Source organism: Microbispora sitophila (assembly GCF_014892245.1).
GTDB classification, from domain to species: domain Bacteria; phylum Actinomycetota; class Actinomycetes; order Streptosporangiales; family Streptosporangiaceae; genus Microbispora; species Microbispora siamensis.
This window is the reverse complement of the sequence record NZ_JADBGC010000011.1, coordinates 57,672-170,926: the sequence shown is the minus strand read 5'-3', so window position 1 is coordinate 170,926 and position 113,255 is coordinate 57,672. Positions and strand designations below refer to the sequence as shown.

Below are 113,255 nucleotides of genomic sequence, written 5' to 3'. Positions count from 1 at the left end.
GTGAGGTTCTACGAGGTGGTCAGGGAGATCTCGGCGGTGTGCGGGTCCACCGGCTGGACCGTCGCCGTGCTCGGCGTGCACCCCTGGCAGCTCGCCCTGTTCGACGAGGCCGCCCAGGACGAGGTGTGGGGGAGCGACCCGGACGCGCTGATCTCCTCGTCGTACGCGCCGGTCGGGCGGCTCGTCCCCACCGAGGGCGGCTACCGGCTGTCCGGCCGGTGGCGGTTCTCCTCCGGCTGCGAGCACGCGTCGTGGGCGATGGTCGGCGGGCTCGTCCTCGGCGACCAGGGCAAGCCGGTGGACTTCATGACCGTGCTGGTGCCCCGCTCCGACTACCTCATCGCCGACGTGTGGGACGTCATCGGGCTGCGCGGCACGGGCAGCAACGACATCATCGTCGAGGACGCCTTCGTGCCCGCGCACCGCGTGATGCGCAACTACGAGATGGCGCAGCTTCGCGGCCCCGGCCAGAAGGTGAACTCGGGCCCGCTCTACCGCATCCCGTTCGGCACCGTGTTCACCACCACGATCACCGCCCCGGTCATCGGGATGGCCGTCGGCTGCTACCGGTCGTACGTGACCGCGATGCGCGACCGCGTACGGCTCAGCCTCGGCGGCGGCCGGTTCGCCGAGGACCAGTTCGCGCAGGTCGCCGTCGCCCGGGCGGCGTCGGAGATCGACGCGGCGATCCTGCAGACCGATCGCAACGTGCGGGAGATGTACGAGCACGCGGTGCGGGGCGAGACGATCCCGGTGGAACTGCGGCTGCGGGTGCGCAGGGACCAGGTGCGCGCCACCGAGCGGGCGCTGGAGGCGATCGACATCCTGTTCAAGACCGCCGGGGGCAACTCCCTCAGCCGGGGCAACCCGATCGAGCGGGCCTGGCGCGACGCCCACGCGGGCAGCGTCCATGTGGCCAACGACGTGGAGCGGGCCCTGGCGATGTACGGCAAGGGCGAGTTCGGCCTGGCCGTTGAGGACAACCTGATCTGACGGACGACGAAGGGGCCCGGACGCGCCCCGTCCGGGCCCCTTTCGCAACCGTCAGCAGGTGGACGCGGGTGTTCCCCCGGCGAGAATCGTCCGCGCGAACGCCAGCGCGTCGTCGAACGAGGCCGGCACCGAGCCGCGGTGGTCGGCGCCGGCGTAGGTGCGGTACGTGACCTTCGCCGCGCCCCCGCACAGGTCGGCGACCATGAGGTCGGTGGTCTGCTTCGGCACCAGGACGTCGGCCGTGCCCTGGGCGACCAGGGTGGGCACCCGGACCTTCAGCCCGACCGGCTCCTGCGCCCGCAGATAGTCCGTCAGGGTCGCGGTGTCGGCGCCCGGGCGGAACACACTGCTCACCGTCGTGTCCGCGGCGACCGCCCGCACCTGGTCCATGCATCCCGTACGCGCCGCGTCGAGCAGCGGCTTCACCCCGTCGGTGACCAGTTCCTCCGGCTTGATCGCCGGATCGGCCGCCGCCGCGCCGAACAGGATCGTGGGCAGGAAGGCCAGCGCGTCCTTCGCCCCCGGCATCGCCTGGAGGTAGGCCACCGTCTGGGAGTAGCCCCAGCCGCCGGGGGCGATCGCGATCGCGCCGCGCAGCCGCACGTCCCCGCGCTCGCCGGTGTCGGCGGCGGTGAACAGCGCGGCGTGCCCGCCTTGGCTGTGGCCCGCGGCGAACCAGTCCCGTCCGATGTGCGGGTCCACGCGGCGCGCCGCGCGCACCATGTCGATCACGCTGTCCGCCGCGCTCCGCCCGTTCAGGTACGGATGCCCGCCCGGGGTGCCGAGGCCCTCGTAATCGGTGCGCACGACGGCGAAACCGTGCGCCAGCCAGGCGTCCAGCGTGGGGGTCACCGAGGCCAGGTAGCCGTGCGCGGGCCCGTCGGCCGTGTCGGCCGAGGGCGCGCAGACGTCGGCCGTACCGGTCGTGCCGTGCGCCCAGCTGATCACCGGCCAGCCGCCGGGCGGCGGGGGCGACGCCGGCACCGAGACCACACCCGACACGGTGACAGGCCTGCCCGAGGCGCCCGCGGAGGCGTAGGTGACGTACCAGTTGCGGGCCGCGCTCGGCAGCGCCGCCGTGCCGGTCAGCGGACGGGCGGACAGCAGCGTGCCCCGCAGCCCGGGAGGGACGGCCTGGGAGACGGCGCCCGCGTCGGCGGTGGCGGTGGCGGCCGCGGCGGGCGCCATGAGCGCCGCGGCGGTCAGGGCGGCCAGGGAGAGCGCCTTGACGTGTGATCGGGGGAGTGGCATCGGTGGTCCTTTCAAAGTGCCATATTCCGGACGGCCCGGTAGGCGAAGACCATGGCCGAGCCGATCGGGACGCCGGGGCCGGGGTAGCGGCGCCCGGAGAACGAGGCGCTGGTGTTGCCCGCGGCGTACAGGCCGGGGATCGGCCGTCCCTCCCCGTCGAGCACCCGTCCGTCGGGGTCGGTGCGCAGGCCGCCCTTGGTGCCGAGGTCGCTGAGCACCACCCGCGCGGCGTAGTAGGGCGGCGTGTCCACCGGCACCAGGCACGGGTTCGGCCGGTCCCCCGGCCTGCCCGCGAAGAACAGGTCGTAGGGGTCCTCACCGCGGTGGAAGTCCTCGTCCACGCCGGTCGCGGCGAAGCCGTTGAACCGCTCGACGGTGCCGGCGAGCGCATCGCCCGGCACGCCGATCAGTTCCGCCAGCTCGGGCAGGCTCCCGGCGCGCACCCAGGTGCCGGCCTCGAGGTGCTCCTCTGCGGGGCGCCCCGGCAGCGAGATCGCCGGGAGCCGCCCGCCGAAGCGGGAGTCGAAGATCAGATGGGCCGGCACGCGGCCGGACGCCGCCCTCATCTCGCGGCCCATCCGGTCGTACGGCAGTGACTCGTTGGCGAACCTTCGGCCCGACGCGTCGACCATGAGCCCGCCGCGGAAGCCCAGAGTGAAAGCGGCCCGGCCGTCCGGCTGCGCCACGCCCGGGCACCACCACGCCTCGTCCATGAGACCGGTGGCGGCGCCGATCGCGGCGGCGGCCCTGATCGGGTCGCCGGTGTTCGCGCCCGCCGGGGCCATCGACCACTCGGCGGTCCCCGGGACGCCGTGCTCGGAGCGCATGGCGGCGTCGCCCTCGAATCCGCCGGCGGCCAGCAGGACGCCCCTCGCGGCGCGCAGCCGTACGGTTCCGCGGTCGGTCGCGGCCTCCACGCCGGTCACCCGGCCGTCCTCGACGACGAGCCGGGTGAGCGCGGTGCCGGTGCGCACGGTGCCGTTGCCGGTGGTGGTGAGGGCGAGCAGCAGGCGGCCGATCAGCGCTCGCCCTGCCGACAGCGGTCCCTCGGCGTGGCCCAGGCCCGCGCGGTCGCGGTCCACGGGCGGCCGGACCAGGGCGGCGAGGTCGCCGAGCCGCTCGGCCGGCAGATCAAGCGGCACGAACGAGCGGCCCGCGTCCAGCCGCCCGGGCGCAGGGAAGTAGTCGGGAAAGGCCCGCCACTCGAACTCGATCGCCGGGTCGCGCTCCAGGAACTCGGCCACCTCGGGCGCGGTCGCGAGGAACGCCTCCCGCCGGTCGGCCTCCGCCTCGCCCAGCAGCGCGACGAGGTAGGCGCGGGCCGACTCCGTCGAGTCGCCGATCCCGGCGCGGCGCTGCACCTGGGTGCCGGGCAGCCAGACGGCCGCGCCGGAGTAGGCGGACGTGCCGCCGAGCAGCGCCGTCTTCTCCAGCACGACCGTGCGCAGCCCGCTCGCCGCCGCGGCCAGCGCGCCGGTCATGGCTCCCGCGCCGGAACCGGCCACCACCACGTCGTACTCGTCGTCCCACGGCTGTGTTTCCCGCTTCGCCATCGAGGCGCTCATATCCGCCCTCTTCCCTCGTCGCGCTCTGGTCGCTTCGCTCCCGCGCGCTCCTCAGTCCAGAGGTCGGCGCGCCTCTCCGGCTCGCTCGGTGCGCCCGCCACGCCGCCCCTCCCGTCGTCCCTGATAGTGGTGGCGTACAGGCAAGCGCAGCAGGAGGCGGTCCAGGCCCGCTCATCCCACTGAGTGGTATGGACCAGTGGCAGGTACGCCCGTACGGCTGTGTATCGTCGTTGCGAAACACGAACGGTCAGGGGGAGACGTGCCGAGGATCGCCGAGGTCAGGGCGCCGGCGGAGCCCAGCTCGCCGGAGCAGCGCGCCCGGCACCTGCGGATCCTGCGGGCCGCCGCGCGCATGGGCGCCGAGAAGGGCCTCGAGCGCGTCCAGATGCACGAGGTGGCCAAGGAGGCCGGGGTGGCGATCGCCACGCTGTACCGGTACTTCCCCTCGAAGACCCACCTGTTCACCGCCGTGATGGCCGAGCAGATCGACCGGTTCGACGAGAGCGTCCCGCAGCCGAAGCCGGGCACCGCGCCTGAGGACGCCGTCGCCGACGTGCTCGTGCTGGCCAGCAGGCAGTTGCTGCGCCGCCCCGCGCTCGCCACCGCGATGCTGCAGTCGGCGAACTCCGCCAACGCCGCCGCCGTGGCCGACGCCGGCCGGATCGACATGACGTTCCGGCAGATCGTCCTGCGGACGCTCGGCATCCAGGAGCCGACCGTCATGGACGTCACGCTGATCAGGCTGCTCATGCAGTGCTGGTATGGCGTGCTGCAGTCGAGCCTGAACGGCCGTGCCTCGGTCCCCGACACCGAGAGCGACATCCGCATCGCCTGCCGGCTGCTGCTCGCGCCCCGCTCCAACGCCGCCTCCCGCTGACCGGGACGGCCTTCGGCCGCACCCCTCCCGCTGACCGGGACGGCCTTCGGCCGCCCGGGCCGCCCGTCGGTAGCGTGCGGCGCCATGAACCGTTTCGAGGGCGCGAGAGTCCTGCTCACGGGTGCCGCGTCGGGGATCGGGCGGGCCACCGCGATCCGGCTCGCCGCCGAGGGCGCACACGTCTTCGGCGTGGACCGCGACGAGCGGGGCCTCGCGGAAACGGGCCGGCTGGTGCGGGGCGCGTACGTCCCGCACCAGGCCGACGTGACCGACGAGCGGGCCGTGGTCGCGGCCGTGGACACGGCGGCCACCGCGCTCGGCGGCATCGACGTGCTGGTCAACGTGGCCGGGATCCAGCGGACGACGCCGATCGAGTCGCTGACCGTGGCCGACCTCACCCTGTTGTTCTCGGTCAACCTCGTCGGCACCGCGCTGTTCTGCCGGGAGGCGCTGCGTCACCTGCCCGACCGGACCGGGGTCATCGTGAACGTCGCGTCGATCGCGGCCACCCAGGGCAACCCGTACATGACGGCGTACGCCGCGTCGAAGGGCGCCGTGCTGGCCTTCTCGCTGAGCCTCGCCGCGGAGGTGGTGGGGCGCGGCATCCGGGTGGTGCCGATCTCCCCGGGCACGGTGTCGACCCCGCTGACGCGCGACATCGAGTTTCCCGAAGGCACGGACCTGCGCTACTTCGGGCGGATCCGCTCGCTGCTCGGCAGCGGCGCCCCCGAGCAGATCGCGGCCGCGATCGCGTTCGCGGCCTCCTCGGACGGCGGATACCTCACGGGTGCGAACCTCCGGGTCGACGGCGGCTCCGGAACCTGACGCGCCCCCATCGACAAGGAGACGACGTGACACGGAAGATCGCGGTGACCGGATCGGCCTCGGGCATCGGCAAGGCCCTCGCGGCCTCGCTGCACGAGGGCGGCCACGAGGTGATCGGCGTCGATCTCAAGGACGCCGACGTGTGCGCGGACCTGTCCACGCCGGATGGCCGGGCGCTCGCGGTGGAGTCGGTGCTCGACAGGGCGGACGGCGTGCTGGACGGCGTCGTGGCCTGCGCCGGCGTCTCAGGGGTGACCATGAGCACCGTCACCGTCAACTTCTTCGGCGTGACCGCGATCCTGGAGGGGCTGCGCCCGGCGCTCGAGCGGGCGGAGCGGCCCCGCGCCGCCGCGGTGGCCTCGATCTCCGCCACCCAGCCCGCCGACCCCGAGGTGGTCCGCGCCTGCCTCGACGGCGACGAGCCGCGGGCGGTCGCCCTGGCAGGGGAGGCGGTCGAGCGCGGCGAGGGCCGGCTGCTCTACCCCGCTTCGAAGTCCGCCCTGGTCCGCTGGCTGCGCGCACGGGCCGCGTCGCCGGAGTGGGCCGGCTGCGGCATCCCGCTCAACGCGGTGGCACCGGGCGTCGTGCTGACCCCGATGTCGGCGCCCCTGTTCGAGGACGAGACGATGCGGAAGATCATGGACCGGGCGGTGCCGATGCCGCTGAACGGCTACGCCGAGCCCGAGGTCGTGGCCGACGCGCTGCGCTGGCTGGTGAGCCCGGAGAACTCCCACATGGCCGGGCAGATCATCTTCGTGGACGGCGGCGCCGAGGCCACCCTGCGCGGCCCCGACGTGTACTGATCGCTTCGGCGTGGGGCCGCCGCGGATGTCCGCGGCGGCCCCCACGTCTGTCACTTCGCGGCCGCGTTGTTCCGCACATCGGTCGTGTCGAGCTGCGCCACCGAGTAGGCCGCGTAGGTCCGATACGGGTCCCGCCCGTGGAAGTGCGGAGTGACCTGCGCGTCCAGCTCCTCCACCGAGAACACGCCGTCGGCGGCGGTGAACTTGCGCTCCACGGTCGGGGCCGCCATGAGGGCCACCATGTCGCCGTACACCACGAACACCTGGCCGTTGATCTCCTCCGACGCGGGGGAGGCGAGGTAGGCGACGAACGTGGCCACCCGCTCGGGGGCGAGGGTGTCCAGCCCGCCCACCTCGCCGCCGTCGCCGAACACGTGCGCCGTCATGCCCGTACGGGCCCGGGGGCAGATCGCGTTGGCCCGCACGCCGTACCGCGACAGGCCCTGGGCGGTCGACAGGGTCAGCGCGACGATGCCGGCCTTGGCGGCGGAGTAGTTCGGCTGACCGGCCGACCCGAACAGGAACGCCTCGGAGGAGGTGTTGATCACGCGGCCGTAGACCGGGCCGCCGGCGGCCTTGCTCGTCGCCCGCCAGTGGACCGCGGCGGAGCGCGACAGCACGGCGTGTCCCTTGAGGTGGACGCGGATGACGTCGTCCCAGTCGGACTCGGTCAGGTTGAACAGCATCTTGTCGCGCAGCACGCCGGCGTTGTTCACCACGATGTCGAGACCGCCGAAGGTGTCCACGGCCGTCCGGACGAGGCGGTCGCCGATGGACCAGTCGCCGATGTCGCCCGTCACCGCGACGGCCTCGCGGCCGAGCGCCCTGATCTCGGCCGCGACGTCCTCGGCCGCCGGGCCGACGTCGTTGACGACGACGTTCGCGCCGCGTTCCGCCAGGGCGAGGGCCTCGCTGCGGCCCAGGCCCGCTCCCGCGCCGGTGACGACGGCGGTCCTGTTCTCCAGGCTCGTGTTCGAGCTCATCTGCGCGCTCCTGCTCAATCGGTGATCGTGCGAAACTAGTATGTATTCTAGTTTTGACTCGCCGGGATGTCCGCGATCGTGGGCATCCCGCCCAGTGGCACAAGGATGGGCTCCGTGCTGTGCGGTAAGCGATCGGCGGCACCACTGAGCGGGACTGGGCCGTTGCCCGGAACAGAAATGATTTCTAGCCTCCTCCCATGACGCTGAACGTGGCATCCCTGTTCGAGGCCGTCGCCGCGGCGGTCCCCGAACGCCTCGCGCTGGTCTGCGACGCCCGGCGGTTGAGCTTCGCCGAGCTCGACGTCCGGGCGAACGCTCTGGCGAACCACCTGCTCGCGGCCGGTGTCCGGCCTGACGAGCACGTGGGCGTGCACATGCTCAACGGGGTGGAGTTCGTCGAGGCGCTGCTCGCCTGCCTGAAGATCAGAGCCGTCCCGATCAACGTCAACTACCGGTACACGGACCGCGAGTTGCACTACGTGTACGAGGACGCCGGCCTGGTCGCCCTCGTCGTCGGCGGCGAGTTCGCCGCGTCCGCCGCCGCCCTTGCCGACCGGTGCCCCACGCTGCGCCACGTCGTGGTGGTGGACGAAGGCACGGACGCGCCCTGCTGGCCGGACCGGATCAGCGTCGCGGACTACGAGAAGGCCGTCGCCGCGCAGCCGGCCACGGCTCCGATGGCCGGGGAGCGCACCGCCGACGACCACTATGTGCTGTACACCGGTGGGACGACCGGGATGCCCAAGGGCGTGGTGTGGCGGCACGAGGACTTCTACTTCGCCGCGCTCAAGGGCGGCAACCACTACGGCCCGCCGTACCGGACGGCGGAGGAACTGGCCGCGGCCGCTGCGGCGGCCACGCCCCTCTCCTACCTGCTCACCGCCCCGCTCATGCACGGCGCGGCCGCCTACACGCTGTTCGGCAGTCTCCTGGCCGGCTCGGTGACGATCCTGATGCGGCGGTTCGATCCGGTCGAGACGCTGCGGCTGATCGAGCGCGAGCACGCCATGATCGTCACGGTGGTCGGCGACGCGATCGCCCGCCCGCTGGTCGACGCCATCCGCGAGCACGGCGCGGACCACGACCTGAGCTCGATGAAGGTGCTCGGCTCGGGCGGGGCGCTGCTGTCGCGCAGCGTACGCGAGGAGGCCGCGGCGCTGATCCCGGGCCTCTACGTCAACGACGGCTTCGGCTCCTCGGAGTCCGGGGTGGACGGCACGCTCGGGATCGGGCCCGACGGGCGCATGCGGCTGGCCGCAGGCCCCCGGATCCGGGTGGTCGACGAGAACTTCCGGCAGGTCGAGCCGGGCTCCGGCCGGCTGGGGTACGTCGCGCGGACCGGTAACGTCCCGCTGCGCTACCACAACGACCCGGACAAGAGCGCGAAGACGTTCCCGGTCGTCGACGGCGCCCGCTGGGCGGTGCTCGGCGACATGGCCAGGGTCGAGGAGGACGGCACGATCGTGCTGCTCGGCCGCGGCTCGGGCTGCATCAACACGGGCGGGGAGAAGGTCTTCCCCGAAGAGGTCGAACAGGCCATGAAGTCCCACCCCGCCGTCATGGACGCGCTGGTCGCCGGCGTGCCCGACGAGCGGTTCGGCGAGCGGGTCGCCGCCGTGGTGGAGCTGCGTCCGGGCGCGACCGCGGGCGTCGAGGAACTTCGGGCGCACTGCCGCACGCAGATCGCCGGATACAAGGTGCCCGCGTCGATCGTCGTCGTGGACGTCGTCGAGCGCTCGCCCAGCGGCAAGGCCGACTACCGGTGGGCCAAGTCCGTGCTTTCCACGAGCACGGGGCTTTCAACGCAAACCAGGAGGAACGATGGCTGAGGCCGTCATCGTCGACGCGGTGCGCACACCGGTCGGCAAGCGCTACGGCGCCCTGTCCGGGCTGCACCCGGCCGAGCTGCTCGGCGTGGTGCACCGGGGCCTGATCGAGCGCAGCGGGCTCGCCCCCGAGGCGGTCGAGCAGGTGATCGGCGGCTGCGTCACCCAGGCGGGGGAGCAGGCCAACAACGTCACCCGCCAGGCGTGGCTGCACGCCGGCCTGCCGTACGGCACGGCCTGCACGTCGATCGACTGCGCGTGCGGGTCCGGCCAGCAGGCCGTCCACCTGGTGGCCGGGCTGATCGCGGCCGGCGCGATCGACGTCGGCATCGGCTGCGGCGTCGAGGCGATGAGCCGGGTCTTCCTCGGCGCGGCGGTCACGCCGGAGGCCGGCAGCCCGTTCCCGCCCTCGTGGTCGCTGGACATGCCTGACCAGTTCACCGCGGCCGAGCGGATCGCACGGCGGCGCGGCATCACCCGCGAGGACGCCGACACGTTCGGCCTGCGCTCCCAGCAGCGCGCGGCGCGGGCGTGGGCGGAGGGCAGGTTCGAGGGACAGGTCCTCACGGTCGAGGCGCCCGTGATGGGACCCGAGGGCCCGACGGGGGAGACCGCCGTCGTCACCAGGGACCAGGGGCTGCGCGACACCGGCATGGAGGCCCTGAGGAGGCTGCAGCCGGTGATGCCGGAGGGCATCCACACCGCGGGCAACTCCTCACAGATCAGCGACGGCGCGGCCGGCGTGCTGCTGATGAGCGCCGGCCGGGCGCGCGACCTCGGCCTGCGCCCGCGGGCGCGCATCGTCGCCTCCGGCATGGTCGGCTCCGACCCCTACTACCACCTCGACGGCCCGATCGACGCGACCCGGCACGTGCTGAAGAAGGCGAGCATGAAGCTGTCCGACGTCGACCTCGTCGAGATCAACGAGGCGTTCGCCTCGGTCGTGCTCTCCTGGGCGCGGGAGCTCGACCCCGACATGGACAAGGTCAACGTGAACGGCGGCGCGATCGCGCTCGGTCACGCCGTGGGCTCCACGGGCTCCCGCCTGATCACCCAGGCCGTGTGCGAGCTGGAGCGCACCGGCGGCTCGACCGCCCTCGTCACCATGTGCGCGGGCGGCGCCCACGCCACGGCCACCATCATCGAACGGATCTGAGGAAGCATGTCGATCGGACTGACCGACGAGCAGCGCGACCTGCGCGACGCCGTACGCGCCTTCGCGGCCCGGCACGTGACGCCGGTCGTGGTGCGGCAGGCGGTTGACGCCGAGCACGAGGAGCTGCCGAAGTTCTGGCCGCTGCTGGCCGAGCAGGGGCTGCTCGGGCTGCACCTGCCCGAGGAGGCCGGCGGAGCGGGCTCAGGGCTGCTCGAACTCGCCGTCGTGGTCGAGGAGCTGGGCCGGGCGATGGTCCCCGGGCCGTTCCTGCCCACGGTGCTGGCGGGCGCCGTGCTGGCCCGCGCCGGGCACACCGCCCACCTGGCGGCGCTGGCCGGCGGGGAGAAGACCGCCGCGGTCGGCCTCCGGCCCGGCGGGCTCACCCTCACCCGCGGCGAGGGCGGGGAGGCCGTGGTCTCCGGTGTCTCCGAGCCGGTCATCGGCGGCCACGTCGCCGACCTGTTCGTGCTGCCCGCGGCCGACGGGAGCGGCACGACCTGGGTCGTGCTGTCGCGCGAGGCGGTGGAGACCGAGGACCTGCCCGGCCACGACCTGACCCGCCGCCCGTCGCGGGTGCGCGCCGACGGCGTCGCCGTTCCGGCGGCCGACGTGCTGGACGGCCTGGCCGGCAACACCGTGTTCGATCTGGCCGCCGCGCTGTTCGCGGCCGAGGCGTCCGGCCTGGCCGACTGGGCCACCGCCACCGCGGCCGAGTACGCGAACGTGCGCCACCAGTTCGGCCGCCCGATCGGCCAGTTCCAGGGGGTCAAGCACCGCTGCGCCCGCATGCTGACCCGGGCCGAGCAGGCCCGGGTGTGCGCCTGGGACGCCGCCCGGGCTCTCGACGAGACCGGCGCTTCTTCCGGGGAGGCGGCGCTGGCCGCGGCGGTCGCCGGGGCGACCAGCGTGGAGGCGGCCTTCTCCGTCACCAAGGATTGCATCCAGACGCTCGGCGGCATCGGCTTCACCTGGGAGCACGACGCCGGTCTGTACTTGCGTCGGGCGCAGACGCTGCGCATCACGCTCGGCTCGGTCTCGTGGTGGCGCCGCAGGGTGGCCCGGCTCACGCTGGACGGCGTGCGCCGCGAGCTCGGTGTCGAGCTGCCGCCGGAGGCCGAGCGGATCCGCGCGGAGGTGCGCGCCGAGCTGCGGCCGGCCCTCGACCTCGACGGCCGCGACCGGCTGACGTACCTGGCCGAGCACGGATACACCGCGCCGCACCTGCCCGAGCCCTGGGGGAAGGGCGCCGACGCGGTCACCCAGCTCGTGATCGCCGAGGAGATGCGGTCCGCCCGGCTGCGCGCGGCCGACATGGTCATCGGCGCCTGGGTGGTGCCGACCCTGATCGCGCATGGCAGCCCCGAGCAGCAGGGGCGGTTCCTGCCGCAGACGCTGCGCGGCGACCTGGTGTGGTGCCAGCTGTTCAGCGAGCCGGGAGCGGGCTCCGACCTCGCCGCCCTGACCACCCGGGCGGAGAGGGTCGAGGGCGGCTGGAAGATCAACGGCCAGAAGGTCTGGACGTCGATGGCCCGCCAGGCTCAGTGGGGCATCCTGCTGGCCCGCACCGACCCGGAGGCGCCCAAGCACAAGGGCCTGTCGTACTTCCTGCTCGACATGTCCAGCCCCGGCATCGACATCCGGCCGCTGCGCGAGCTGACCGGCGAGGCGCTGTTCAACGAGGTGTTCCTCGACGACGTGTTCATCCCCGGCGAGATGCTCGTCGCGCAGCCGGGGGACGGCTGGAAGCTGGCCCGCACGACGCTGGCCAACGAGCGGGTCTCGCTGTCGCACGACTCCTCGCTCGGCAGCGGCGGCGAGGCGCTGCTGCACATCGCCGCGGAACGGCCGGAAGAGATGGACGACGAGCGGCTGACCCGGCTCGGCGGCATCCTCTGCGACGCCCAGTCCGGCGCGCTGTTCGCGCTGCGGACCACGCTGCGGTCGCTGACCGGGCAGCAGCCCGGCGCGGAGTCCAGCGTGGCCAAGCTGATCGGCGTCGAGCACGTCCAGGAGGTCTGGGAGACCGCCATGGACTGGATCGGCCCGGAGTCCCTGACCGGAGAGGGGATGGGCCGGCGATCCGATCCCACGCTGCGCTTCCTCAGCTCCCGCTGCATGTCGATCGCCGGGGGCACCACCGACGTGCAGCTCAACATCATCGGCGAGCGCCTGCTCAGGCTGCCTCGAGACCCGGAGGTCAGACCATGACTGGCAGGGCGTTCGTCGCCGGGGCCGGCACGCTGGGGGCGACCGGGCTCGCCCAGTGCGCCGAGCTGACCTGGCGACTGCGTGGCGAGGCCGGCCCCCGCCAGGTCGAGGGCGCGCGGGTCGGGCTGCAGCACAACCTGGGCCTCGGCGGCGCCTGCGTCGTGACCCTCGACCGCGGCCCCGCCGAAGGCCGTCGAGACGACGAGGAGGACTGAGGAGACATGCCGATCGACCTCGACAAGGCCCTGGGGGCGCCGCCGGCCACCCGGGAGATCTCCTGGACCAGCCGCGACGTTCTGCTCTACCACCTCAGCCTGGGCGCCGGGAGGGACGCGGGCGCCGATCCCGAGCTGCCCTACACCTACGAGCGCGGCCTGCGCGTGCTGCCCACCTTCGCCATGGTCGCCGGCCAGGGCATCTCGGCGGGAGAGCGCCCGCCGACCGCGATGAGCATGCCCGGCATCGACATCGACCTGCGCAGGATCCTGCACGCCGGGCAGGCGCTCACCCTGCATCGGCCGCTGCCCGCGGCCGGCGAGGCCGTCGTGTCCTCCCGGGTGGCGAACATCTGGGACAAGGGCAAGGCCGCGGTGATCGAGATGGAGCAGGCGGCGGCCGATCCCTCGGGCGACCCGCTGTGGACCACGACCATGCGGATCTGGGCGCGCGGGGAGGGCGGTTTCGGCGGTGACCCGGGCCCGGAGACCCCGTGGACGGAGCCCGGCCGAGAGCCCGACCACGTGCTCGACTCGCCGACCACCCCCGGGCAGGCCCTGCTCTACCGGCTCAACGGCGACCTCAACCCGCTGCACGCCGACCCCGCCTTCGCCCGGGCGGCCGGCTTCGACCACCCGATCCTGCACGGCCTCGCGTCGTACGGCATAGTGGCCAAGGCGCTGGCGGACGGCGTCCTCGGCGGTGACGTGACCAGGCTGACCGGGCTGTCTGTGCGCTTCGCCGGGGTGCTGTTCCCCGGCGAGACGATCCGGACCACCGTGTGGCGCGAGGGCGACCGGCTGGTGTTCCGGTCCACCTGCCCGGAGCGCGGCGACGCCGCCGTGCTCACCCACGCGACAGCGGAGATCTCATGACGAAGACGCGGATCGACCGTACGGAGCTGACGGCGACCCCGAACAACGAGGGCGTGGACGCGGCGGTCGCCGCGGCCCGCCGGGTGATCGACGCGCTGCTGCACTCGGGCGACCTGTCGGCGGTCGAGATGGCCCAGGTCGCCGAGCAGTTGAACGCCGTGGCCGACGACCTCGAGGCGCACGCCCCCACGATGCGCGAGCGCATGGTCGACATGTGGCGGGGGGAGGGCGTGACCCGGCACGACCCCGTGACCGGGCCGGAGAACGCGATCGCCCCGCCGCTGCACCTGTACGGCAGGGACGACGGGTCGATCGAGGGCGAGGTCGTGCTGGGCATGCCCTACCAGGGGCCTCCGGGGTGCGTGCACGGCGGTGTGTCGGCGCTGCTGCTCGACCACACGCTGGGCGTCGCGAACGCCTGGGCCGGTGTGTCCGGGATGACGGGCACCCTGACCCTGCGTTACCACCGGCCCACCCCGCTGTTCGAGCGGCTGACCGTGACCGGCCGGCAGACCTCCGTGGACGGGCGCAAGATCTACACCACCGGGACGATCAGCGCGGGCGGGCAGGTGTGCGTCAGCGCCGAGGGCGTGTTCATCGACAAGCAGCTCGACCGGCCCCGCTGACCCGGCCGTCCGGGGAAACGCTCTCACGCCAGCGTGGGTTTCGGCTCTTCATGTGAGCAGCAGCGCCGACGGGTCTTGACGGGTGGTCAGTTAACAGTAAAGTTACTTTACTGAGAGCGCTCTCAGGCCTTGTCTCCGCAGCTTGTCTCCGCACCCCCCAGAGGAGCCGAGAGATGCACGTGTCGTTCCGGCGATGGCGGCGGGCTCTGTTCGCCGTCGTGTTGCTGGCCCAGGCGGTCGTCCTCGCCGTGGGGCAGCAGGCGGCGGACGCCGCCGTCGCCCAGTTGCCTTTCAAGATCACCAACAACTCCGGCCGTAGCGACGCGACGTACGTCTACATCGTCGCCCGCAACGCGGCGACCGGCCAGCAGGGATACGTGGACGCCTCGGGGACGTGGCGCCCGTGGAGCTTCCCCTCGTCGATCCCCAACGGGCCCGTCCCGGCGCCCGACATCTCGATCCCCGGGCCGGGCAACGGCGCCAGCACGACCGTCACACTGGCGCCGAACCTGTCCGGCGGCCGCGTCTACCTCTCGATGGGCGCGAAGCTGCGGTTCTTCCTGACCACGAACGGACTGGTCGAGCCGGCGCCCTGGGTCGACAGCGACCCCAACGCCGCCATCCTCTACGACTGGACGGAGTTCGCGCGGACGAGCAACGGCGGCACGGGCATCTTCATCAACTCGACCACGGTCGACATGTTCGGCATCCCGATGACGGTCAGCGTCACCGACGCCTCCGGCAACACCCAGACGCAGGGCATCCCCGGCAACCGCACCGGCATCCTCAACGCGTTCGCCGGGCTGGGGTCGCCATGGTCGGGCCTGACGACGACGCGCGCCTCCGACGGCCTTCCGCTGCGCGTGCTCGCGCCCGCGCACGCCATCGCCAAGGGCCAGTTTCCCTCGACCTACCTCGACTCCTACGTGAGCGGGGTGTGGTCCTACTACGCCACGCACCCGTTGACCGTGCAGACGTCGCTGGGCACCTTCACCGGCACCACCAGCGGCACGAACTGGACGTTCAGGAACGCGTCCGGCGCCGTCATCGGCACGCTCACCAGACCGGCCACGAGCGACGTCTTCGCGTGCTCCGGCGGCATGCAACCGCCGAACCAGCCCGACCAGGCGGCCATCCTCGCGGTCGGCGCGCGGGTGTGCGCCGCGCTCAACCGCGCGACGCTGTCGACGGCCGGCCGGGTCATGTACGACACCCAGCCGACGACGGACGCGACGAAGTTCTATGGGCAGTCCGCGTCGAACCTGTTCAGCAAGACGATCCACGCCAACTCGCTGAACGGCCTGGCCTACGGCTTCTCCTACGACGACGTCGGCGGGTTCGCCCCCACGATCGACCAGCCCAACCCGTCGTCGGCCGGGATGACGATCGGGAGCTTCGGCACCGGCGGCACGACCTCCGGCCGGGCGATCATCGGCCCGGGCGGCAAGTGCGTCGACGTCGCGGGCGACGACACGGGCGGCAACGGCGCGCCGGTGCAACTGTGGGACTGCCAGTCCTACGCGAAGGACCAGCTCTGGACCTGGAGCGGGCAGACCGTGCGCACCCTCGGCCGCTGCCTCGACGTTCAGTCGGGCGGCACCGCCAACGGCACCCCGTTGCAGCTGTACGACTGCAACAACACGGGCGCGCAGAACTGGGTGCGGCTGTCCGACGGGTCGATCCAGAACCCCCAGTCCGGCCGGTGCATCGACGCCCCCGGCGGCGCCACCGGGAACGGCACCCGCCTGCAGATCTACGACTGCAACGGCACCGCCGCACAGCGCTTCGTCGTCCAGTGAGCAGTCCGGCCCGGCGGTGCGAGGGCGCTCCGCCGGGCCGGATCACCCCGCCTCAGGAGTCGCGGGCCGAACGAGTGGTGACGAGCGTGCCGCTCGCGAGGATCACGGCGCAGCCCGCCAGTTGGAGGGGAGAGGGGTGCTCGCCGAGGACGGCCCAGCCGAGGACGAGGGCCCCGACGGGCGTGAGCAGCAGCAGGATCGCCCCGACATGGCTGGCGAGACGGGGCGCGGCGACGGCGACGAGGAGCCAGCCGAGCACCTGTCCGAAGATCGCGACGAGGGCGAGCCAGCCGACGGCAGTCCAGCCGGGAGCCAGGTCGACGCCCTGCCAGAGGGCGCCCGCGGCCAGCGAGGTGACGGCGGCGGCGACGGTCACCCACAGGTAGGACTGCACCGCCTGCCCGCGCTGCCCTTCTCGCCGGAGCAGGAACAGGAAGCCCGAATAGCACACGGCCGCCAGCACGGCGTGGACGGTCCCGAGCAGCGGCCGGCTCCCGCCGGCGCCGCCCTCGGTCACCCCGCTCGCCAGGACCACGCCGAGCAGGAGGAAGGGCAGGGACACGAAGAAGCGGAGGGGCGGCGGCTCGCGGTCCACCAGCAGGGCGAGCAGCGGCACCATCACCACCTGGACGTTGACGAGAACGGTGGACAGCCCGGCGCCGACCTCGGCGATCGCCGCCGTCCACAGCAGCATGTCGCCGGCGAACAGGGCGCCCGCGGCGAGGGTGACGGCCCGCCGGCGCGCCGCCACCGCGCCCTCGCGCCGGCGTTCCAGCAGCGCGAGCGGAACCAGCGCGGGAAGGGCCAGCAGGCAGCGGTAGAACGAGGCGGTCCCCGGTGAGGTGCCCGACAGGTGGATGAGCACCGCCGAGGCCGACACGAACAGCGCCCCCAGCGCCATCGACACGGACGGGTGACCCGCGGCCGGGCCGATCACATCCGCGGTCCGGCTCTCGCTCACACGTGTCATGGGCGTCCCCCGGCTTCCGGTGGTCCGGTGTGATCGGTCCCGCCTACCCCGGGGTGCCGGAACCACGCCTCATGACGAACCGCGTGCAGGCGTCTCAGGAGTCGGCGATGCCGAGTTCGCGCTTGACCTCCTGGCGGATCACCTTGCCGGTGGCGTTGCGCGGCAGCGCCTCGGTCGTGATCCGCCACCGCGACGGCACCTTGAAGTAGGCGAGACGGTCGCGCAGGTGCGCCCGCAGGTCGTCCTCGCTCACGTCCTGCCCGGCCGCTGTGACGACCACGGCGACGACCTCCTGGCCGAGGTCGGGGTGCGGGGCGCCGAGCACGACGCACTCCACCACTGCCGGGTGCTCGGCCAGCGCGTTCTCGATCTCGGCGGGGTAGACGTTCTCCCCGCCCCGGATGATCAGGTCGGAGCGGCGGGTGCTCAGGCGCAGCCGCCCGTTCTCGATCACCCCGATGTCACCGGTGTGCAGCCACCGATCCTCCCGTATGGCCTGCGCGGTCGCCTGCGGGTCCCGCCAGTAGCCGAGCATGTTGTACGGGCTGCGGACGCAGACCTCGCCCTCCTCGCCCTCCGGCAGCGGCTTGCCCTCGGGGTCGCGGATCTCCAGGCGTACGGCGGTGATCGGGCGGCCCAGCGTCCCCGGGGCCTCCTCCAGGTCGGCCGGGGTGGCGACGGCGATCGCGGTGGACGACTCGGTCAGGCCGTAGCTGTCTACCAGGGACTGCCGGGCGACCGGGAACGCCTCGCGCAGCCGCTGTTTGAACGCGGGGGAGGACGGCGCCGAGGCCAGCGCGAAGGCGGTCAGCGACGACAGGTCGTAGCCCGACAGGTCGCCGTGCTCGATCAGCCGGTTGGCCATCGTCGGCACCGCGCCCCAGTTGGTGACCCGCTCCCGCTCGACGAGCCGCAGCACGCGGTCCACGTCGAAGGCGCCCAGGTGCATCACGACGGCGCTGCCGGTCGCGAGGCGGGGCACCGCGAGATTGTGCAGGCTCGCGATGTGGAACAGCGGCAGCGCCAGCAGGTAGCGCCGGTCCGCCGGGTTCGCCGGGTCGCCGAACGCCTGGGCCAGCGCGTCGTTCATCCGGTGGTATTCGACCACGGAGGTGAGGTTGCGGTGCGTGTGGACCGCGCCCTTGGGACGGCCCGAGGTGCCGCTGGTGTAGATGATCACGGCAGGGTCGTCCTCGGCGGCGGCGTGCGGGGCCAGCGGAGCGCCCGCGTGCCGCTCGATCAGCCGGGGGAGGTCCTCCTCGAGGGTCAGGACCGTTGTTCCCGCGGGGGCGAGCGCGGCCCGTTTGGCGTCCGCGATCAGCACCTTCGGCTCCGTGTGCCCGAGGGCGTACTCGACCTCCCCGCGTGACCACCACGCGTTGTACGCGACCGCGATGGCGCCGGCGGCCACCGACGCCCAGAACGAGACGATCCAGCCCGGGTAGTTCGCCGCGTTGATCGCGACGCGGTCGCCGGGGCGCACGCCGTGCTCCTCGCGCAGCGCGGCGGCGAGCGCGGCCACCTGGCGCGCGTGCTCGGCGAAGCTCAGCCGCTCGTCCGCCGTCACGATGTAGTCGCGGTCGCCGTACGCGGCCGAGGCGGCGAGCACCTCTCCGAGGTTGTGACGCCGGTTCTTGAAGACTGTCATGCGCGCGCCGAGGACCTCCTCCTCGGTGAGCTCGAACGCTCCGCCGGGGCCGGTGAGCCCGGCCATCACCGCCGCCGCCGCGAGCCTCGGATCTGTCGACATGCCTATCAGTTCCCCTTCATACCGGGATGCGCCGCGAGCCGGAGTCCGTCCGTGGCCGAAATTGTCGGCAAAGGCCGGGCGCGGGATGCCGGCACTCCCGGTCACCGGGACGGCGAGGCGAACCCCTTGAAGAACAGCGTGGTGAGGTCGGTTTCCGTTCCTGGTGTCGACGGCGCCTTCGCATGCACGAGGGGCGCCGCGGAGCACGGCGAAGCGGGGATCGCCCTCACCGCCGTGCTCGGCGACCGAATGGGCCTGAACCGCCGGGTCAGTTGTTCGCGATGAAGTCGGAGACCAGCCGGTTGAACTCGCCGGCATGCTCGATCATCGCCCAATGCCCGCAGCGGTTGAGCAACACCAGCCGGCTGTTCGGGATGTTCGCCAGCAGGTACAGCGAGGTTTCGAACGAGACGACGCGGTCGTCGCGGCCGTGGATGAGCAGGGTCGGCACCTGGATCGCCGGGAGCAGCTCCGGCTTGACCCACTTCGGCAGCGGAGCGCCCTTCGGCAGACCGTCCACGTAGTTGCGCAGGTGGTCCGGGCGGGTGAGCGCGGCGTCCGAACGCGCCTGGCACAGCGTCCCGCATGATCATCGGTGGTTCGGCGGGATTGAGGATGGTGATCGCCTTGCCGCGGCGCGCGCCGCCGACCTGCTCGATGGCGGCCGAGGTGGTCTCGGTGAACTCATCGATGTTGGCGCGGGTGCCCGGACCGGCCGACTTCGACGCGATCGACGTGACGATCTCGGCGAACGCGACCGGCACCACACGGCCGACGGCAGCGACGATCGGGATCGTCGCCTGGCCGCCGCAGGTGACCATGTTGACGTCGGGCGCGTCGAGGTGCTCGTCGAGACTGACGGCAGGGATGACGTAGGGCCCGATCGCCGCCGGGGTCAGGTCGATCAGCCGCTTCCCGAGCGGGGTCAGCTTCGCAACGTTCACCTCGTGCGCCTTGGCCGAGGTCGCGTCGAAGACGATCCCGATCTCGTCGAAGTCCGGCAGCGCGATCAGCCCGTTGACGCCCTCGTGCGTCGTCCGGACGCCGAACCGGGCGGCGCGGGCCAGGCCGTCCGACTCGGGGTCGATGCCGACCATGGCGCCCATCTCGAGGTGGTGCGCCCCGCGCATCACTTTGATCATCAGGTCGGTGCCGATGTTGCCCGATCCGATGATCGCGACCTTCGTCTTGCTCATGGTGCTGCTCCTTCGACGAAGCGGACCGTCACCGTGCCGAGGCCGGACAGGGTGGCGGCGACGGTGAAGGCGATGTCCCATTCGGCGATCCGGCTGCCGCAGATCTCGAGCGCGGCGACGCCGTACTCGATCGCGTCCCGGACCTGCGGGGCGTCGAGCGGGCCGTCGGCCACGTCGGAACGGAGCACGAACGCGATCTCCGCCTCGACCCGCGGCTGGCGGACCCGCCCGACCGGGATCGCGTCCCCGTCCGCGTACGCCATGTCGTCGAAAAGGACGCCGAGGTCGGGCTGGTCTCGCTGGAGCGCAGCCTGCTCGAGGTGGCGATGCCGTTCCTTCAGGACCTTTACGAACGCACCCATGAGACCGTCCACCCCGGAGTGCGGGAGGGTCACGACGTCGTCTACGTCGCCAGGATCGGTGGCCACCGCCAAGCCAAGGCGCCCTCGCGGACAGGCGGGCGGATGCCGCTGCACTGCACCGCGATCGGCAAGGCCCTGCTCGCGTACGCCGACGCCGACCTGCGGCGCGAGGTGCTGGCCGGGCCGCTCGAGCGGCGCACGCCGCACACCGTTGTCGCGCCTGGCATCCTCCGGCGCCAGTTGCAGCGCGTCACCGAGACCGGCGTGGCGTTCGAGCAGGAGGAGTCGGTCGTCGGGCTCGTGTGTGTCGCCGCGCCGGTGCTGGGGCGCGGCGACGATCCGCTCGCCGCGATCAGCGTGGCCGGCCCGAGGCACAGGTTCCGGCCCGAAGGACATGTGACGGCGGTGCGTGCGGCGGCGGCCGCGCTCGGCAGCACGCTGAGCCGGCGCGATCTCCTCCGCTGAAGCGGCGCCTCAGAGGGCGCGATCACAAAACCCGCATTAAGTCACCGCCCGATCTTCCCCTCTTGGTCAAAATTCGTTATAACAACCTAACGATGTAACGACGCCCGGTCGGCGGCGGCGTACAGCGGGGAGGAGGCGACCCCCTTGAGAACTGTCGGAGCGATCTCACTAGGTGCCGTGCTGGCGCTCGCGCTCGCCGGATGCGGCGGCTCAGGTGATTCCGGAGCGGCCGGCGGCCCGCGGACGATTTCATTCCTTACCCACTGGGGACCCGAGCAGGTGACGGCGCTCAAGGCCGCGGCCGCCGCGTTCCATACCAAGAACCCCGATGTCAACGTCGACATCCGGGCGGTTCCCTTCGCCAATCTGCTCAGCACGCTGAGGACACAGGGCGCGAGCCCCAACGGTCCCACCATCGCGGGCATCTACGACCTCTGGCTCCCCGAACTGGTGCGGGACGGTCTCGCCGCTCCCGCCCCCGCGGGCGTGGCCGCGGACGTCAAGGCCGGCTGGCCGGGCAACACGGTCGACGACGTCACCAAGCAGGGACAGGTACGCGGCTACCCGAACGAGGTCGACCTCTACGCGCTCAACTACAACAAGAAGCTGTTCGCCGAGGCGGGTATCACCGAGCCGCCCAAGACCTGGGACGAGCTGGTGGCCGACGCCGCCAAGCTGACCAAGCGCGACGGCGCCAAGGTGACACAACAGGGCTTCGGCGTGATCACGAGCTGGGCCTCCGGCGCCGTCCACCCCTGGCTGTCGCTGGTGAACTCCAACGGCGGGCAACTGCTCGACGGCAGCACTCCCAAGCTGGACGACCCGAAGGTCGTGGCCGCCGCGCAGCTCTACGCGGACCTCGTCAAGAGCGGGGCCACCCAGCCGTCCATGAGCAGCGCCAACGCCAACACGACCGGGCCGTACCTCGACAACTTCGTCAACGGGAAGACCGGCATGATCATCATGGCGAACTGGTGGCAGAGCGCGCTCAAGCAGGCGATGGGCGATCGGTACTCCGACGTCGGCGTGGCGCCGGTGCCGGTCGGCCCGGGCGGCACGGCGTCGGCGGGCGTGTCCTACTCCTGGCTGACGATGGTGAACGGCAAGGCCTCGCCGGAAAAGCAGGACGCGGCGTGGAAGTTCCTCCGGTTCCTCAACGGACCCGAGAGCGGCAAGGGCGGATCGTCCGCGATGGGCGACATCCTGATGTCGATGGGCATCCTGCCCAGCAGGACCGGCGACCTCACGGCGCACAAGGCCGACCTGTCCGACCCGTTCATCGCGGCGTACGTGGCCGAGTTGCCGAACGCGAAGCCCTTCCCGACGGTGCTCGGCGGCGAGGCCATGAGCCAGGCCGTGCAGAAGCACATCGAGAACGTCGTGTTCGGCAAGGAGACCGCGCAGCAGGCGATGACCGCGGCGCAGAAGGAGGTCACCGACATCCTCGCCAAGGCCGGCGCATGACGGTCCAGGCGTCCCGCACCGCCATCCGTGCCACCGGATGGCGGGCCCGGGCTCGGGGGTCCGCCAGGCGGGGGGCGGCGATCGCCTTCCTCTCGCCGGCGCTGGCGGTCATCGTCCTGTTCGTCGCCGTGCCGATCGCCCTGACGTTCTGGATCAGCCTGCACGACTGGTCGATGTACACGCCGCTGTCGCAGATGACGTGGCGAGGCCTGGGCAACTACACGGACCTGCTGCACAGTGACGACTTCCTGAACGCGCTCGGGAACACCTTGGTATACGTCGTGCTCGTCCTGGTGACGGCGGTTCCCCTGGCCCTGGCGCTCGGGATGCTGCTCTACTTCCCGAAGATCGCGGGCAAGGCGGCGGCGCGGGCCGCGCTGTTCTCGACCTACGTGATCCCCACGGTGGCCATCGCGATCGTCTGGGGAGCGCTCTACGCGCCTGACTACGGCCCGATCTCCCAGGCGCTCGGCGCCGTCGGGCTCGACTCGCCCGCCTGGCTGAGCGACCCCCAGACGGCGCTGTTCTCCCTGGTCGTCTTCCACGTCTGGCAGATGACCGGTTACTACACGATCCTGGTCGTCGCGGGGCTCACCCAGATCCCCGACGACGTGTACGAGGCGGCCCGCATCGACGGCGCCGGCTTCTGGCGGCAGACGTTCAGCGTCACGCTGCCCCTGATCCGCCGTACGACGACCTTCATCGTGCTGATCGCCGCGATCAACGCGATCCAGGTCTTCGACCCCGTCTACATCCTCACCCAGGGCGGGCCGGCCGAGAGCACCACGGTCTTGTCGTACGCGATCCAGCGGGCGGCGTTCCAGAACGGGATGGCGGGCCAGGCGAGCGCGATGGCCTTCAGCCTGCTGATCGTGCTGGTGGCCGTCGCGGGGGTCGTCCTCGCCGCCATGCGCCGGCGGTCGGCGCCGGAGGGACGGTCATGAGGCGGACGGCACGCGCGGGCACGGCTCTCGCACTCGGGCTGGTCATCCTGGTGCCGCTGTTCCCCCTCTACTGGATGGTGATCTCGGCTCTGAAGGGCCCGGAGGAACTGCAGAAGGCGCCGCCGACCTGGTTCCCGTCCCACGTGACGCTCTCCGCGTTCGGCGAGGTCTTCCAGGCCGTCCCCTTCGGCAGCGCCTTCGTCAACAGCGTCCTGATCGCCGGGGTCTCCACGCTGTCGGTCCTGGTGACCAGCGTCATGGCCGGCTTCGTGTTCGCGAAGTACCGCTTCCGGGGCCGCGACCTGCTCTTCTGGTCGGTCGTCGCCACGATGTTCCTGCCGCCGATCGTGACCCTGGTGCCGTTGTACTGGCTGGTCTCCACGATGGGCCTGGCCGACTCCTACCTGGGCGTGATGCTGCCCTGGCTGGCGAACGCCTTCGGCATCTTCCTGATGCGGCAGTTCATCGCGGACGTCCCCGAGGAGCTGATCGAGGCCGCCCGGCTGGACGGCGCCTCGGAGGCGCGCATCGTCTGGCAGATCGTCACGCCGTTGCTGCGTCCCGCGCTGGTCAGCCTCGCGATCTTCGCCTTCGTCTTCTACTGGAACAACTTCCTGTGGCCGCTGTCGATCCTGCAGTCGGACGACAAGTTCCCCGTCGTCCTCGCGCTGAGCCGCCTGCTGTCCTACAGCACGAGCGTGCAGTACCAGAACGTGGTCATGGCCGGAGCGCTGATCGCCAGCGTGCCCACGATCGTGGTGTTCCTGCTCGCCCAGCGCGTGTTCGTGCAGAGCATCTCCCGGACCGGGGTGAAGGGATGACGACGTTCATCGGCATCGACGTCGGCGGCACCTCCGTACGGGTTCTGGCCGAGACGCCGGACGGGCGCGGCGAGCCCGTCACGGCTCCGGTGGCCGGCTCCTACGACGCCTTCCTCACCCAGGTGGCCGGGCTCTGCGCGGGCATCGTACGACCGGCGGGAGTCGGGGTCGGCCTGCCGGGGACCTCCGGCGAGAACCGGCCGCTGTTCGTCCCCGCGCTGCCGTGGCTGGAGGGCCGGCCGCTGCGGGAGGACCTGGAGGCCCGCCTCGGCGCGCCGGTGCGGCTCGGACTGGACGGCCACCTCACCCTGCTCGCCGAGGCCGCGGAGGGCGCGGCCAAGGGGGTCAGGTCCGCCGTGCTGCTGGCCGTCGGGACCGGCATCGGCGGCGCCCTCCTGATCGACGGCCGGATCTGGCGCGGCGTCCACGGCAGCGCCGGATCGTGGGGCTGGTTGCCGGCCGACGCGCCGGACGACGCCGTCCACGGCCCGTTCGAGCAGGCCGCCTCCGGCTCGTCGCTGCGCGACGGTCCCGCCCTGGTGGCGGCGGCCCGCGAGGGGGACGAGCGGGCGAGTGCCGCGCTCGACGCGTACGCCGCCCGCCTCGCCAGGGGAGTCGCGGCGGTCGCCAGCACGATCGATCCCGAGATCATTCTCATCGGCGGCGGGCTGGCCGACGCGATGGACGTCCTCGGCCCTCCGCTGCGGCGGCACGTCGCGAGGTTCGCCTCACCCGACGGCCGCCGGGTGCCGGTGCGGCCTGCCGCCCTGGGATCCCGGGCGGGCGTCGTGGGAGCACTCCTCATTGCCAGAACGGAGGAATGGTGATCGTCAAGGGGCTGGACCCCACCTCGGGAGTCCCTCTCTACCTGCAGGTCGAGCGGAGCCTGCAGCAACGCGTCGACGCCGGCGAGTGGGTGCCCGGCCAGCGGCTGCCGACCGAGGAGGAGCTGGGCAAGGCGTACGGAGTCAGCCGCGTCACGGTCCGGCAGGCGGTGGCCCGGCTGGTCGACCGCGGGGTGCTGGTCAGGGAACAGGGCCGGGGCACCTTCGTCCGCGACACGAGCCTGACCGCCGGCGCGCGGTGGGTCACCTCCTTCACCGCCGAGCTCGCGCAGCTCGGCCACAGCGCGGGCTCGCGGGTCCTCGGCCAGACGGTCGTCACGGCGGGCGAGGAGGACCTTCCCCCCGAGATGCAGCTGCCGGCCGACGCCCGGATGCTGCGGCTGCGCAGGCTCAGGACCGACGGCTCCCGGCCCGTGGGAGTGCAGACCGCGCTGCTCCCGCTCGACCGGTTCCCCGGCCTCGCCGACCTCGACTTCACCGACCGGTCGCTCTACCAGACCCTCAACGAGCGCTACGGGCTGGTCCCGCGCGAGGCCGTCGAGACCTTCACGGTCGGCGGCGTGCTCGACGAGGACGCCACGACCCTCGGAGTGGCCGCGGGCGCCCACGCGTTCTACGTCGAACGCCTCACCTTCGACGCCCATGGTCCCTTCGAACACGTACGCAGCGTCATGCGCGGTGACCGGTACCGCGTGCGACTGGCGTTGCGGACCCCATGAAAGGAACGCCCGTGAGTTACACCCGAACCCTGATGACCATCCTTGACCGGCTCGCCTCCACCCAGGAGGAGGCGCTGGCGACCGTGGCCGAGCGCTGCGCGGACGCCATCGAGAACGGCGGCCTGATCCACCTGTTCGGCAGCGGCCACTCGGTGATCCCCACCCTGGACGCCTTCCCCAGGTACGGCAGTTTCGCGGGCATCCACCCGCTCACCGACCCCCGGCTGATGTGGCACAACGTGCTGGGGCCGGGCGGCGTGCGCGAGCTGCTCTGGCTGGAGCGCACCGAGGGGTACATCAAGCAGTACCTGGACCACGAGCCGCTTGCCCCCGGCGACGTCATGGTGGTCTACAGCCACGGCGGCAGGAACGCGGCGCCCGTCGAGGCGGCCATGTACGGCGCCGAGCGCGGCCTGTTCACCGTCGCGGTCACCTCGGTGGCCAACCTCGAACGCCCGGCCGAGCACTCCAGCGGCCGGCGGATCGCGGAGATCTGCGACGTCACGATCGACACCGGCGTGCCGGTGCAGGACGCCGTCATCGAGGTGGACGGCTGGGACCGTCCGGTAGGGGGCGCCTCGACGGTGGTGGCCAGCGTGGTCAGCCACGAGATCGTCACCCGTACGGCCGCCGTGCTCGCGGGGCGGGGCGTCGTGGTGCCGACGTTCGTCTCCCCGACGGTGCCCGGGGCCACCGTCTCGTCGAACGACGAGGTGTTCGCCGACCACCGGCGCCGCCTGCACGCCGCCGCGGCGCGCGACCGGCGGTGAGATGAGGGCCGGACGACCGAGGGCCTGATCGCCGTAGCCGGTGATCAGGCACTCCAGGGGAGATCAGCGTGTCACTCGAGGAGCTCGACCGCGTGCGCGAACTGCTCCGCGGGTCTCCAGAACGGCAGCCGCAGCCGGGAGCGCTGCGCGTTCGCGGGGGAGAAGGCCGGGCCCGCGGTGACCAGCACACCCCTCCTCCGTGCCCGTTCGGCCAGGGCGACGGCGTCGGCTCCGGTGTCGATCCACAGCGCCGTGCCGCCGTGCGGCGGCGTCCACCGCCACTCCGGGCGCCGCTGCGCCAGGACCGCCGCCGCCTCGGCGAGGTGGGCCCGCAGGCGCGCGGTGCGCTCCTGCCGGGCCCGATCGGCCTGCGTCAGGAGCTCGGCGGTCACCATCTGGTCGATCACCGGAGCGGCCAGGTCCAGTGCCGCCTTGGCCTGCGTCAACCGCACGATCATCGGCCGCTCCGCGCGGATCCACCCGACCCGCAGCCCGCCCCAGAGCAGCTTGGACGCGGTGCCGATGCGGATCACCGAGCCGGGATTGGCCGGGTCGGGCAGCGGGGGCCGGACCCCGCGGTCGTCGAGGACGAGGTCGGCGCAGGATCGATCCTCGATCGTCAGCATGTCGTGCCTGCCGGCGATCTCGCTGAACCGCTCCCTGCTCGCCGCCGGCCAGCTGGTCCCGGTGGGATTGTGCGCCGCGGGCTGGCAGTAGAGGACGGCGGCCCGATGCGCGACCCGTTCGAGGTGGTCGAGATCGAGGCCGTCCCGCCGTACGGGCACCCCCGTCAGCCGCGCCCCGGCCGTACGGAACGCCTCGATCGCGCCTCGGTAGCTCGGCTCCTCGACCAGGACCTCGTCTCCCGGCGCGACCAGGGACGACGCGCACAGCCAGACGGCCTGCTGGGAGCCGGACGTGACGAGGATCTGCTCCGGCTCGGTCGGCAGCCCCTGCGTGGTGTACTGCTCGGCCACGATCGCGCGAAGCCGAGGCAGCCCCGCCGCGTAGTAGCCGTCATCCGCGAGGTAGACGTCGAGCTCGCCCAGGTCGACCGCCGAGACGACGTCCCGCACCAGCGACAGGGCGGGCAGGGCGCCGCTGGAGAGGTCCAGCTCGACGGGGCGGCGGGTGCGGCCGAAGGACGCCAGTCGTCCCTCGACGACATGATCGCCTCCCGCGCTCCGGCCGCGCCGGATGCGCGACCCCGACCCCTGCCGGGACGTCAGCCGTCCCCGCGCGGCCAGCTCCGCGTACGCCTCGGCGACGGTCCCGCGGGACACCCCCAGCGCGGCGGCCAGCGCGCGCTGCGGCGGGAGGGCGGCCCCGTCGACCAGCACGTTGCCGGCGATCAGCTCGGCGAGCGCGCCGGCGAGCGCCTGCGGCAGCGGCACGTCCTCCGCCCGCCACCCCCCGATCAAGCGGGCCAACGCGGCACTGTCGACATGTTCCGCACGTGCCATGGACCAATTCTGCGTGATTGGCCTGGCCGATCCGGTGACGGCCCGCCATCCTCGTCCGTACGCGCGGGTCGATGACGGCAGGAGGTCGCGGTGGCGACGGTGGTGCTGCTGGGAACGCTGGACACCAAGACCGAGGAGTACCGCTGGGTCCACGACCGACTGCGCGACGCCGGCTGCGACGTGCTCCTGATCAATGTGGGCACCTTCGCCCATGGGGCGGAACTCGCCGACATCGGCGCGGACGAGGTGGCGCGGGCGGCCGGCACCGAGCTCGACCGGCTCCGCGACGCCCGCGACCGCGGCGCCGCGATGGACGCGATGGCGACCGGCGCCGCCGTGATCGTCCGGCGGCTGTTCGACGAGGGGCGCCTCGACGGCCTGCTCGCGATCGGCGGCTCCAGCGGCTCGTCCGTCGCCGCCCGTGCGCTTCAGGCCCTGCCCGTCGGCGTGCCCAAGCTGCTGGTCTCGACCATGGCCTCGGGTGACGTGCGCCCCTATGTCGGGGACGTCGACGTCACCCTCATGTACTCCGTCGTGGACATCTCCGGCATCAACCGGCTCTCGCGCGCGGTCCTCGGCAACGCCGCCGCCGCGGCGGCCGGAATGGCCCAGCGGTACGCCCGGGTCCGCACCGAGACGGGCACAGAGACCGGTGCTGAGACCGGCGGCGAGCGGAAGCTCGTCGCCGCCACGATGTTCGGGCTCACCACGCCCGCCGTCGACGAAGCCCGTGACTACCTGACGAGCGCCGGATACGAGGTGCTGGTCTTCCACGCCACCGGTTCCGGCGGGCGGGCGATGGAGGCCCTCGCCGCCTCCGGCATGCTCGACGGCGTCCTCGACCTGACCACCACGGAGCTGGCCGACGACCTCGTCGGCGGGGTCCTCACCGCAGGCCCCGACCGGCTGGAGGCGGCGGGGCGGGCCGGGATCCCGCAGGTGGTCAGCGTCGGCGCTCTCGACATGGTCAACTTCGGGCCCCGGGACACCGTCCCGGAGAAGTTCGCGGACCGGAAGTTCCTGGTGCACAACCCCACGGTCACCCTGATGCGGACGACCCGCGAGGAGATGGCTGAGCTGGGAGCCAGGATCGGCGACAAGCTCAGTCGCGCCACCGGGCCGGTGGAGGTCTACCTGCCGCTGAAGGGCGTCTCCGGGATCGACGTCGAAGGAGGGCCCTTCGACGACCCCGACGCCGACGCCGCCTGCTTCGCCGCGCTCCGGGACGGCCTGAGGGACACCGGCGTCCCCGTCCACGACGTGGACGCCGCCATCAACGATCCGGGCTTCGGCCGTACCGCGGCCGAAGCCCTGCACCGCCTCATCCGCGCACGTCGGACCGGAGAATGAGATGAACCGCGAGACAGCTCTCGAACGCCTGCGCGCCACCGTCGAGGCCGGCCGGCCCATCATCGGAGCGGGCGCCGGCACCGGCCTGTCGGCCAAGGCCGCCGAGGCAGGCGGCGTCGACCTGCTGATCATCTACAACTCGGGCCGCTACCGCATGGCCGGTCGAGGGTCGCTCGCCGGGCTGCTTCCGTACGGCGACGCCAACGCGATCGTCGTCGACATGGCCAGGGAAGTCCTCCCGGTCGTGCGTGACACCCCCGTGCTGGCCGGGGTCTGCGGCACCGACCCCTTCCGGCTCATGGGCCCCTTCCTCGACCAGCTCAAGGCGATGGGCTTCGCCGGTGTGCAGAACTTCCCCACCGTGGGCCTGTACGACGGCAGGTTCCGGCAGAACCTCGAGGAGACCGGGATGGGTTACCGGCTCGAGGTGGACATGATCCGCGAAGCGCGGCGGCGTGACCTGCTCACCGCCCCCTACGTCTTCGACGCCGAGCAGGCCGCGGCGATGGCCGAGGCCGGAGCCGACGTCCTCGTGTCCCACGTCGGGCTGACCACGAGCGGCAGCATCGGTGCGGAAACCGCCCTCACCCTCGAAGAGGCGGCCGCCGCGGTGCAGGAGATGCGCGACGCCGCCGTCGCGGTGAACCCCGACGTCATCGTGCTCTGCCACGGCGGCCCCATCGCGGAACCGGAGGACGCCCAGTTCGTCCTCGACCACACGAGCGGGATCGCGGGCTTCTTCGGGGCGTCGTCGATGGAACGCCTTCCCACGGAGAAGGCGATCGCCGCCCAGGCGACCGAGTTCAAGAGCCTGCGGCTCAGCCCTGCGTGACGCTCACCACCTGGGCCTGGAGGAGGTCCGTTCCAAGGACGAGGTGCTGGTCGCGCCGCGGGCGGACCAGATGGACAACCTGACGGCGCTCTCCTCAGAGTGTTCGAGGACGTCATCCGTTCGACAGAGCGCCATTCCGGCTACCTCAAGGCCGTGACGGCCGAACTGGAGACGGACCTCGCCCGGCCCGGGGTGAGCGCGCCGCGTGCTGTTCCACGCGACCGCGGCGGCTCGTCGACGCCGGGCTCGACCAGGGCGAGGTGCGGACCGGAAGCCGGTGTGCCCGCTGGGCGAATCGGGAGCGTTGCCCGTACGCGTCGCCACTCGGTAGCCACCACTCCCAGACGTCGCCCGAGACAGCGAACGCGATGACCGGAGCGGTCCCGCCGCGGCCCTGTCGCCCGCCGGCTCTCTATGATCCGGCGCTGTCCCACCCAACCTCACGCCGGCCTGCGCGGCGGCGGGCCTCCCGGTGACCGGGACGACCCCACGACGCCGTCACCCCGGCAGGCAGCCTGTTCCCAGTGAGCGAGACTGCTCACTTTTCGTGTGCCGCGTCACACCACTATTTCGGCCCAACACACGGCGGAACGGAAGACGTATGGGAAGTCTGGACGGGAAAGTCGCGATTGTTACGGGAGCGGGCCAGGGTGTCGGCCAGGGCATCGCGCTCGCCCTCGCCTCGGAGGGCGCGGCCGTGGCGGTGCTCGGCCGCACGACCGCGAAGCTGCAGACGACCTGCGAGCTGATCCGCGAGCGGGGCGGGACGGCGGAGCCGTTCCAGTGCGAGGTGACCGAGACCGACGCGATCCCCGCGGTGGTCGAGGCCGTCGTGACCCGGTTCGGCGGAGTGGACATCCTCGTCAACAACGCCTACACCGGCGCGTACGGCCCGCTGCTGTCGATGAGCGACGCCGACTTCCAGAAGGGCTTCCGCAGCGGCCCGTTCGCCGCGTTCGCGTTCATGAAGGCCTGCCACCCCCACATGAAGGCGCGCGGCGGCGGCAGCATCGTCAACCTCGTCACCTCGGCCATGGTCCGCTGGGACCCCACCACGTACGGCGCGTACGCCGCGGCGAAGCAGGCGCTGCGCTCGCTCACGCGTACGGCGGCCACCGAGTGGGGGCCGGACGGCATCCGCGCCAACAACATCGCCCCGCACGCTCTGTCACCGGGGCTGAAGCGGTGGACGGAGGCCTTCCCCGAGGAGGCGGAGGCGTTCCGCAAGACCATCCCCCTCGGCTACATCGGCGACTGCGAGCAGGACATCGGCCGCGCCGTGGTCGCGCTCGTGGGCCCGGATCTGCGCTACCTGACCGGCGCGACCGTGCCCCTCGACGGCGGGCAGGCCTTCTTCGGCTGAGCCGCCGCACCCCCCGCACCACCTGCCGCCGCCTGGCGGTCAGTGAAAGGAGAACCACCGGATGAACGGCAAGGCGATCGGCCGCGTGGCGGCCGGTGCCCTGGCCCCCGTGATGGCCATGGCGATGCTGGCGGGCTGCGCCGGCGAGCGCGGCGGCTCGGCGGCGGTCCCGGCGAGCGGCGGCGACGCGCAGTCGCCCGCCGCCCCGGGCGGTCAGGAGACGTTCGGCACCCTGGCGTCGCCCTGCGGGCCGGGTGACGCCACGGGCGCCACCGACCAGGGCGTCACCGACACGGCGATCACCATCGGCTACGGCGACGACCGCGGTTTCACCAAGGCCCCCGGCCTGTCCAAGGAGATGGGCGACGCGGTGAGCGCCATGATCAAGTGGTGCAACAAGCAGGGCGGCGTCAACGGCCGCCAGATCGTGGGCCACCAGTACGACGCGGCCTACATGCAGGCGGCCACCGTCATGCAGAAGGCGTGCAAGCAGGACTTCATGCTCGTCGGCGAGGGCTTCGCGATGGACGACGCCGCCGAGCAGTACCGCGTCGCCTGCAAGCTGCCGGTGGTCGCGGGCTACACCGTCGGGCCGAACGCCGCGATGGGCCCGATGAAGTTCGAGGCCGTGCCGTACCCGGTCGACTACTACAACGCCGCCCCGCTGAAGCTGGCCGCCAAGACCTTCCCCGAGTTCGCCTCGGACGTGGACCTGATCACGTCCAACTCGCCCGCCGTGATGACGGGCAGCAACAAGATCAAGGCCGCCCTGAAGGAGATCGGCATCACGCCGAAGGACTGCGGCGTCCAGCTCAACTCCGAGGGTGACCCGAGCTACGTGCCGTTCGCGGAGAAGTTCAAGTCGTGTGGCGTCAAGGCACTGTGGACGTCCAAGTCGCCGGACCCGGCCGCCTTCAGCCTGCTCGAGTCGCTGGACCGCGTGGGCGCCCACCCGACGCTGGTGTTCGAGGCCACCTGGTACAGCGACGCCGTCGCGAAGTGGAACACCAGCGGCCAGGGCGACAACATCCACGCCGGCCTGATCTTCCAGCCGTTCGAGAACGCCGACAAGGTGCCGGCGGTGAAGAAGTACCTCGACCTGGTCGGCGCCGAGGGCGGCAAGACCGCGCTGCTCGGCATGCAGGCGACCTCCGCGTTCCTGCTGTGGGCCACCGCGGCCAAGGACTGCGGCTCCGACCTCACCCGCCAGTGCATGGTGAACACGCTGTCGCAGATCCACGAGTGGACCGGCGGCGGCCTGCACGCCCCGACCGACCCGGGCGCCAACATGCCGTCCGACTGCACCCTGCTGGTCAAGCTCACCGGCTCGACGTACAAGCAGGTCGCCCCGGCCACCGTCGGCGAGTTCGCGTGCGACAAGGGCAACCTGCTCAAGACGGACCCGTCGACCTGGGGCACCAAGCTCAACGAGGACCGCATCGCGACCACCTTCCTCACCGCCGACGTGATCAAGCCGCAGGTTTGATCGCCCCGGCGGCGGGCCGGTCCGCCGGCCCGCCGCCGTCCTCGCCGTCCAGAGCAGCCGTTTCGAGCAGCTGTCTTCGAGCTAGGGCCTCGCATGACGACGTTTCTGACCTTCACGATCCTCGGGCTGGTCCTCGGCGCGGTCTACGCCATCGCCGCGTCCGGGCTGGTCCTCACCTACACCACCTCGGGAATCTTCAACTTCGCCCACGGCGCCCAGGCGATGCTGGGCACGTTCCTGTACTGGCAGTTCACCTACGGCTGGGGCTGGCCGGCCTGGCTGTCGCTCATCGTCGTGGTGGGCCTGGCGGGGCCCGCGATGGGCGCCCTGCTCCACACGCTGATCATGAAGGGGCTGCGCGAGACGGCGGACGTGACCAAGATCGTCGTGACCGTCGCCATCCTGCTCGGGATGGTCTACCTGTCCCAGTGGATCTGGCACCCGGAAGACGCCCGGATCATGGAGATGTTCTTCGGGGCAGGCGCGAAGATCGAGTTCGGCGGCGTGGTCGTCCGCGTCCACGAGCTCATCTGCCTCGTGGTCGCCGTGGCGGTCGCGATCGGGCTGCGGCTGCTGTTCACCCGCACCCGGGTCGGGGTGGTCATGCGGGGCGCCGTGGACGACCCCGACCTGCTGCGGCTCAACGGCCACGATCCCGACAGGATCGCCATGCTGGCGTGGGCGATGGGCTCGACCCTCGCCGTGCTGGCCGGCATCCTGGTCACCCCGATCGGCGGCGGCGCGCTGGAGGCCAACCAGCTCACGCTGCTGGTCATCGACGCGTTCGCGGCCGCCATGTTCGGGCGGCTGCGCAGCATTCCGCGCACCTTCGCCGGCGCGATGGTGCTCGGCATGGCGGCGACGTACGTCATGGCGTTCTTGCCGACCGACTGGACGTGGACCGGCAACCTCCGGGTCTCGCTGCCGATGATCATCTTGTTCGTGGTGCTCATCGTGCTGCCGCAGGACCGCCTGCGGGTGGCGGCGGTGCGCACCCGCGAGCGGTACCGGCCGCCCACGCCGCGGTCCGCGGCCGTGTGGGGCGTCGCGCTCGTGGCCGCGGTCTTCCTGCTCGCGCTGCTCATGGACGACGGGTCCATCACGACGCTCGCGCTCGGGATGACGTTCGCGATCATCGCGCTCTCCCTCACCCTGCTGACCGGGTACGCCGGGGAGATCAACCTCGCCCCGCTGTCGTTCGGCGCGGTCGGTACGATCATCGCGTTCCACTTCGGCGTCACCGGCAGCGGCCTGGCCTCCCGGCTGACGCTGTGGGGCGTGCTGCTCGCCGTCCTCGTCACCGCGGTCGTGGGCGGCCTGGTCGCGCTGCCGGCGCTGCGGCTGCGCGGACTCTACCTGGCGCTCGCAACGATGGCGTTCGGCGTGTTCCTGTCGACCATGGTGCTGCGCGACACCGTCGAGCACACGGTCTTCGGCGTGACGTTCTCGATCTTCCCCAGCGGCACGCTGATCGTGCCGCCGCTCCAGGTGGGCCCGCTCGACCTGCGCGACCCGCGCACGTTGCTGATGACCGCGACCGTGCTGTTCGCGCTGATCGCGGTCGGCCTGGCCGCGCTGCGCGCCGGCGGGTACGGCAGGCGCCTGGCGGCGATGAAGGACAGCCCGGCGGCGACCGCCATGCTCGGCCAGAACCTGGTGAAGCTGAAGTTCGGCGTGTTCATGCTCTCGGCGGCCATCGCGGGCCTCGGCGGGGTGCTGATGGCGAGCGCCAGCGGCTCGGTCGCGAGCGACAACTTCGCGATCATGGCGAGCCTGGCGCTCGTCATGCTCACGGTCGTCGGCGGCATCGGCTACATCAGCGGCGCCTTGTTCGGCGGCCTGATGTCCGGAGTCGGATTCACGATCATGGTGGCCACGTTCAACGACCTCGCCGTCGCGCACCCCTCGGTGGAGACGATCTACAAGACGATCGGCCAGCTCCTCGTGGTCGCCACCGCTCTCATCGGCATGGGCGTCGGCGAGAACCCCAGCGGCAACGTCCACAAGATCGTCGAGGGCTACCGCACGCTGCGCGGCGCCAAGGGGCTGCTGGCCGGGGCCGCCGCCGTCGAGGCCGTGCTGTACGTCCTGGCGCTGACCGGGGTCATCGGCAACTGGTGGTTCGCCACCCTGACCGTGTGCCTGGCCATGGCGTTGCCCGTCGCGGGCCGGATGCGGGCGGAGGCGCCCGCGCGGGCGACCCCGCCGGAGCTGGCCGGGGTGGACGAGCCGTACACCGACGAGCTGCGCGAACGCCTCGACCGGGAGCTCGGCATGCCCGTCCGGGAGCGTACGGCGGGGAAGGAGGGAAGCGTCCATGCCGCTGCTTGAGACACGCGATGTCACGGTGCGGTTCGGCGGCAACACCGCGGTCGACGGGGTCGGCATCGGCGTCGAGGCCGGGCGGATCACCGGCCTGATCGGACCGAACGGCGCCGGCAAGACGACGCTGTTCAACACGGTCACCGGCCTGCAGCGGCCGGCCGCCGGGCGGGTGCTGCTCGACGGCGCCGACATCACCCGCCTCGCCCCGGCCAGGCGGGCCCGCCTGGGCCTGGCGCGCACCTTCCAGCGGCTGGAGCTGTTCCTGTCGCTGTCGGTGCGCGACAACGTCAGGGTCGCCGGCGACGTCCTGCGCGCCACCGGACGCAAGGTGGACGTCGAGAGGGAGACGGACCGCGTCCTGGCGCGCACCGGCCTGGAGGACATCGCCGATCTCGAGGTCTCGGCCATCCCGACCGGCCGGGCCCGGGTGGTGGAGGTCGCCAGGGCGCTGATGACCGAGCCGCGCGTGCTCCTGCTGGACGAGCCCGCCTCCGGCCAGACCGAGCGCGAGACCGAGGCGTTCGCCGCCCTGCTGACCGGCCTCGCCGCGGAAGGGCTGGCGATCTGCCTGGTCGAACACGACCTGCCGCTGGTCATGCGGCTGTGCGCGACGATCCACGTGCTCGACTACGGCAGGCTCATCGCCTCGGGCACGCCGAAGGACATCCAGGAGTCGCCCGAGGTCGTCGCGGCCTACATCGGCGCAGAAGAGATCGACACCGGGGAGGTCACCGGATGAACGAGCAGGTGCCGCTGCTGGAACTGGCGGGCGCCCGTGCGGCGTACGGGCCGATCCAGGTGCTGCACGGGGTGGATCTCACTGTGCACGCAGGGTCGGTGGTGGCTCTGCTCGGTCCGAACGGCGGCGGCAAGTCCACCACGATGAAGGTCTGCGCCGGGCTGCTGCCGCTGACCGGCGGCGAGCTGCGGCTCGCCGGGCGGCGGGTCAACGGCATGACCGCCCAGGACGCCGCGCGGCTCGGCATCTGCTCGATCCCCGAGGGCAGGGGCGTGTTCCCCAACCTGACCGTGCGGGAGAACCTGTGGGCGGCCACCGGCACCGGGGCGCGCCTGGCGGACCTGGAGGAGGCCGCCTACAGCCGCTTCCCGATCCTCGGCGAGCGCCGCCACCAGCTCGCGGGCTCGCTGTCGGGCGGCCAGCAGCAGATGCTCGCGCTGTCGCGGGCGCTGGGCACCGATCCGGCGATCCTGCTGCTCGACGAGCTGTCCATGGGGCTCGCTCCCATGATCGTGACCCAGATGTACGACACCGTGGCGCAGCTCGTGGCGGAGGGGCTGTCGGTCCTGGTGGCCGAGCAGTTCGCCCGCGTCGTGCTGCCCATCGCCGACACCGCCGCCCTGATGCTGCACGGACGCGTCGTCGCGTCCGGCTGCCCCGGCGACATCGAGGACCAACTCTCAAGCAGCTACCTAGGAGGCTGACCGATGCTGACCGAGGAACGACGCGAGCGCTTCACGTCTGACGTGGCGCGGATGAAGCTGAAGACCGGCGGGTCCAGGCACGACGGGAAGATCCGCGTCCTCGGCGTGCTGCTGATGGTGGCCGGCGTCGTGGGCGGGCTCGTCGCGTACAACAACTCGCTCACCCAGGACGACCTGAGGGACATCGGCTCCTTCCAGATCCTCGCGACGGCGTGCGCCGCGGTGACCGTGCTCGGCGCCGCGCTGTACCTCGCCGCCGCGGTGGCGGGCGTGCTGCGGCTGTGGCTGCTGCGCCAGCTCCTGGAGAGCGAGGCGCAGGCGGACCGGATCGCCGCCGCCCTTGAGGGCCGAGGGGCCTGACAGGCCGGTTTCTCCCGGTCAGCGGGATTCACCGGATCGCCGGCGGGTCCCGCTGACTAACGTCTGGACAGCTTGAAGACCGGAGTGGAGGATCCCCCATTGACTCAGGAAGCGCCCCGGACGGCTCCGGACGTGCTCGCCCCGGCGAAGCTGGGGCCGGTGACCCTGCGCAACCGCATCATCAAGGCGGCCACGTACGAAGGGCTGAGCCGTAAGAGCCTCGTCACCGACGAGCTCATCGCGTTCCACGTACGGCACGCCCGCGGCGGCGTCGGCATGACCACCGTGGCCTACTGCGCGGTCGCCCCGGAGGGGCGCACGGACGCGCGCCAGATCCAGTGGACCCCCGAGGCGCTGCCGGGCCTGCGCAGACTCACCGAGGCCGTGCACGCCGAGGGCGCCGCGGTCGCCGCGCAGATCGGTCACGCCGGGCCGGTCGCCAACCCGAAGTCGAACAAGCTGCCCTCGCTCGGCCCCACCCGGCACTTCCACGCCACCACGACGAGCTTCACCAAGGCCGCGACCCGGGAGGACCTGCGGCGGATCGTCGCCGCCCACGCCCACGCGGGGAAGATGGCGATCGAGGCGGGCTTCGACGCCGTCGAGATCCACCTCGGGCACAACTACCTCGCGAGCTCGTTCCTCAGCCCGCGGGTCAACCACCGCAAGGACGAGTACGGCGGCAGCCTGGAGAACCGGGCCCGCCTGTCGCGGGACATCGCCCGCGCGGTGCGCGACGCGGTCGGCGACCGGATCGCGATCACCGCCAAACTCAACATGGACGACGGCGTGCCCGGCGGCTTCTGGCTGGACGAGTCGATCAAGGTCGCGCAGTGGCTGGAGGAGGACGGCTCGCTCGACGCGCTGGAGCTCACCGCCGGCAGCTCGCTGCTCAACCCCATGTACCTGTTCAAGGGCGACGCCCCGCTGCGCGAGTTCGCGGGGGTCATGAAGCAGCCGGTGAAGCTCGGCGTCCAGCTCGTCGGCAAACACTTCCTGCGCGCCTACCCCTACAAGGACGCCTACCTGCTCGACGACGCCCGGCAGTTCCGCGCCGCGCTGACGATGCCGCTCATCCTGCTCGGCGGGATCACGAACAAGCAGGTCATGGACCAGGCGATGGCCGAGGGCTTCCAGTTCGTCGCGATGGCCCGGGCGCTGCTGCGCGAGCCCGACCTCGTCAACCGCATCCAGGCCGACAACAGCGTCAGGTCGCTGTGCATCCACTGCAACAAGTGCATGACCGCGATCTACGGCGGCACCCACTGCGTGCTGACCGGCCCGATCGCCGTACGGCAGAAGGGGTAGCGGTGCGCCGGGAGACCATCGCCGACCTGCTGCTCGACCGCCTGGGCGACGACCACCCCGGCCTGCGGACCCGCGAACGCACCTGGACTTGGGACGAGGTGGTGCGGGAGAGCGCCGCCCGGGCGGCGCTGGCCCGGGCGCTCCGCGTGGAGGGTCCCTTCCACATCGGGGTGTTGCTCGACAACACCCCCGAGTACATCTTCTGGCTCGGCGCCGCCGCGCTGAGCGGCGCGACGATCGTCGGGATCAACAGCACCCGTCGCGGCGCCTACCTGGAGCAGGAGGTCAGGCATACCGACCTGCAGCTCGTCGTCACCGACGAGGCCGGCCTGAAGCTGCTGGACGGCCTCGACATCGGCGTGCCGCGCGACCGCTTCCTGCTGGTGGACGGAGACGACTACGCGGATGCGGTCGCCGCGCACGCCTGCGAGCCGGTCCGCGACCCGGAGATCACGCCCAAGACGCGGATGCTGCTGCTGTTCACCTCGGGCACCACCGGCGCGTCCAAGGCCGCCATCTGCTCGCAGGGCCGGCTGACCGGGCTGGGCTACGCCAACTGCGAGAAGTACGACGTGCGGCGGCACGACGTCAGTTATTGCTGCATGCCGCTCTTCCACGGCAACGCGCTGATGGCGCTGTGGGCGCCGTCGCTGACCGCAGGGGCGACGGTCGTCCTCGTGCCGAAGTTCTCCGCCTCCGGGTTCCTGCCCGACGTCCGTTTCTACGGCGTCACGTTCTTCACCTACGTCGGCAAGGCCATCGCGTACGTCCTGGCCCAGCCGGAGCGGCCCGACGACGCCGACAACACGCTCGACCACGCCTTCGGCACCGAGGCGTCACCGGAGGACCAGGCCGAGTTCCTGCGCAGGTTCGGCTGCCGGCTCATCGAGAGCTACGGGTCGAGCGAGGGCGCAGGCATGATCAAACTCGCGCCCGAGGGCCCGGCGTCCGCGCTCGGCCGCCCGGCGCGCGCCGGCGTACGAGTGGTCAACCCGGAGACCCGGCAGACCTGCCCGCGCGCCGTGCTCGACGCGCACGGCCGGGTGACCAACGCCGAGGAGGCCATCGGCGAGATCGTGGACGTCGACGGCGCGGCCAGGTTCGAGGGCTACTACAAGAACGAGGCGGCCAACGCCGAGCGGGTCCGGCACGGCTGGTACTGGACCGGCGACCTCGGCTACGTCGACGAGGACGGCTACATCTACTTCGCGGGCCGGTCGGGCGACTGGATCCGGGTGGACGGCGAGAACATCTCCGCGCTGCTGACCGAGCGCGTGCTGCGCCGGCACCCGCTGATCGTCGCGGCGGCCGTGTTCGGCGTGCCCGACCCGCGCTCCGGCGACCAGGTCATGGCCGCGCTCGAGATCCCCGAGGGCACGTCGTTCGAGGACCTCGGCCTGCCGGAGTTCCTGGCCGCGCAGGAGGACCTCGGCACCAAGGGGGCGCCGCGCTACGTGCGGGTCTCCCACGCGCTGCCGGCCACCGGGTCGAACAAGCTGCGCAAGAAGGAGATGCAGATGGAGGGCTGGCGGACCGGCGATTCCGTCTACCGATGGGCAGGCCGGGGCGCGCCCCGGTACGCCCTCATGACCGGACAGGACAAGGCCGCGCTGCGCGAGGAGTTCGCCGCCAACGGGCGCCTGCGCTTCCTCGGTCAGGCGTGAAGGAGAGCGGGACATGGATCTGCGTGAAAGCCCCGAGCAGCGGCGGCTACGCCGGGAGCTGAGGGAGTACTTCGCGGGCCTGCTGCCCGAGGACGAGCGGCGCCGCGTCGGCGAGGAGGGCGTCGGCGGCTCCCGGTTCCGCGAGGTGGTGCGGCGCCTCGGCGCCGACGGCTGGCTCGGCATCGGCTGGCCGGTCGAGTACGGCGGGCAGGGCCGGTCGGTCGAGGAGCAGTACGTGTTCTTCGACGAGGTCCAGCGGGCCGGGCTGCCGTTCCCGTTCGTCACCGTCAACACGGTCGGCCCGACGCTGATGAGCCACGGGTCTCCCGAGCAGAAGAAGCGGTATCTGCCCGGCATCCTGTCCGGCGACGTGGTCTTCGCGATCGGCTACACCGAGCCCGGCGCGGGCACCGACCTCGCCTCCCTCACCACCCGGGCGGTCAGGGACGGCGACGAGTGGGTGATCGACGGCAGCAAGATCTTCACCAGCGGCGCCAACACCGCCGACTACGTGTGGCTGGCCTGCCGTACGGACCCCGACGCGCCCAAGCACAAGGGCATCTCGATCCTGATCGTGCCGACGGACGCGCCCGGATTCTCCTGGAGTCCCATCCAGGCCGTGGGCGGGATGGTCGTGACGGCCACGTACTACAGCGGCGTACGGGTGCCGGCCGACGCGGTCGTCGGCGAGGTGAACGGCGGCTGGCGGCTCATCACCCACCAGCTCAACCACGAGCGCATCGGCCTGGCCGCGCTCGGCGGCCGGATGATCCAGCTCTGGGAGCAGGTCGCCGGCTGGGCGCGGGACAACGGCGCGATGGAGCTGCCGTGGGTGCGGCGGGACCTCGCCCGCGCGTACGCCCGGCTGGAGGCGATGCGGCTGATGAACTGGAAGATGACCGACGCGGTCGCGCGTGACGCGTTGTCGGGCGCGGACGCCGGCGCGGCCAAGGTGTACGGCACCGAGACCCACATCGACGTGCAGCGCACGCTGTCGGGGGTCATCGGCGCGGGAGGGCGCGTCCGCCCCGAGTCGCCGGGCGCCGTGCTCGCCGGGCAGATCGAGCAGTTGTCGCGGCAGGGCATCGTCAACACCTTCGGCGGCGGCGTGAACGAGGTCCTGCGGGACATGGTCGCCACCCAGGGCCTCGGTCTTCCCCGGGCTGGTCGCTGATGAGCAGTTACGAGGACTTCGCCGGACGGGAGATCGTCCCGCCGCGGGAGGGGCCTGACCCGGTGAACGTGCCCATGATCCGGCACTGGGCCGAGGCGATGGGCGACCGCAACCCCGTTTACCTGGACGACGACGCCGCGCGCGCGACCGGCCGTCCCGGGATCGTCGCGCCCGCGTCGATGACGCAGGCGTGGACGATGCGGGGGTACGCCGCGACCGTTGCGAACGGTCAGGGGGCCGAGGAGCTGAACGCGCTGCTCGAGAAGGACGGCTACACCTCGGTGGTGGCGACCGACTCGGAGTTCGAGTTCCACCGGGAGCTGGTCGTCGGCGACCGCGTGAGCGTCCGGGAGGTCGTGGAGTCGGTCTCCCCGGAGAAGAGCACCGCGCTGGGCGTCGGGCGGTTCGTGACCACGGTCCGCACCTACACCGACCAGGACGGCGAGGTCGTCGCCGTGCAGCGCTGGCGCCTGCTCCGGTTCCGGCCAAAAGACCAGGCCCCGAAGGCGCTGCGGCCGCGCCCGGCGGTCAATCGGGACAACGCGTTCTGGTTCGAGGCGGCGCGTGAGCACCGGCTGGTGATCCAGCGCTGCGCCGGGTGCGCGACGCTGCGTCACCCGCCCGGCCCGTGCTGCCCGCACTGCGGCTCGTTCGAGTGGGACACCGCCGAGGCGTCGGGCCGCGGGCACGTCTACAGCTTCGTGGTCGCCCACCATCCCCGCCACCCGGCGTTCGAGTATCCGCTGATCGTCGCGGTCGTGGAGCTCGACGAGGGCACGCGGCTCATCACCAACCTGGTCGGCGTGGAACCCGGAGAGGTCGAGATCGGCATGCCCGTCGTCCTCGACTGGCTGGACGCCGATCCCGACCTGTCACTTCCGGTGTTCCGCCCGCAGGAGAACAACTGATGGACTTCACGCTGGACGAAGAGCTCGAAGCGGTGCGTGCCCTGGCGAATCGGATCTTCGCCGACCGCGCCACGACCGAGCGCGTACGCGAGGTGGAGGGCTCGCCGGGCCGCCTGGACGAGGAGCTGTGGGCGGAGCTGGGCAAGGCCGGCCTGCTCGGCATCGCGCTGCCGGAGGAGGCGGGCGGCGCCGGGCTCGGCCTGGGCGCGCTGTGCGTGCTGCTGGAGGAGCAGGGCCGCCACGTCGCCCCGGTGCCGCTGTGGCCCGCGGCCGTCGGCGCGCTCGCGGTCGCCGCGCACGGCACCCGCGAGCAGCGTGAGAGCCTGCTCCCCGGAGCGGCGGACGGCTCGTCCCGGCTCACCGTGGCGCTGGAGGAGTTCGGCCCGGGCGACCCGGCCGAGCCGGGCTGCGCGGCCCGCCCGGATGGGAACATCTGGCGGCTGACCGGCGTCAAGGCGGTGGTCCCCTCGCCGTTCGGCGCGGCCCACGTGCTGGTCTCGGCGGCGGCGGAGGGAGTGCCGGGCCTGTTCCTGGTGGCCTCGGACGCGGAAGGCGTCTCCTGGGCGGCCGAGGAGACCACGACGCACGACCTCGCCGGCACCCTCACCTTGGACGACGCCCCGGCGCAGGCGGTCGGCACGCCGGGGGACGGCGCCGTCACGTGGACGATCGAACGGGCGTCGGTCGCGCTGGCGGCCGTGCAACTCGGCGTCGCCCAGGGCGCGGTCCGGCACGCCGTGACGTACCTCTCCGAGCGCAAGCAGTTCGGCCGCCCGCTCGGCACCTTCCAGGCCGTGCAGCATCAGCTCGCCGACTGCTACATCGACGTCGACGCGATGCGCGTGTGCCTGTGGCAGGCGGTCACCACCCTGCAGGAAGGGGAGGACGCCGCGGCGGCCGTGCTCGTCGCCAAGTGGTGGGCCGGGGACGCCGGGCTGACCGTGACGCACCGGGTTCAGCACGTCCACGGCGGCATCGGCGTCGACGTCGACTATCCGGTCCACCGGCACTTCCTGTGGGCCAGGCAGATCTCGGGCACGCTCGGCGGGCCGAGCGCCGACCTCGCCAAGCTCGGCGCCGTCATCGCCGCCGGAAGGATCGCGTCATGAACGGGCGAACGTATGAGGAGGTGGCGGTGGGGGAGGAGCTGCCCCCGCTGCCGATCCCGCTGACCCGCACGCTCATCGTGGCGACCGCGATCGCCAGCCGCGACTACCAGGACGTGCACCACGACCCCGGCCTCGCGGTCGAGCGCGGGTCGAAGGACATCTTCATGAACATCCTCACCACCAACGGCCTGGTCGACCGGTACGTCACCGAGTGGGCGGGCCCGGCCGCCGTCGTCACGGCGATCAGGATCAGGCTCGGCGTGCCCAACTACCCCGGCGACACGATGACGCTGACCGGCGCGGTCACCGCCAAGCACGATGAGGACCGCCGCGTCGAGATCGCCGTACGCGGCGAGAACGGCCTGGGCGCTCACGTCACCGGCACCGCCGTCGTCCGGCTTCCCGGGAAGGACGTGAGATGAGCGGTTTTTCCGCCGCGGCGGCGATCGCGGGAATCGGGGCCACCGAGTTCTCCAAGGACTCCGGCCGCAGCGAGCTGCGGCTCGCCTGCGAGGCCGTGCTCGCGGCCATCGCCGACGCCGGCCTGAAGCCGTCCGACGTGGACGGAATGGTGACGTTCACCGCCGACACCAACGCCGAGATCCACGTCGCCCGCAACACCGGCATGGGCGACCTCACGTTCTTCTCGCGCATCCCGCACGGCGGCGGCGCGGCCTGCGGCACCGTCCAGCAGGCGGCGCTCGCCGTCGCGACCGGCGTCGCCGACGTCGTGGTCTGCTACCGGGCGTTCAACGAGCGGTCCGGTGTGCGCTACGGCCTCGGCCAGGCGGACCGGCCCGTCGAGACGGGGGCGGACGGCGCGGCGTACGCGTGGCTCAATCCGTTCGGCCTGTCGACGCCCGCCCAGTGGGTGGCCATGTCCGCCCGCCGCTACATGCACGAGTACGGCGCGACCAGCGAGGACTTCGGCCGGGTGGCCGTGGTGGACCGCAGGCACGCCGCGAACAACCCGGCGGCCTGGTTCTACCAGCGGCCCATCACGCTGGAGGACCACCAGGCGTCGCGCTGGATCGCCGAGCCGCTTCACCTGCTCGACTGCTGCCAGGAGACCGACGGCGGCCAGGCGCTGGTCGTGGTCTCGGCCGAGCGGGCGCGCGACCTGCCGCACCCGCCCGCCCTGATTCTCGGCGCGGCCCAGGGCTCGGGCGACGACCAGCACATGATGACGAGCTACTACCGTCCCCGCATCACCGGCATCCCGGAGATGGGGCTGGTCGGGCGGCAGCTGTACGCGCAGAGCGGCCTCGGCCCCGCCGACATTGACGCGGCGATCCTGTACGACCACTTCACGCCGCTGGTGCTGCCGCAACTGGAGGAGCTGGGCTTCTGCGCCCCCGGCGAGGCCAAGGACTTCATCGCCGAGGGCAACCTGGAGCTCGGCGGGCGGCTGCCGTTCAACACCCACGGCGGCCAGCTCGGCGAGGCCTACCTGCACGGCATGAACGGCATCGCCGAGGCCGTCCGCCTGGTGCGGGGCACCAGCGTCAACCAGCCGGAAGGAGTGCGCAACGTGATCGTGACGGCGGGCACCGGGGTGCCCACCAGCGGCCTGGTGCTCGGAGCGGACCGGTGAACACCGGCGAGATGAACGCTGCCGAGTGGGCCGGCCACGACCTCGGCGAGCGCACGGTCGCCTACGACGAGCGGGAGGCGATCCTCTACGCGCTCGCCGTCGGCGCCCCCGCCACCGACCTCGACCTCGTCTTCGAGGAACGGCTGCGGGTGCTGCCGACGTTCGCGCTGACCAAGGCCCAGTGGGCGCCGGACGCGCTCGGCTCGCTCGGCGCGTTCGACACCCGGACGGCCGTGCACGGCTCCCAGCGGCTGGTGGTCCGCACGCCGCTGCCGCCGGCGGGCGAACTGACCATGAAGGCCCGCGTCGCCCGCGTCTGGGACAAGGGCGGCGCCGCGGTCTTCGAGGTCGAGGTGGACAGCGAGTTCTTCCTCGCCACATGGTCGCTGTTCGCGCCAGGGCGGGGCGGGTTCGGCGGCGAGCGCGGGCCTTCGGCCCCGAAGCGGCCCGAGACGCCGCCCGCGCGGCAGATCCGGCTGGACACCTCGCCGAACCAGGCCGCGCTTTACCGCCTGCTCGGCGACCGGCATCACATGCACATCGACCCGGAGGCGGCGAAGGCGGCCGGGATGCCCAGGCCGTTCATGCACGGCCTGTGCACGCTGGCGGCGGTGACGCTGCCCCTGGCCGACGCCGTGGGCGCGCACCCGGCCGGCCTGGCCGAGCTGGCGGGCAGGTTCGCCGCCCCGGTCTTCCCCGGCGACCGCCTCGACGTGCGTACGTGGGACGCCGACGACGCCGTGGTCTTCGAGGTGGCGGTGAACGGCACGCCCGTGCTGACGGGCGGGCGCGCCGTCTTCCGCCCGCTTCAGCCGCCGGTCACCAGGTAGCGGGCCGGGACCTCGCCTCCGCCGTGCACCGGGACGTCCGCCCCGGTCAGGTAGGAGGCGAGGTCGCTCGCCAGGAAGAGGCAGGCGTTCGCCACGTCCTGCGGCATCGCCATCCGGCGCATCGGGATGACCTCCGACAGGGCCGCGCCGCCGTCCTCGCCGTACAGGGAGGCGGCGGCCTCGGTCCTGATGAGGCCGGTGGTGACGTGGTTGACCCGCACCTTCGGCGACCATTCCAGCGCCAGCGCCTTGGTCAGCATGAGGAGCCCGGCCTTGGCCGCCGAGTACGCCGCGGTGCCCGGCTGCGGGTCCACGCCGGAGACGCTGCCGATGTTGACGATCGACCCCCCGGTCTCCTGCTCGCGCATGACGAGGTTGGCCGGCTGGGCCACGTAGAACGGCGCGAGCAGGTTGAGGTCCACGATCCGCTCGACGAACCGCGGCGAGACCGTCGCCGCGTCGGCGTTCGGCGATCCTCCGGCGTTGTTGACCAGCACGTCGAGCCGGCCCAGGTGATCCACGGTCTGCTCCACCAGCCGGGCCGCCTCCGCGGGGTCGCGGATGTCGGCGGCGACGAAGCGCGCGGTCCGGCCGCCCGTCGAGGGCAGCTTGTCCGGCTCGTTCCGCCCGCACACCACCACACCGGCGCCCGCGGCGAGGAACGCCTCGGCGATCACGAAGCCGATGCCCTTGGTCCCTCCGGTGACCAGCACCGCCCGGCCGCCGAAATCCATCGTCACGTTCACCAGTTCCTCCCGACTCTCCGATGACCCAGGGGAGGGTACGGCCGCCCGCCCGCCGGTGGGGGAGAGGTACCGGCCAGCGGGACCACGCCTGACGGGCCGAGCCGAGACGGCTCACCATGACGGTCATGACCGAGAACGAGGCGCTGACGATCCCGGGAGTGCTTGAGCAGGCGGCCCGGGAGTTCCCGGGCACGGAGGCGGTGGTGGACGGTGAGTCCCGCCTGACCTACGCGGAGTTGCACGACCGGGTGCGCGAGGCGGCCCGCGGCTTCCTCGCGCTCGGCGTGGAGCCGGGGGAGCGGGTGGCGATCTGGGCTCCCAACAGCACGCGGTGGATCGTCACCGCCCTCGGCGCGCTCTGCGCCGGCGCCGTCGTGGTGCCGATCAACACCCGTTACAAGGGCGAGGAGGCCCGCTGGCTGCTGGCGCGCAGCCGCGCCCGCGTGCTGTTCACCGAGGACGGCTTCCTCGGCAACGGCTACCTCGCCATGCTCGGAGTCACCGCCTCCGGCGTCGAGAGCCTGCCCGCGCTCACCACGGTCGTCACCTACGACGAGGACCCGAGGCCGGATGCCACGACCTGGGCGGACTTCCTGGCGGCCGGTGCGGCGGTGCCGGACGAGGCGGCCCGGGAGCGCGCGGCGGCGGTGCGCCCCGACCACGTGGCCGACATCCTGTTCACCTCCGGCACCACCGGCAGGTCCAAGGGTGCGATGTGCACTCACCGCCAGAACGTCCGCACCTACCTCGCGTGGAGCGCGCGGACCGGGCTGCGCCAGGGCGACCGCTACCTGATCGTCAACCCGATGTTCCACACCTTCGGCTACAAGGCCGGGGTGTTCGCCTGCCTGCTCAGGGCCGCCACGATGGTGCTCCAGCCGGTGTTCGAGCCGGACGAGACGATGCGGCTGATCGAGGCCGAGAAGATCACCGTGCTGCCCGGCCCGCCGACCGTCTACGTCTCCATGCTCGACGCGCCCGGCCGCTCCCGCTACGACCTGTCGTCGCTGCGGCTCGCGGTCACCGGCGCCTCGGTCGTCCCGGTGGCGCTCGTACGCCGCCTGCGGGCCGAGCTGTTCCCCCAGGTCGTCACCGCGTACGGGCTGACCGAATCGTGCGGCACGGTAACGGCGTGCTCGCTGGAGGACGACGACGTCACCGTCGCCACCACCTCCGGCCGTCCGATCGAGGGCGTGGAGGTGAAGGTCACCGGCCCGGACGGCGCGCCGGTGCCGGTGGGCCAGGACGGCGAGATCCTGGTGCGCGGGCACAACGTGATGGTGGGCTACCTGGACGACGACGCGGCGACCGCGGCGGCGATCGTGGACGGCTGGCTGGTGACCGGCGACCGCGGCCGGCTCGACGAGCGGGGCTACCTCGCCATCACGGGCCGGTCGAAGGACATGTTCGTGGTCGGCGGCTTCAACGTGTACCCGGCGGAGATCGAGCAGGTGCTGGCCGCCCATGAGGGCGTCGCCGAGGCAGTGGTGATCGGCGTGCCGGACGGCCGCATGGGCGAGGTCGGCCGGGCCTACGTCGTGCCCCGCCCCGGTGTGGCGGTCACCCCCGAGGCGCTGAGGGCCTACTGCCGGGAACGGCTGGCCAACTTCAAGGTGCCCCGCGAGGTCGTCCTCGTGGACGGCCTGCCGCGCAATGCCACCGGCAAGGTCGATAAAACAGCGCTCGCGGTTCGGCCGCCCGCGTAAACCGCCGTCCTCATTATCCGGATATGGTCGGACCGGATGCGGCCCCATCGGACGAAGAAGTTTCCAGGTTGTCAAACGCCGGGATGGAGCGCTCCCCGGCGATATCCGCCACGTGCAGGAACCGCCTGTCGTCCCCGCCCGGTGGCATTGGGCCGCGGCGAACGGCAATAGAAGATATTGACCGGGTCAGAGGTGAAACCTAGCCTTCGTGGGAGCGTTCCCACGTCCCGCCCCCGAAATATTGCGCGAAGGAGAGTCATGCGGCTTCTGGTGGATTTCGCCGCCAACCGTTCCGGAACAGCGGAGCTCGCGTGGGGACAGCGGGACATGTGGGGGGCCATCCACAAGGTGGGGCCGGACAGCGCGCACTATTTCAACGTGCCCCGGCTCCTCGCCGTCCCACGCGCGGGCGGCCCGCGCCGTCCCGGGGCCGTGGCGGCCGCCCTGAGAGCGGTGATGGCCCGGCACGACGCCCTGCGATCCCTGGTGCGGCTCGGCGCGGCCGGGCCGTACCAGGAGGTGGCGGCGGCCGGGGCCGTGTCGGTCGAACTGGTGGAGGCGGCACGCGGCGACGCGGACGACGCCGCGGCGGATCTCGTCGCCCGCCTGTCCGCTCGATCCTTCGACGACGGCGAGCAGCCGCTACGCGCCGGATTCGTGGTCTGCGACGGCGCCGCCACCCACGTGGCGCTCGTGTTCAACCATGTCGTCGCGGACTGGCGCGCGGCCGACGTCGTGGTGCGCGACCTGCGGATGCTGCTGCTCCGCGGAGCAATCGCACGACCGCCGTCGTCGCAGTTGCTCGATCTGGTGCGAGAGGAGGAGGCGGCGTCGGCCCGCTCGGATCGGGCGATCGCGCAATGGGAGGCGCTGCTCCGGACCGTGCCGTCCGCCATGTTCCCGCAGGTGGTCGGAGCGGGTGCGACGCCGAGGTACGCGCGGGCAGTGCTGTCTTCGCCCCGGCTCAACCACGCCGCTCGGGTGCTCGCCCGTCGTGCCGGTGTCAGCACCGCCACCGTCCTGCTGGTGGCGGTCGCCATGCTGCTGCGCGAGCTGACCGGGCACGAGGTGTGCGCGATCACCCCGATCGTGCACAACCGCTTCAGCGACCGGACCCGGGACCTGGTCACCAGCCTGAACCAGCTGGGGCTGTTCACCCTGGGGCCGTGCGGAAGCCTCCCCGAGACCCTCGTGACCGCCTACCCGGCGGTTCTCGCGTCCTACCGTCGCGCCCGCTTCGACTCGCTGGCCCTGAACGCGATGATCGACCGGATGAGCGCCGATCGGGGCGTCCCCATGTTCCCGTCGTGCTGCTTCAACGACCTGCGCCCGGGGGAGGACCCGGGCGACGGCAGGGCGGACGGGGAGTCCGAGCTGGAGTGGCTCCCCGGCACGGACAGGCGCAGTTGCGACTTCTGCGTGGCCCTGATGCGCTGGAAGGGCACGCTCGGCGTGGAGTTGAGCGCCGACACCACCCGCCTGCCCGAGGGCGAGATGGCCGCCCTGCTGCACCGGCTGGAGTCCTTCGTGGTCGGCGCGGCTCAGCCACCCTCGTAGGGCAGCTCGACGGCGAGGGTCAGGCCGCCCTCCTCGCGCGGAGTGGCGGTGACCACACCATCATGGGCGTCGGCGATCGCGCGTACGATCGACAGCCCGAGGCCGCTGCCGCGCTCGGAGCGCAGCCGGTCGCCGTGCAGCCGCCGGAACGGCTCGAAGATCGTCTCTATCTCGTACGGCGGGACGGGCAGGCCGGTGTTGGCCACGACGAGCTCCACCCGGTCGGCCCGCCGCCGGGTGGACACCCACACCTCGCCGCCGGGGTGGTTGTGCCGGATCGCGTTCTCCACGAGGTTCTGCACCAGCCGCTCCACCAGCACCGGCTCGCCGGCCGTCGGGGCGAGGTCGAGCAGCCGGTGCACGGTCACCTGGGCCGCCTTCGCCTCCTCGGCCGCGGCGTCGAGCACGTGCTCGGCCACGTCGGTCAGGTCGAAGGGCCGCCGGTCGAGGATCTTCTGCTCACCCTCGGCCAGGGCGAGCAGGCCGTCGATCAGGCGTTCGTGCCGGGCGTTGACCAGCAGCAGCGACTCGCCGAGCCGTTTGACGTCCTCGCTCGCGTCGGCGCGGCGGACCGCGACGTCCACCAGCGTGCGGTTGATGGTCAGCGGCGTGCGAAGTTCGTGCGAGGCGTTGGCGACGAAGCGCCGCTGGCCGTCGAACGAGCGGGCGAGGCGGCCGAGCACGGTGTCCACGATGTCGGCCAGCTCCTTGACCTCGTCGTCCGGGCCGTCGTGCGCGATGCGCTCGGTCAGGTCGTGGCTCTGCGCGATTCGCCTGGCGCTCGCCGTCACCGAGCGCATCGGCCGCAGCGTCCATCCGGCCGCGCGCCAGCCGAGCAGAGCCGCCAGGCCGCCCCCGGGGAGGAGGGCGATCCCGCCCCCGACGAGCACGTTCTTGACCGTGTCGGCCTGATAGACGCGCCTGACCTGCGCGACCCGCTGCTGGGCCACGTAGTACTCGTAATGCCAGGGCGAGTAGACGGTTCCGGCGACGCGGATCCACTGGGGCTGCCGCAGCCCGTCGCGGGGCTCCAGGCTCTGCCGTACGACGAAGGCGACGACCCCGACCAGGACGGCGCCGGCGAGGACGAAGACCGCGCCGAAGGCGAGCGCGAACCGCAGCCGCAGGTTCTTCGTCATGGGATGCGATACCCCGCTCCCGTGACCGTCTCGATGACCGGCGGGTCGCCGATCTTGCGGCGCAGCTTCATCATCGTCGTGCGCACGGTGTTGGTGAACGGGTCGATGTGCTCGTCCCACACCTTCTCCAGCAGCGTCTCGCTGGAGACCACCGCGCCGTCCGCGCGCAGCAGTTCGGCCAGCACCCCGAACTCCTTGCGGGCCAGCGGCACGTATCGCCCGTCGCGGAAGGCCTGCCGGTGCGCCCAGTCGAGCCTGATGCCCGCCCGCTCCAGGATCGGCGGGTCCGCGGGCCGCACCCGGCGGCCCAGCGCGTGCACCCGCGCCACCAGCTCCTCGAACGCGAACGGCTTGGGCAGGTAGTCGTCGGCGCCCAGCGACAGCCCCTCCACCCGGGAGCGCACGTCGGCCGCGGCGGTCAGCATGAGCACGCGGACCTGCGCGGCTTCGGCCACCAGCGCGCGGCACACGTCGTCGCCGTGCGTCCCCGGCAGGTCCCGGTCGAGGATCAGCACGTCGTAGTCGTGGACACGCACCCGCTCCAGCGCCCCGTCGCCGTCGTAGGCGACGTCCACCGCGAGCGCCTCCTCCCGCAGGCCCTCGGCGATCGAGTCGGCGAGCATCCGCTCGTCTTCCGCAACCAGCACCCGCATCGAAGCCCCCCTCACCCGTCGAAACCGTCCCAGGTTGCCAGGAGTGGCATAACCAGGACGTAACCGAATCAGGTGACGGCGAGTTTATCGATCTTTCGCTGGAGTGTCCGGGCATCGCCGGGGAGTCGCCCCGGCCCGGACCCGGGGGATCGTCCATGCTCGCCTCGATACCCGCCCTACGGACAGCGCCGCTCGGGCACGCCCGCGCGAAACGGGTGCTGACCAGGGGACACGGCCTGTTCGCCGCCGTGCTCGCCGCCGCGGCTGCCCTGCGCGTGCTCGCCATGCTGGCGTACGACACCGCCCAGCTCTACTGGTACGACTCCTTCACCTATCTCGACACGGCCGTCCACCTGAAGCCGGGCGGCGGGTTCCACCCCGCCGGATACTCCTTCTTCCTGCGGCTTTTGTGGCCGTTCCACAGCGTCGAACTGGTGGTCGGCGTGCAGCACGCCATGGGCCTGGGCATCGCCGTGATGGTCTACGCGTTGCTGCGCCGCCACCGGCTGCCCGCGTGGGGCGCCACCCTGGCCACGCTGCCGGTGCTGTTCGATCCGGCCTTCGTCCGGCTTGAGCACGCCGTGCTCTCCGACACCCAGCTGATCTTCCTCGTCGTCGCCGCCCTGACCGTCGTCATGTGGCGGGCCAAGCCGTCCGTACGGTCGGCCGCCGTCGCGGGGGCGCTGCTCGCGCTGGCCGGGCTCACTCGGACCGCCGCCGTGCCGCTGCTCGGCCTGGTCCTGCTGTATCTGGTCGTACGCCGGGCCGGGGTGCGGCAGGTGGCCGCGCTCGCTCTCGCCGGGGTGCTGCCGCTGGCCGCCTACGCGGGCTGGTATCAGGCCCACCACGGGCGCTACGCGCTCAGCGGCTCCGACGGGGTGGCACTGTGGGCGCGGACGATGACGTTCGCCGACTGCTCGGTCGCCCGGCCGCCGACCGACGAGGCGAAGCTGTGCCCGAACGGCACCGTTGTGGACGCCGCGTCCGAGTACGTGTGGGCGCCGGGCGCCTCGCTCAACCTGCTGCCCGGCGATCGCTTCTCCCACAACGACCTGGCCCGCTCGTTCGCGCTGCGCGCCATCGCGGCGCAGCCGCTCGATTACCTGCGCGAGGTCGCGCACGACGCCTCGCTCGCCTTCGCGGTCACCCCCGTGCGGCACCCGGCGCGCGTGTCCCCGGCGCTGTCGTTCCCCGTCGGCTCCTGGCCACTGCCCTCCTTCCCGCTCATCGAGACCGTGCGCGGCGAGTACGACCCCGCCATCCGCGGCATGTCGTCGGTCGAGCCGTACGCGTCGTTCCTGGGCGCGTATCGCTACCCGGGCCTGCTGCACGGGCCGCTGTTCGGCATGGCCCTGCTGCTCGGTGGGATCGGCGCGATCGGCCGGCGGCGTGCGGCGCTGCTGCCGTGGGTGACGGCCGTGTACCTGTTCCTCGGCCCGATCGCCGCGCTCGACTTCGACCACCGCTACATGCTGCCCGCCGTACCGGTCGCCTGCGCCGCGGCAGCCCTGGGCATGCGAGACCTGCGCATACGAGGCCGCGGCATCGCGGATCTGGCCGTGACCGGCCTACGCCGCCTCCGCCGAGCGGCCGTCTGACCGTCGCCCGGCCGCCTCGATGTCACGCCAAGCCCGCTAAACCCGTAGCCGCCGGGCTCGTGCGAGGCGGTGGTAGGTGAAGGCCCAGCGGTCGGTGCCTTCTTTGCGGCGGGTGTAGCGGTCGGGGTGGCGGTAGCGGTCGCGGTTGTGGAACTGGCAGGCCGGTCCGAGGAGTTTCAGGTCGGTCAGGCCGCCGGTGCTCCAGTTGTCGGCGTGGTCGATCTGGCACATGGTGGCCGGGAGTGGGCAGCCGTCGATCCAGCAGGTGGCGTAGCGGGCGAAGACGGCCCGGCGTTGGGCGGGGGTGGCCAGGCGGACCTTGCGGCCCATGTCGAGCACCTGCCCGTCGGTGTCCATGACCAGGCGTACCAGGGTGGAGGTGCGGGCGAGGCGATGCACGCTGGTGACGGGCAGCATCTGCCCGGTCGCCAGCAACAACCCCGGCGCCGTCCCCGGCAGCCGCCCTGCCGACACTGCCCCGGGCATCCCTGCTGACCACGGCGGCGTCGCACCGCAACCACACGGGCCCTGCTCACGGTGGCACTGTCCACAGCGTACGTCGCCGTGGTCCTCACGCGTGGCCTGCCCATGCCGGCAGTCCCCCGCAGGCCGACGCCCGGCGTGGGTGTGATGTCCAGATGGATCGTCGGGAGGAGGATCCGGCTGGGCTGTGTTCGGAGGCGCGGTGGGAGGCGTTGCGGTGGGAGGCGCGGTGTCGTCGCCCTCGCCAGAGGCGGCGCTCGCGGTATCGCGCTCGCCAGCCTGCTGCTCACGGGACCCGCCCTCACCGGCTCTGGCGTCGCGAGTCTCCTCATCGCGCGGGGCGGTGGTGCCACGGTCGGCACTCTCGGCAACGGGACCCGCGGCTACATCTGCCTGTGCCTCTGCCCCTGCCCCTGCCCCTGCCTCTGCCTCTGTCTCGGCAGTGCCGGGGTCGGCGGCGGCGCCAAGGTCGCCGGGGTCGTCAGCGCTTCCGGTGCCGCTCGGGGTGCAGCCGCTGGTGTTTTCGGCGGCGCTGGGGGTGCAGTCACTGGTGTCTTCGGGGTCGGCGGCTTCGGCGTGGTCGGTGGCGGGGTCGGTGTGTTGCGGATCGGTGGGGAGGGATTCGGCGTTGACCAGGACCAGGAGTTCGGTGGCGATCTCCTGCTCCAGCAGCGCGATGAACGCATCGGCGTTGCGGACCCGCAGCGGGCGGTCATCGCTCTCCGCCCGCGGTTTGGCGTAGGCGTCCAGCAAAGCCCGCAACCGGGCGGCGGCCTCACGCGGCAGATGGAACTCCCCCTCCAAACCCCCACCCCGGGTGGGGCGGACCCGCAGGAACCGCCGCGCGTAATCGCCCTGCTCATCACGCTCCTCCCCATCAGGGTCGAGCACCGCCCGCAAGTAGCGGCCCGCTTTGGCCACCTCCGCCGGACCCGCCTTACCCGCCAGCTCCAGCAAAATCGACTCAGCCAACCCCGCCTGCTCATCATTCAACGGCGCGGTGGCCGTGCAGATCGCCTCCACCACCCCCGCCGCCAAGCTTCCCTCGGCGAACGCCGCACGCACCCGGGGCAGACGGGCCAACTCCACCGCCAAAGTCAGCAACCGGCCAGCACCCGCCACACCCATCCCCCCGGCGGTACGCAGCCAACTCCGGGTCGAGGCATGCCCATGCTGCCTGGCCTGCCCCACACCATGCACCCGCCCCACCCGATCCGCCAGCGCGGAGGTGATCCGATCCCGGACGAACATCAACTCCTCGGCCTCAGCCAGATAGATATCCACATCCTCCGGCAACGGCGCCAACGCCAACTCCTGCGCCGACTCCCGCAGCGAACCCACCAACACCCACGACGACCGGGCCTTGTCCCGACCGGCACCCCCAGACCCGGCACTCGCGCCCCGGTCTTCGGAACCCCGCATCTTGGGCTCAACGATCGGAAAGGGGCCATCGGAGTATTCGCCGCGGGCGAGCGGACCTTCGGACGACCACAATGGCGAACCGGCGGTCAGACGGTCCCACCATTCGCTGTCATGGTCGAAGAGGCCCACCACACCTCCATGGAGAAATTCGAAAGTATGTATGAATTCTCTCCTGCCGTCTTGCCTGAAGCAACCGCGCCGTGGGATTTGTTGGAGCTACAGGCACAGCATCACCAGGCCCAGGCCTCGGGGCCGGGGCCGCCGTTGCCGATGGGCGGGAACAGCTCGTCCAGCCGGGCCAGGGTCTCGGCGGACAGCTCGGTGCGCAGCGCCGTCAGCGGCAGGTCGAGCTGCCCGGGGGAGCGCGGTCCGATGACAGGGGCGGTCACCCCGGGACGCGACAGCAGCCACGCGAGCGCGACCGCGGTGGGTTCCTCGCCTATCTCGGCGCACAGCTTCTCGTAGCCCTCGATGGCCGTCCGGTGCGGCTCGACCCGCTCGGGGGCGTGCAGGACGCTGCGGCCTCCCGCGCCCTCGCGCTGCTTGCGCAGCGCCCCGGACAGCGCGCCGAAGTGCAACGGCGAGTAGGGCAGGATCCCGATGCCCAGCTCGATGGCCGCGGGCAGCACCTCCAGCTCGATGTGCCGGGTGAGCAGGTTGTACTTGCACTGCTCGGAGACCAGGCCGAGGAAGTTCCTGCGGTCGGCCGCCGCCTGCGCGCGGGCGAGGTGCCAGCCGGCGAAGTTGGACGACCCGACGTAACGCACCTTGCCCTGGACGACCAGGGTCTCCATGGCCTGCCAGATCTCCTCCCACGGCGTGTCCCGCTGCACGTGGTGCATCTGGTAGAGGTCGATCCGGTCGGTCCGCAGGCGGCGCAGCGACGCCTCGCAGGCGGCGATGATGTGACGGGCCGACAGCCCCCCGTCGTTGGGCCAGTCGGTCATCGGGGCGTACACCTTCGTGGCCAGCACGATCCGGTCCCGGTGGCCGGCCTTCTCGAACCAGCGGCCGATGAACCGCTCACTCAGGCCGTCGCCGGTCTCCCGGCCGTACATGTTCGCGGTGTCGACGAAGTTGACGCCCTCCTCGTGCGCCCGGTCGAGGATCGCGTGGCTCTCGTCCTCGCCGATCTGCCAGCCGAAGTTCATCGTGCCGAGGCAGATCCGGCTGACGAGCAGACCGGTCCGCCCCAAACGGGTGTATTCCATGCGCCGACCGTAGGAACCGGGGGACGTTCTCCGTTAACCGTTCGAGGGTGCTCGAATGGACGGGTGATCCGGATCGAGTTCGCCCCCGCCGACCTGCTGCGGCTCAGGTTCGCGCACAGCCCGATGGCGGAGGTCGTGGCCAGCTGCCTCGCGCTGCGCTCCCGCTCGGCGCGCCTGGTCCCCGCGTCCTGGCGGGCCCGGGCCGAGCCGCTGCTGCGCGGCCTGACCACACTCCACTCGCTGGTCCCCGGCCCCACCGGGTACGTGCCGGACTTCCTCACCCCGGCGCCGTCCGCCACGCGGCCGACCCTGGAACAGGAACTGCGGGTGGTGGCCGACACCCCGCTCGACCAGGTCGCGTCCGAGGTGGACCGGGCCTGGGCCGGGCGCAGCGCGCCGCCGGAGGTCGAGCGGTTCTGGACCGACCCGGCGGGTGCGCTGGCCCAGACGGTGCGGGAGATCCGGCGCTACTTCGCGTCGACGATCGCGCCGCACTGGCCGCGGCTGCGCGCGCTCGCGGAGGGCGAGCTGACCCGCCGCGGGCTGCTCGCCGCCGAGCGCGGGCCGCGGGCGCTGCTGACGGACCTGCACCCGAGGCTCGACTGGGACGGCGAGGCGCTACGGCTGGCATACGCCAAGGACGGCGAGTTCGGCCTGGACGGGCACCCGCTCACCCTGTTGCCCACCGGGTTCACCGGCCCGCACGTCTACACGCTGACCGACACCCCGGCCGGGCGTGCGCTGTGGTACGCGCCGCGCGGCCACGGCCGGCTGTGGGAGCGCCCTGTGCCGGCCGAGCCGCCGGAGGCGCTGGCCGCCCTGCTCGGCCCGACCCGCGCGGCTGTGCTCGCGCTGCTGGCCGAGCCGTCCAGCACGGGGGAGGTGGCCGCGGCCCTCCGGCTGGCCCCGGCGACCGCCTCGCACCACCTGACCACGCTCAGGGACGCCGGGCTGGTGACCGGCGAAAGAGAGGGCCGCCGGTTGCGCTACCGGCGCACCGGCCTCGGCGAACAGCTCGCCGGGGAGGATCAGGCGCCGTAGACAGGCTCGGCCGCGGCCTCGCAGCTCTCCCTGTCGCTTCTGCCATAAGTGTTGCCAGGAGGGACTACTCGCGCGAGAGTAGTCGTGTGTCATCGATCCGGATCTTCATTCTCGGTGCCCTGGCCGAGCGCGGCCCCATGCACGGTCACCAGTTGCGCCTCCTGATCGAGGAGGAACGCCTCGACATGTGGACCGACATCACCGTCGGCGGGCTCTATGGGGCGATCAAGCGCCTGGCCGCGGAAGGGCTGATCGAAGGGGTGAGAACCGAGCAGGTCGGCGCGTATCCCGAACGCAAGGTCTGGCAGATCACCGACGCCGGTGCGAAGGCGCTGTCATCGCTGCGGCTGAGCGGGCTACGCGAGATCGTCCTCAAGCCCGATCCATTCGACCTCGTCCTCACCCGGCTGGATCCGCAGCATCTTGACGACCTGCCCGCGATCATCGACGCGAGGGTGGCGTCCCTGGAAGCCATGCTCGCCGAGTACGAAGCCCATGCCCGGGCGGTCGCGCGGTACCTGACCCTGGCGGAAACCCTCGCCATGCAGCACCGCGTCAGCCGGCTGCGCGCTGAGATCGCCTGGCATCGGCGGCTGGTGTCGCAGCTGCCCGAACTGCTCGTCGACGAGAAGACCCGGAAGGGCTCGGATGACTCACCGGTCTGAAACGCCGGCCATGGCCCGTGCTGCCTGGACGGCTCCGCCGAGAAGCACGACAGAAAGTGAGGAACGCACGGTGCCGCGCGACCGCGTCCATGCCTGGGACCTCGAACTGCAGAACGTCCATCACCGACTGGAGCAGGCATTGGAGCAGGCCAGGGTGTCCCTCCTCTCCGGCAAGAACGCCAAGGCGTCCAAACCCGACCTGCGCAGCCACTGTTACACCTTCTGCGCCGCGCTGGGCAGCCACCACCGCAGTGAGGACGACAGCTTCTTTCCTGCCCTGGTGCGGCAGATGCCGGAGCTGAGGCCCGTGATCGAACGCCTCACCCGCGACCACCGCCGGCTCGCGCGGCTTCTCGCCGACTTCCAGGAATGTCTCGACTCGGCCCAGTCCTCTCCCGAGCGGCTGCTCAGGAAGATCAACGAGATCAAGTCCGTCATGAACGCCCACTTCGCCGACGAGGAACGGTCCCTGAACTCCGCACTGCATGCCTTCTACGCGCAGGCCGATGACAGGGACCGGATGCTCGGCGGCATCTGAATCGCGAAGGGCATGGACGACGTGCGGATCGCCGCAGACAGCATCGGTGAGACGACGGTGAAGACACGCGTCGACAACGCCTTCGCGAAGATCGGACCCCGCGACGGGAGCGACGCGACCGCCATGTGTACCGTCGCGGGCTGGCCGGGGAGGATCAGGCGCCGTAGACGGGCTCCGGCCCGGCGGCCTGGCCGAGCAGTTTCGCCACCTCCGGCCCGATCTCGGCGGGGTCCCAGCGGGCGCCCTTGTCGGCGGCCGGGCCGTGCCGGAAACCCTCCATGACGCAGATCCGGCCGCCCTCCACCTCGAAGACCCGGCCGGTGACGCCCTTCGACTCGGCCGAGCCGAGCCAGACCACCAGCGGGGAGACGTTCTCCGGGGCCATCGCGTCGAACGCGCCCTCCCCGGGGGCGGCCATCGTCCGCGCGAAGACCTGCTCGGTCATCCGCGTGCGGGCGGCCGGGGCGATGGCGTTGACGGTCACGCCGTAGCGGCCGAGTTCGGCCGCCGCGACCAGGGTCAGGCCCACGATGCCGGCCTTGGCCGCCGAGTAGTTGCCCTGCCCCACGCTGCCGAGCAGGCCCGCGCCCGAGGAGGTGTTGACCACCCGCGCGTCCACCGGCCGGCCGGCCTTCGACTCGGCCCGCCAGTGCAGCCCGGCGTGCTTGAGCGGCAGGAAGTGACCCTTCAGGTGCACGCGGATCACCGCGTCCCACTCCTCCTCCGACAGGTTGACCAGCATGCGGTCGCGCAGGAACCCGGCGTTGTTGACCAGCACGTCGAGGCGGCCGAAGTGCTCGACCGCGGTCGCCACCAGCCGCCGCGCGCCCTCGTCGGTGGCGATGTCGGACCGGTCGGCCACCGCCTCGCCGCCCAGCGCGCGGATCTCCTCGGCCACCTCCTGGGCGGGCCCCCCTGATCCGGCGTCCGATCCGCCCTCGCCGGACAGGCTCACCCCGAGGTCGTTGACCACGACCTTCGCGCCCTGGCGGGCGAACTCCAGCGCGTGCGCCCTGCCGAGGCCGCGCCCCGCGCCCGTCACGATGACGACTCGGTCCCTGCAGATCATCTCGGTCCCCTTCAATCGGACAGCTTCAGCCGGACAACGGCGTCTGCTAGCGTAGTTTCTAACAAATGTTAGATGGAAAGGTGACGTATGGGAATCTCGACCAGCCGCGACGGCGAGGGGGTCGCCGAGGTCGTGGTGGACGTCCCGCCGGTCAACGCGCTGACCGTACGCGGATGGTTCGAGCTCGCCGACGCCGTACGGGAGGCCGGGCGTGACCCGGAGACCCGCGTCGTGGTGCTGCGGGCGGAGGGCCGCGGGTTCAACGCCGGCGTGGACATCAAGGAGATGCAGGCGACCAGCGGGTTCGAGGCGCTGGTGGGCGCCAACCGCGGCTGCTATGAAGCGTTCGCGGCGGTCTACGAGTGCGAGGTCCCCGTGGTCGCGGCCGTGCACGGTTTCTGCCTGGGCGGCGGGGTGGGGCTGGCCGGCAACGCCGACATCGTGGTGGCCTCCGACGACGCCTACTTCGGCCTGCCCGAGGTGGAGAGGGGCGCGCTCGGCGCCGCCACCCACCTCGCCAGGCTGGTGCCCCAGCACCTGATGCGCGCGATGGTCTACACGTGCCGCAACGTCACCGCCGCCGAGTTGCACGCGTTCGGCTCGGTGCTCGAGGTCGTGCCGCGCGAGCGCCTGCGCGACGCGGCGCTTGAGGTGGCGGTCCAGATCGCCACCAAGGACCCGTACGTGATCCGGCGGGCCAAGGAGTCGCTCAACGGCATCGACCCGGTCGACGTCAAGCGCAGCTACCGGTTCGAGCAGGGCTTCACGTTCGAGCTCAACCTCATGGGCGCCGGCGACCGGCACCGGGACGCCTTCGTCGCGGAAGGGGGCCGGTGATGGGCGTCGTCATGTCGATCGAGGAGATCGTCGGCTCGCTGGAGAGCGGCATGACGATCGGCATCGGCGGCTGGGGTTCCCGGCGCAAGCCGATGGCGCTGGTGCGGGCCGTCTACCGGTCCGCGCTGACGGACCTGACGATCGTGTCGTACGGCGGGCCGGACGTGGGCCTGCTCTGCGCGGCGGGCAAGGTGCGCCGAGTCGTCGCCCCGTTCGTGACGCTCGACTCGATCGCCCTCGAACCGCACTTCCGGGCGGCCCGGCAGCGTGGGGCCGTCGAGTTCACCGAGTATGACGAGGGCATGTTCATGTTCGGCCTGCTCGCGGCGGCGCACCGGCTGCCGTTCCTGCCGACGCGGGCCGGGCTCGGCTCGGACGTCATGCGGGTGAACCCCCGCCTGCGCACGGTCCGCTCGCCGTACGAGGACCAGGAGGAACTCGTCGCGGTGCCCGCGCTCACGATGGACGTGGCGCTGGTGCACATGGACGTGGCCGACACCCGGGGCAACGGCCGCTACCTCGGCGCCGACCCCTACATGGACGACCTGTTCGCCAAGGCGGCCGGGCGGTGCTTCGTGTCCTGCGAGCGGATGGTCGAGCCCGGCGAACTGGGTGGCCCGCCGCAGACGCTGCTGGTCAGCCGCATGCATGTCGCCGGAGTCGTGGAGACCCCGGACGGCGGCCATTTCACCGATCGAGGAGAGGGCCGAGACGAGGCGTTCCAGCGGCACTACGCCGCCTCGGCGGCCGACCCGGAGGCGTGGGCGGCGTTCGCGGACCGGTTCCTGTCCGGCGACGAGGCGGCCTACCGGAAGGCCGTGCGGCAGTGGCACGAGGAGGGACGATGAGCGCGACCCGGGCGGAGATCTGCGTCGTGGCGTGCGCGGAGGTGTGGCGCGGCGACGGCGAGATCCTGGCGGCGGCGATGGGCACCTGCTCGATCCTGGGCGCCCGGTTGGCCCGGCTCACGTTCGAGCCCGGCCTGCTGACCACGGACGGCGGCGCGCTGCTGACCGCAGAGGCGGTGCCGTTCGGCGCCGCCGCCGGGGCGGTCGAGGGGTGGCTGCCGTTCCGCGAGCACCTGTGGCTGGTGCAGAACGGGCGCAGGCACGTGATGATGGGCGCCTCCCAGATCGACAGGCACGGCAACACCAACATCTCGGCGATCGGCGACTGGGCGCGACCGAAGTCGCAGCTCCTCGGCGTGCGCGGAGCCCCCGGCAACACGATCTGCAACCCGACCAGCTACTGGATCCCCAAGCAGTCCACCCGCGTCTTCGTCCCGAAGGTGGACGTGGTGAGCGGCGTGGGCCACGACCGCGCGGCCGCGCTGGGCCCGCGGGCCGCCCGCTTCCATGACCTGCGCCGGGTGGTGACCGACCTCGCCGTGTTCGACTTCGGCACTCCCGACGGCTCGATGCGCCTGGTCTCTGTGCACCCCGGCGTCGAGGTCGAGCAGGTGCGGGCGGCCACCGGGTTCGACCTGGTCGTCGAGGGCGACGTGCCGGAGACCCGGCAGCCCACAGACGAGGAACTGCGGCTCATCCGCGAGGTGCTCGACCCGAAGGGACTGCGCGACCGGGAGGTGAAGGCGTGATCGGGCCGGTGCTGGACACCCCGCTCACGCGCCTGACCGGCGTGCGCCATCCGGTGGTGCAGACCGGCATGGGCTGGGTGGCCGGCCCCCGGCTGGTGTCGGCGGTGGCGAACGCGGGCGGTCTCGGCATCCTCGCCTCGGCCACGATGACCCCCGACCAGCTCGACGCCGCGATCCGGGAGGTCCGCTCACGCACCGACGCGCCGTTCGGGGTGAACCTGCGCGCCGACGCCGGCGACGCGGGGGAGCGGGTCGACCTGCTCATCAAGAACCGGGTGAAGGTGGCCTCGTTCGCGCTGGCCCCGCGGCAGGAGCTGATCGCCAAGCTGAAGGACGCCGGGATCGTGGTGATCCCGTCCGTCGGCGCCCGGCGGCACGCGGAGAAGGTCGCCGCCTGGGGCGCCGACGCCGTGCTCGTGCAGGGCGGCGAGGGCGGCGGCCATACCGGCGCGGTCGCCACGACGCTGCTGCTGCCCCAGGTCGTGGACGCCGTCGACATCCCGGTGATCGCCGCCGGCGGTTTCTTCGACGGGCGCGGCCTGGCCGCAGCCCTGGCGTACGGCGCGGCGGGCGTGGCGATGGGCACGCGGTTCCTGCTGACCAGCGACAGCTCCGTGCCCGACGCGGTGAAGCGGACCTACCTCGGCATGTCGGAGACCGTCGTCACCCGCCAGGTGGACGGCATGCCGCACCGGGTGCTGCGCACCGAACTGGTGGACGGGCTGGAGCGGTCGGGCAAGGTGTCCGGCCTGGTCCGGGCCGTGCGCAATGCCGCGCGCTTCAAGCAGGTCTCCGGCATGTCGTGGCCCGCGATGATCCGCGACGGCCTGGCCATGAAGCACGGCAAGGAGCTGAGCTGGTCGCAGGTGCTGATGGCGGCCAACACGCCGATGCTGCTCAAGGCGGCCATGGTGGACGGCCGCCCGGACCTCGGCGTGATGGCGTCGGGCCAGGTCGTCGCGCTCATCGACGACCTGCCCACGTGTGAGGAGCTGATCGACTCGATCGTCACCCGGGCCGCCGAGGTCGTCCGCGCGCTCAGCGGGAATCTTGCTGAAACTATGTAGACCGGTCTAGTCTTGCGGCATGACGCGAAGGAACGACACGCGCGAGCGGGTCCTGCGCACGGCCGCCGGGCTCTTCCAGCGGCAGGGCTACAACGCCACCGGCCTCAACCAGGTGCTGGCGGAGAGCCGGGCGCCCAAGGGCTCGCTCTACTTCCACTTCCCGGAAGGCAAGGAGCAGCTGGCGGCCGAGGCGGTGGCGGTCGCGGGCGGCGAGCTCGGCGAGCGGATCGCCGCCGCCGTGGCCGCCGCTCCCGGCCCCGCCGGCGCCGTCGTCCGGATCGGCGAGCTGCTCGCCCACAACCTGGAGCAGTCGGGGTTCCAGGAGGGCTGCCCGGTGGCCACGGTCGCGCTGGAGGCCGCGGGCGACAGCGAGCCCATCCGGTCGGCCTGCGACGCGGCGTACGCCTCCTGGCTGCGCGGCCTGGCCGACTATCTGCGGGGGCACGGCGTGGACGACGCCGAGGCGCTCGCCGACCTGGTGCTGTCCTCGCTGCAGGGAGCACTCCTGCTCGCCCGCGTGCGTCGCGACACCGGCGTCATCCACTCGGTCACGCGACGGATCGGCGGCCTGGTCGCCGACGCCGCCCGGTGAGAGGGCTCCGGATGAAGGTCCACCACCTCAACTGCGGCTCGATGCGGAAGATCGATCCCACTTACCACGGCCCGGCGCCCGCGCACGCGGTGGCCCACTGCCTGCTCGTCGAGACCGATCGCGACGGCCTGGTGCTCGTGGAGACCGGGCTCGGGCTCGGCGACGTACGGGACCCGGCGGGCTCGCTCGCCGCGGACTGGACGGAGATGGTCGAGCCGGTGCTCGACCCGGCCGAGACCGCCGTGCGGCAGGTCGAGCGGCTCGGCTACGCGCCCGCCGACGTGCGGCACATCCTGCTGACCCACCTCGACGTCGATCACTCCGGCGGCCTGCCGGACTTCCCGGACGCCCGGGTGCACGTCCTGGAGGAGGAACTGGCCGCGGCGCTGGCCGAGGCCCCCAGCCGGCGCTACCGGCCGGCGCACTGGGCCCACGGGCCGCGCTGGACGACGTACGAGTCCGGACCGGGCGAGGAGTGGTTCGGCTTCGGCGGCGTACGGCAGCCGCACGGGCTGCCGCCGGAGTTCCTGCTGGTGCCGCTCGGCGGGCACACGGCCGGGCACGCGGCGGTGGCCGTGCGCGACGGCGACCGGTGGCTGCTGCACGCGGGCGACGCGTACTTTTACCACGGCGAGCTGCGGGCGGAGGAGCCGCAGCCGCACCCGCTGCTCGACATGGTGCAGAACGGCGCGCAGGTCGACGCCGAGCTGCGGCTGCGCAACCGCGACCGGCTGCGCGCGCTCGTCCGCGACCACGCGGGCGAGGTGGAGGTCTTCTCCGCCCACGACCCCTGGGAGCTGCGCCGTTACGAGTCAGCCGGCGAGTGAGCCGATCACCCGCGCCCGGTGGTCCGAGGGCGAGCCCCACGCCGTGTGCAGGGCGCGGGCCCTGCGGATCAGCAGGCTCGGGTCGTACTCGTCCGTGTAGGCGATCGCGCCGTGCACCTGCAGGGCGATCTTCGCCGCGGCGTACGCCGCCTCGGACGCCGCGGCCTTGGCAGCCGACACGTCCCGGGCGAAGTCCGGCGTGCCGTACGCCAGGGCGGCGCCGTGCACCAGCGGCCGGGCGTACTCCAGCCCGACCAGGGCGTCGGCCAGGTGGTGCTTGACCGCCTGGAACTCGCCGATCGGCCGGCCGAACTGCCGCCGGGCCTTCGCGTAGTCCACCGACACCTCAAGCAGGCGGCGTCCGGTCCCCACGAGCTGCGCCGCGCACGCGAGCGCGCCCATGTCGTACGCCTGGGCGGCGGCCGCCGCCACGTGCGGTCCCTCGGCCAGCACCTCGCCCGGCGTGACGGGGAACAGCCGCCGGGCGGGGTCGAGGGACGTGCGGGCCTCGCCGGGGACGGCGGCGCACAGCCGCTCGCCGTGCACGAGCAACGCCAGGTCGGCGGCGTCCGCGTCCAGCGCGTACGGCACGGCCGGGGGCAGCGCGAGCGTGACCACGGCCGTGCCCTCGGCGATCGGCGGCAGCCACCGGCTCGCCAGGGCCTCCTCGCCCAGCCGGTCGAGCAGCACGGCGGCGGCCACGGTCTCGGCGTACGGCCCGGGCGCGCCGTGCCTGCCGAGCTCGTGGAACGCGGTCACCAGTTCGACCGGCAGCGGACCGGCCCCTCCCGCGGACTCGGGCACGGCGATCGCGAGCACCCCGGCCGCGGCCAGCGTGCGCCACAGCGCGAGGCCGCCCTCGCGCCGCCCGGCCGCCCGGTCGCGGACCACACCGGGCACGGCCGCCTCGGTGAGCAGCTTGTCGAGGGTCTCGCCGAACAGCCGCTGCTCGGCGTCGAGGACGAATCTCATCGGCTTCCCGCCTTCGGCAGGCCGAGCACGCGCTCGGCGATCACGTTGCGCTGGATCTCGTTGGTCCCGGCGTAGATCGGGCCGGCCAGGGAGAAGACGTATCCCTCCAGCCATTCACCCGCCAGCTCGCCGTCCGGGCCGAGCAGGTCGAGGGCGGTCTCGTGCAGCGCCACGTCCAGCTCCGACCAGAAGATCTTGTTGACGCTGGATTCGGCGCCTGCGTCCTCCGTGCGGGAGATCGTCTCGAAGCCCTTGAGCCGGTAGGCGCGTGCCTTGATCCACGCGTCGGCCACCCGGTCGCGCAGCGCCGTGTCGGCGGGGTCGCCGTGCTCGCGCCACAGCTCTACTAGCCGGTCGGCGGCGGCCAGGAAGCGGCCGGGGCTGCGCAGGGTGAGCCCGCGCTCGTTGCCCGTGGTGCTCATCGCGACCCTCCACCCGGCGCCCGGCTCGCCGATCACGTCGCGGTCGGGGACGAACACGTCGTCGAAGAACAGCTCGGCGAAGGCCGGTTTGCCGTCGATGCGGCCGATCGGCCTACGGGTGATCCCCTCGGCGTCGAGCGGGAACATGAGGTAGGTCAGCCCCCGGTGCCGTTCGGCCTCCGGGTCGGAGCGGAACGGCCCGAAGCCCCAGTCGGCGAAGGCGGCCCGCGAGCTCCACGTCTTCTGGCCGTTCAGCAGCCAGCCGCCGTCGGTGCGGGTCGCGGTCGCGCGCAGGGACGCGAGGTCGCTGCCCGCGCCCGGTTCCGACCACGCCTGGGCCCAGATCACCTCGCCGGAGGCCATCGAGGGCAGGACGCGGGCGAGCTGCTCGGGCGTGCCGTGCTGGAACAGGGTGGGCGCGAGCAGGTTGATGCCGTTCTGGCTGACCCGCCCCGGCGCACCGGCCGCGTAGTACTCCTCCTCGAAGACGAGCCACTCCAGCGGGGAGGCGTTCCGGCCGCCGTACTCCTCGGGCCACGACACCACCGACAGGCGGGCTTCGTGCAGCTCGCGCTCCCAGGCGCGGTGGGCGGCGAAGCCCTCCTCGATCTCCAGGGACGGCAGGGGAGCGGCGGGGACGTGCTCGCGGAGCCAGTCGCGCACCTCGGCGCGGAACGGCTCCACCGGCGAGAGGTCAAGATCCATCGGCGGCCGCCTTCATGCTCTTGGGGTCCATCCCGGCCAGGGAGTCGGCCGAGGTCTCGGCGTTGTGGGCGTGGGCGAGGTGGTGCAGGCCGAAGACCGAGTCCATACCGGCGTGCATGCCCTGCAGGTCCTCGGCCTGGTTGACCGCCTTCTTGGTCAGCGCCAGGCCCATCCGCGGCATGGCGGCGATCTTCTCGGCCAGCGCGAGCGTCTCGGTCTCCAGGTCGTCGCGCGGAACGACCCGGTTGACCATTCCCACCTCGTACGCCCGCCGGGCCGGCATGCGGTCGCCGGTGAACAGGAACTCCTTGGCGATCCTGGGCGGCATGACCCAGGGGTGGGCGAAGTACTCCACGCCGGGGATGCCCATGCGTACGACGGGGTCGGCGAAGAACGCGTCGTCGGAGGCGACGATCAGGTCGCAGACCCAGGCGAGCATGAGCCCGCCCGCGATGCACGCGCCCTGCACCATGGCGATCGTCGGCTTGGGGATCTCCCGCCACCGTCGGCACATGCCCAGGTAGACCTCCGACTCCCGGGCGAAGCGGCTCTCGGCGCCCTCCTTGCCGACGTGGTCCCACCACAGGCCCGCCTTGCGCTCGAACGAGACGTGGGCGTCCCTGCCCGGCGTGCCGATGTCGTGCCCGGCCGAGAAGTGCCTGCCCTCGCCGGCCAGCACGATCACCTTGACCTCGTCGTCGGCCGCCGCCCGGTAGAAGGCCTCGTCCAGGGCGTACGTCATCGCCGAGTTCTGCGCGTTGCGGTACTCCGGGCGGTTCATGGTGACCACCGCCACGGGCCCGCGGCGCTCGTAACGCACCACTGTCATGCGACCCTCGCATTCTTTCTAACAACTATTTGATAGAGTAAATCACGAGTCGTACGGTGAGGAGAGGGTGGGCATGCCGACCTACGTGAGCGGTCACGGTCTGCTGCGCGACCGGGTGGCGGTGGTGACCGCGGCGGCCGGCACCGGCATCGGGGGCGCCTGCGCCCGGCGCATGCTGGAGGAGGGCGCGCGGGTCGTCGTCAGCGACGCCCACGAGCGCCGTCTCGGCGAGAGCGTGGCCGTCCTGGAGGACGAGTTCGGCGCGGACGCGGTGATCGCCGTGCCCTGCGACGTCACCTCGGAAGAACAGGTCCAGAATCTGTTCGCCACCGCGGAGGAGCGGTTCGGGCCTGTCGACGTGGTCGTCAACAACGCCGGTCTCGGCGGCACGGCGAGGCTCGTCGAGATGACCGACGAGCAGTGGAGCCGGGTGCTCGACGTCACGCTGAACGGCACCATGCGCTGCACCCGCGCCGCCCTGACGCGCATGCAGCCGCGGGGCGGGGGCGTGATCGTGAACAACGCCTCGGTGATCGGCTGGCGGGCCCAGGAGGGCCAGGCGCACTACGCGGCGGCCAAGGCCGGTGTCATGGCGCTGACCAGGTGCGCGGCGATCGAGGCGGCGCCGTACGGCGTGCGGGTCAACGCCGTCGCCCCCTCGCTGGCCATGCACCCGCACCTGGCGAAGGTCACGACCGAGGAACTGCTGGCCGACCTGACCAGGAAGGAGGCCTTCGGCCGCCACGCGGAACCATGGGAAGTCGCCAACGTTATCGTCTTCCTCGCGAGCGACTACTCCTCCTACATGACCGGAGAGGTCGTCTCGGTCTCCAGCCAGCACCCCTGAGAGGTCGAACTTTCCCATGAGCCCACGACGCAGAGACGCAGAGAGCACCGCGGCCGCCCGCGCCGAGCGGCGGGCCGAGCTGCTGGCCACCGCGGCCGAGGTGTTCGCGTCACGGGGCTACGCGGCCACGACGGTCCGCGAGGTGGCGGAGGCCGCCGACATGCTCGGCGGCAGCCTCTACTACCACTTCGACTCCAAGGAGTCGATGGTCGACGAGATCCTGTCAGCCTTCCTCACCGAGATGTGGGCGGCGTACGACAAGGTGACCGGCTCCGGCCTCGGCGCGCGGGAGACCTTCGAGGCGCTGATCGTGGAGTCGTTCCGCACCATCCACCGGCACCGCCCGGCCGTCGTGATCTACCAGAACGAGTCCAAGCACCTCGCGACGAACCCGCGCTTCTCCTACCTGACGGAGTCGCAGCGGCGGTTCCGCGAGATGTGGCTGTCGGTGCTGGACCGCGGCGTCACCGACGGCGTCTTCCGGGCCGACCTCGACACCGGCCTCATCTACCGCTTCATCCGCGACACCGTGTGGCTGGCCGCGAGCTGGTACCGCGGTGACGGCCCGCTGCCGGCCGAAGAGATCGCCCGGCAGTACATAGCCATGGTCCTGGAAGGGATCCTGACAACAACCTGAGGAGTTTTGCGATGGCGGAGGCATACATCGTCGAGGCGGTGCGCACCCCCGTGGGCAGGCGCGGGGGAGGCCTTTCCGGCGTGCACCCCGCGGACCTGGGCGCGCACGTGCTGACCGAGCTCATGAGGCGCTCCGGGGTGGACCCGGCCGCGGTGGAGGACGTGGTCTTCGGCTGCCTGGACACGGTGGGCCCGCAGGCCGGCGACATCGCCCGCACCTGCTGGCTCGCCGCCGGGCTGCCCGAGGAGGTGCCGGGCGTGACCGTCGACCGGCAGTGCGGCTCCTCCCAGCAGGCCGTCCACTTCGCCGCGCAGGCGGTGATGTCCGGCACCAGCGACCTCGTCGTGGCCGGCGGCGTGCAGAACATGTCGCAGATCCCGATCGCCTTCGCCTCGCGCGGCGCCGCCGACTCCCTCGGCTTCACCGAGGGGCCGTACGTCGGCTCGCGCGGCTGGCAGGCCAGGTACGGCAAGCAGGACGTGTCGCAGTTCCGGGGCGCCGAGATGATCGCCAGGGACTGGGACATCTCCCGTGAGGACATGGAGGCGTTCGCCTTCGAGTCGCACCAGCGGGCGATCCGGGCGATCGACGAGGGCCGGTTCGACAGGGAGATCGCGCCTCTCGAGGGCGTCACCGCCGACGAGGGCCCCCGCCGGGACACCTCGCCGGAGAAGATGGCGGGCCTGAAGACCCTGGAGGAGGGCGGGCGGCTGACCGCCGCCGTCGCCTCGCAGATCTCCGACGGCGCGGCCGCCCTGCTGATCGCCTCGGAGGCCGCGGTGAAGGCGCACGGCCTGCGGCCCCGGGCCCGGATCCACCACCTGTCGGCCCGCGGCGAGGACCCCATCCGGATGCTGTCCGCGCCGATCCCCGCCACGGCGTACGCGCTGAAGAAGACCGGCATGTCGATCGACGACATGGACGTCGTCGAGATCAACGAGGCGTTCGCGTCGGTCGTGCTGGCCTGGCTCAAGGAGACCGGCGCGGACCACGCCCGGGTCAACCCCAACGGCGGCGCGATCGCGCTCGGCCACCCGCTCGGCGCGACCGGCGCCCGGCTGATGACCACCCTGCTGCACGAGCTCGAGCGCACCGGCGGCCGGTATGGCCTGCAGACGATGTGCGAGGGCGGCGGCCAGGCCAACGTGACCGTCATCGAGCGTCTCTAGTCCCGGCTCCCGGGCTCCCGGCCGTCCGGTGCGGGCAGATGGAACACCAGCGAGTGCCCCGGGCTGTCGACCACGTCGACCAGGGCGAGCCGGAAGGTCCGCGTGCCGAGGCCGGGAGCCCTGATCGTGCGGGGCCGCAGCCGCGGGCCGTGGACGTGCCGCTCGCCCCACCAACGACGGAACTCGGGGCTGGCCTCCCGCAGACCGGCCACCAGCGCGCTCATCCTCGGGTCGCCCGCCCGCAGCGGGTAGGCGGTGCGCAGCCGGGCGACGACGTCGAGGGCGTCGCCGGCCCAGCCGGGCAGCCGTCGCCTCGCCTCGGGGTCCGTCAGCAGCCACCACAGCATGTTCCTGCGTGAGTCCGGCAGCCGCCCGAAGTCCGTGTACCACTCCGCGGCCGCCCGGTTCCACGCCACGACGTCGCCGTACCGGTTGCCCGCGTAGAGGGGCCAGGGACCCTGACCTGCGGCCTCGACCAGCCGTGCGACGAGGTCGTCGCCCACGACCGGCGCGTCCACACTGCCCGGCCGGGTGCGCGCGAGCCGGTGGACGTAGCGGCGCTCGTCCTCGCTGAGACCGAGCACGCGGGCCAGGCTGTCGAGCACCTGGGGCGAGGGGTTGATGTCACGGCCCTGCTCCAGGTAGGTGTACCAGGTCGGGCTGAGGCCGGCGAGCACCGCGACCTCCTCGCGCCGCAGGCCCTTCGTCCGGCGGTGGGGGCCCACCGGCAGGCCCATGTCCTGCGGCGCCACCCGGGCCCGCCGGTCGCGCAGGAACCGCGCCAGCTCGCGCCTGTTGTCGTGCCCGGTCTCGCCGCCCATCCCACCCCCGCCGGTCGCCCGCGTCGCTCCATCATCGCGAACCGACGTGCCCGGCAGAAGAGGCCGGCCCGCCCCACCACCGGTCCGGCACGGTGAGCACCGCGGCGGCCGCGGCCAGCGCCCCGAGACAGACCAGGCTCGCCGCGAACGCCCTGCCGTACGCCTGGGGGGAGGCGGCGTCTCCTCCGGCGCCGCCCAGGACGCCGAAGAAGACGATCCCGATCAACGCCACGCCGAGCGCCCCGGCCATCTGCTGGACCGTGGACAGCACGCCGGAGGCCGAACCCGCGTCGCCGGGGCCGACGCCGGAAAGGGCCTGCGACAGCAGCGGGGCGCCGACCATGCCGATCCCCGCTCCGGCCACGGCCATCAGCGCCTCGTACAGCGGGAGGTCCACCTCCGCGCCGGCGTTCCGGGTGACCAGCGCGAGGCAGCCCTCCCCTGCGACGACGAGGAGCGCGCCGGCCGTGAGCGTACGGCGGCCCAGCAGGCGGGTGAACCGCGCGGCGTTCGCCGAGGTGGCGAAGAACGCCACGCCCATCGGGAGGAACACCAGGCCGGCGCCGAGAGGGGAGCGGCCCAGCCCGTCCTGCACGTACAGCGCGATGACGAGCATGAACGAGGCCATGCCGCCGTAGACCGCGAGCACGGTGGCCAGGCCGGCCGTGAACGACCGGGACCGGAACAACGACGGCTCCACCAGCGGGGCGCCGCCGGCCCGCGACAGGCGCACCTGCTGGACCGCGAACAGGGCGAACATCGCCGCGCTCGCCGCCAGCGACGCGAAGGTCCACCCCGGCCACCCCTCCTGTCTGCCCTCCACGAGCGGCACCAGCAGGAGCAGCAGCGCCGGCACGACGAGGACCACGCCCGTCAGGTCGAGGGTCCGCGCGGTCTCGGAGCGCGACTCGGGCACCAGGCGCAGCAGGAGCAGCGTGACCACGCCGACGGGCAGGTTCACCAGGAAACAGGCGCGCCAGCCCAGGCCGAGCACGTCCGCCGCGATGAGGAGGCCGCCGAGGACCTGCCCGCCGACGGTGGCCAGGCCGAGCGCGGCGCCGTACCCCGCGAACGCCCTGGGCCGGTCGTCGCCCGTGTAGGTGACGGTGATGACGGACAGGACCTGCGGGAACATCAGCGCCGCCGCGACTCCCTGCAGGACGCGGGCGGCCAGGAGCATCACCGGACCCGTCGCCAGGCCGCACAACGCCGACGCGACGGTGAACCCCGCCAGGCCGATCGCGAACACCCTGCGCCTGCCGTACAGGTCGCCGAGACGGCCGCCCGTGATCAGGCCCGACGCGTACGCCATGCCGTATCCGGCGACCACGAACTGGATCTGCGCGTCGGTGGCGCGCAACTCGGCCTGGGCCGAGGGGATGGCGACGTTCACGATGAAGAAATCGAGGATCGTCATGAACGTGCCGACGAGGATCACCGGGAGGGCGAGCCAGCGGCGGCGCCCCCGCACGGCGGTCCCGGCCGGTTCCGTTGCGAGAGAGGACATGCTTCGTCTCCTGGTCGTGGTGGAGGGTCCCGGCCAGAGCCTCTCCGGCCGTGGCGGGACGGGCCAGAATCGGCCGATGCCGGTATCGCGAGTGCCACCCTCCGGGGACGCCCGCCGATGGCCGGGCGGCGCCGATTCCGGGGCGCGGCGCCCGGCGCGGTAACCTCAACCGTCCACCGCTGTTTGGGAGCCCGGATGGCCTGCACGCACGACCGCACCACGACGACCCGCGCCCGCGCCGACAGGGTGATGTGGCGATGAGCGCCGTCACGGGTGAGGCGGCGCGCCGCCGCACGTTCGCGGTGATCAGTCACCCGGACGCCGGAAAGTCCACGATGACCGAGGCGCTCGCCCTGCACGCCTCGGCGATCACCCAGGCGGGAGCCGTGCACGGCAAGGCGGGGCGGCGGGGCGTGACGTCCGACTGGATGGAGATGGAGCGGGCCCGCGGCATCTCCATCACCTCGGCCGCGCTGCGCTTCGACTATCGCGGCCACGTGTTCAACCTGGTGGACACCCCCGGCCACGCGGACTTCTCCGAGGACACCTACCGCGTGCTGGCCGCGGTCGACTGCGCGGTCATGCTGCTCGACGCGGCCAAGGGCATGGAGCCGCAGACCATGAAGCTGTTCGAGGTCTGCCGTCACCGCCGCATTCCGGTCATCACGTTCGTCAACAAGTGGGACCGGCCGGGCCGGGAGCCGCTGGAACTGCTCGACGAGATCGAGGAGCGCACCGGCCTGCGTCCCACGCCGGTCACCTGGCCGATCGGCGCCGCCGGGAACTTCCACGGCGTGGTCGACCGGCTGGAGGGCCGCGCGGTCCGCTACACCCGCGCCCCCGGCGGTGCCACCAAGGCGCTGGAGACCGAGCTGACCCCCGAGCAGGCCGCCGCCGAGCTCGGGGCCGACTGGGCCCGCGCGGGGGAGGAGGCCGACCTGCTCGCCGCGATCGGCGCCGAGCACGACCAGAAGGCGTTCGAGGCCCACGAGTCCACCCCGGTGCTGTTCGGCGCGGCGCTGTCCAACTTCGGCGTGGCCCGGCTGCTGGACGTGCTCGTCGACCTCGCCCCCGCCCCGGCGCCCCGGCCGGACGTCGAGGGCGCGGTCCGGCCACTGGACGCGCCGTTCGCCGGCCTGGTGTTCAAGGTGCAGGCCAACATGGACCCCGCCCACCGCGACCGCATCGCGTTCGTCCGGGTGTGCTCCGGCCGGTTCGAGCGCGGCATGGTGCTCACCCACGCCGCCACCGGCCGCCCCTTCGCCACGAAGTACGCCCAGTCGGTGTTCGGCCAGGAGCGCGCCACCATCGACGAGGCGTACCCGGGAGACGTGGTCGGGCTGGTGAACGCCACCGCGCTGCGGCCCGGAGACACGCTCTACGAGGGGAAGCCGGTGGAGTTCCCGCCCATCCCCAGCTTCGCCCCCGAGCACTTCGCCGTGGCCCGGTCCCGGAGCACCGCCAAGGCCAAGCAGTTCCGCCGCGGCATCGACCAGCTCGACGGCGAGGGCGTGATCCAGGTGCTCCGCTCCGACCTGCGCGGTGACCAGGCCCCCGTGCTCGCGGCGGTCGGCCCCATGCAGTTCGAGGTCGTGCAGCACCGCCTGGCCACCGAGTTCGGCGCGGAGATCGTCCTCGACCGGCTGGAGTACACCCTCGCCCTCCGCACCGACGCCGAGTCCGCGGAGGTGCTGCGGCGCCAGCGCGGCGCGGAGGTGCTGACCCGCAGCCGCGACCAGGCCCTGCTCGCCGTGTTCACCGACCAGTGGCGCATGCGCTCCATCCAGCGCGAGCACGAGGGCCTGACCCTCGAACCGTTGATCGCCGGCCGGGGCCTCCCCGGCGCGTCGGCCTGACAGACCACGATCCGCACGATGGTCACGGCGCACATGTGCCGCAACGCGCGGCCTTCACCGCCTTGGCCGCGATTAGAGACGGCCCGGACTCAGCTTCGTGTGAGGGTCCAGGGGCCGTCGGCGTGGACGGTGATGAGGCGGGTGCCCGAGGGAAGCAGGACCTTGCCCTTGTAACGGCCGATGTCGTTGATGAGCAGGTCGGAATAGGAACCCGTCCGGGTGTGGGCGTGCACGATGAAGTTGGCCTCGCCGCCGTGCGTGGCCCGCATCGTACGCAGCCCCCGGGTGGGGGAGAGCTTGAGCACCTGGTCGCCCCTGCCGCGGATGGTCGCGGAGCACCAGCAGCGCGCCTTGTTCAGCGGCGTGAAGGTCGCCGTCCAGGCGCCGTCGGCCCGGATCGCGAGGCCGCTCGTGCCCCTGCTGCCGAAGTCGTTGTACAGGACGGTGCCGTCGTACAGGCCGATCTCGTTGACCAGCAACTCGCCCGTCTTTCCCCGCGGATCGACGGTGTGGACGATGAAGTTCGAGTCGCCGCGGTGGGTGAGGCGGACGATGCCGGGCTTCTTGGTCGTGTGGATCCGTACGACGTCGTCGCCTTCGCCGTGGAATCTCGTGTCGGCGTGGGCGGCGGCGGGGGTGGTGAACGCGGTGGCGGTCAGGGCGAAGACGGTCAGCATGCGGCGGAACATGACGCTCCTCGAAGGGGGATTCAGGGATAACGGACGGCCCGATCGGCGGGCAGCCGGCGGGTGACGAGAACCTCGGCAAAGTCCCCGGCGATGTCGGTGATGGTGCCGCGGCCCTCCACGACGGCGGCCCATTCGGCGGGAAGCGCCTCGGCGCCGTGCCAGGCGCCGAGGATGTTGCCGCAGATCGCGCCGGTGGAGTCGGAGTCGCCCGAGTGGTTGACCGCCAGGAGCAGGGCCGTACGCGGGTCGGGTGCGGCCAGCGCGCAGTAGACGGCGATGGCGAGGGCCTCCTCGGCGACCCAGCCGCCACCGAGCCGCTCGACCTGCTCCGCCGAAGGAGCGCCGGCGGCGGCGAGATCGAGGGCCGAGCGGAGCGCCGCGGCCGTCTCCCCGCCCTCGCACCCGAGGCGGCCCAGGGCCCGGCCGACCGCATGCCGGAGGTCCTCTCCGTGCGCGAGACCTCCGATGATCAGGGCGAGTGCCCCGGCGGCGTCGCCGGCGGCGGGATGGCCATGGGTGATGCGGGCGCACCGGGCGGCGTGCTCGAACCGCAGGCTGACGAACCCGAAGGGAGCCGAGCGCATGACCGTCCCACACCCCTTGGAATGCGGGTTGACCGGTCCCGTGCGGTCCGGCGCGTCGGCGTCGGCGCTGGGACGGACTCCAGTCCGCAGTCCCGACAGGCAGGTCGCGCCGGGCGCCCGCCGCGCGTACAGCCAGTTCTGCTCGCGCAGCCAGCCCGTACGGACCGGGTCGTCGCCGGCGGGCGGCGGCCCGGGATGGTCCTGCGTGTCGAGCCACCGCAGGTACGCGTCGTGCACGGCGGCGACCGTGCCCCGGCCGTGAAGCAGGGCGCGGATCAGGCCCTCGGTGGTGAACAGGGTCATCTGCGTGTCGTCGGTGACCTCGTGGCGGACCATCCCGGTCAACCCGTCCGGGCCGTACGTCTCACGGATCCGCCGCAGCGACAGGAACTCGACGGGGTTGCCGAGCGCGTCCCCGATCGCTCCGCCGAGCAGACAGGCCAGGACGCGCGGCCGGAGGGCGGCGACGCGCTCGCGCCCGCTCATCGCAGGGACACCGTGACGCCGCCGGAGAAGATCGAGTCGTGCAGTTCGATGGCCTTGAGGGTCAGGTTCTTCGGCACGTCGAAGAGCAGGAGCCCGTTGACGCTGTTGCCGGGGTTGATGTTCTCCAGGAACGCGTTGGAGTCCTGCAGCCAGATGGCCGCACCGGAGTCGGCGTCGAACGTGCGGCCCTTGGCGTCGATCAGCTTCTGCGCCGAGTCCGTGAACATCTGGGCCTCGTCGCCGATGTTCTTCACGGTCAGGTGCACCAGGACGTACTGCCCCTGTGCCTCGTGGGCAGTGAAACCCTCGCCGACCTGGGACAGCCCCTTCTCCACCTTGGTGACCTTGAAGGCGAACTTGCCGTCCTTGACGAGGTCGCCCAGCCCGGGGACGTGGGCCTTGCGCGGGGCCTGGGACTTGCCGGGCTTGGCGGCCTGGGCGGTTACCTCGGGACCGTCCGTGAGGCTGACCTGGGCGTCGTCGCTGCGGCTGCCGAGAACGACGCCGATGACGACCAGGATCGTGAGCACGGCCGCGCCGACGAGCACGGCCTTCAGGCAGCCGTTGCCCTTCTTCTGCACGATCACGGTCGGCGGGTACTGCTGCGTATACGGCTGCCGGTCGTAGCGCGGCTGCGGCTGCTGGGGATACGGCTGCTGCGGATTCTGGTGCACCGGGCACGCTCTCCTTCCTCATCCCGTCACGTTCTTGATGGCGGGCCTCGCTAGTAGAACACATGTGAATCGCACACACAAGTTATTCGGCGGTAGCGACCATTTTGCGCCGTTGTAGAGTGAGCTCTAGCCTTCGGTAGGGCAATCTGGTTGAATCCCACCCACACAACGCGAGATCACCACGGAGGGCGCGTGCAGCCGCTTTTGGCGGGCGATCCCCACGAGATCGGCCCCTACCGCGTCGTCGGCAGGCTCGGCGCGGGTGGCATGGGCGTGGTCTACGCCGCCGTCGACGTCTCGGGACGGCGGGTGGCCGTCAAGCTGGTGCACGAGGCGCTGTCGGTCGACCTGGAGTTCCGCCGCCGGTTCAGCAGGGAGGTCTCCGTGCTGACCGGGGTCGAGGGCGCCTGTGTCGCTCGCGTGCTGGCCGCCGACCCCGGCACCGAACGCCCCTGGCTCGCCACCGAGTTCGTCCCCGGCCCCACACTCGAACAGCACGTGCGGTCCGACGGGGCGCTGACCGGCGACGCGCTGTACGGCCTCGCGGCAGGGCTGGCCGAGGCGCTGGTCGCCATGCACGCCGCCGGGGTCGTCCACCGCGACCTCAAGCCGCCGAACGTGATCCTGTCGCCGGCGGGTCCCCGGCTCATCGACTTCGGGATCGCCAAGGTCCTCGACGAGACCTCCATGACCCACACGGGCACGCTGGTCGGCTCACCCGGCTGGATCAGCCCCGAGGAGTACGGCGAGGGCGGCGCGGGCACCCCCGCCGACGTGTACGGCTGGGCGTTGCTCGTGCTCTACGCCACCACCGGCGAGCCGCCGTACGGCACGGGCCGCCCCGAGGTGCTGGCCTACCGGGTGCGGGAGGAGACCCCGGACGTCGACTCGGTGCCCGAAGCGCTGCGTGACCTTGTGCGCCGTGCCCTGGCCAAGGACCCTGCGGCGCGTCCCACGGCGGGCGAGGTGCTCGCCGAGGTGACCACGACCTGGCGGGGAGAGGACGGCGAGGAGGAGCGGCCCGACGTCACCGCCTTGATCGAGCGTACGTGGGTGCTGTCCGAGCAGGACATCTCCGGCTGGCCCGAGCCGGCCGTCCCTCCGCCGCCTACCACGCTGCTTCGGGTCGAGGCCGCACGGCAAAAGCCTGGAACGCTCCCGGCGCCGACCGCCGCCTCCACCCCGGTCGTGGCCCCGAACGTGGTCACCGCGCCCCGTTCCGGCCCGAACTGGGTGCATGCGTACATCGCGACGGCCGCGGCCGTGACGCTGATCGTCGTGACCGCCATCATCGCCTCGTCCGCCTACGGTCCGGAACGTTCCACAGCCGTGGCGGAGCCGGCCGTGCCTTCCCCGCCGCCCGCCTCCGTCACGCCGGTTCCCGCCACCACGGTCACCGTGGCCCCCACGCCCACCGCGACGCCGAGCGCGACGCCGAGCGCGAAGAAGAAGCCCAAGCCCAAGGGCAAGAGGGTGTCGTTTCAGGGCATCGGCCTCACCCTGCCCAAGGGCTGGCGGATGCGGCAGGTCCGCAGCGATCTCGCGTGCATCGACTCGCCCCGCAGTCAGGGCGCCAGCGGCCCCTGGGACTTCGACTGCAAGCCGGACGCGCTGGCCCTCCGCACCGGGGCGAGCAACAGCCGCTGGCCCGGCTCGTCCATCGACGACCCCTATGTGGGCTGGCAGGTGGGCAGCCCCATGCCGTGCCTGCGCGACGGGCACGTGTGGCGGGACTGGACCGGCGGCTACAGCCTCGACTACGGCGCCTACGCCTTCTACGTCACCGCCTACGACGGCAGTCGCACCGGCTACACCCTGACGAAGATGGCCGACGGCAGGAAGGCCGCCTACCGCGAGTGGCTGGTGTGGTGCTCCGACTACGGCGACTACACCATCAAGATCTGGCACCTGCCGCAGTCGAAGGTCTCCCTCTTCGTGCTCAGCGCCCGGCCTGAGGACGCGAAGGGATACCGGCAGATCGCCGCGTCGGCCGACCTGAGGGGCTACCGGCACGCGGCGCCGGTGTGATGCCGGTCAGCCGGACAGGGCCAGCATCAGGTCGGCGGCGGTGGGACGTCCGTGTGGGTCCTTGTGCAGGGCGCCGGCGAGCGGACTCCGCAGGGCGGCGGGCACCGGGCCCAGGTCGGGCGAGTGCTCCATGATCTGCTGGGAGACCGCGAAGACCGAGGGGCCGTCGAACGGCAGCCTGCCGGTGGCGGCGTAGTACATCGTGCTGCCCCAGCTGAACACGTCGGAGGCCGGGCCTACCTGCTGCCCGAGCACCTGCTCCGGGGACATGAAGGCAGGCGTCCCCTTGGTCCCCGCGCTCGTGGTGAGCCGGTCCATCGCCCTCGCGATGCCGAAGTCGATGACACGTGGCCCGTCGGCTCCGAGCAGCACGTTGCCGGGCTTGAAGTCCCGGTGGACGATGCCGGCGTTGTGGATTCCGCGCAGCGCCGCCAGCGTCGAGATGGACAGCCTGGTGAGGCCGTCGGGGTCGCGCGGCCCCTGCTCCCTCACGAGCCGCTCCAGAGAGGGGCCGTGGACGTACTCGCTCACGATGTACGCCAGGTCGCCCTGGACGCCGACGTCGATGACGCGGGCGGTGGCGAACGACGGCACGCGCCGGGCGGCCAGCGCCTCCCTGACGAAGGCGTCCCGCTCGCCCGAGTCCGGTCCGACCCTGACGTGCAGGATCTTGACCGCCACCTGTTGCCCGTCCGGCGCCTGGCCCAGGTAGACCGTCCCCTGTCCGCCCTCGCCGACCTTCGTGAGCAGCGCGTACGGCCCCACCCAGGCCATGGCCGAGGCCTGGCCGGAGGCCGGCTGCGAGCCGAAGGAAGGCGTGGCGAACGAGGGCGATCCCGGGGAGTGCGGCAGCGGCCGGGTCGGCGGGGCCGGAGGGCCGTACGCCGGCGGGTAGGTAGACGTCGCCGGCGCCGGTGTGGTGACATGCGGGAACACCTTGCCGCGCAGCAGGAAGGCATGGACCGTGCCTCCCGCCCACATGGTGCCGAACCAGACGTAGGCGGTGAGGGTGTTCCGCCAGTCGTCGCTCGGCACGCCCGTCAGCAGGTTCGCCACGACCATGAAGGCGATCAGCCCGAGGGAGTAGCAGACGGCGCCGAGGGTGAGCCCCCGCCTCCTCAGCCGGCCCGCCGCGAAGCCGATGACGAAGGGCGTGCCGAGCCCGCAGGTGAGCAGAGGCACCAGCGCCCACACCACGCTTTTGCCCGACGGTTTTCCTCCCGACCTGCGGGGGTGGAGTGGCTGGTGCGGGCCGGGGAGCATGATTCAGCATGATAAGTGATCACAACGTCTGGAATCAGTGCTTCTGGTCCGTTCCAGGCGGATGCCTCTCCGTTGGCACGTGACGTGGGCCAAGGAATTAGCTCAGTGCGGTGTGAATTGACTAAACATGATGACTGCTTCGGGCTGTGGCGTGAAGAGGTTCTCGGATAGGGTGTGGGACGGACCTGCTGAGCTGGCGGCACCCGTCGAGATTGGTGTGAACCTGGCATGCTGATAAGCGTGGACGATTCCGGGGGGTTCATACGTATGTGCGGCCTGCGTGCCGAGGAGCGGCTCCGCCGAGCGGGGGACGAGGGCAGGGTTTCGAAAGGCAGGGTTTCGAAAGGCAGGGTTTCGAAAGGCAGGGTTTCGAAAGGCAGGGTTCCGAGGGGCAGGGTTCCGGAGGAACGGCGATGAGGCCCGAGGACGTCACGGTCAACGCGGCGGACATCGCACGGCTCGCCGACGTGGGCAGGGCCGCGGTGAGTAACTGGCGCAAGCGGTTCGAGGACTTCCCTCAGCCGGTCGGAGGCACGGCGAGCAGCCCGGCCTTCTCGCTCGCGGACATCGAGGCGTGGCTGCGCCGTCACGGACGGTATGTCGAGGTCGCGCCGGTCGAGCGGCTGTGGCAGCGGCTGCGGGCCAGCACCGACGACATCCGGCTGGGCGACGCCGTCGCCTACGCGGGGACCCTGTTGCTGTCGGTACGGCAGGATCCCGCGAGCTGGCGCGAGTCGCTTCGCCTGGACGACGACTCCCTGCTCCGGCGGCTGCCCGCGGACGCGCCCGACGGGGTCACCGTGGACGCCGGTCTGGTCAGGGCCATCGCCGAGGTGGGCGAGGCCGAGGGCCCCGCGGCGGCGTTCCGGGGCATCTGCGACCGCTACGTCGAGCTGCACTCGCGCAGGCTGCTGGCCACGCCGCGTCCCGTCGCCGAGCTGATGGCCAGGCTCGGCGGCACCGTCGGCGCGACGGTCCTGGATCCCGCCTGCGGGATCGGCACGCTGCTGCTCGCCTCCGGCGCGTCGCGTGCCCTCGGTCAGGAACTCAACGAGAGCGCGGCGCGCCTGGCCGGGATCTGCCTGCGGTTCGCGGACGCGGCGGGCAGCGTGGCGGCCGGCGACTCGCTACGGGCCGACGCCTTCCCCGGCGAACTCGCCGACGTCGTGGTCTGCAACCCGCCGTTCAACGAGCGCGGATGGGGATACGAGGAGCTGACCAGCGACCCCCGGTGGGAATACGGCCTGCCTCCGCGCGGCGAGTCGGAGCTGGCCTGGGTGCAACACTGCCTCTCCCACGTCAAACCCGGCGGCCTGGTGGTGATCATGATGCCGGGCACCGCGGCCGCCAGGCGCCCCGGCAGGCGGATCAGGGGCAACCTGCTGCGCGCCGGCGCGCTCAGAGCGGTCATCACGCTCTCCGCGGGAGCGGCCCCCGCCTCCAGCGGCGCTCCCGACCTGTGGGTGCTACGCCGGCCGGCGCCGGGGGACAGCCCGCCGTCCGACGTGCTGATGGTCGACGCGGGCGAGGATCTCGTCCTGGCGGACAAGGCGTGGAAGGCGTTCACCGACGGCGCCGAGCTGCCCGCGGGCAGCGGCAGCGTCCGGATCATCGACCTCCTCGATGAGGAGGTCGACCTGTCCACCGGTCATCGGGTGGTGTCGTCGGAGCAACCCGGCTCGGCGGGGTACGCGGCCGTACGGGAACGGACCGAGGCGCTGCTCCGCGGCCTCGGCGCCGGGCTCCCCCGGCTGGTGGCCGGCGGGCGCGGGGAATTGCCGATGACCACCGTCGGCGAGCTCGTCCGCGCGGGCGTGGTGGCGATCATGCAGGGTCCGCTCAAGATGCCGGACGAGGGCGACCTGCCGGTGCTCACCGCCAAGGACCTGCTGCTCGGCAGGGCGCCGAGCGGCCGTACGGCCGACGTGGCGGGCCAGGTGCGGATCGAGGCCGGGGACGTGGTCGCACCGCTCATCGCGGGAAGCGGCCCGGTCCCACGGGTGATGACGGAGTCCGGCGCGGTGCTGGGCGCCCAGCTCCTGCTCGTCCGGACCGACCCGGAACGGCTTGACCCGCACTTCCTCGCCGGATGCCTGCGCGCGGCCGGCGGCACCTCGACCAGGCTCGGCTCCTCGATGCGATTCGATCCCCGCCGCGCGCAGCTGCCCCGTCTCGCCGTCGAGGAGCAGCGCAGGTATGGCGAGGCGTTCCGCGGGCTCCTCGAATTCGAGGACGCGATGCGGGCCGCGCGGGAGATGAGCGAGAGCCTGGTTGCGGCCGGCTTCGACGGCCTGTTCGATGGCACCCTGCGACTCGAATGATCTGACAGTCCCGGGGAGGCGCGGGTGACCCTCATCGCCGGCAGGTACAGGCTCGACCCGGCGCGCGCCGGCGGGGGAGGCATGGGAGACGTCTGGGGCGCCGTCGACGAGAGACTCGGGCGCCGAGTGGCGATCAAGTTCGTGCGGTTCCCCGACGACGTCCGTGACCAGAGGTGGGAGGCACGTTTCCGTCACGAGGCCACGATCATGGCGAGGCTGTCCCACCCGGGCACACCCGCCGTCCACGACATCGGGGCGCATGACGACCCGCTGCGCGGACGGCGGCAGTTCATCGTCATGGAGTACGTGGAGGGGGCGGGGCTCGACGACGTCCTGGCCGAGATCGGGCCGCTGCCCGTCGGGTGGGTGGCGTCGATCGGCGCGCAGGTGGCCGCGGTGCTCGACGCCGCGCACGCCAGGGGGATCCTGCACCGCGACCTCAAGCCGGCCAACCTGATGCTGCGCACGGACGGCTCGGTCCAGGTGGTCGACTTCGGGCTTGCGGTCATGCACGATCCCGCGCTGACGAAGCTGACCCGCACCGGCGAGTTGCTCGGCACCGAGTCGTACATGTCGCCCGAGCAGGTGCGCCAAGAGGAGCCCACTCCCCGCAGCGACCTGTACGCGCTGGGCTGCGTGCTGCACGAACTGCTGACCGGCCGCACGCTGTTCAGCGGCCCGACCGTCTTCAGCGTGATGCGGCAGCAGGTGAGCGTCCCGGCCGCGCCTGCGGCCCGGTGGCGGACCGGCGTGCCGGCCGCACTGGACGAGCTGCTGCTGTCGATGCTGGCCAAGGACCCCGAGGACCGGCCGGCGAGCGCGCGGGAGGTCCACGAGCGGCTCATGCCGTACCTGTCGGAGACCGCGCCGCTCCCGGGCTTCACCTCACCCGCGCCGAGCCCGGCCCGGATGTACGCCGTGGCGGCCGGCCGTACCGGCACCGGCGGCGCCGCGGTCGCCACGCCCGCGCCCCTGGACGGGGACGGGTTCAGTCGTGGCGACCTCCATCGCGCACGACGCCGTGCGGACTCGCTGGTCCGCGAGTCGCGGTACGCGGAGGCGGCCGCCGTGCTCGCCGAGGCCGTGGTCCCGGCGAGCCGGGCCCTGGGCGCGGACGACAGCGAGGTGCTGGGGCTCGGCGTCCACCTCGCCGACGTTCTCTTCGACGGCGGTGACCACCTGGGCGCCGCGCAGGCGTTCCACCAGCTGGCCGCGCAACTGGGCCCCGGCGACGAGCGGGCCTTCCAGGTCCGGATGCGCGAGGCGACCTGCTTGCTGCACCTCGGCGACACCGAGACGGCCCTGCGGCTGATGCGCGAGCTGCTGACGGGCGAGCTGCGCGTCTCCCCCGAGGACGACCTGCGGACGCTGGAGCTGCGACGGCAGGTCGGCGAGCTGGAGCACGCCGCCGGACAGCACGAGGAGGCCCGGCGGACGCTCACGAGCCTGCTCGGCGACCTGACCGCGCTCTACGGTTCCGGCCACCCGGCCACCGAGCGCGTGCGCGAGATCCTGGCCGGCCTGTAGGCCGTCACCTCACACTGCCGCCGCGCATTGCGATGACAAACACCGTGAAGTGGGGTAAATCGCAGTAAAAGACGGGAGGCGCCTTGACGACGATCGTGCATGCCCATGACGGACGGACGCTCGCAGTCGAGGAGAGAGGTGAACTGGAGGGGACCCCGGTGTTCTTGCTGCACGGCACGCCCGGCAGCAGGCTGGGGCCCTGCCCACGGGCCTCCGTGCTGTACCGGCTCGGGGTCAGGCTCATCACCTACGACCGGCCCGGATACGGCCTGTCCGATCGCAGGATCGGCAGGACGGTGGCGGACGTCGCCGAGGACGTGGCGGCCATCGCCGACGCGCTGGGAATCGGCTGCTTCGCCGTGATCGGGCGTTCCGGAGGCGGCCCGCACGCCCTGGCCTGCGCGGCGCTGCTGCCCGATCGCACCACGCGGGTGGCCGCGCTGGTCCCGCTGGCACCTCCGGGGGCCGAGGGACTGGACTGGTTCCACGGCATGACGGAGTCGAACGTCGCCGAGTACACGGCGGCCCAGACGGGCTACCACGCGATGATGGACCTGCTCTCTCCGGCGGTGGAGCGGATCAGGGAGGATCCGACGCGGCTGGTGCCGGCGCTCGACGACGACCTGCCCGAGCCCGACCGCCATGTCATCGCGGACATCGGGATCCGCACCATGCTGGCCGACAACTTCGCCGAGGCCGTACGGCGCTCGGCGGCGGGCTGGGTGGACGACGCGGTCGCGTTCAGCTCGCCCTGGGGCTTCGAGCCGGAGAGCATCTCCGTACCGACGCTGCTGTGGCACGGCGGAGCGGACGTCTTCTCCCCTGTGGGCCACTCCCGATGGCTGGGCCAGCGGATCCCCGGCGCGAGGGTGGTGATCCAGGAGGGCGCGGCCCATTTCGGTGCGATCCAGGTCCTGCCGGACGTGCTCACCTGGCTGTCGGCGGCCTGACATCAGAACGGCTGGGGTTCGAGGTCCCTGTTGATGCGCCGCCACTCCTTCAGGTGGGCCAGGGTCGGATGGGATTCGCCCAGGACCCTGCCGAGGACGGGCAGCAGGCGATCCCTGATGCGCTCGGCCTGCGCGACCTGTCCCGCCGACCACAGCGTCACGGCGAGGTTGGCCTCGCACGCGAGCGTGTCCGGATGGAGGTCGCCGAGCTTCGCCCGCAGGGCCTCCAGAGTGCGCCGTTCCAGCCGCTCGGCTTCGTCGCGCCGTCCCTCCTCTCCGAGGCAGTTCGCCAGGTTGATCGCCGCGGAGAGTGTGAACGGGTGGGCCGGGCCCAGGTTGGCGCCCAGCCCGTCGTGGGTCGCGACGGCGACGGCGGTCGCACGATCCAGCTGTCCGGACCCCCGCAGGTAGATCGCCAGGTTGTTCATCGCGATCAAAGTGCCCGGGTGGTTGTCGCCCAGGGTCTGCCGGTAGATGTGCACGATCCTGCCGGCCAGCTCGTGGGCCCCGGCCTTGTCGCCGAGCGCCGACATGCAGCAGGCGAGCTCCAAGGTCGCGGCCAGCGCGTCGGGAGTGCCTGCGTAACGCTGCCGGTAACGCTCTTCGGTCTCCTTCGCCAGCTCCCACGCCTCCTGTTGCTCGCCGGCTCTGCGGAGCGACACCGCCAAGCTCTTGGCCGCCCTGAGGGTGTCGACGAACGCCTCGCCGAGCGACTCCCGGTAGTGCTGAAGGGTGGTGCGCAACAGGTCCACCGACTCCCGGTAGAGGCCGATCTCGCGCAGGTCGCGGGCGAGGTGGGCGGCGGAGAACAACGTGTAGGGGTGGTTCACCCCGAGCACCCTGGTCCGCCGCTGCAGGGTGTCCTGGTCGAGGTCGCGGGCGCTGACGGCGTCGCCGACCAGCCGGTAGCACAGCGCCAGGTTGTTCGCGGAGGCGAGAGTGCGCGGATGGTCCTCACCGAACAGCGTCTTCCACCGCTGGTAGGTGACCCGGTCCATCTCCAGCGAGCTCTCGTACTCCCCGAGCCCCCGCAGGTCGGCGGCGAGGCCGCCCGCCGTCAGCAGCGTGTGCGGGTGCCTGTCCCCGACCACCTGGAGCTGCTGCTCGCGAACCCACATGTCGAGGTCCCTGGCCTCCTCGTACTTCCCCTGCGAACGTTTCACGTTGGCCACGTTGAACAGCAGGTGGAGGCGCTGCCTGTCGTGCTGCCCGAACTCCTCCTCCCAGAAGTTCGCGAGCCGCTCGCCGAGGGCCAGAGCGCTGTCGAAGTCGCCGCGTTTCCACAGGTATCGCACGCGGTCGGTGAGGAGCTGCCGGGTCTCCTCCTCGGTGCACTCCGTGGCACGGGACGGCTGCAGATGCTGCCAGATCAGGTCGTAGCGGATCCAGTTCTCCGGGTCGTCCACGTCGCCCTGCCGGGGGCGCGCGCCGACGAGGATGCGGTGCACCGCGTGGCAGGCCTTCTCCTGCTCCTCCTGCGGCATCTGGCTGCGGATCACCGACTGCACCAGACGGTGCACCTGGATCGTGTTGTTGCCCTGGTCCACCTTCGCGAGGGCGAACCTGCCGATCTCCTGGATGACGCGGCCGAGCACGAGCTTCTCGCGCAGCGTGTCGTCGTACGGCAGCAGCGACTCCACCATCTCGTCGCTGTAGAGGAGCTGCATCGAGATGGGCTCGGGGGCGAAGAAGGCACACAGCTGGAGCAGCCGCACCGACGCGGGGGAGCTCTCCTGGAGCTGGGTCAGGGAGAGGTTCCACGTCACGGCCACGGGGTGCGGGTAGTCCGCCGGCTGGTTCAGGGACGAGAGCACGCGCGCCGCCTCGGTGTCGAGCTGCTCCAGCAGCGTCGCCGCGGGGAGGCCGGTTTCGGCGAGCCAGGCCGCGGCCTGTTCGACCGCGAGCGGCAGGTTGCCCAGGGCCTCCGCCACCCGGCGGGCTTCCTCGGAGGCCAGTCCCGGCACCCGGCGGCCGAGGTGTTCCAGGCTCTCCTCCTGGCTGAAGACGTCGACCTCCAGTGGTGCCGCCACCGTCGACCACGCCTGGTTGCGCGAAGTGATCAGGACGTGCCCCGACGAACCGCCAGGAAAGAAGTCCCTCAGGTCCTCGGGATCTCCCGCGTTGTCGAAGATCAGGAGCCAGCGGCCGTACGGCCGGCCCAGGCGTAGCGCCTCGCGCACGGCGGAGACCACCTCGGCGATGTTGTCGGCCACCGGGATGCGCAGCTGCCGCGCCAGCTCCTCGAAGGCCGAGTTGATCCGCTCGGGATCCTCCGAGGAGATCCACCAGACGAGGTCGTAGTCGGCGCGGAAGCGGTGAGCGTACTCCAGCGCCACCTGGGTCTTGCCGACACCCCCGAGGCCGTACAGCGCCTGCGGCAGCACGACCGCCGAGCTGCCGCCGACGAGCTGGTCGCGTAGCCGGTCGAGCACCAGCCCGCGCCCGGTGAAGGCGGCGTTGCGGGCCGGGACGTTCCACACGGCGGGCTCACTCCCCGGAAAGCGGGCGCCGAGCCCTCCGGTGTCGAGCGCAGGCCCGTCCTCGGCGCGGCCGAAAGCCCGCAGCACGGTCGCGGCCGCGGCGTGCTCGGAGATCCGGGTGAGGTCGGCGAGCGCCCGGTCGCCGAACGGTGAGGGGAACCGCGACTCCGAGACACGCAGGGGGATGACCTCTCCGCGGCCTGATGCCTCCGGACCGGTCAGCCGCTGCCACACCTCCTCCCCGCGGGACGCGCGGATGTAGGCGCCCGAGAGCACGACGACCGTCCGCAGCCCCTCGCCGCCGAACTCCAGCGCCTCGTCGGTGTCGACGCCGCGCAGCTTCACCCGGTAGCCGTACCGGTCGAGCAGGGCGGCGATCCAGTCGGCCCACATCCGGTCCTCGGAGGCGTAGCTGAGGTACACATCGGCCTGGTGAGCGGGGTGCCGGCGAGTGAACGCGTCCAGGTGGCGAAGACGCAACGACTCTTCCATCTGTGGGAAGGACGTGACCTCGCCTTCAGTGATCACAGCGGTCAGGCGCTCGAACGCGGCCAGCATCGAGGTCGGCCGGTTCGGCTCGTCGCCGAAGGTCGCCAGGATCTCCTCGAAGGCGTAGAAGGGCGTGTAGGGGATCTCCACCGCGCCCCAGTACTGGTCGGCCTCCTCCTGGCTCATGCCGCGGGGGAACTTGTCGAACCGCCGCTTGGCCAGGCTCCGGCCCGCGTCGCACTTCTCCTTCTCGCCCATCTCCACGCGCATCGGCACGGGCAGGACGCGGATGTTGCGGTCCCCGTAGCGGTCGTCGATGTGCCGCGCCACCGACGAGGTGCCCTCGATGCCCTGGTCCGAGAGGGTGAAGCAGGCGACGAGCACATCGGGCAGCTGCACGGTGCAGATCTCCGCGATGTCGCTCAGGCCGGTGCGGCTGTCGATGAGCGTGTAGTCGTAGCAGGCCTTCATGTCGTCGCGCAGCGCGTCGAAGAACTGCCCGCCGCCCTGTCGCTCGTAGAAGGTGTCCCAGTCGAAACCGGAGACGAGAGAGGAGTAGTCGCGGTTCTGCCGGCCCGCTGAGAGGAAGTCGAGCGTGCCCTCACCGGGGAAGTCGAAGTCGAGGGAGACGGCGTGCGGTTCGACTCGGGCGTACTGCCGGTGCCAGTCGCGCGGCCTCGCCGCCTGCTTCATCGCCGCCCACTGATAGGTGGTGATGAGGTCGATGACTCCGGAGGTGGTGGTCACCACGCCGCTGTCGAGAAAGGGGCGGAAGAACTTGTGCAGGCCGGGCGACTCCAGGTCCCAGTCGACGACGAGCACGCGCTTGCCGCCGCTCGCGAGAACCCATGCCGTGTTCGCCAGCGCCATCGTCCGCCCCGTACCGCCCTTGTACGAGTAGAAGGTGACGATCCGGCCCTCGCTCATGTCGTTACTCCTCCGGCCCGATAAGCCTGGGTCTGTCGACTCTCGCGCCCTCCGGCGGGTAGGCGGGGGCGTGCTTGAAGTACTGCTGTGTCGCCTTGTGCAACGCGTCGGGCAGCAAACTCCGGAAAGCCTCCAGGCTCGGCACCTCGGGTGAGGCCGCGGGCTCCGACAGCTTGTGCCCGAGCGCCTCCCTCAGACAGCCCTTGAGCCGGGGCTCGTGCTCCACGGTCTCCGGGTCGTCCCGGTTCCACGGCACCATCACGGTGATCCACTGCCGCCCCGGCCGGTTCACCCCGCGCAGCGCCTCCTGACAGTCGGCCTGGGAGGTCGCCCAGGGATCGACCAGCATCACACCCGGCGCGTTCGGTGCTTCGGCCTCCAGCGTCCGGCCGTGGTCCTCCAGCGTGCCCACGTCCGGGAGGAAGCCGCGGGAACGGGCGACCTCGGCGGCGCAGTCGGCCAGGGGCCGCATGCCGTTGCGGCTGCGGTACGGGTCCCACTCGTACGCGGTGCGCCCGTAGTGGTACGGATCCCGGCCGTCCGGAAGATGCCGCAGGTCGGGGGCGACGACGGTGACGGTCACCGGCCGCTCCGGCGTATGGTCGGCGAACGCGCTCGGCACGGTGGTGTAGTCGCGGATCTTGCCGTACGGCATGGGTGAGGTCTCGGCCACCTCGATGATCCGCTGCGCGAGCCCCAGCGTCGCCGTCTGGTACTGGCTCCGATACTTGCTGAGCTTCATGATCCCGTAGAAGCCCTCCTCGGCGTAGCGGGTGCCGAGGTCCGTGTGGTTGAACTGGATGGCCTGGGCCGCTCGGGGGAGAGTCATCGTGCGCATCGGGGCCCAGATGGCGGGCACGATCGCCGCAGGTCCGGTGTGCCCGGGAACCCGTTCAAGGAAGGCGGCCCACTCCTTCCCGCAGTGCTCGCTCTCGAAGTATCGAGGCGAATACAGGGGGACGAAAACCCGGCAACTGGATAGGCGCTCGGAGAGCATTTGGGGCCAGTTGTCCCCGGTGCGTAATTCTCTGTCCATATATCCGGCCGCGCCGGGGGGCACTCTGGTCAGGTGCATGATGTGCTCGCAAAGCACCTTGAACAGCTTCTCCACCCATTGGTTGGGATCGCCGCCGTCCGCCGGATCGTACGGGGGAACGTGCGCGTAACTGAGGAAGAAGTACGGCCCCGGGGGTTGAGCGGGCGTGTGTGGATTCGCCATTCGCCTCCTTCCCGGATTTCACTATAGGAACGAGGCCTATGTCAGGAAAGTGCCGCTGCCGGGAAATGCCGGGACGACGGGTCAGCGCCGCAGGGCCGCGGACTCCGCCCGGTAGCGCTCCGCCAGCTCGGCCGCGGCCGCGGCCGAGCTGGCGGAGACCGGCTCGTCCAGCCACGGCTCCAGCGTCCGGCGTATGCCGGAGACGAAGCGCGTGCCCAGAGGCGTGAGGCCCCCCGAGCCGTCGAGGTCGCCGATCGCCCGGGCCGTCTGCTCCCGCCACAGCGCGAACTGCACCTCGCCGGGGCCGTCCTCGGAGCGGTGCCGCCGCACCCGCCAGAAGTCCGCGACCGCCAGATGCGCGTACACCCCCTGCAGCAGTGCCTCGAGAGGCCGCGGGCTCTCCCGCCGCCAGGGCGCGTAGTAGAGCCCGGTGTGCGTGGGATCGCACAGGTCGACCAGGTCGAGCACGGCGCCCAGCTTCACATGCTGGAACTCGTGGATCAGCAGCAGCGCGAGGGTGGCCGGATCGGCGGGAGGCGCGACGGCCACGGCCCCGAACGCGTTGCGGGCCGCCGAACTGGCGCTGCCGCCCCCTGCGGGCGGGTCGAGCGGCACCAGCGTGGTCAGCCCGGCACGCAGCCCGGAGGCGTACGCGGGATGGTCCGACTGGATGAGGGCCCATGCCTCGGCGAACATGCGCTGCCACGCGGCCGCCTCATCCTCGGAGAGCCGCCCGGCCGCCGGGTGGCCGTGGCAGTGCCGATGGGGATCGGTGTCCTCAAGCACGACGGACAGACCCTCCGCGGTCAGGCGTCGCAGGGGGTGCCAGACCGCGCCGGGCAGGTCCTCCAGCGAGAACCGCCCCCCCTCGGTGACCAGCCGGGCCGTGGCGGCCGAGCCCGCCTCGAACGCTCCCAGGGTGGGAAGGTGGAACACGCCGTCCACCGCCGTGATCGCGATTTCGGCGACGGTGCCCGCCCGGACGGCCGCGGCCCCGGCGATGTTGGCGAGGTAGCCGGCGTCGCCGTCCTGGCGCAGGCACCGCACCGCCCACTCCCGCACGTACGGATGGTCGAGCACGGCGTCGACGGCGTCCCGGTGCTCGGCGTCGAGGCGGGTGAGCCACTCCCACCCCGCGGTCGCGGACCCGTGCGCGTTGACGCCGGCCAGCAGCGCCCGGCGCATCGTGCGCTGCGCCGCGGCCAGACAGCGGACGTCCTCCTCGTCGCCATAGCCCGCCGAGAGGGCGTCCATGGTGGCGGCGGGCACCGAGTGCGTGGGCATGGCGGTTCTCCGCCGGATGTGCGTGATGAGCTTGAACAGGTCGGCGCTGTAGACGCTGGGGTTCGCGAAGCCGGACCCGGTCCGGTATCGGTGCGCGTACAGGCCGCCGCCGCAACTGTTCACTACCGGACAGGCCCGGCAGGTCGCGCACAGTCCGCCGAGGCCCTGCTGCCGGGCGAGCACGCCGGTGTGCCGCGCGACGGTGTCGAGGTCATGGTGGAACACTTCGAGCCCCGTGGCCGGCGCGCCCTCGTAGGCGACCTTGAGCGAGTCGGCCTGCTCGTAGGTCCCGTCGGTCTCGATGACGACCAGGTCGGCAGGTTCGAGTCCGAGCGACTCGGTGAGGCTCGGGGCGCCGCGGCTGGTGCGCAGGATCGACTCGAACATGCGCACGGGCACAACGCGGCCCTCGGCGGACCAGATTTCGAAGATCTCGATCAGCCAGTCCGCGTAGGCCGTCGGAGTCGGCCGCGAGGGAGGGGAGTCCCACGTCGCATGGGGGAGCAGGAAATCGACGCGCGGCGGCTCCAGGGCGGCAAGCGCCCGGTAGACGGCCCCGGGGTCGTTGGCGACGTCGATCGTGCACAGCAACCCCGCATACAGCCGAGGACGGCGCCGTAGCCGCTCCACGGCCCGGATGACGCGATCGTAGCTGCTGCGGCCGTCGGCGTAGCGCCGGTGCCGGTCGTTGGCGGCCCGGTCGCCGTCCAGTGAGACCCCGACCTTGACGTCGTGTTCCTCGAACAGGTCGAGGAAACGCTCGTCGAGCAGCACGCCGTTGGTGTGGACCCGCAGGTCCAGCGTGCACAGCCCCCCGAGGCGGCCGCGCAGTTCGGCGATGAGGCGCCCGAGCCGGCCGTGGCCGGCCAGCAGGGGCTCGCCACCGTGCAGCACGACGTGCGCCTGGGCGAGCCCGTGGCTCTTGACGTGCTCGGCGATGCGGGTGACGGCCCACGTCGCGGTCTCGTCCGCCATGACGGCAGGCCGGCTCCGCCATGACTGGTCGGCGTGCTCGTACACGTAGCAGTGGTCGCAGGCCAGGTCGCACCGGCTGTGCACCTTGAGCACGAACTGCCGGAACGGCACCGAGGGACGATTCACCGCGAGGAAGGTCAGATCGACGAGTTGAAGCGCGCGACGGGCACGCGTTCGACCGGGGTCTCCGGAAGGACCCTCCGGATAATGCCCTCGCGGTCGATGTCGGAGACGTGGGAGAGTGGAATGTCTCGAAGGTCCGTCACATTTGATGGGACCTCGGACTGCTTCTCATCGGTAATGTTCATTAGCCCCACCAATGCGAACGTGCAATCGAATAACGATGCAAGGAACGGTAGGCGGCTAACGCTACCGCACCCGCCACCCTGGCGCTCCTTCTTAAGGGTCAGGACTGCGGGCTGATTCGGTTGGCCGGTACCAAAAATCCCCTAATTGCCACTAATGTACTAATCGCTCGACAAGGCATGGGACGCCGACCACAGCATGTGCTCGCGGGCTATCGCCTCTTCCGCCTCGTCGACGAAATGGGCCCATTCCGCTTCCGTGGACGGCCAGTCCGCGCGGACGACGATATGTCCGAGTTCCAGCGCCGCGACGGCGTAGGCGCTCGCGATCTGCTGGTGCTGACGCGTCTGCAACCAGGCCACGCCTGCGGCGGCGACCCCGCCCAGCATGCCGGGCAGGTCGATGTCCGGGCCGTCTCCGCCCAGTGCGGCCTTCACGGCGGCGGTGACCAGTCCCAGCGCCTCCGCCGCGGCCACCAGGAGCAGCCATCTGGCGGCCCGGCGCTGGTTGTCGAGGGCCTTGGCGGTGTACCAGGCGCGCTGTTCGTTGAGCCGGCCGGTGACGTAGTGGCGCCGGCGTTCCTCCAGAGGCAGCGCCCTGACCGCGCGCATGCCCTCGGTGACCTGCGAGTCGCCGTCGAACACCGAGACCGGGCCGATGGTGTGCAGGTCGGAGGTGATCTCGCTGAAGCGGCGCAGCAGGAGCCCGTCGGCCGTGTGGCCGCGCTCCTCGTCCGGCACGCGGGGTTCGCCGTCCGGTGCGCCGTCGGCGGCACGCCGGCCGGTGAAGGCGCCGAGGCCGAACGGCTCGCCGCCCACCAGGTAGCGCCACGCCAGCGTCTTGGCGGACTCCGCGGCGGCCCGCGCCTCGTACCAGCGCCGGTCGGGGCGGGCGGTCAGCAGGTAGACCTCGGTGACGAGGGCCACCCCCATCGCCCCCGCAGCGATCGTCGCCGTCAGGTCCAGTCGCCCGACGACGAGACTGAACGATCCACAGACGGCGGCCGTGACCAGGGACGACAGGCGGACGGAGGTTGCTGTCAGCAGCCTGCGCTGGTTGGTGACGGCGGTGCGGTCGACGGCGCGGTACAGGGCGGGGAACTCTGACTCCGGTAGCACCTCCACCTTTCGAGGTGAGCCGATGCCTCAGACCGTGTCAACCCTCGTCGCTCCCGAGGGCCAGATGACACGCACAGGCACGCGCCGGCGCGCCGCCGCCGTGACCGCTTCCGCCGTCCCCCCCGACCCCCGCGCCGGAAGCCCGTCCCACACGGCGACGAGCAGATCGGCCGTCTCGATCAACAGGTCGTTCGCGGCTGCGTACGCCTCGGGGGAAGCGCGCTCGAACGGCAGCCTGCGGATCTCGCTCGCCCCGGCCAGCAACGCGCGGAAGGCGCCCTCGCCGTACTCGCGGGCGGGCACGACGGCCTCCAGAACGCCGCCGAGGTCGAGGACCGCGGCGGCGAAGATCTGGTCCGCCCCGAGGGCGAGGCACGAGATGCCGACCACGTGGGGGGCGTACTCCCGCAGGAACCTCCGGACCTCCGCGTCCACGAGCGACTCGGTCTCGGGATCGAGGTCCCGGTGCCCCGTGACGGCGATCCGGACGGGAGGCCGGAGGGTCCTGTCGCTGCTCACGAGGGAAGACTACGCACCCAGGCGTACGGGAAGGCGGGCAAGACGCCAGGAGAACGGGAGAAACTGCCGGTCGAGATCCTCCGGCGCGACGGCCAGTTCGAGCCGGGGGTGGCGGCGCAGCAGCGCGCCGAAGGCCACCTCGCCCTCCTGCCGGGCCAGCGCCGCGCCCAGACAGTAGTGCAGGCCGTGACCGAAGCCGACGTGGACCTCCTTGTGCCCGTCGGGCTCGCGGGCGATGTCCAGACGGTGGGGGTCGTCGAAGCGCCGGGGGTCGTAGTTGGCGGAGACCAGCACCGCCATCACCGGCTCGCCCCGGCGCACGGTCATGCCGTCCATCTCGACGTCCTCGGCGGCGTACCGGATCCGGGTGCCCTGGACGGGCCCGCACCAGCGCATCAGCTCGTGCACGGCGCGCGGCAGAAGTCCCGGGTCGGCCCGCAGCGCGGCGAGCTGGTCCGGGTGGGTCAGCAGGGCGGCGGTGCCGTTGCCGATCAGGTGGGCGGTGGTCTCGTGCCCGGCGAGGACGAGCGTGAGGACCATGGTGACCATCTCGGTGTCGGTCAGCCGGTCGCCGTCCTCGTCATGGGCGCGGATCAGACCGGTCAGCAGGTCGCCGGCCGGTTCGGACCGGCGGCGGGCGATGAGCTCGCGGATGTAGGTCACCATGTGCCGCAGCGGCTCGGCCATCGCTCCCGGTTCGAGCGAGACCAGGTTCCTGCCCCACTCCCGCCACAGCGGGCGGTCCTCCTCGGGGATGCCGACCAGCTCGCAGATGACGGTGATCGGCAGGGGATAGGCGAAGTGCTCGATCAGGTCGGCGACGCCGTCCTCGGCGTGGCCGGGAAGCCGGTCGAGGAGGTCTTCGGCGATCTCCTCGACCCGGGGCCGCAGCTCCGCCACCCGGCGGGCGGTGAAGGCGCGCGAGACCAGCCTGCGCAGCCGGAGGTGGTCGTCGCCGTCGGAGTCGAGGACGCTGTCCAGGATGTACGCGGCGTACTCGCGAGGGATGCCGCGGGCCTCGATGAGCTGCTGGCGGATGTTGTGCACGTCCGCTCCCGGCACGTTGGCCGGGTTGTTGACGAACCGGCGGTCGCTCAGCACGGTCTTGACGTCGTCGTACCGCGTGACGAGCCAGACCGGGGAGTCCAGGCCGGGGAAGGAGCCGCGCACCATCGGGGCCTGCTCCCGCAGGTGCGAGTAGCCCCCGAACGGATCGCGCACCAGGTCCGCGTCGAACAGGTTGACGGGTCCCGCCGTGCTGGAAGTGCTCATGCCTACCTCCACGTGTCAGGTGCGTCTGTGCCGGTGGATCTCCCGTGCGGTCGATACAGCAGAGTTCAGCCGGTCCAGCAGGCGCTGGTAGATCTCGTTCACCCGCGGCGCCGCCGCCCGGACGCTCTCGGGCCGCCCCGGGAGCTCGAAGGCCGACCGGACGACATGGGCGATCATGTCCGCGTTGTCCGCCAGGGCGGGCATGGTGGACGGCGACAGAGGCTCGATCGTGACGAAGCCGGTCAGGATCGACTCGTACGCGTGGACCTGGAGGGCCGGGGACTGCTCGGTGCGGACCAAACCGTGCTCGCGCAGCACCTCGACGTGCGCCCGGAGCGTGCGGTCGCGCACGTCGAGCAGGTCCGGCAGGTTCTCGGCGGCGCTCCTGCTCAGCGTGCCGAGGGTGTCACCGTCGCCGAGGAGCGTCGCGCGGAAGATCGGCTCCTCGTGCATCCACAGGTACGTGGACCTGGCCACGCTGCTGAGCAGGACCGCGGAGGGGTCGGCGCGGACCCCGGCGGCGAACCGCTCGATGATCCGGGCCTCGGCCCGTATCAGCACCGCGAGGAAGAGCAGGTCCTTCGTGCTGAAGTGCAGGTAGACGGTGCCCTTGCCGACGCCCGCCCGCCGGGCCACGTCCTCGACCGTGATGCGCGGATATCCCCAGGCCACCAGGAGTTCGCCCGCGGCGTCCAGGATGCGTTCGGCCCGCCGCTCGCGCTCCCGCCAGGTGGGGGCCGGGCCCGCCGGCCGGGAGTCGAGGTCCGTCACCGCGCCCCCTCCCAGTGGTCGTGACCGGGATGACGATTCCGGTCACACAGTCGAACGTACGCCGCGGGACGCGGCCGGGCAAGACGGAGGTCAGGCAGGCCGGTAGCGGGCTTTGATGTGGACGCGTTCGCCCTGGGGGCCGAGGATGCTCAGGAACTCCACCGGCCGCGCGTCGGCGTTGCCGAACCAGTGGGGGAGGTGGGTGTCGAACTCGGCGACCTCGCCGGCGGTGAGGACGAGATCCTGGTTGCCGAGCACGAGACGCAGCCGCCCGTTGAGGACGTACAGCCAGTGGTACCCCTCGTGTGAGCGCGGATCTGGTGCGCCGTCGGCCAGGCCGGCGGGGAGGATCTGCTTGAACGCCTGAAGCCCGCCGGATTCGCGGGTCAGCGGGATGACGGTCATGCCGTTGTGGGTGAACGGCCGAGGACGGACCCGGGGGTCGCCGCCTGCCGGGTCTCCGACGAGTTCGTCGAGCGGCATCTGATAGGCCCTGGCCAGGGGCAGCAGCAGTTCCAGGCCCGGCTTGCGCTGCCCGGACTCCAGACGCGACAGGGTGCTGACCGGAATGCCGGTGGTCTCCGACAGGGCGGTCAGGGTGGCTCCGCGGCGGCGTCGCAACTCGCGCAGCCGTGGTCCGACCGCGGCCAGCACGGCGTCGACGTCTTCGCTCATCCGTTCACTGTGCCCGCGCTTTGCGGTTTTCGCAAAGAACTTTGCCGGTTCGTCCAGCGACGGGCAGGTTGGCGGAGGCCCGCTTACTGCGAAGGTGAGGACGATGGACGCTCGGTCCTGGGATGAGATGTATCGCGACCGCGACCAGGTTTTCAGCGGCGCACCCAACGGAGTGCTCGTCACCGAGGTCGCCGGCTTGCCGCCGGGGCGGGCTCTCGACGTCGGATGCGGCGAGGGCGCCGACGCGCTCTGGCTGGCCCGGCGCGGCTGGCAGGTCACAGCCGTCGACGTCTCCCGGACCGCCCTGCGCCGGGCCGCCGCCGCGGCGGCGGACGTCGCGGGCGGCGTGGCATGGGAATGCGCCGACCTGATCGCCGTGCCGCCCCCGGCTCGCGCGTTCGACCTGGTCTCCGCGCAGTATTTCCCGCTCCCACGCCGGCCGGACCACGCCGCGCTGCGCGGCCTGCTGGACGCCGTCGCCCCCGGCGGCACCCTGCTCTTCGCCACCCACGATCTCTCCGGTCTGTCCCCGCGCCCCGGTTTCGACCCCGGCGACTACTACCAGCCCGGGGACATCGCCGGGCTCCTCGACCACGACTGGACCGTCCTGATCAACGAAACCCGCCCGCGGACCACTCCCACGCCCGCGGGCACACACCACACCCATGACAGCGTCCTGCGAGCGCGACGCCTGTCAGGCCTCCAGGGAGGCCAGCAGTGACTCCAGGTCGCGCATGAGCCGCTCGGTGCGGGCCGGGCCGTACGCCGCGAGGATCGCCCGCTGGTGCTCGGCGATGCCCGCCTCCAGGCGGGCGAGCAGGTCGCGGCCTCGGTCGGCGAGGAAGACCGCGACCTTGCGGCGGTCGGCCGGGTCGTGCCCCCGGTAGACCACCGCGCGTTCCACCAGCCTGTCCACCGCCTTGGTCAGCGTGGGGTGGGGCATCAGCGCGGCCTCGGCCAGGTCGCCCATCGAGTGCCCGCGCCCGTCCGCGAGCGCCTGCAGGATGCGCCACTGCTCGACGGTCACGTCCTCGGCGGCGAGCGCGGCGGCCAGTCCGCGGTTGACGCTGCGCTCGGCCCGGCTCAGCAGGTAGGCGAGTGACGACCCGAGGCCGGTCACCTGTTCGGTCAGGGGATACTCGTGCACGTGGCCGATCCTGTCACAGTCGTCATCGACCCTCTCGAGGCTCATCTGCTGCCCGCGGACACGCTCCGCGTCGCGCTGGTGGTGCCGGTCTCCGGCGTGCTCGGCCTGCTCGGGCCGGGAGCGATCAACTGCGCCGTGCTCGCCGCCCGGGAGGTCAACGCCGCCGGGGGAGTGCTGGGCAGGCCGGTCGAACTCGTTCTCGTGGACGGGGGCCGCGGCCCGGCCGCGGTCGCCGGGGAGGTGCGGGGGCTGGTGCGCTCCGGGGCGGTGCAGGCGGTGGTCGGCACCCACGCCAGCGACGTGCGCGTCGCGGTCGAACGGGCGCTGGGCGGCGCGGCCCCCTTCGTCTACACCCCGCCGTACGAGGGCGGCGTCCGCCGTCCGGGCGTCTACCACCTCGGCGAGCCCGCCTCGCTGCAGGTCGGGCCGGGGATCGACTGGCTGGTCGAGCACCGGCGGGCCCGGCGCTGGTTCCTGCTCGGCAACGACTACGTCTGGCCGCGCCTGGTGCACGCCTCGGCCCGCGGGCACCTGCGCGCCCGGTCCGCGACGGTCGTGGGGGAGCGGCTCGTCCCGCCCGGGACCACCGCGATGGACCTGCTGATCGAGCAACTGGCCGCCGTGCGGCCGGACGCCGTCCTGCTCACCCTCATCGGCAGCGACCTGATCGCGTTCAACCGGGCCTTCGCCGCGAGCGGCCTCGGCTGCGCGCGGCTGTGCGGCGCGCTGGAGGAGCACGGCCTGCTCGCGACCGGGGGAGACACGACCGGCGATCTGTACGCCGCCATGGGCTACTTCGGCGGCATCGCCACCGACGCCAACCTCGGCCTGGCCGAGCGCTACACCGCGATGTTCGGCCCCGAGGCGCCGCTGCTGAACGGGCACGGGCACGGCGGTTACGAGGGCGTGCTGATGCTGGCCGCCCTGGCGCGGCGCGCGGGCACGCTTGCGGTGCCGGCCGTCGAGGCGGTCGCCGACGGCACGACGGTCGTCTCCGGGCGCGGCCGGCTCACGCTGGCCGGTGGCCGGGTGCGCCAGCGGGTGTACGTCGCGCGGGCCGACGGGCTGGACTTCGAGGTCGTCACGTCGGTGTAGCGAGCGTAAAACTTCCAACAGAAACCTTTTCGTTTTCAAGGATTGCCCCTATCGTACGGCTCTGCCCCCGTGCTTCACGGACCCGTGCTTCAAGGAGCCGATCCATGTCCTCCCCTCAACCAGAGGCGCCCGGTGTCGAGCGCTTCGGCTATCAACAGGAGCTGCGGCGCTCGCTGAGCTTCGCCGACCTGCTCATCTACGGTCTGATCTTCATGGTGCCGATCGCGCCGTTCGGCATCTTCGGCAGCGTCTTCCAGTCGTCCGGCGGGATGGTGGCGCTCGCCTACGTGATCGGCATGGTCGCGATGGCGTTCACCGCCCTGTCGTACGCCCAGATGGCCCGCGCGTTCCCGATGGCGGGCTCGGTCTACACGTACGCGGGCCGGGGCATCGCCGCCCCGGTCGGTTTCCTCGCGGGCTGGGTGATCCTGCTCGACTACGTGCTGGTGCCGGCGCTGCTGTACCTCGTGGCGAGCGCCGCCATGACGTCGTTCGTGCCCGGAGTGCCGATCTGGGTGTGGCTGATCGCCTTCATCGTGCTCAACACGGTGGTCAACTACCTCGGCATCGAGATGACCGCCAGGATGAACAAGATCATGCTGGTCGCCGAGCTGATCGTGCTGGCGATCTTCCTGGTCGTCGGGATCGTCGCGCTGGCGCAGGGCAAGGGCCACGGCAACGCCCTCAGCCCGCTTTTCGACTCTTCGACGTTCTCCTGGCCGCTGGCGTTCGGCGCCGTGTCCGTGGCGGTGCTGTCGTTCCTGGGGTTCGACGGCATCTCGATGCTCGCCGAGGAGAGCCGCGAGAGCACCCGGCGGCTCGGCCGCTCGATGGTCTTCGCCCTCGCCCTGGCCGGCGCGCTGTTCGTCGTGCAGACCTGGGTGGCGGCGCTGCTCGCCCCCAACCGTGCCGACCTGCTCACCAACGGCGATCCCGGGGGCACCGCGTTCTACGACACCGCCGAGTACGCCGGAGGCCACTGGCTGAGCGTGCTGACGGCCGTCGCCACCGCCGTGGCCTGGGGTTTCGCCAACTCCCTCGTCGCCCAGGCGGCCACCTCCCGCCTGCTGTTCGCGATGGCCCGCGACCGCCAGCTCCCGAAGTTCCTCGGCAAGGTGCACCCCAAGCACAAGGTGCCGGTCAACGCCACGTTCCTGGTGGCCGGGGTGTCGCTGGTCCTCGGCCTGTTCATGAGCACGCGCAAGGACGGCATCACGCTGCTCGGCTCGCTGGTCAACTTCGGCGCGATGACCGCGTTCCTCGCCCTGCACGTGTCGGTCGTCGTCCACTACGTCGTACGCCACCGCAGCCGTGACTGGTGGCGGCACCTCGTGGCCCCCGCGATCGGCTTCCTGATCCTGCTCTACGTCGTGATCAACGCCAAGGTCGCCGCCCAGGTGCTCGGGTTCGTCTGGCTGGCCATCGGCATCGTGATCCTCGTCGGCTCCTCCCTGATGGGCCGGCGCCCCACCCTGTCCGCCGTCACCCCGGAGGCCAACGAGTGAACGTCGTGTCCTACCGTCCCGGTCCCGACGACCTGTGCTACACCTTCGGCGGCCGCCCCGCCGTCGAGTCCGTCGCCCCCGGCGCGGTGCTGGAGCTGTACACCGAGGACTGCTTCGGCGGCCGGGTGCGCGGCACCGCCGACCTGCCGTCGCAGGTCTGCGAGTTCCCGTATCTGAATCCGGTCACCGGCCCGTTCCACGTCGAGGGGGCCGAGCCCGGCGACACCCTGGCCCTCCACTTCGTCTCCATCGAGCCCGCCCGCGACTGGGCGGTCTCCACGACGTTCCCCCACTTCGGCGCGCTGACCGGCACGCACACCACCGCGACGCTCCAGCCGCCGCTGGAGGAGGCCGTGTGGATGTACGAGGTAGACGCCGAGCGGCGGACCGTGCGCTACCGGGCGCGGCGCGGCGGCTTCGCCGTCGAGATGCCGCTCGACCCGATGCACGGGACCGTGGGCGTCGCCCCGGCCGCCGCCGAGGCGCGGATGACCATCACCCCGGACGCCCACGGCGGCAACATGGACACCCCCGAGCTGCGCGCCGGGGTCACCGCCTACCTGGGCGTCAACGTGCCGGGCGCGCTGTTCGCGATCGGTGACGGCCACTGCCGCCAGGGTCACGGCGAGGTCTGCGGCACCGCCGTCGAGGCGGCGATGAACACGGTCGTCGCCGTCGAGCTCATCAAGGGCGTCGCCACGCCCTGGCCCCGGCTCGAGGACGACCGCCACATCATGTCGACCGGTTCGGCCCGGCCGCTGGAGGACGCCTACCGCATCAGCCAGCACGACCTCGTCACCTGGGCGGCCACCCTCACCGGGCTCGACGAGCTGGACGCCTACCAGCTCGTCAGCCAGGGCGGGGAGGCCCCGGTCGGCAACGTCTGCGACACCAACTACACGATGGTGGCCAAGCTGCCCAAGGCGTACCTGGGCGACCCGGACGTGTACGGGTCCGCGCACGCCCGCCTGCGCGCCCTCGGCGAGGAGTACCTCAGCCGTTGAGTGCTCAGAGCCAGCCGTTGTGGCGGGCGACCCGGACGGCCTCCATGCGGTTGCGGGTGCCGGTCTTGGTGATGCACGCCGACAGGTGGTTGCGTACGGTGCTTTCCGACAGGTAGAGGCGTTGTGAGATGTCGGCGGCGGTGGAGCCGTCGGCGGCGGCGGCGAGCACCTCCCGCTCGCGCGGCGTCAGCGGGTTCGGCCCGGCGCTCAGGGCCGCCGTGGCCAGGGCGGGGTCGACCACGACCTCGCCCGCGAGCACGCGCCTGATCGCCTGGGCCAGTTCGCCGACGGGCCGGTCCTTGACCACGAAGCCGCGCGCGCCCGCGTCCAGCGCCCGGCGCAGGTAACCGGGCCGCCCGAACGTCGTGACGATGACCACCACGCACTCCGGGAGGGCGGCCCGCAGGTCCGCGGTCGCGTCGAGCCCGCTGCCGCCGGGCATCTCGATGTCGAGCAGGGCCACGTCGGGCCTGGCCCGCAGCGCGGCGGGAACGACCTCGCCCGCCGACGCGACCTGCGCGACCACCTCGAAGTCGTCCTCCAGGTCGAGCAGCACGGTGAGCGCGTCGCGCATCATCGTCTGGTCCTCGGCGATCAGCACCCGGGTCACGGGCCGTCCTCCCGGTCGTCGTCGTCCACGCCCGCGTGCGGGATCTCGGCCGTGAGGACGAATCCCCGCGGCAGGCGGGCGGCGGTCAGCCGCCCGCCCGCGGCGGCCAGGCGCTCGCGCAGCCCGCGCAGGCCGCTGCCGTCCTCCTCGCCGACGGCACCGCCGGCCCCGTCGTCGCTGATCTCGACCAGCACCGGGTCGCGGTCGCGGCGCAGCGTGATGACGCAGCGCCGGGCGCCGGAGTGCCGCACGACGTTCGTGACCCCCTCCCGGACGACCCAGCTCAGCAGCATGTCGGTCTCCCGCGTCAGCGCGGGCCCCGACTCCTTCACCACGCAGTCGACGCCGGCCGTGGCCAGGGCCGCCCGGGCGCTGTCGAGTTCGAAGGCGAGGCTCGCGTCCCGGTAGCCGGTGACCGCCTCGCGCACCTCGGTCAGTGCCTGCCGCCCGATGGCCTCGATGTCCGCCGCGTGCCGCACGGCCGCGTCCGTGTCGCGCGGGGCCAGCCGGCGTACGGCCTCGGCCTTGACGACCACCATCGAGAGCGTGTGGCCGAGCAGGTCGTGCAGGTCGCGCGAGAAACGCAGGCGCTCGGCCGAGACGGCGGCGACGGCCAGTTTCTCCCGGGTCCGGCCGAGCTCCTCGATCACCTCGCTCATCCGGCGGAAGCCGTACGTGGTGATCCCGGCGAACAGGGTGGTCAGGGCGGTGCCCCACAGGGCGTCGCCGACCGACCTGCCGCCCACGGGGACGATCGCGGCGAGCGCGGCCGTGACGGCGACGAGCGGGGGCGCCGCGCGGACCGGGAGCACGATCGCCACGGCCACGGCGAGCAGGGAGAACAGCGTCTGCCATCCGTCCGTTCTGTAGACCAGGGCCGCCGTGAGCGTGATCGCCGCGAGCAGCGCGACGAACGCCACCGGCAGGGGTCGTACGCCAGGGCCGGAGCGGGCGCCGGTCACCACGGCTCCCGCGAACGAGACCCCCGCCGCGGCCACCAGGGTCCAGGCGGGCCAGGCCGGCACGGCCGACGCCGCGGCGGCGGCCGGCGCCAGCAGCAGGAGGACGGTCAGCCCCAGCGCCGACGCGAGCAGCCGGGCCGGAAGCCACGACGGCAGACGCCGCCGGACACGGCCCGGCCGGGCGGCACCGGGCTCGCACCCGTCCGCCCGCGCCCGCTCCGCCGCCCCTGCCATGGCCGTCATTATCGTCGGCTTCCGGCCGGGGCGGGCAGGGTGGGATGTCGCCTTCGCGGCAGTACGAATGGCCCAGCGTCTACTGCGCTTCTCCGACCAGCATCAGGTGCTGGGCCCGCACCTTCAGGGACCCGCCGTCGCCCGCCCACGTGAGCTGATAGATGTACTTGCCCGCCCGGGGCGGAGTGTCGGTGAAGGCGAACGAGCCGTCAGCCGCGGCGGTCACCTCCGGCAGGAACGTGGAGACGATCCGGTCGTCGATCCTGATGGCGCGCTTCACCGTCAGCGAGGCTCCTGGCGCGATGCTCTCCGCCCCGGTGTCCAGCTTTCCGGTGACCCGGATCTCCTCCCCGACGACCGCCTCGGCCGGCCCGGACAGGGTGATCGACGACTCGTGCTTCGCCAGCGTGACCGACGCCCAGTCCGAGATGCTGCCCCGGTAGTTCGAATCACCCTCCCACAACGCCTTGTAGCTGAACCAACCGCCGGCAGGGGGGATGTCGGAGACGGTGAACGTGCCGTCATCCGCGGTGGTCACGCTGGGGAGCGTCGTCTGGCCGCCCTCGTAGCTCCGGGTCACCACGATCGGCTGGGTGCCCGGTGTGGCACCGTCGGGCAGCGTCAGCCTGCCTGTCAGGGTGAGCGGTTCGTACGCGGTGCCGGTGGACGGAGGAGTCAAGGTCAGGGTGGTGGACGGGAGGAAGACGTTGTCCAGCCGCCACAGGTAGAGCCTTCCGGTAGTCATCTCCACCGTCAGGCTGACGACGTCGTTGCTGCCGGTGAAGGCGACGCTCGTCGTTACCTCTGTGTAGAACGGCGTGTTGTAGGTGTGGGTCCTCTCCGCGGTCGCCGTGTCGTACAACGCAATGGTGGAGCCGGGGCTGGCGGATCCGCCGGCCAGGTGTTCGCCGTCCGGGCTGACCGCGACGGCTTTGGCGAATGCGCCTGGCGCCGGCTCCCCGGCGAACGTGCGGATCTTGGTCAGGCTGGTGGTGTCCCACCCTTCGTACCGGTCCTCCACCGGCGCGATGACCATGGAGCCGTCCGGCGTGATGGCGAGGTCCCTCAGGTAGCCGTAGTGGGACGTGGCGCTGTCGATGGTGCCGCGCAGGGTGGCGGGGGTGGTGCTCACGTCGTACACCATCAGGTCGGCTTTGCCGGCCCCCGGCATACCCACCACCAGCGTGCTCCCGCCCGCGGCGATGTGCGGGGTGTCGTAGTAGACGCCCTCGGCGATCACGACCGGCTCGGGCGCCGCCGCCGACAGGTCGAGCCCGAGGACGCCGCCCTTCTCGCCCCGGCCGCACCAGTACGCGACCCACAAGTGGTCGCCGGCGAGCGACGGCTGTCCGAGGCAGGAGTAGGCGGACAGGTCCATCCTCCGGAGGACGGTGAAGTCGGCGGTGTCGATTTCGACGACCGCGGTCGGATTTCTCAATGTCGCGTACAAGCGGGTGCCGTCCGGCGTGATGGCGAGGTACCCTGTCTCGGACAGGTCGATCGGGGCGTCGGTGAGTGTGCCGCGGGCGTCCGCGATCCTGATGCGGCCCTCCGCGGACAGGTACACCCTGTCGCTATCGGCGGCCATGCTTACGCTGCTGAAGGGCAGTACCGCAACGGAGTCGGCGGCGGACGCGGCGGGGGCCGTGGCGGTGAGCAGACCGGCGGCCACAAGCAGGGCGGCGCAGAGCGCGGTCAGCCGTCGGTGACGGAAAAATCTCTGGCGCAAGTCGTTGATCACGATCACGATGTAGCCACACGCGCGCAACGTCCGTCAAGAGATTATCGAATGCACGTTCGATATCTGGCGTGCGGTCCGCTCGGCAGGGTCCTCGGTCCCACGCGGCCGGGACCTCCGCACCTGGAGAGGCGTACGGCGCCCGCAGCAGCCTGACGTGGGGGGTGCCTGCGATGAGACGCTGCAACGAGGAGGTCGCCGGGCTGCTGCAGGAGTACGCCGACCTGATCGCGATCACCGGGGGCGACGCGTTCAAGGTCAGGGTCTACGAGAAGGCGGCCCGGTCGGTCGGCGGGTACGGCCGGGAGATCGACGGCATGGACGCGGCGGCCCTGCGGGCGATCCCGAACGTCGGCGCGTCGATCGCGGCGAAAATCGACGAATACCTGCGGACCGGGTCGATCCACCAGCTGGAGGAGCTGCGGACGAAGATCCCCGCCGGGGTCCGCCTGCTGACCACGATTCCCACGCTGGGGCCGAAGAAGGCCATGGTCCTGTATCACGAGCGGGGCGTCGACTCGATCGAGAAGCTGGAGGACGCCATCCACGCCGGGGTCCTGGAGGGGCTGCACGGATTCGGGGCGAAGACCGAGGAGAACCTGCTTCACGGCATCGAGGTGATGCGCAAGACGGGCAGCCGGGTGCACATCGGCATCGCGATGGCGGTCGCCGAGGAGATCGTCCCCGCCCTGTCGGCCGTGCCGGGCTGTGAGCGGTGCGCGTACGCCGGGTCGTTGCGGCGGATGAAGGACACGATCGGCGACGTCGACGTCCTGGCCACGGCCGACGACTCGGCCGCCCTGATGGCGGCCTTCACCACGCTGCCGTACGTCACGGAGGTGATCGCGCACGGCGAGACGAAGAGCTCGGTCCGCACGGCCGCGGGGCTCCAGGTCGACCTGCGGGTGGTGCCGAGGGACTCCTGGGGGGCGGCGCTGCAGTACTTCACCGGCTCGAAGGCGCACAACATCCGCACCCGGGAGATCGCCGTGCACCGGAAGCTGAAGCTGTCGGAGTACGGTGTGTTCGACGTGGCCACCGGCGAGAAGATCACCTCGGCGGACGAGGCGGAGGTGTACGGCATGCTCGGCCTGCCGTGGATCGAGCCGACGCTGCGCGAGGACACCGGGGAGATCGAGGCCGCGCTGGGCGAGGGGCTGCCCAGGGTGGTGACCTTGGCCGACATCCGCGGCGATCTGCACACGCACACCGACCTGACCGACGGGCTCGCGCCGCTGGAGGAGATGGTCGAGGCGGCCGCGGCGCGCGGCTACGACTACTACGCGGTGACCGACCACGCGCCCAACCTCTACATGCAGCGGATGACCGACGAGAAGGCGCTGGACCAGCGCGAGCGGCTCCGCCGCCTCGGCGCCGCCCGCCTCGGCATGACGCTGCTGCACGGGTGCGAGCTCAACATCGACCCGGAGGGCGAGGTCGACTGGCCGCCGGAGTTCCTGGCCGGGTTCGACCTGTGCGTGGCCTCGGTGCACTCGCACTTCACCCAGTCGCCCGAGGAGATGACCCGGCGGCTGATCCGGGCCTGCGAGAACCCGTACGTGAAGATCATCGGTCATCCGACGGCGCGGGTCGTCGGCAGGCGGGAGCCGGTGGACGCCGACTGGCCGAGGGTGTTCGACGCCTGTGTCCGCACGGGGACGGCGCTGGAGATCGACTCCTTCCCCGACCGGCTCGACCTGCCCTCGGGCCTCGTCCGGCGGGCCGCCGACCGGGGCGTGCTGTTCTCGATCGACAGCGACGCGCACGCCGTGCCGCACCTCGACGTCATGCGATACGGCGTCGGCACCGCGCAGCGCGGCTGGCTCACCCCCGACCGGGTAATCAACACGTGGCCACTCGACCGGCTGCGGGAGTTCCTCCGCCCGGGATGAAGGGGGTTTCATGCTGACGATCGGCCGGCGGCCGCTGCCCGTGGTGGGCCGCGCCCGGATGTACGTGTGCGGGATCACGCCCTACGACACGACCCATCTCGGTCATGCCAGGACGTTCGTGTGGGCCGACGTGGCGGCGCGGGTGCTGCGGCACGCCGGCGTGCCCGTCGAGGTGTGCCGCAACGTCACCGACGTGGACGACGTGCTGACCTCGGCGGCGCGCCGGGCCGGCAGCCCGTACGACAGCTTCGCCGCCGTGCAGCAGTTCTACTTCGACCGGGACATGGCCGCGTTGCACGTGCACCCGGTGACGTACGAGCCGCGGGCGCACACCTACGTGCCGCAGGTCGTCGCGCTCGCCCGCGCCCTGCTGGAGCTGGGCCACGCGTACGAGCGGGACGGCGCCGTGTACTTCCGGGGCTCGGGCGTGCGCGAGCGGGCCGGACTCGGCGCCGGGGAGGCGGCCCGCCTGCTGGCGGAGTTCGGCGACGATCCGGATGACCCGCGCAGGGACGACCCGGCGGACGTCGCGATCTGGCGGCCGTCGGCGAGGGGAGAGCCGGGCTGGCCGAGTGAGTGGGGCGACGGCCGGCCGGGCTGGCACGCCGAGTGCGCCGCCATGGCGCTGACGACGTACGGGCCGGCCCTCGACCTGCACGCGGGCGGCAGTGACCTGCGCTTCCCGCACCACGCGTACGAGGCCGCGATGGCCGAGGCGGTGACCGGGGTGCGGCCGTTCGCCCGCGCCTGGCTGCACGTGGGGGTGGTCCGCGTGGACGGCGCCAAGATGGCCAAGTCGGCGGGCAACCTCGTCTTCACCGCCGACCTGCTGCGGCACCACCCCGTCGGCGCGGTGCGCCTGCTGCTGCTCGATCACCCGTGGGCGGCCGACTGGGACTACCGCCCCGGCGGCCTGGAGGAGGCCGCGGCCCGGCTGGAGCGGCTGCATGCGGCGGCCGGACGGCCCGCGGCCTCGGCGACGGGGGAGCGGGCGGCGGTGCGCGCGCTGCTGGACGACCTGGACGCCGCGACCGCCCTGGCGATCGCCGAGGAGGAGGGCGGGCAGGCCGCCCGCACGGTCATCGCGGTGCTCGCCCTCGGCTGAGAGCGGCTGAGAGATCAGGCGGCGGCGGCCCGGGCGTCGTACTCGTCGAGCACGGCCACCACGTCCCGCCCGGCCGCGGCCAGGAACGAGGCGGCGATGGACGCCCGGTAGCCCGTCGCGCAGTGCGTCCACACCTCGCCGCCCGGCACCTCGTCCAGCCGCGCGGGCAGTTCGTGCAGCGGGATGTGGACCGCGGCGGGGACGTGCGACTCGCGCCACTCCACCTCGCGGCGCACGTCCAGGACCACGATCGGGCGGTGGCGGCGCACGGCGGCCAGGTCGGCGAACGTGGCCGTCGGCATGGACGCGGGCTTGTCGTCGCCGGCCCACTCGGCGGGCCCTCCGGTGGCCGCCGCGGCCGGCCGGTCGATGCCGATCCGCGCCAGTTCGCGCTGGGCCCGCGCGATGTCCCCGGACGTCTCCCCGAGCAGGGTCACCGGCGTTCGCGGTGTTCCCGACGAGCTCCAGGGTATGAGCCAGCCCAGATAGACGGCGAGGTTCCCGTCCAGCCCGAAGTTGAGCGTCCCCGCCAGGTGGCCCGCCGCGAACGCCGTGCGGGACCGCAGGTCCACCACCCACTCGCCGGCCCGGAGGCGGCGGCCCAGTTCGGCGGCGTCCGCGCGGCGCGGCGCGGACAGGTCGGGCGCGTCCGGTCCGGCCTGGTTGAGCGGCGCCATGTGCGCGTAGTACGCCGGGTAGACGTCCAGCCCGGCCAGCAGCGACTCCACGTACTCGTCCTCGCTCCGGGTCAGGACCGGGTTGCCCCGCCGCTCCCGGCCGATCGTCGACTCGGTGACCTCCGACGGGGTGGCCGAGCAGAAGCTGCCGAACCCATGGGTGGGGAGGACGTCCGTCTCGGCCGGAAGTTCGCGGGCCAGCCGGTGCGCGGAGGCGTACTGGGCGCGCGCCAGCGTGCCGGTGTGCTCGGGGCCGAGCAGGTCGGGCCGCCCGGTCGTGCCGAGCAGCAGCGAGCCTCCGGTGAAGACCGCGGGCGGCCGGTCCGGGGACTCCAGCACATACGACAGGTGGGTGAAGGTGTGGCCGGGGGTGGCGACGGCGCGCAAACGCGTGCGCGGGCCGACCTCGAGCACGTCCCCGTCCTCGACGGGGCTCCGGTCGAACGCCACGGGATCGGCCGCGTTGACGTGGTAGTCCGCGCCGGTGGCCGAGGCGAGGGCGGGCCCGCCGGTCACGTAGTCGTTGTGCACGTGGGTCTCGAAGACGTGGCGGATTTCGACGCCGCGCCGCTCGGCCAGGCGGAGCAGCCGGTCGATGTCCCGCTGCGGGTCCACCACGAAGGCGACCTCCCCGTCGGCGACGAGGTAGCTGCGGTCGCCCAGCGAGGGGGTCTCGACAGGGATGATTTCGATCATTCAGGTCCCTCCTCGGCTCGTGAGGCATCCGTACCCGGGGAGAAGATCTTCACCTCCTCCCGGGTCGGCGGGACCGCGCCGGCGCGGGTGCAGACGATCGCGGCGGCGGCGCAGCCGTGCCGCAGCGCCTCCGCCACGCGCTCCGTGCTCAGTGGAGCGCCGTCGAGCGCGTCGAGGTAGGCGGCGGTGAAGGTGTCGCCCGCGCCGACCGTGTCCACGACCTCGACCGCCGGGGCCGGGCAGGTGATCACCTCGTCGTCCAGGACGGCCGTCGCGCCGTCGCCGCCCCGGGTGACCACCACGAGCCGCTCCTTCGCCCGTGCCCACCGCCGGGCGACCTCGGTGTACGGCTCACCGGGGTAGAGCCAGTCGAGGTCCTCGGCGCTCACCTTGACCAGACGCGCGAGCCGTACGCACTCCTCGACGTGGGCCAGGGCGCGTGCCCGGTCGCCGATGAGGGACGGCCGGATGTTCGGGTCGTAGGACACCGTGATCCCCGCCTCGGCGGCGGCCCGCATCACCTCCCGCACGTGCGCGGCGCCCGGCCCGGCGAGCACGGCCAGGGAGCCGGTGTGCAGGCAGGTCACCCCGTCGAGCGTGACCGGGGCGGAGAAGCGCCAGTCGAAGCGGAAGTCGTAGGAGGCCGAGCCGCCCGCGCCGACCCGGGCGAAGGCCAGGCCGGTCGCCGCCGCCGGGGCGAGGTCGGCGGTCCCGATCCCGTGGCGGGTCAGGTGGTCGCGGAGCAGGCCGCCGAAGAAGTCGTCGCCGGTCTCCCCGGCGAACCGCACCGTGCGGCCCAGGGCGGCCAGCGCCACCGCGACGTTGAGCGGGCTGCCGCCGGGCACGGCGGTGAAGGTCCACGACCCCGGCGTGCCGATCAGGTCGACCAGGCTCTCGCCGACCACCAGGAACGTCATGCGGCATCCTCACCCGGGTCCTCCGCCAGCACCCGCTGGGCGACGGCGAACGCGGCGTTGGCGGCGGGCACTCCGCAGTAGATCGCGGTCTGCAGCAGCACCTCCTTGATCTCGTCGGTCGTGAGGCCGTTGCGCCGCGCGGCCCGCACGTGCATGGCCAGCTCCTCCAGCTGCCCGCGCGCCACCAGGGCGGTGAGCGTGACGCAGCTGCGGGTGCGGCGGTCCAGCCCCGGCCGGGTCCAGATCTCACCCCAGGCATACCGGGTGATCAGGTCCTGGAAGTCCGCGGTGAACTCGGTGGTTCGCGCCTGCGCCCGGTCCACGTGCGCGTCGCCCAGCACCTCGCGGCGCACCCGCATGCCGTCCTCGTAGCTCATGCCGTCCTCCAGCGGGTGGTCAGATGCCGGGTGATCGCCTCGTTCACGGCGTCCGGGCGTTCGGCGGTGGCCAGGTGGGCGGCCCTCGGCACGACCAGCAGCTCGGCCTCCGGGATGCCCCGGGCGAGGACCTCGGCGTGCGCGGGCGGGGTCGCGGGGTCATCGGCTCCGGCGATCACCAGCGCGGGCGCGCGGACGTCGCCGAGCCGGTCGCGGACGTCGAAGACCGCAAGGGCCTCGCAGCACGCGGCGTACCCCTCGGGGTCGGCGTCACGGAGCATGTCCAGGTAGCGCTCGGCGTCGGGGAAGCCCGCCGTGAACCACCGTCTCCTCGTCGCCTCGGCCAGGGGTTTCGTGCCCTCGGCGCGGACCAGTGCGGCGCGTTCGTGCCAGCTGTCCGCCGTGCCGAACCGGGCGGAGGTGCAGCACAGGACCAGGCTCGCGACGCGGGCCGGCGCGCGCAGCGCCAGCGTGGTCCCGACGGCCCCGCCCAGCGACACCCCGGCGTACGCCACGGTTTCCACGGCGTGCCGGTCGAGCAGCGCCAGCACCCCGGCGGCGAGGTCGTCCACGGTCATACCACGCGTGAAGCCGGATGCGGACGGCGATCCGCCGTGGCCGGGCAGGTCGTAGCGGAGCACCCGCCAGGAGCGGGTGAGCGCGGGAAGCTGCGGCTCCCACAGGTCGAGCGTCGTGCCCAGCGAGGGCCCGAGCACGACGACCGGTGCGTCCGGCGGTCCGTCGAGGCGGTGGTGCAGGATCATGATGCCTTTCCCTCATGGTGCTGCAGGGCCCGGTCCACGAGAGCGGACGCGGACCCGACGCCGGGGTCCTCCCCGTGTTCGGCCAGCACGGCGAGCAGATGATCGAGATTGTGCCGCATGCGCTCGGGGAAGACCTCCAGCCCCTCGGCCAGCTCGGCGGCCGTCTCGGCCGCGCCGCCGGCCAGGCGCAGGCACTCGCGCAGCGGCTGCCACTCGGCGTGCCAGCTCCCCGCGGGCCGCTCGTGCTCGGCCATTTGTGAGGCGAGCAGGATCTGCGTGAGCGCGGGCGCCTGCAGCGCCGCCGATCTGATCATCGTGGCGAGCACCGGGTTGCGCTTGTGCGCCATCGCCGACGAGCCGCCCCGGCCCGGCGCGGCGGGCTCGGCGACCTCGCCCACCTCGCTCTGCGCCAGCAGGATCACGTCGGCGGCGAGCTTGCCCAGCGCGCCCGTCACGGCGGCGAGCGCGCAGGCCAGGTCGGTCACGGGCGTGCGCAGCGTGTGCCAGGGCAGCACCGGCTCGGCCAGCCCGGTCTCGGCCGCGAACAGCGGCAGCAGGTCGAGGGCCCGCTCGCCGTACCCGGCCATGGTGCCGGCCGCGCCGCCGAGCTGGACCGGCAACCGGACCGCCGCGAGCCGGTCGTGCGCGTCCCGGCACCCGGTCAGCCACCCGGCGGCCTTCAGCCCGAACGTGGTGGGCACGGCCTGCTGCCCGAGCGTACGGCCCGCCATCGGGGTGTCCCGGTGCTCGGCGGCCAGCCGGGCCAGCGCGGCGAGCACCCGGTCGAGGTCGCGCAGGATCGTCTCGCGGGCCCGCGCGGCCACCAGCATCGCCGCCGTGTCGAGGATGTCCTGGCTGGTGGCGCCGTGGTGCACCCAGGACCCCGCCTCGCCTGCGGCGGCCCGCAGGTCCTTGACCAGCGGCACGACGGGGTTGCCCGCGTCCCTGGCGCGGCGGGCGAGGTCGGCGGCGTCGTAGCGGTCCTCCCCGCTCGACAAGGCCCCGGCCGCCTCGGCGATCGCGGCGGCGGCCCGCTCAGGGACGACGCCGAGGCGGGCCTGCGCCCGCGCGAGGCGCACCTCCGCCTCCAGCATCGCCCGCAGCCAGGCGTCGTCGGCCGTGACCGCCTCCACCTCCGTGCCCGCCCACACCGGGGAGAGCAGCCCGCGATCAGAACCCGCGTCAGAAATCAAGGAAGACCGTCTCCTCCTCGCCCTGCAGCCGTACGTCGAACCGGTAGACGTCCTGCCCCTCCGGGCGGGCCAGCAACGTCGCGCGGCGGACGGGGTCGAGGGAGTCGAGCAGGGGGTCGGGCGCGTCGGCGAGGTAGACACGGGTCCGCACCGGCTTGAGCAGGCCCCGCGCGAAGACCAGCAGCGCGGCGTACGGCCGGGACGGCGGCGTGAGGCGGAACCGGTAGGAGCCGTCGGGCGCGGTGCCACACCGCCCGAAGCCGGAGACCCCAGTGCCCCCGGAGACACCGGTGCCCCCGCGGCCCAGGGCGGCCCGATCGCCGGTTTCTCCGGTCCAGATCTCCAGCAGGGCGTCGGGCACCGGCTCGCCGGCTCCGTCGAGGACCCGGCCAGTGATCGTCACGGCCCCCGGATGGCCCTCGGGGACGAGTTCCCAGTCGCCCGCGTACGGCAGGGCGAATCCGAAGAACGGGCCGACGGTCTGGGAAGGGGTGGTCACGCGTCCTCCATCGGGGTGCGGCCGAGCACCACGTCCCACCGGTAGCCGAGCGCCCACTCCGGCTCGGTGATGTCCAGGTCGAACGTGGAGACGAGCCGCTCGCGGGCGGCCGGGTCGGGAATGGACTGGAAGATCGGGTCGAAGGCGAACAGCGGGTCGCCGGGGAAGTACATCTGCGTCACCAGGCGCTGGGTGAACGCCCTGCCGAAGATCGAGAAGTGGATGTGCGCGGGCCGCCAGGCGTTCGGGTGG

102 protein-coding genes (2 of these 102 cut by a window edge) are annotated in these 113,255 nt (G+C 72.3%); 60 read left to right on the top strand and 42 right to left on the bottom strand.

Annotated elements, in window-relative coordinates; translation table 11 throughout:
- Positions 1 to 993: the 3' portion of a 3-hydroxy-9,10-secoandrosta-1,3,5(10)-triene-9,17-dione monooxygenase oxygenase subunit gene (hsaA, locus tag IL992_RS21620; protein ID WP_193205173.1), read on the top strand. Its footprint begins 174 nt before the window's first position; only the last 993 of its 1,167 coding nucleotides appear in the window; its start codon lies off the left edge, out of view; the stop codon is at positions 991 to 993.
- A gap of 51 nt (positions 994 to 1,044) precedes the next feature.
- Here the strand turns inward: hsaA and IL992_RS21615 are convergent, their stop codons facing one another.
- Both IL992_RS21615 and IL992_RS21610 read right to left on the bottom strand, forming a co-directional pair.
- On the bottom strand, positions 1,045 to 2,244 hold the full coding sequence (locus IL992_RS21615; RefSeq protein ID WP_193205172.1) for a serine aminopeptidase domain-containing protein: 1,200 nt from the start codon (positions 2,242 to 2,244) through the stop codon (positions 1,045 to 1,047).
- Between the two features lie 11 nt (positions 2,245 to 2,255).
- Positions 2,256 to 3,797 carry an FAD-dependent oxidoreductase gene (locus IL992_RS21610; RefSeq protein WP_193205171.1) on the bottom strand — a complete coding sequence of 514 codons (1,542 nt, stop codon included), beginning with the start codon at positions 3,795 to 3,797 and terminating at the stop codon, positions 2,256 to 2,258.
- Positions 3,798 to 4,068: 271 nt separating this feature from the next.
- On the opposite strand from IL992_RS21610, the gene IL992_RS21605 reads away from it, so the two are divergent.
- From IL992_RS21605 to IL992_RS21595, 3 genes are all read left to right on the top strand, one after another.
- On the top strand, positions 4,069 to 4,686 hold the full coding sequence (locus IL992_RS21605) for a TetR family transcriptional regulator (RefSeq protein WP_193205170.1): 618 nt from the start codon (positions 4,069 to 4,071) through the stop codon (positions 4,684 to 4,686).
- 84 nt (positions 4,687 to 4,770) lie between these two features.
- Positions 4,771 to 5,511, top strand: coding sequence for an SDR family NAD(P)-dependent oxidoreductase (locus IL992_RS21600; protein ID WP_193205169.1), 741 nt, complete (start codon positions 4,771 to 4,773; stop codon positions 5,509 to 5,511).
- Between the two features lie 26 nt (positions 5,512 to 5,537).
- Positions 5,538 to 6,314, top strand: coding sequence for an SDR family oxidoreductase (locus tag IL992_RS21595; RefSeq protein ID WP_193205168.1), 777 nt, complete (start codon positions 5,538 to 5,540; stop codon positions 6,312 to 6,314).
- Positions 6,315 to 6,364: 50 nt separating this feature from the next.
- Here IL992_RS21595 and IL992_RS21590 read toward each other — a convergent pair whose 3' ends face one another.
- Complete coding sequence (locus IL992_RS21590) at positions 6,365 to 7,297, bottom strand: 3-oxoacyl-ACP reductase (RefSeq protein WP_193205167.1); 933 nt, start codon at positions 7,295 to 7,297, stop codon at positions 6,365 to 6,367.
- A gap of 197 nt (positions 7,298 to 7,494) precedes the next feature.
- On the opposite strand from IL992_RS21590, the gene IL992_RS21585 reads away from it, so the two are divergent.
- The 7 genes from IL992_RS21585 to IL992_RS21555 all read left to right on the top strand — a co-directional run bounded on the left by IL992_RS21585 (position 7,495) and on the right by IL992_RS21555 (position 16,003).
- A complete protein-coding gene (locus tag IL992_RS21585) occupies positions 7,495 to 9,126 on the top strand; it encodes an acyl-CoA synthetase (protein WP_193205166.1) in 1,632 nt (543 codons plus the stop codon).
- Positions 9,119 to 10,279, top strand: coding sequence for a steroid 3-ketoacyl-CoA thiolase (locus IL992_RS21580; protein ID WP_193205165.1), 1,161 nt, complete (start codon positions 9,119 to 9,121; stop codon positions 10,277 to 10,279). Before IL992_RS21585 ends, IL992_RS21580 begins: the two co-directional genes overlap by 8 nt.
- A 6-nt stretch (positions 10,280 to 10,285) precedes the next feature.
- A complete protein-coding gene (locus IL992_RS21575) occupies positions 10,286 to 12,487 on the top strand; it encodes an acyl-CoA dehydrogenase (RefSeq protein WP_193205164.1) in 2,202 nt (733 codons plus the stop codon).
- Positions 12,484 to 12,702 (top strand): thiolase C-terminal domain-containing protein, encoded by a 219-nt coding sequence (locus tag IL992_RS21570; protein WP_226873512.1) that lies wholly within the window; start codon positions 12,484 to 12,486, stop codon positions 12,700 to 12,702. The genes IL992_RS21575 and IL992_RS21570 overlap by 4 nt, the downstream gene beginning before the upstream one ends.
- 6 nt (positions 12,703 to 12,708) lie before the next feature.
- Positions 12,709 to 13,578, top strand: a complete 870-nt coding sequence (locus IL992_RS21565) for a MaoC/PaaZ C-terminal domain-containing protein (RefSeq protein WP_193205163.1) — start codon at positions 12,709 to 12,711, stop codon at positions 13,576 to 13,578.
- Positions 13,575 to 14,204, top strand: a complete 630-nt coding sequence (locus IL992_RS21560) for a PaaI family thioesterase (protein ID WP_193205162.1) — start codon at positions 13,575 to 13,577, stop codon at positions 14,202 to 14,204. Before IL992_RS21565 ends, IL992_RS21560 begins: the two co-directional genes overlap by 4 nt.
- 173 nt (positions 14,205 to 14,377) lie before the next feature.
- A complete protein-coding gene (locus IL992_RS21555; protein WP_193205161.1) occupies positions 14,378 to 16,003 on the top strand; it encodes a beta-1,3-glucanase family protein in 1,626 nt (541 codons plus the stop codon).
- A gap of 52 nt (positions 16,004 to 16,055) precedes the next feature.
- Here the strand turns inward: IL992_RS21555 and IL992_RS21550 are convergent, their stop codons facing one another.
- From IL992_RS21550 to IL992_RS21530, 4 genes are all read right to left on the bottom strand, one after another.
- Positions 16,056 to 16,973: a DMT family transporter gene (locus IL992_RS21550; RefSeq protein ID WP_226873511.1), complete on the bottom strand. Its 918-nt coding sequence runs from the start codon at positions 16,971 to 16,973 to the stop codon at positions 16,056 to 16,058.
- A gap of 94 nt (positions 16,974 to 17,067) precedes the next feature.
- Positions 17,068 to 18,723, bottom strand: coding sequence for a class I adenylate-forming enzyme family protein (locus IL992_RS21545; RefSeq protein ID WP_226873510.1), 1,656 nt, complete (start codon positions 18,721 to 18,723; stop codon positions 17,068 to 17,070).
- A gap of 101 nt (positions 18,724 to 18,824) precedes the next feature.
- The gene (locus IL992_RS49265) at positions 18,825 to 19,919 is read right to left on the bottom strand and encodes an acetaldehyde dehydrogenase (acetylating) (RefSeq protein WP_449843669.1); all 1,095 of its coding nucleotides are present in this window, start codon (positions 19,917 to 19,919) and stop codon (positions 18,825 to 18,827) included.
- Positions 19,916 to 20,281 carry a hypothetical protein gene (locus IL992_RS21530; RefSeq protein WP_226873509.1) on the bottom strand — a complete coding sequence of 122 codons (366 nt, stop codon included), beginning with the start codon at positions 20,279 to 20,281 and terminating at the stop codon, positions 19,916 to 19,918. Before IL992_RS21530 ends, IL992_RS49265 begins: the two co-directional genes overlap by 4 nt.
- Here IL992_RS21530 and IL992_RS21525 point away from each other — a divergent pair.
- From IL992_RS21525 to IL992_RS21495, 7 genes are all read left to right on the top strand, one after another.
- Entirely contained in the window at positions 20,246 to 20,746 is a 501-nt protein-coding gene (locus IL992_RS21525; protein WP_226873508.1) for an IclR family transcriptional regulator, read from the top strand. The genes IL992_RS21530 and IL992_RS21525 overlap by 36 nt on opposite strands.
- A gap of 144 nt (positions 20,747 to 20,890) precedes the next feature.
- Positions 20,891 to 22,210, top strand: a complete 1,320-nt coding sequence (locus tag IL992_RS21520) for an extracellular solute-binding protein (protein ID WP_226873507.1) — start codon at positions 20,891 to 20,893, stop codon at positions 22,208 to 22,210.
- Positions 22,207 to 23,154 (top strand): carbohydrate ABC transporter permease, encoded by a 948-nt coding sequence (locus IL992_RS21515; RefSeq protein ID WP_193205160.1) that lies wholly within the window; start codon positions 22,207 to 22,209, stop codon positions 23,152 to 23,154. Before IL992_RS21520 ends, IL992_RS21515 begins: the two co-directional genes overlap by 4 nt.
- Positions 23,151 to 23,975, top strand: a complete 825-nt coding sequence (locus IL992_RS21510) for a carbohydrate ABC transporter permease (protein ID WP_193205159.1) — start codon at positions 23,151 to 23,153, stop codon at positions 23,973 to 23,975. Before IL992_RS21515 ends, IL992_RS21510 begins: the two co-directional genes overlap by 4 nt.
- Positions 23,972 to 24,802, top strand: a complete 831-nt coding sequence (locus tag IL992_RS21505; RefSeq protein ID WP_193205158.1) for an ROK family protein — start codon at positions 23,972 to 23,974, stop codon at positions 24,800 to 24,802. Before IL992_RS21510 ends, IL992_RS21505 begins: the two co-directional genes overlap by 4 nt.
- Positions 24,796 to 25,539, top strand: coding sequence for a GntR family transcriptional regulator (locus tag IL992_RS21500; protein ID WP_193205157.1), 744 nt, complete (start codon positions 24,796 to 24,798; stop codon positions 25,537 to 25,539). The genes IL992_RS21505 and IL992_RS21500 overlap by 7 nt, the downstream gene beginning before the upstream one ends.
- An 11-nt stretch (positions 25,540 to 25,550) precedes the next feature.
- On the top strand, positions 25,551 to 26,309 hold the full coding sequence (locus IL992_RS21495; RefSeq protein ID WP_319018714.1) for an SIS domain-containing protein: 759 nt from the start codon (positions 25,551 to 25,553) through the stop codon (positions 26,307 to 26,309).
- Positions 26,310 to 26,380: 71 nt separating this feature from the next.
- Here IL992_RS21495 and IL992_RS21490 read toward each other — a convergent pair whose 3' ends face one another.
- Complete coding sequence (locus tag IL992_RS21490; protein ID WP_193205155.1) at positions 26,381 to 27,772, bottom strand: aminotransferase-like domain-containing protein; 1,392 nt, start codon at positions 27,770 to 27,772, stop codon at positions 26,381 to 26,383.
- Positions 27,773 to 27,862: 90 nt separating this feature from the next.
- On the opposite strand from IL992_RS21490, the gene IL992_RS21485 reads away from it, so the two are divergent.
- The 16 genes from IL992_RS21485 (at position 27,863) to IL992_RS21410 (ending at position 45,518) form a co-directional block, all read left to right on the top strand.
- Complete coding sequence (locus IL992_RS21485; protein WP_193205154.1) at positions 27,863 to 29,122, top strand: Tm-1-like ATP-binding domain-containing protein; 1,260 nt, start codon at positions 27,863 to 27,865, stop codon at positions 29,120 to 29,122.
- A 1-nt stretch (position 29,123) separates the two neighbouring features.
- Positions 29,124 to 29,954: a phosphoenolpyruvate hydrolase family protein gene (locus IL992_RS21480; protein ID WP_193205153.1), complete on the top strand. Its 831-nt coding sequence runs from the start codon at positions 29,124 to 29,126 to the stop codon at positions 29,952 to 29,954.
- Between the two features lie 601 nt (positions 29,955 to 30,555).
- On the top strand, positions 30,556 to 31,317 hold the full coding sequence (locus IL992_RS21475) for an SDR family NAD(P)-dependent oxidoreductase (RefSeq protein WP_193205152.1): 762 nt from the start codon (positions 30,556 to 30,558) through the stop codon (positions 31,315 to 31,317).
- A gap of 61 nt (positions 31,318 to 31,378) precedes the next feature.
- On the top strand, positions 31,379 to 32,803 hold the full coding sequence (locus tag IL992_RS21470; protein ID WP_226873506.1) for an ABC transporter substrate-binding protein: 1,425 nt from the start codon (positions 31,379 to 31,381) through the stop codon (positions 32,801 to 32,803).
- 93 nt (positions 32,804 to 32,896) lie between these two features.
- A complete protein-coding gene (locus IL992_RS21465) occupies positions 32,897 to 35,134 on the top strand; it encodes an ABC transporter permease (protein WP_193205151.1) in 2,238 nt (745 codons plus the stop codon).
- A complete protein-coding gene (locus IL992_RS21460) occupies positions 35,121 to 35,867 on the top strand; it encodes an ABC transporter ATP-binding protein (RefSeq protein WP_193205150.1) in 747 nt (248 codons plus the stop codon). Before IL992_RS21465 ends, IL992_RS21460 begins: the two co-directional genes overlap by 14 nt.
- A complete protein-coding gene (locus tag IL992_RS21455; RefSeq protein WP_193205149.1) occupies positions 35,864 to 36,571 on the top strand; it encodes an ABC transporter ATP-binding protein in 708 nt (235 codons plus the stop codon). Before IL992_RS21460 ends, IL992_RS21455 begins: the two co-directional genes overlap by 4 nt.
- Positions 36,572 to 36,574: 3 nt before the next feature.
- Positions 36,575 to 36,931, top strand: a complete 357-nt coding sequence (locus IL992_RS21450; protein WP_193205148.1) for a hypothetical protein — start codon at positions 36,575 to 36,577, stop codon at positions 36,929 to 36,931.
- Positions 36,932 to 37,030: 99 nt separating this feature from the next.
- Complete coding sequence (locus IL992_RS21445) at positions 37,031 to 38,239, top strand: NADH:flavin oxidoreductase (RefSeq protein ID WP_193205147.1); 1,209 nt, start codon at positions 37,031 to 37,033, stop codon at positions 38,237 to 38,239.
- 2 nt (positions 38,240 to 38,241) lie between these two features.
- Positions 38,242 to 39,903, top strand: a complete 1,662-nt coding sequence (locus tag IL992_RS21440; protein ID WP_193205146.1) for an AMP-binding protein — start codon at positions 38,242 to 38,244, stop codon at positions 39,901 to 39,903.
- A 13-nt stretch (positions 39,904 to 39,916) separates the two neighbouring features.
- The gene (locus tag IL992_RS21435; protein ID WP_193205145.1) at positions 39,917 to 41,077 is read left to right on the top strand and encodes an acyl-CoA dehydrogenase family protein; all 1,161 of its coding nucleotides are present in this window, start codon (positions 39,917 to 39,919) and stop codon (positions 41,075 to 41,077) included.
- Positions 41,077 to 41,985 carry a bifunctional MaoC family dehydratase N-terminal/OB-fold nucleic acid binding domain-containing protein gene (locus IL992_RS21430; protein WP_193205144.1) on the top strand — a complete coding sequence of 303 codons (909 nt, stop codon included), beginning with the start codon at positions 41,077 to 41,079 and terminating at the stop codon, positions 41,983 to 41,985. Before IL992_RS21435 ends, IL992_RS21430 begins: the two co-directional genes overlap by 1 nt.
- Positions 41,985 to 43,094 (top strand): acyl-CoA dehydrogenase family protein, encoded by a 1,110-nt coding sequence (locus IL992_RS21425; protein ID WP_193205143.1) that lies wholly within the window; start codon positions 41,985 to 41,987, stop codon positions 43,092 to 43,094. The genes IL992_RS21430 and IL992_RS21425 overlap by 1 nt, the downstream gene beginning before the upstream one ends.
- Positions 43,091 to 43,516: a MaoC family dehydratase gene (locus tag IL992_RS21420; protein WP_193205142.1), complete on the top strand. Its 426-nt coding sequence runs from the start codon at positions 43,091 to 43,093 to the stop codon at positions 43,514 to 43,516. The genes IL992_RS21425 and IL992_RS21420 overlap by 4 nt, the downstream gene beginning before the upstream one ends.
- Positions 43,513 to 44,688, top strand: coding sequence for a lipid-transfer protein (locus tag IL992_RS21415; RefSeq protein WP_193205141.1), 1,176 nt, complete (start codon positions 43,513 to 43,515; stop codon positions 44,686 to 44,688). Before IL992_RS21420 ends, IL992_RS21415 begins: the two co-directional genes overlap by 4 nt.
- Positions 44,685 to 45,518, top strand: coding sequence for a MaoC/PaaZ C-terminal domain-containing protein (locus IL992_RS21410; RefSeq protein WP_319018713.1), 834 nt, complete (start codon positions 44,685 to 44,687; stop codon positions 45,516 to 45,518). The genes IL992_RS21415 and IL992_RS21410 overlap by 4 nt, the downstream gene beginning before the upstream one ends.
- Here the strand turns inward: IL992_RS21410 and IL992_RS21405 are convergent.
- Positions 45,497 to 46,264: an SDR family oxidoreductase gene (locus IL992_RS21405; protein ID WP_319018712.1), complete on the bottom strand. Its 768-nt coding sequence runs from the start codon at positions 46,262 to 46,264 to the stop codon at positions 45,497 to 45,499. The two genes, IL992_RS21410 and IL992_RS21405, sit on opposite strands and share 22 nt — an antisense overlap.
- 125 nt (positions 46,265 to 46,389) lie before the next feature.
- On the opposite strand from IL992_RS21405, the gene IL992_RS21400 reads away from it, so the two are divergent.
- Positions 46,390 to 47,970 carry a FadD3 family acyl-CoA ligase gene (locus IL992_RS21400; RefSeq protein ID WP_193205140.1) on the top strand — a complete coding sequence of 527 codons (1,581 nt, stop codon included), beginning with the start codon at positions 46,390 to 46,392 and terminating at the stop codon, positions 47,968 to 47,970.
- A gap of 258 nt (positions 47,971 to 48,228) precedes the next feature.
- Positions 48,229 to 49,527: a condensation domain-containing protein gene (locus IL992_RS21395; RefSeq protein ID WP_193205139.1), complete on the top strand. Its 1,299-nt coding sequence runs from the start codon at positions 48,229 to 48,231 to the stop codon at positions 49,525 to 49,527.
- On the opposite strand, the gene IL992_RS21390 is transcribed toward IL992_RS21395, so the two are convergent.
- Entirely contained in the window at positions 49,512 to 50,666 is a 1,155-nt protein-coding gene (locus IL992_RS21390; RefSeq protein ID WP_193205138.1) for a sensor histidine kinase, read from the bottom strand. The two genes, IL992_RS21395 and IL992_RS21390, sit on opposite strands and share 16 nt — an antisense overlap.
- On the bottom strand, positions 50,663 to 51,319 hold the full coding sequence (locus IL992_RS21385) for a response regulator transcription factor (protein ID WP_193205137.1): 657 nt from the start codon (positions 51,317 to 51,319) through the stop codon (positions 50,663 to 50,665). The genes IL992_RS21390 and IL992_RS21385 overlap by 4 nt, the downstream gene beginning before the upstream one ends.
- Before the next feature lie 155 nt (positions 51,320 to 51,474).
- Here IL992_RS21385 and IL992_RS21380 point away from each other — a divergent pair, with 155 nt between their 5' ends.
- A complete protein-coding gene (locus IL992_RS21380) occupies positions 51,475 to 52,917 on the top strand; it encodes a phospholipid carrier-dependent glycosyltransferase (protein ID WP_193205136.1) in 1,443 nt (480 codons plus the stop codon).
- Between the two features lie 36 nt (positions 52,918 to 52,953).
- On the opposite strand, the gene IL992_RS21375 is transcribed toward IL992_RS21380, so the two are convergent.
- Together IL992_RS21375 and IL992_RS21370 are read right to left on the bottom strand one after the other, a co-directional pair.
- Positions 52,954 to 54,951, bottom strand: a complete 1,998-nt coding sequence (locus tag IL992_RS21375; RefSeq protein WP_193205135.1) for an HNH endonuclease signature motif containing protein — start codon at positions 54,949 to 54,951, stop codon at positions 52,954 to 52,956.
- A 101-nt stretch (positions 54,952 to 55,052) separates the two neighbouring features.
- The gene (locus tag IL992_RS21370; RefSeq protein ID WP_193205134.1) at positions 55,053 to 56,033 is read right to left on the bottom strand and encodes an aldo/keto reductase; all 981 of its coding nucleotides are present in this window, start codon (positions 56,031 to 56,033) and stop codon (positions 55,053 to 55,055) included.
- 63 nt (positions 56,034 to 56,096) lie between these two features.
- Between IL992_RS21370 and IL992_RS21365 the strand changes: the two genes are divergently transcribed.
- From IL992_RS21365 to IL992_RS21355, 3 genes are all read left to right on the top strand, one after another.
- Positions 56,097 to 57,074 (top strand): ArsR/SmtB family transcription factor, encoded by a 978-nt coding sequence (locus IL992_RS21365; RefSeq protein ID WP_193205133.1) that lies wholly within the window; start codon positions 56,097 to 56,099, stop codon positions 57,072 to 57,074.
- Between the two features lie 86 nt (positions 57,075 to 57,160).
- Positions 57,161 to 57,739, top strand: a complete 579-nt coding sequence (locus tag IL992_RS21360) for a PadR family transcriptional regulator (RefSeq protein ID WP_319018711.1) — start codon at positions 57,161 to 57,163, stop codon at positions 57,737 to 57,739.
- A gap of 70 nt (positions 57,740 to 57,809) precedes the next feature.
- Positions 57,810 to 58,277, top strand: a complete 468-nt coding sequence (locus IL992_RS21355) for a hemerythrin domain-containing protein (RefSeq protein WP_193205132.1) — start codon at positions 57,810 to 57,812, stop codon at positions 58,275 to 58,277.
- A gap of 154 nt (positions 58,278 to 58,431) precedes the next feature.
- Here the strand turns inward: IL992_RS21355 and IL992_RS21350 are convergent, their stop codons facing one another.
- Positions 58,432 to 59,346 (bottom strand): SDR family oxidoreductase, encoded by a 915-nt coding sequence (locus tag IL992_RS21350; protein ID WP_193205131.1) that lies wholly within the window; start codon positions 59,344 to 59,346, stop codon positions 58,432 to 58,434.
- Between the two features lie 87 nt (positions 59,347 to 59,433).
- Between IL992_RS21350 and IL992_RS21345 the strand changes: the two genes are divergently transcribed.
- The 6 genes from IL992_RS21345 to IL992_RS21320 are packed head-to-tail and all read left to right on the top strand — an operon-like array spanning position 59,434 to position 64,266.
- On the top strand, positions 59,434 to 60,183 hold the full coding sequence (locus IL992_RS21345; RefSeq protein WP_193205130.1) for an enoyl-CoA hydratase family protein: 750 nt from the start codon (positions 59,434 to 59,436) through the stop codon (positions 60,181 to 60,183).
- Entirely contained in the window at positions 60,183 to 61,031 is an 849-nt protein-coding gene (locus IL992_RS21340; RefSeq protein WP_226873504.1) for a CoA transferase subunit A, read from the top strand. Before IL992_RS21345 ends, IL992_RS21340 begins: the two co-directional genes overlap by 1 nt.
- Positions 61,028 to 61,780, top strand: coding sequence for a CoA-transferase subunit beta (locus IL992_RS21335; protein WP_193205128.1), 753 nt, complete (start codon positions 61,028 to 61,030; stop codon positions 61,778 to 61,780). Before IL992_RS21340 ends, IL992_RS21335 begins: the two co-directional genes overlap by 4 nt.
- Positions 61,780 to 62,847, top strand: coding sequence for an NAD(P)H-dependent flavin oxidoreductase (locus tag IL992_RS21330; protein ID WP_319018729.1), 1,068 nt, complete (start codon positions 61,780 to 61,782; stop codon positions 62,845 to 62,847). The genes IL992_RS21335 and IL992_RS21330 overlap by 1 nt, the downstream gene beginning before the upstream one ends.
- A 19-nt stretch (positions 62,848 to 62,866) precedes the next feature.
- Positions 62,867 to 63,439 (top strand): TetR/AcrR family transcriptional regulator, encoded by a 573-nt coding sequence (locus tag IL992_RS21325; RefSeq protein WP_193205127.1) that lies wholly within the window; start codon positions 62,867 to 62,869, stop codon positions 63,437 to 63,439.
- An 11-nt stretch (positions 63,440 to 63,450) separates the two neighbouring features.
- Positions 63,451 to 64,266, top strand: coding sequence for an MBL fold metallo-hydrolase (locus tag IL992_RS21320; protein ID WP_193205126.1), 816 nt, complete (start codon positions 63,451 to 63,453; stop codon positions 64,264 to 64,266).
- Here the strand turns inward: IL992_RS21320 and IL992_RS21315 are convergent.
- From IL992_RS21315 to IL992_RS21305, 3 genes are read right to left on the bottom strand one after another with little or no spacing between them, the layout of a single operon-like run.
- Complete coding sequence (locus tag IL992_RS21315) at positions 64,252 to 65,238, bottom strand: acyl-CoA dehydrogenase family protein (protein WP_193205125.1); 987 nt, start codon at positions 65,236 to 65,238, stop codon at positions 64,252 to 64,254. The genes IL992_RS21320 and IL992_RS21315 overlap by 15 nt on opposite strands.
- A complete protein-coding gene (locus IL992_RS21310) occupies positions 65,235 to 66,365 on the bottom strand; it encodes an acyl-CoA dehydrogenase family protein (RefSeq protein WP_193205124.1) in 1,131 nt (376 codons plus the stop codon). The genes IL992_RS21315 and IL992_RS21310 overlap by 4 nt, the downstream gene beginning before the upstream one ends.
- Positions 66,355 to 67,194, bottom strand: a complete 840-nt coding sequence (locus tag IL992_RS21305; RefSeq protein ID WP_193205123.1) for an enoyl-CoA hydratase — start codon at positions 67,192 to 67,194, stop codon at positions 66,355 to 66,357. Before IL992_RS21305 ends, IL992_RS21310 begins: the two co-directional genes overlap by 11 nt.
- Positions 67,195 to 67,267: 73 nt before the next feature.
- Between IL992_RS21305 and IL992_RS21300 the strand changes: the two genes are divergently transcribed.
- From IL992_RS21300 to IL992_RS21290, 3 genes are read left to right on the top strand one after another with little or no spacing between them, the layout of a single operon-like run.
- On the top strand, positions 67,268 to 68,041 hold the full coding sequence (locus IL992_RS21300) for an SDR family oxidoreductase (RefSeq protein WP_226873503.1): 774 nt from the start codon (positions 67,268 to 67,270) through the stop codon (positions 68,039 to 68,041).
- A 16-nt stretch (positions 68,042 to 68,057) separates the two neighbouring features.
- On the top strand, positions 68,058 to 68,678 hold the full coding sequence (locus tag IL992_RS21295; protein ID WP_079316033.1) for a TetR/AcrR family transcriptional regulator: 621 nt from the start codon (positions 68,058 to 68,060) through the stop codon (positions 68,676 to 68,678).
- 11 nt (positions 68,679 to 68,689) lie between these two features.
- Positions 68,690 to 69,847 carry an acetyl-CoA C-acetyltransferase gene (locus tag IL992_RS21290; RefSeq protein ID WP_193205121.1) on the top strand — a complete coding sequence of 386 codons (1,158 nt, stop codon included), beginning with the start codon at positions 68,690 to 68,692 and terminating at the stop codon, positions 69,845 to 69,847.
- Here IL992_RS21290 and IL992_RS21285 read toward each other — a convergent pair.
- Together IL992_RS21285 and IL992_RS21280 are read right to left on the bottom strand one after the other, a co-directional pair.
- Complete coding sequence (locus IL992_RS21285; RefSeq protein WP_193205120.1) at positions 69,844 to 70,668, bottom strand: helix-turn-helix transcriptional regulator; 825 nt, start codon at positions 70,666 to 70,668, stop codon at positions 69,844 to 69,846. The genes IL992_RS21290 and IL992_RS21285 overlap by 4 nt on opposite strands.
- A gap of 31 nt (positions 70,669 to 70,699) precedes the next feature.
- Positions 70,700 to 72,175: an MFS transporter gene (locus IL992_RS21280; protein ID WP_226873502.1), complete on the bottom strand. Its 1,476-nt coding sequence runs from the start codon at positions 72,173 to 72,175 to the stop codon at positions 70,700 to 70,702.
- Between the two features lie 257 nt (positions 72,176 to 72,432).
- On the opposite strand from IL992_RS21280, the gene IL992_RS21275 reads away from it, so the two are divergent.
- Complete coding sequence (locus IL992_RS21275) at positions 72,433 to 74,031, top strand: peptide chain release factor 3 (protein WP_193205119.1); 1,599 nt, start codon at positions 72,433 to 72,435, stop codon at positions 74,029 to 74,031.
- 89 nt (positions 74,032 to 74,120) lie between these two features.
- On the opposite strand, the gene IL992_RS21270 is transcribed toward IL992_RS21275, so the two are convergent.
- Genes IL992_RS21270 through IL992_RS48430 form a run of 3 tightly spaced genes read right to left on the bottom strand, consistent with a single transcriptional unit; the run spans position 74,121 to position 76,464 of the window.
- Positions 74,121 to 74,720, bottom strand: a complete 600-nt coding sequence (locus IL992_RS21270; protein WP_193205118.1) for a hypothetical protein — start codon at positions 74,718 to 74,720, stop codon at positions 74,121 to 74,123.
- 20 nt (positions 74,721 to 74,740) lie between these two features.
- Positions 74,741 to 75,790: an ADP-ribosylglycohydrolase family protein gene (locus tag IL992_RS21265; RefSeq protein ID WP_193205117.1), complete on the bottom strand. Its 1,050-nt coding sequence runs from the start codon at positions 75,788 to 75,790 to the stop codon at positions 74,741 to 74,743.
- The gene (locus IL992_RS48430; RefSeq protein ID WP_193205116.1) at positions 75,787 to 76,464 is read right to left on the bottom strand and encodes a DUF4352 domain-containing protein; all 678 of its coding nucleotides are present in this window, start codon (positions 76,462 to 76,464) and stop codon (positions 75,787 to 75,789) included. Before IL992_RS48430 ends, IL992_RS21265 begins: the two co-directional genes overlap by 4 nt.
- A gap of 192 nt (positions 76,465 to 76,656) precedes the next feature.
- Between IL992_RS48430 and IL992_RS46355 the strand changes: the two genes are divergently transcribed.
- Complete coding sequence (locus IL992_RS46355; protein ID WP_319018709.1) at positions 76,657 to 78,492, top strand: serine/threonine protein kinase; 1,836 nt, start codon at positions 76,657 to 76,659, stop codon at positions 78,490 to 78,492.
- Positions 78,493 to 78,498: 6 nt separating this feature from the next.
- On the opposite strand, the gene IL992_RS21250 is transcribed toward IL992_RS46355, so the two are convergent.
- Positions 78,499 to 79,755 (bottom strand): serine/threonine-protein kinase, encoded by a 1,257-nt coding sequence (locus IL992_RS21250; RefSeq protein WP_193205115.1) that lies wholly within the window; start codon positions 79,753 to 79,755, stop codon positions 78,499 to 78,501.
- 413 nt (positions 79,756 to 80,168) lie between these two features.
- Between IL992_RS21250 and IL992_RS21245 the strand changes: the two genes are divergently transcribed.
- The 3 genes from IL992_RS21245 (at position 80,169) to IL992_RS21235 (ending at position 84,553) form a co-directional block, all read left to right on the top strand.
- Positions 80,169 to 82,076 (top strand): N-6 DNA methylase, encoded by a 1,908-nt coding sequence (locus IL992_RS21245; protein ID WP_193205114.1) that lies wholly within the window; start codon positions 80,169 to 80,171, stop codon positions 82,074 to 82,076.
- 24 nt (positions 82,077 to 82,100) lie between these two features.
- Positions 82,101 to 83,603, top strand: a complete 1,503-nt coding sequence (locus IL992_RS21240) for a serine/threonine-protein kinase (RefSeq protein WP_193205113.1) — start codon at positions 82,101 to 82,103, stop codon at positions 83,601 to 83,603.
- Between the two features lie 83 nt (positions 83,604 to 83,686).
- Positions 83,687 to 84,553 carry an alpha/beta fold hydrolase gene (locus tag IL992_RS21235; RefSeq protein ID WP_079316039.1) on the top strand — a complete coding sequence of 289 codons (867 nt, stop codon included), beginning with the start codon at positions 83,687 to 83,689 and terminating at the stop codon, positions 84,551 to 84,553.
- 2 nt (positions 84,554 to 84,555) lie between these two features.
- Here the strand turns inward: IL992_RS21235 and fxsT are convergent, their stop codons facing one another.
- The 8 genes from fxsT to IL992_RS21195 all read right to left on the bottom strand — a co-directional run bounded on the left by fxsT (position 84,556) and on the right by IL992_RS21195 (position 96,588).
- Positions 84,556 to 88,449, bottom strand: a complete 3,894-nt coding sequence (fxsT, locus tag IL992_RS21230; RefSeq protein ID WP_193205112.1) for an FxSxx-COOH system tetratricopeptide repeat protein — start codon at positions 88,447 to 88,449, stop codon at positions 84,556 to 84,558.
- Between the two features lie 4 nt (positions 88,450 to 88,453).
- Positions 88,454 to 89,668 carry a TIR-like protein FxsC gene (locus tag IL992_RS21225; RefSeq protein ID WP_193205111.1) on the bottom strand — a complete coding sequence of 405 codons (1,215 nt, stop codon included), beginning with the start codon at positions 89,666 to 89,668 and terminating at the stop codon, positions 88,454 to 88,456.
- Positions 89,669 to 89,749: 81 nt separating this feature from the next.
- Positions 89,750 to 92,053 (bottom strand): FxsB family cyclophane-forming radical SAM/SPASM peptide maturase, encoded by a 2,304-nt coding sequence (locus IL992_RS21220; RefSeq protein ID WP_193205110.1) that lies wholly within the window; start codon positions 92,051 to 92,053, stop codon positions 89,750 to 89,752.
- 341 nt (positions 92,054 to 92,394) lie between these two features.
- The gene (locus IL992_RS21215; RefSeq protein WP_193205109.1) at positions 92,395 to 93,351 is read right to left on the bottom strand and encodes a DUF4231 domain-containing protein; all 957 of its coding nucleotides are present in this window, start codon (positions 93,349 to 93,351) and stop codon (positions 92,395 to 92,397) included.
- Positions 93,352 to 93,378: 27 nt separating this feature from the next.
- Positions 93,379 to 93,870, bottom strand: coding sequence for a hypothetical protein (locus tag IL992_RS21210; RefSeq protein ID WP_319018708.1), 492 nt, complete (start codon positions 93,868 to 93,870; stop codon positions 93,379 to 93,381).
- A gap of 9 nt (positions 93,871 to 93,879) precedes the next feature.
- The gene (locus IL992_RS21205; RefSeq protein WP_193205108.1) at positions 93,880 to 95,142 is read right to left on the bottom strand and encodes a cytochrome P450 family protein; all 1,263 of its coding nucleotides are present in this window, start codon (positions 95,140 to 95,142) and stop codon (positions 93,880 to 93,882) included.
- 15 nt (positions 95,143 to 95,157) lie between these two features.
- Positions 95,158 to 95,913, bottom strand: coding sequence for a TetR/AcrR family transcriptional regulator (locus IL992_RS21200; protein ID WP_193205107.1), 756 nt, complete (start codon positions 95,911 to 95,913; stop codon positions 95,158 to 95,160).
- Between the two features lie 90 nt (positions 95,914 to 96,003).
- Positions 96,004 to 96,588, bottom strand: a complete 585-nt coding sequence (locus tag IL992_RS21195) for a helix-turn-helix domain-containing protein (protein ID WP_193205106.1) — start codon at positions 96,586 to 96,588, stop codon at positions 96,004 to 96,006.
- Positions 96,589 to 96,691: 103 nt separating this feature from the next.
- On the opposite strand from IL992_RS21195, the gene IL992_RS21190 reads away from it, so the two are divergent.
- A complete protein-coding gene (locus tag IL992_RS21190) occupies positions 96,692 to 97,309 on the top strand; it encodes a class I SAM-dependent methyltransferase (protein WP_193205105.1) in 618 nt (205 codons plus the stop codon).
- Here IL992_RS21190 and IL992_RS21185 read toward each other — a convergent pair.
- Positions 97,283 to 97,735 (bottom strand): MarR family winged helix-turn-helix transcriptional regulator, encoded by a 453-nt coding sequence (locus tag IL992_RS21185; protein ID WP_256862754.1) that lies wholly within the window; start codon positions 97,733 to 97,735, stop codon positions 97,283 to 97,285. The genes IL992_RS21190 and IL992_RS21185 overlap by 27 nt on opposite strands.
- Between IL992_RS21185 and IL992_RS21180 the strand changes: the two genes are divergently transcribed.
- The 3 genes from IL992_RS21180 (at position 97,736) to IL992_RS21170 (ending at position 101,339) form a co-directional block, all read left to right on the top strand.
- Entirely contained in the window at positions 97,736 to 98,830 is a 1,095-nt protein-coding gene (locus IL992_RS21180; protein ID WP_193205104.1) for a substrate-binding domain-containing protein, read from the top strand.
- Between the two features lie 104 nt (positions 98,831 to 98,934).
- Positions 98,935 to 100,335 (top strand): APC family permease, encoded by a 1,401-nt coding sequence (locus IL992_RS21175; RefSeq protein WP_193205103.1) that lies wholly within the window; start codon positions 98,935 to 98,937, stop codon positions 100,333 to 100,335.
- On the top strand, positions 100,332 to 101,339 hold the full coding sequence (locus IL992_RS21170; RefSeq protein WP_193205102.1) for an acetamidase/formamidase family protein: 1,008 nt from the start codon (positions 100,332 to 100,334) through the stop codon (positions 101,337 to 101,339). The genes IL992_RS21175 and IL992_RS21170 overlap by 4 nt, the downstream gene beginning before the upstream one ends.
- A gap of 4 nt (positions 101,340 to 101,343) precedes the next feature.
- Here IL992_RS21170 and IL992_RS46350 read toward each other — a convergent pair whose 3' ends face one another.
- The 3 genes from IL992_RS46350 to IL992_RS21160 form a co-directional block, all read right to left on the bottom strand.
- On the bottom strand, positions 101,344 to 101,949 hold the full coding sequence (locus IL992_RS46350; RefSeq protein ID WP_319018707.1) for a response regulator transcription factor: 606 nt from the start codon (positions 101,947 to 101,949) through the stop codon (positions 101,344 to 101,346).
- Positions 101,946 to 103,145, bottom strand: a complete 1,200-nt coding sequence (locus IL992_RS46345) for a sensor histidine kinase (protein WP_226873501.1) — start codon at positions 103,143 to 103,145, stop codon at positions 101,946 to 101,948. The genes IL992_RS46350 and IL992_RS46345 overlap by 4 nt, the downstream gene beginning before the upstream one ends.
- 79 nt (positions 103,146 to 103,224) lie before the next feature.
- Entirely contained in the window at positions 103,225 to 104,733 is a 1,509-nt protein-coding gene (locus IL992_RS21160; RefSeq protein ID WP_193205101.1) for a WD40 repeat domain-containing protein, read from the bottom strand.
- Between the two features lie 323 nt (positions 104,734 to 105,056).
- On the opposite strand from IL992_RS21160, the gene polX reads away from it, so the two are divergent.
- Both polX and IL992_RS21150 read left to right on the top strand, forming a co-directional pair.
- Complete coding sequence (polX, locus tag IL992_RS21155; RefSeq protein WP_193205100.1) at positions 105,057 to 106,775, top strand: DNA polymerase/3'-5' exonuclease PolX; 1,719 nt, start codon at positions 105,057 to 105,059, stop codon at positions 106,773 to 106,775.
- Positions 106,776 to 106,785: 10 nt separating this feature from the next.
- Positions 106,786 to 107,880 (top strand): class I tRNA ligase family protein, encoded by a 1,095-nt coding sequence (locus tag IL992_RS21150; protein ID WP_193205099.1) that lies wholly within the window; start codon positions 106,786 to 106,788, stop codon positions 107,878 to 107,880.
- A gap of 14 nt (positions 107,881 to 107,894) precedes the next feature.
- Here IL992_RS21150 and IL992_RS21145 read toward each other — a convergent pair whose 3' ends face one another.
- The 7 genes in view from IL992_RS21145 to pcaH are tightly spaced (each overlapping or abutting the next) and all read right to left on the bottom strand, a layout consistent with a single transcriptional unit that may run on beyond the window.
- Positions 107,895 to 109,253 carry an MBL fold metallo-hydrolase gene (locus tag IL992_RS21145; RefSeq protein ID WP_193205098.1) on the bottom strand — a complete coding sequence of 453 codons (1,359 nt, stop codon included), beginning with the start codon at positions 109,251 to 109,253 and terminating at the stop codon, positions 107,895 to 107,897.
- A complete protein-coding gene (locus IL992_RS21140) occupies positions 109,250 to 110,170 on the bottom strand; it encodes a carbohydrate kinase family protein (RefSeq protein ID WP_193205097.1) in 921 nt (306 codons plus the stop codon). Before IL992_RS21140 ends, IL992_RS21145 begins: the two co-directional genes overlap by 4 nt.
- Positions 110,167 to 110,547 (bottom strand): 4-carboxymuconolactone decarboxylase, encoded by a 381-nt coding sequence (gene pcaC / locus IL992_RS21135; RefSeq protein ID WP_193205096.1) that lies wholly within the window; start codon positions 110,545 to 110,547, stop codon positions 110,167 to 110,169. The genes IL992_RS21140 and pcaC overlap by 4 nt, the downstream gene beginning before the upstream one ends.
- The gene (pcaD, locus tag IL992_RS21130) at positions 110,544 to 111,311 is read right to left on the bottom strand and encodes a 3-oxoadipate enol-lactonase (RefSeq protein WP_193205095.1); all 768 of its coding nucleotides are present in this window, start codon (positions 111,309 to 111,311) and stop codon (positions 110,544 to 110,546) included. The genes pcaC and pcaD overlap by 4 nt, the downstream gene beginning before the upstream one ends.
- Positions 111,308 to 112,504 carry a 3-carboxy-cis,cis-muconate cycloisomerase gene (gene pcaB / locus IL992_RS21125; RefSeq protein WP_193205094.1) on the bottom strand — a complete coding sequence of 399 codons (1,197 nt, stop codon included), beginning with the start codon at positions 112,502 to 112,504 and terminating at the stop codon, positions 111,308 to 111,310. Before pcaB ends, pcaD begins: the two co-directional genes overlap by 4 nt.
- A complete protein-coding gene (locus IL992_RS21120; RefSeq protein ID WP_193205093.1) occupies positions 112,494 to 113,003 on the bottom strand; it encodes a peptidase associated/transthyretin-like domain-containing protein in 510 nt (169 codons plus the stop codon). The genes pcaB and IL992_RS21120 overlap by 11 nt, the downstream gene beginning before the upstream one ends.
- On the bottom strand, positions 113,000 to 113,255 hold the 3' portion of the coding sequence (gene pcaH, locus IL992_RS21115; protein WP_319018706.1) for a protocatechuate 3,4-dioxygenase subunit beta. It continues 413 nt past the right edge of the window; only the last 256 of its 669 coding nucleotides appear in the window; its start codon lies off the right edge, out of view — the gene reads right to left on this strand; its stop codon occupies positions 113,000 to 113,002. Before pcaH ends, IL992_RS21120 begins: the two co-directional genes overlap by 4 nt.

What these genes read in the sequence shown, in the direction of transcription:
- IL992_RS21615 (WP_193205172.1), bottom strand. Translation starts at nt 2,244, where the DNA reads ATGCCACTCCCCCGATCACACGTCAAGGCGCTCTCCCTGGCCGCCCTG.
- IL992_RS21610 (WP_193205171.1), bottom strand. Translation starts at nt 3,797, where the DNA reads ATGGCGAAGCGGGAAACACAGCCGTGGGACGACGAGTACGACGTGGTG.
- IL992_RS21600 (WP_193205169.1), top strand. Translation starts at nt 4,771, where the DNA reads ATGAACCGTTTCGAGGGCGCGAGAGTCCTGCTCACGGGTGCCGCGTCG.
- IL992_RS21590 (WP_193205167.1), bottom strand. Translation starts at nt 7,297, where the DNA reads ATGAGCTCGAACACGAGCCTGGAGAACAGGACCGCCGTCGTCACCGGC.
- IL992_RS21585 (WP_193205166.1), top strand. Translation starts at nt 7,495, where the DNA reads ATGACGCTGAACGTGGCATCCCTGTTCGAGGCCGTCGCCGCGGCGGTC.
- IL992_RS21580 (WP_193205165.1), top strand. Translation starts at nt 9,119, where the DNA reads ATGGCTGAGGCCGTCATCGTCGACGCGGTGCGCACACCGGTCGGCAAG.
- IL992_RS21575 (WP_193205164.1), top strand. Translation starts at nt 10,286, where the DNA reads ATGTCGATCGGACTGACCGACGAGCAGCGCGACCTGCGCGACGCCGTA.
- IL992_RS21570 (WP_226873512.1), top strand. Translation starts at nt 12,484, where the DNA reads ATGACTGGCAGGGCGTTCGTCGCCGGGGCCGGCACGCTGGGGGCGACC.
- IL992_RS21565 (WP_193205163.1), top strand. Translation starts at nt 12,709, where the DNA reads ATGCCGATCGACCTCGACAAGGCCCTGGGGGCGCCGCCGGCCACCCGG.
- IL992_RS21560 (WP_193205162.1), top strand. Translation starts at nt 13,575, where the DNA reads ATGACGAAGACGCGGATCGACCGTACGGAGCTGACGGCGACCCCGAAC.
- IL992_RS21555 (WP_193205161.1), top strand. Translation starts at nt 14,378, where the DNA reads ATGCACGTGTCGTTCCGGCGATGGCGGCGGGCTCTGTTCGCCGTCGTG.
- IL992_RS21550 (WP_226873511.1), bottom strand. Translation starts at nt 16,973, where the DNA reads ATGACACGTGTGAGCGAGAGCCGGACCGCGGATGTGATCGGCCCGGCC.
- IL992_RS21545 (WP_226873510.1), bottom strand. Translation starts at nt 18,723, where the DNA reads ATGTCGACAGATCCGAGGCTCGCGGCGGCGGCGGTGATGGCCGGGCTC.
- IL992_RS49265 (WP_449843669.1), bottom strand. Translation starts at nt 19,919, where the DNA reads ATGAGCAAGACGAAGGTCGCGATCATCGGATCGGGCAACATCGGCACC.
- IL992_RS21525 (WP_226873508.1), top strand. Translation starts at nt 20,246, where the DNA reads ATGCCGTTCCTTCAGGACCTTTACGAACGCACCCATGAGACCGTCCAC.
- IL992_RS21530 (WP_226873509.1), bottom strand. Translation starts at nt 20,281, where the DNA reads ATGGGTGCGTTCGTAAAGGTCCTGAAGGAACGGCATCGCCACCTCGAG.
- IL992_RS21515 (WP_193205160.1), top strand. Translation starts at nt 22,207, where the DNA reads ATGACGGTCCAGGCGTCCCGCACCGCCATCCGTGCCACCGGATGGCGG.
- IL992_RS21510 (WP_193205159.1), top strand. Translation starts at nt 23,151, where the DNA reads ATGAGGCGGACGGCACGCGCGGGCACGGCTCTCGCACTCGGGCTGGTC.
- IL992_RS21505 (WP_193205158.1), top strand. Translation starts at nt 23,972, where the DNA reads ATGACGACGTTCATCGGCATCGACGTCGGCGGCACCTCCGTACGGGTT.
- IL992_RS21500 (WP_193205157.1), top strand. Translation starts at nt 24,796, where the DNA reads ATGGTGATCGTCAAGGGGCTGGACCCCACCTCGGGAGTCCCTCTCTAC.
- IL992_RS21490 (WP_193205155.1), bottom strand. Translation starts at nt 27,772, where the DNA reads ATGGCACGTGCGGAACATGTCGACAGTGCCGCGTTGGCCCGCTTGATC.
- IL992_RS21480 (WP_193205153.1), top strand. Translation starts at nt 29,124, where the DNA reads ATGAACCGCGAGACAGCTCTCGAACGCCTGCGCGCCACCGTCGAGGCC.
- IL992_RS21475 (WP_193205152.1), top strand. Translation starts at nt 30,556, where the DNA reads ATGGGAAGTCTGGACGGGAAAGTCGCGATTGTTACGGGAGCGGGCCAG.
- IL992_RS21470 (WP_226873506.1), top strand. Translation starts at nt 31,379, where the DNA reads ATGAACGGCAAGGCGATCGGCCGCGTGGCGGCCGGTGCCCTGGCCCCC.
- IL992_RS21465 (WP_193205151.1), top strand. Translation starts at nt 32,897, where the DNA reads ATGACGACGTTTCTGACCTTCACGATCCTCGGGCTGGTCCTCGGCGCG.
- IL992_RS21460 (WP_193205150.1), top strand. Translation starts at nt 35,121, where the DNA reads ATGCCGCTGCTTGAGACACGCGATGTCACGGTGCGGTTCGGCGGCAAC.
- IL992_RS21455 (WP_193205149.1), top strand. Translation starts at nt 35,864, where the DNA reads ATGAACGAGCAGGTGCCGCTGCTGGAACTGGCGGGCGCCCGTGCGGCG.
- IL992_RS21450 (WP_193205148.1), top strand. Translation starts at nt 36,575, where the DNA reads ATGCTGACCGAGGAACGACGCGAGCGCTTCACGTCTGACGTGGCGCGG.
- IL992_RS21435 (WP_193205145.1), top strand. Translation starts at nt 39,917, where the DNA reads ATGGATCTGCGTGAAAGCCCCGAGCAGCGGCGGCTACGCCGGGAGCTG.
- IL992_RS21430 (WP_193205144.1), top strand. Translation starts at nt 41,077, where the DNA reads ATGAGCAGTTACGAGGACTTCGCCGGACGGGAGATCGTCCCGCCGCGG.
- IL992_RS21425 (WP_193205143.1), top strand. Translation starts at nt 41,985, where the DNA reads ATGGACTTCACGCTGGACGAAGAGCTCGAAGCGGTGCGTGCCCTGGCG.
- IL992_RS21420 (WP_193205142.1), top strand. Translation starts at nt 43,091, where the DNA reads ATGAACGGGCGAACGTATGAGGAGGTGGCGGTGGGGGAGGAGCTGCCC.
- IL992_RS21415 (WP_193205141.1), top strand. Translation starts at nt 43,513, where the DNA reads ATGAGCGGTTTTTCCGCCGCGGCGGCGATCGCGGGAATCGGGGCCACC.
- IL992_RS21400 (WP_193205140.1), top strand. Translation starts at nt 46,390, where the DNA reads ATGACCGAGAACGAGGCGCTGACGATCCCGGGAGTGCTTGAGCAGGCG.
- IL992_RS21395 (WP_193205139.1), top strand. Translation starts at nt 48,229, where the DNA reads ATGCGGCTTCTGGTGGATTTCGCCGCCAACCGTTCCGGAACAGCGGAG.
- IL992_RS21390 (WP_193205138.1), bottom strand. Translation starts at nt 50,666, where the DNA reads ATGACGAAGAACCTGCGGCTGCGGTTCGCGCTCGCCTTCGGCGCGGTC.
- IL992_RS21385 (WP_193205137.1), bottom strand. Translation starts at nt 51,319, where the DNA reads ATGCGGGTGCTGGTTGCGGAAGACGAGCGGATGCTCGCCGACTCGATC.
- IL992_RS21380 (WP_193205136.1), top strand. Translation starts at nt 51,475, where the DNA reads ATGCTCGCCTCGATACCCGCCCTACGGACAGCGCCGCTCGGGCACGCC.
- IL992_RS21370 (WP_193205134.1), bottom strand. Translation starts at nt 56,033, where the DNA reads ATGGAATACACCCGTTTGGGGCGGACCGGTCTGCTCGTCAGCCGGATC.
- IL992_RS21350 (WP_193205131.1), bottom strand. Translation starts at nt 59,346, where the DNA reads ATGATCTGCAGGGACCGAGTCGTCATCGTGACGGGCGCGGGGCGCGGC.
- IL992_RS21345 (WP_193205130.1), top strand. Translation starts at nt 59,434, where the DNA reads ATGGGAATCTCGACCAGCCGCGACGGCGAGGGGGTCGCCGAGGTCGTG.
- IL992_RS21340 (WP_226873504.1), top strand. Translation starts at nt 60,183, where the DNA reads ATGGGCGTCGTCATGTCGATCGAGGAGATCGTCGGCTCGCTGGAGAGC.
- IL992_RS21335 (WP_193205128.1), top strand. Translation starts at nt 61,028, where the DNA reads ATGAGCGCGACCCGGGCGGAGATCTGCGTCGTGGCGTGCGCGGAGGTG.
- IL992_RS21325 (WP_193205127.1), top strand. Translation starts at nt 62,867, where the DNA reads ATGACGCGAAGGAACGACACGCGCGAGCGGGTCCTGCGCACGGCCGCC.
- IL992_RS21320 (WP_193205126.1), top strand. Translation starts at nt 63,451, where the DNA reads ATGAAGGTCCACCACCTCAACTGCGGCTCGATGCGGAAGATCGATCCC.
- IL992_RS21315 (WP_193205125.1), bottom strand. Translation starts at nt 65,238, where the DNA reads ATGAGATTCGTCCTCGACGCCGAGCAGCGGCTGTTCGGCGAGACCCTC.
- IL992_RS21310 (WP_193205124.1), bottom strand. Translation starts at nt 66,365, where the DNA reads ATGGATCTTGACCTCTCGCCGGTGGAGCCGTTCCGCGCCGAGGTGCGC.
- IL992_RS21305 (WP_193205123.1), bottom strand. Translation starts at nt 67,194, where the DNA reads ATGACAGTGGTGCGTTACGAGCGCCGCGGGCCCGTGGCGGTGGTCACC.
- IL992_RS21300 (WP_226873503.1), top strand. Translation starts at nt 67,268, where the DNA reads ATGCCGACCTACGTGAGCGGTCACGGTCTGCTGCGCGACCGGGTGGCG.
- IL992_RS21295 (WP_079316033.1), top strand. Translation starts at nt 68,058, where the DNA reads ATGAGCCCACGACGCAGAGACGCAGAGAGCACCGCGGCCGCCCGCGCC.
- IL992_RS21290 (WP_193205121.1), top strand. Translation starts at nt 68,690, where the DNA reads ATGGCGGAGGCATACATCGTCGAGGCGGTGCGCACCCCCGTGGGCAGG.
- IL992_RS21285 (WP_193205120.1), bottom strand. Translation starts at nt 70,668, where the DNA reads ATGGGCGGCGAGACCGGGCACGACAACAGGCGCGAGCTGGCGCGGTTC.
- IL992_RS21280 (WP_226873502.1), bottom strand. Translation starts at nt 72,175, where the DNA reads ATGTCCTCTCTCGCAACGGAACCGGCCGGGACCGCCGTGCGGGGGCGC.
- IL992_RS21275 (WP_193205119.1), top strand. Translation starts at nt 72,433, where the DNA reads ATGAGCGCCGTCACGGGTGAGGCGGCGCGCCGCCGCACGTTCGCGGTG.
- IL992_RS21270 (WP_193205118.1), bottom strand. Translation starts at nt 74,720, where the DNA reads ATGTTCCGCCGCATGCTGACCGTCTTCGCCCTGACCGCCACCGCGTTC.
- IL992_RS21265 (WP_193205117.1), bottom strand. Translation starts at nt 75,790, where the DNA reads ATGAGCGGGCGCGAGCGCGTCGCCGCCCTCCGGCCGCGCGTCCTGGCC.
- IL992_RS21250 (WP_193205115.1), bottom strand. Translation starts at nt 79,755, where the DNA reads ATGCTCCCCGGCCCGCACCAGCCACTCCACCCCCGCAGGTCGGGAGGA.
- IL992_RS21245 (WP_193205114.1), top strand. Translation starts at nt 80,169, where the DNA reads ATGAGGCCCGAGGACGTCACGGTCAACGCGGCGGACATCGCACGGCTC.
- fxsT (WP_193205112.1), bottom strand. Translation starts at nt 88,449, where the DNA reads ATGAGCGAGGGCCGGATCGTCACCTTCTACTCGTACAAGGGCGGTACG.
- IL992_RS21225 (WP_193205111.1), bottom strand. Translation starts at nt 89,668, where the DNA reads ATGGCGAATCCACACACGCCCGCTCAACCCCCGGGGCCGTACTTCTTC.
- IL992_RS21205 (WP_193205108.1), bottom strand. Translation starts at nt 95,142, where the DNA reads ATGAGCACTTCCAGCACGGCGGGACCCGTCAACCTGTTCGACGCGGAC.
- IL992_RS21195 (WP_193205106.1), bottom strand. Translation starts at nt 96,588, where the DNA reads ATGAGCGAAGACGTCGACGCCGTGCTGGCCGCGGTCGGACCACGGCTG.
- IL992_RS21190 (WP_193205105.1), top strand. Translation starts at nt 96,692, where the DNA reads ATGGACGCTCGGTCCTGGGATGAGATGTATCGCGACCGCGACCAGGTT.
- IL992_RS21175 (WP_193205103.1), top strand. Translation starts at nt 98,935, where the DNA reads ATGTCCTCCCCTCAACCAGAGGCGCCCGGTGTCGAGCGCTTCGGCTAT.
- IL992_RS46345 (WP_226873501.1), bottom strand. Translation starts at nt 103,145, where the DNA reads ATGGCAGGGGCGGCGGAGCGGGCGCGGGCGGACGGGTGCGAGCCCGGT.
- IL992_RS21160 (WP_193205101.1), bottom strand. Translation starts at nt 104,733, where the DNA reads ATGGCCGCCGATAGCGACAGGGTGTACCTGTCCGCGGAGGGCCGCATC.
- polX (WP_193205100.1), top strand. Translation starts at nt 105,057, where the DNA reads ATGAGACGCTGCAACGAGGAGGTCGCCGGGCTGCTGCAGGAGTACGCC.
- IL992_RS21150 (WP_193205099.1), top strand. Translation starts at nt 106,786, where the DNA reads ATGCTGACGATCGGCCGGCGGCCGCTGCCCGTGGTGGGCCGCGCCCGG.
- IL992_RS21145 (WP_193205098.1), bottom strand. Translation starts at nt 109,253, where the DNA reads ATGATCGAAATCATCCCTGTCGAGACCCCCTCGCTGGGCGACCGCAGC.
- IL992_RS21140 (WP_193205097.1), bottom strand. Translation starts at nt 110,170, where the DNA reads ATGACGTTCCTGGTGGTCGGCGAGAGCCTGGTCGACCTGATCGGCACG.
- pcaC (WP_193205096.1), bottom strand. Translation starts at nt 110,547, where the DNA reads ATGAGCTACGAGGACGGCATGCGGGTGCGCCGCGAGGTGCTGGGCGAC.
- pcaD (WP_193205095.1), bottom strand. Translation starts at nt 111,311, where the DNA reads ATGATCCTGCACCACCGCCTCGACGGACCGCCGGACGCACCGGTCGTC.